81 protein-coding genes and 1 pseudogene are annotated in these 99396 nt (G+C 67.4%); 40 read left to right on the plus strand and 42 right to left on the minus strand.

Features of this window, described 5'->3' with window-relative positions; translation table 11 throughout:
* Positions 1-342: 342 nt before the first annotated feature.
* On the plus strand, positions 343-1224 hold the full coding sequence (locus MIC448_RS07860) for a sugar nucleotide-binding protein (RefSeq protein WP_158497528.1): 882 nt from the start codon (positions 343-345) through the stop codon (positions 1222-1224).
* A gap of 60 nt (positions 1225-1284) precedes the next feature.
* On the opposite strand, the gene MIC448_RS07865 is transcribed toward MIC448_RS07860, so the two are convergent.
* The 4 genes from MIC448_RS07865 to MIC448_RS07880 form a co-directional block, all read right to left on the minus strand.
* Positions 1285-1656 carry a hypothetical protein gene (locus MIC448_RS07865; protein WP_036298078.1) on the minus strand — a complete coding sequence of 124 codons (372 nt, stop codon included), beginning with the start codon at positions 1654-1656 and terminating at the stop codon, positions 1285-1287.
* Positions 1657-1807: 151 nt separating this feature from the next.
* Positions 1808-2197, minus strand: coding sequence for a hypothetical protein (locus MIC448_RS07870; RefSeq protein ID WP_051513363.1), 390 nt, complete (start codon positions 2195-2197; stop codon positions 1808-1810).
* A 2-nt stretch (positions 2198-2199) separates the two neighbouring features.
* Complete coding sequence (locus MIC448_RS07875; protein ID WP_081766258.1) at positions 2200-3390, minus strand: class II glutamine amidotransferase; 1191 nt, start codon at positions 3388-3390, stop codon at positions 2200-2202.
* A 17-nt stretch (positions 3391-3407) separates the two neighbouring features.
* Entirely contained in the window at positions 3408-5132 is a 1725-nt protein-coding gene (locus MIC448_RS07880; protein WP_081766259.1) for an amidohydrolase, read from the minus strand.
* A gap of 408 nt (positions 5133-5540) precedes the next feature.
* Here MIC448_RS07880 and MIC448_RS07885 point away from each other — a divergent pair, with 408 nt between their 5' ends.
* Positions 5541-7094 carry a sugar transferase gene (locus MIC448_RS07885; protein WP_036298079.1) on the plus strand — a complete coding sequence of 518 codons (1554 nt, stop codon included), beginning with the start codon at positions 5541-5543 and terminating at the stop codon, positions 7092-7094.
* Positions 7095-7130: 36 nt separating this feature from the next.
* Here the strand turns inward: MIC448_RS07885 and MIC448_RS07890 are convergent, their stop codons facing one another.
* Positions 7131-8249: a glycosyltransferase gene (locus tag MIC448_RS07890; RefSeq protein ID WP_036298080.1), complete on the minus strand. Its 1119-nt coding sequence runs from the start codon at positions 8247-8249 to the stop codon at positions 7131-7133.
* Positions 8246-9274 (minus strand): glycosyltransferase family 4 protein, encoded by a 1029-nt coding sequence (locus tag MIC448_RS07895; RefSeq protein WP_144238013.1) that lies wholly within the window; start codon positions 9272-9274, stop codon positions 8246-8248. Before MIC448_RS07895 ends, MIC448_RS07890 begins: the two co-directional genes overlap by 4 nt.
* A gap of 70 nt (positions 9275-9344) precedes the next feature.
* Here MIC448_RS07895 and MIC448_RS07900 point away from each other — a divergent pair, with 70 nt between their 5' ends.
* Complete coding sequence (locus MIC448_RS07900; protein ID WP_036298081.1) at positions 9345-10490, plus strand: glycosyltransferase family 4 protein; 1146 nt, start codon at positions 9345-9347, stop codon at positions 10488-10490.
* Here MIC448_RS07900 and MIC448_RS07905 read toward each other — a convergent pair.
* The 3 genes from MIC448_RS07905 to MIC448_RS07915 are packed head-to-tail and all read right to left on the minus strand — an operon-like array spanning position 10483 to position 14560.
* Complete coding sequence (locus MIC448_RS07905) at positions 10483-12435, minus strand: glycosyltransferase (protein WP_036298082.1); 1953 nt, start codon at positions 12433-12435, stop codon at positions 10483-10485. The two genes, MIC448_RS07900 and MIC448_RS07905, sit on opposite strands and share 8 nt — an antisense overlap.
* A gap of 9 nt (positions 12436-12444) precedes the next feature.
* On the minus strand, positions 12445-13665 hold the full coding sequence (gene lhgO / locus MIC448_RS07910; protein WP_036298140.1) for an L-2-hydroxyglutarate oxidase: 1221 nt from the start codon (positions 13663-13665) through the stop codon (positions 12445-12447).
* A complete protein-coding gene (locus tag MIC448_RS07915; RefSeq protein ID WP_051513367.1) occupies positions 13658-14560 on the minus strand; it encodes a glycosyltransferase family 2 protein in 903 nt (300 codons plus the stop codon). The genes lhgO and MIC448_RS07915 overlap by 8 nt, the downstream gene beginning before the upstream one ends.
* Positions 14561-14708: 148 nt before the next feature.
* Here MIC448_RS07915 and MIC448_RS07920 point away from each other — a divergent pair, with 148 nt between their 5' ends.
* Both MIC448_RS07920 and MIC448_RS07925 read left to right on the plus strand, forming a co-directional pair.
* Positions 14709-15665, plus strand: coding sequence for a glycosyltransferase family 2 protein (locus MIC448_RS07920; RefSeq protein WP_051513369.1), 957 nt, complete (start codon positions 14709-14711; stop codon positions 15663-15665).
* Positions 15666-15808: 143 nt separating this feature from the next.
* Complete coding sequence (locus tag MIC448_RS07925) at positions 15809-16804, plus strand: glycosyltransferase family A protein (RefSeq protein WP_158497529.1); 996 nt, start codon at positions 15809-15811, stop codon at positions 16802-16804.
* A gap of 46 nt (positions 16805-16850) precedes the next feature.
* On the opposite strand, the gene MIC448_RS07930 is transcribed toward MIC448_RS07925, so the two are convergent.
* Positions 16851-17675 (minus strand): polysaccharide deacetylase family protein, encoded by an 825-nt coding sequence (locus tag MIC448_RS07930; protein WP_199484421.1) that lies wholly within the window; start codon positions 17673-17675, stop codon positions 16851-16853.
* Between the two features lie 151 nt (positions 17676-17826).
* Here MIC448_RS07930 and MIC448_RS07935 point away from each other — a divergent pair, with 151 nt between their 5' ends.
* Both MIC448_RS07935 and MIC448_RS07940 read left to right on the plus strand, forming a co-directional pair.
* Positions 17827-18903, plus strand: coding sequence for a glycosyltransferase (locus MIC448_RS07935; protein WP_158497530.1), 1077 nt, complete (start codon positions 17827-17829; stop codon positions 18901-18903).
* 121 nt (positions 18904-19024) lie between these two features.
* Positions 19025-20020 carry a GNAT family N-acetyltransferase gene (locus MIC448_RS07940; RefSeq protein ID WP_036298083.1) on the plus strand — a complete coding sequence of 332 codons (996 nt, stop codon included), beginning with the start codon at positions 19025-19027 and terminating at the stop codon, positions 20018-20020.
* 43 nt (positions 20021-20063) lie between these two features.
* On the opposite strand, the gene MIC448_RS07945 is transcribed toward MIC448_RS07940, so the two are convergent.
* A complete protein-coding gene (locus MIC448_RS07945) occupies positions 20064-21170 on the minus strand; it encodes a DegT/DnrJ/EryC1/StrS aminotransferase family protein (protein WP_036298084.1) in 1107 nt (368 codons plus the stop codon).
* Between the two features lie 334 nt (positions 21171-21504).
* Here MIC448_RS07945 and MIC448_RS07950 point away from each other — a divergent pair, with 334 nt between their 5' ends.
* Entirely contained in the window at positions 21505-22407 is a 903-nt protein-coding gene (locus tag MIC448_RS07950; protein ID WP_158497531.1) for a glycoside hydrolase family 16 protein, read from the plus strand.
* Here the strand turns inward: MIC448_RS07950 and MIC448_RS07955 are convergent.
* From MIC448_RS07955 to MIC448_RS07965, 3 genes are read right to left on the minus strand one after another with little or no spacing between them, the layout of a single operon-like run.
* A complete protein-coding gene (locus tag MIC448_RS07955) occupies positions 22404-23534 on the minus strand; it encodes a DegT/DnrJ/EryC1/StrS aminotransferase family protein (RefSeq protein WP_036298152.1) in 1131 nt (376 codons plus the stop codon). The two genes, MIC448_RS07950 and MIC448_RS07955, sit on opposite strands and share 4 nt — an antisense overlap.
* Entirely contained in the window at positions 23531-24532 is a 1002-nt protein-coding gene (locus MIC448_RS07960) for an NAD-dependent epimerase/dehydratase family protein (RefSeq protein WP_036298085.1), read from the minus strand. The genes MIC448_RS07955 and MIC448_RS07960 overlap by 4 nt, the downstream gene beginning before the upstream one ends.
* Positions 24529-25587 carry a Gfo/Idh/MocA family protein gene (locus tag MIC448_RS07965; protein ID WP_051513376.1) on the minus strand — a complete coding sequence of 353 codons (1059 nt, stop codon included), beginning with the start codon at positions 25585-25587 and terminating at the stop codon, positions 24529-24531. Before MIC448_RS07965 ends, MIC448_RS07960 begins: the two co-directional genes overlap by 4 nt.
* Positions 25588-25702: 115 nt before the next feature.
* Between MIC448_RS07965 and MIC448_RS07970 the strand changes: the two genes are divergently transcribed.
* The 6 genes from MIC448_RS07970 to MIC448_RS07995 all read left to right on the plus strand — a co-directional run bounded on the left by MIC448_RS07970 (position 25703) and on the right by MIC448_RS07995 (position 33074).
* Positions 25703-26308, plus strand: a complete 606-nt coding sequence (locus MIC448_RS07970; RefSeq protein ID WP_036298086.1) for an acyltransferase — start codon at positions 25703-25705, stop codon at positions 26306-26308.
* 278 nt (positions 26309-26586) lie between these two features.
* Positions 26587-27819 (plus strand): GNAT family N-acetyltransferase, encoded by a 1233-nt coding sequence (locus MIC448_RS07975; RefSeq protein WP_036298087.1) that lies wholly within the window; start codon positions 26587-26589, stop codon positions 27817-27819.
* A 40-nt stretch (positions 27820-27859) separates the two neighbouring features.
* Positions 27860-29026, plus strand: a complete 1167-nt coding sequence (locus MIC448_RS07980; RefSeq protein WP_144238015.1) for a GNAT family N-acetyltransferase — start codon at positions 27860-27862, stop codon at positions 29024-29026.
* A gap of 91 nt (positions 29027-29117) precedes the next feature.
* A complete protein-coding gene (locus tag MIC448_RS07985) occupies positions 29118-30599 on the plus strand; it encodes a hypothetical protein (RefSeq protein WP_036298089.1) in 1482 nt (493 codons plus the stop codon).
* Between the two features lie 76 nt (positions 30600-30675).
* Positions 30676-32142, plus strand: a complete 1467-nt coding sequence (locus tag MIC448_RS07990) for a hypothetical protein (RefSeq protein ID WP_158497532.1) — start codon at positions 30676-30678, stop codon at positions 32140-32142.
* Positions 32139-33074, plus strand: a complete 936-nt coding sequence (locus tag MIC448_RS07995) for a glycosyltransferase family A protein (RefSeq protein ID WP_158497533.1) — start codon at positions 32139-32141, stop codon at positions 33072-33074. Before MIC448_RS07990 ends, MIC448_RS07995 begins: the two co-directional genes overlap by 4 nt.
* Positions 33075-33124: 50 nt before the next feature.
* Here the strand turns inward: MIC448_RS07995 and MIC448_RS08000 are convergent, their stop codons facing one another.
* The 4 genes from MIC448_RS08000 to MIC448_RS08015 all read right to left on the minus strand — a co-directional run bounded on the left by MIC448_RS08000 (position 33125) and on the right by MIC448_RS08015 (position 37329).
* On the minus strand, positions 33125-34024 hold the full coding sequence (locus MIC448_RS08000) for a GT-D fold domain-containing glycosyltransferase (protein WP_051513380.1): 900 nt from the start codon (positions 34022-34024) through the stop codon (positions 33125-33127).
* Positions 34025-34247: 223 nt separating this feature from the next.
* On the minus strand, positions 34248-35294 hold the full coding sequence (locus MIC448_RS08005) for a glycosyltransferase family 4 protein (protein ID WP_036298091.1): 1047 nt from the start codon (positions 35292-35294) through the stop codon (positions 34248-34250).
* 8 nt (positions 35295-35302) lie between these two features.
* Positions 35303-36121: an ABC transporter permease gene (locus tag MIC448_RS08010; RefSeq protein ID WP_036298092.1), complete on the minus strand. Its 819-nt coding sequence runs from the start codon at positions 36119-36121 to the stop codon at positions 35303-35305.
* Complete coding sequence (locus tag MIC448_RS08015) at positions 36121-37329, minus strand: polysaccharide ABC transporter ATP-binding protein (protein ID WP_051513382.1); 1209 nt, start codon at positions 37327-37329, stop codon at positions 36121-36123. The genes MIC448_RS08010 and MIC448_RS08015 overlap by 1 nt, the downstream gene beginning before the upstream one ends.
* A gap of 192 nt (positions 37330-37521) precedes the next feature.
* On the opposite strand from MIC448_RS08015, the gene MIC448_RS08020 reads away from it, so the two are divergent.
* The 5 genes from MIC448_RS08020 to MIC448_RS08040 are packed head-to-tail and all read left to right on the plus strand — an operon-like array spanning position 37522 to position 42827.
* Positions 37522-38373 (plus strand): hypothetical protein, encoded by an 852-nt coding sequence (locus tag MIC448_RS08020; RefSeq protein WP_051513385.1) that lies wholly within the window; start codon positions 37522-37524, stop codon positions 38371-38373.
* A complete protein-coding gene (locus MIC448_RS08025) occupies positions 38370-39500 on the plus strand; it encodes a glycosyltransferase family 4 protein (protein WP_036298094.1) in 1131 nt (376 codons plus the stop codon). Before MIC448_RS08020 ends, MIC448_RS08025 begins: the two co-directional genes overlap by 4 nt.
* Positions 39497-40669: a glycosyltransferase family 4 protein gene (locus tag MIC448_RS08030; RefSeq protein WP_036298095.1), complete on the plus strand. Its 1173-nt coding sequence runs from the start codon at positions 39497-39499 to the stop codon at positions 40667-40669. The genes MIC448_RS08025 and MIC448_RS08030 overlap by 4 nt, the downstream gene beginning before the upstream one ends.
* A gap of 8 nt (positions 40670-40677) precedes the next feature.
* Positions 40678-41832 (plus strand): glycosyltransferase family 4 protein, encoded by a 1155-nt coding sequence (locus MIC448_RS08035; protein WP_158497534.1) that lies wholly within the window; start codon positions 40678-40680, stop codon positions 41830-41832.
* Positions 41829-42827, plus strand: a complete 999-nt coding sequence (locus tag MIC448_RS08040; protein ID WP_036298097.1) for a glycosyltransferase family 2 protein — start codon at positions 41829-41831, stop codon at positions 42825-42827. The genes MIC448_RS08035 and MIC448_RS08040 overlap by 4 nt, the downstream gene beginning before the upstream one ends.
* Here the strand turns inward: MIC448_RS08040 and MIC448_RS08045 are convergent.
* Positions 42824-44023, minus strand: coding sequence for a glycosyltransferase family 4 protein (locus MIC448_RS08045; protein ID WP_036298098.1), 1200 nt, complete (start codon positions 44021-44023; stop codon positions 42824-42826). The two genes, MIC448_RS08040 and MIC448_RS08045, sit on opposite strands and share 4 nt — an antisense overlap.
* Before the next feature lie 108 nt (positions 44024-44131).
* Between MIC448_RS08045 and MIC448_RS08050 the strand changes: the two genes are divergently transcribed.
* Entirely contained in the window at positions 44132-45442 is a 1311-nt protein-coding gene (locus MIC448_RS08050) for an O-antigen ligase (protein ID WP_036298099.1), read from the plus strand.
* A gap of 68 nt (positions 45443-45510) precedes the next feature.
* Positions 45511-46590 carry a glycosyltransferase family 4 protein gene (locus MIC448_RS08055; protein WP_051513387.1) on the plus strand — a complete coding sequence of 360 codons (1080 nt, stop codon included), beginning with the start codon at positions 45511-45513 and terminating at the stop codon, positions 46588-46590.
* Here the strand turns inward: MIC448_RS08055 and MIC448_RS08060 are convergent.
* The 5 genes from MIC448_RS08060 to MIC448_RS08080 all read right to left on the minus strand — a co-directional run bounded on the left by MIC448_RS08060 (position 46587) and on the right by MIC448_RS08080 (position 52352).
* Complete coding sequence (locus MIC448_RS08060; RefSeq protein WP_306342104.1) at positions 46587-47276, minus strand: hypothetical protein; 690 nt, start codon at positions 47274-47276, stop codon at positions 46587-46589. The genes MIC448_RS08055 and MIC448_RS08060 overlap by 4 nt on opposite strands.
* Positions 47182-49032: a polysaccharide biosynthesis tyrosine autokinase gene (locus MIC448_RS08065; protein WP_081766271.1), complete on the minus strand. Its 1851-nt coding sequence runs from the start codon at positions 49030-49032 to the stop codon at positions 47182-47184. Before MIC448_RS08065 ends, MIC448_RS08060 begins: the two co-directional genes overlap by 95 nt.
* A gap of 82 nt (positions 49033-49114) precedes the next feature.
* Positions 49115-49948 (minus strand): phosphatase PAP2 family protein, encoded by an 834-nt coding sequence (locus MIC448_RS08070; protein WP_036298101.1) that lies wholly within the window; start codon positions 49946-49948, stop codon positions 49115-49117.
* Positions 49941-51095, minus strand: coding sequence for a glycosyltransferase (locus MIC448_RS08075; protein ID WP_051513391.1), 1155 nt, complete (start codon positions 51093-51095; stop codon positions 49941-49943). Before MIC448_RS08075 ends, MIC448_RS08070 begins: the two co-directional genes overlap by 8 nt.
* Positions 51096-51206: 111 nt before the next feature.
* On the minus strand, positions 51207-52352 hold the full coding sequence (locus tag MIC448_RS08080; RefSeq protein WP_036298167.1) for a glycosyltransferase family 2 protein: 1146 nt from the start codon (positions 52350-52352) through the stop codon (positions 51207-51209).
* A gap of 188 nt (positions 52353-52540) precedes the next feature.
* On the opposite strand from MIC448_RS08080, the gene MIC448_RS08085 reads away from it, so the two are divergent.
* The 3 genes from MIC448_RS08085 to MIC448_RS08095 are packed head-to-tail and all read left to right on the plus strand — an operon-like array spanning position 52541 to position 55814.
* Positions 52541-53779: a glycosyltransferase family 87 protein gene (locus MIC448_RS08085; RefSeq protein ID WP_036298102.1), complete on the plus strand. Its 1239-nt coding sequence runs from the start codon at positions 52541-52543 to the stop codon at positions 53777-53779.
* Positions 53780-53836: 57 nt separating this feature from the next.
* Positions 53837-54103, plus strand: a complete 267-nt coding sequence (locus MIC448_RS08090; protein ID WP_036298169.1) for a glutaredoxin domain-containing protein — start codon at positions 53837-53839, stop codon at positions 54101-54103.
* A complete protein-coding gene (locus MIC448_RS08095) occupies positions 54084-55814 on the plus strand; it encodes an aldehyde dehydrogenase family protein (protein ID WP_051513397.1) in 1731 nt (576 codons plus the stop codon). Before MIC448_RS08090 ends, MIC448_RS08095 begins: the two co-directional genes overlap by 20 nt.
* 110 nt (positions 55815-55924) lie before the next feature.
* Here the strand turns inward: MIC448_RS08095 and MIC448_RS08100 are convergent, their stop codons facing one another.
* Together MIC448_RS08100 and pip are read right to left on the minus strand one after the other, a co-directional pair.
* Complete coding sequence (locus MIC448_RS08100) at positions 55925-57295, minus strand: glutamate decarboxylase (protein WP_036298104.1); 1371 nt, start codon at positions 57293-57295, stop codon at positions 55925-55927.
* Positions 57296-57333: 38 nt separating this feature from the next.
* Complete coding sequence (gene pip, locus MIC448_RS08105; RefSeq protein ID WP_081766283.1) at positions 57334-58347, minus strand: prolyl aminopeptidase; 1014 nt, start codon at positions 58345-58347, stop codon at positions 57334-57336.
* A gap of 162 nt (positions 58348-58509) precedes the next feature.
* On the opposite strand from pip, the gene MIC448_RS08110 reads away from it, so the two are divergent.
* Both MIC448_RS08110 and MIC448_RS08115 read left to right on the plus strand, forming a co-directional pair.
* Positions 58510-60255 (plus strand): sodium:proton antiporter, encoded by a 1746-nt coding sequence (locus MIC448_RS08110; RefSeq protein ID WP_036298105.1) that lies wholly within the window; start codon positions 58510-58512, stop codon positions 60253-60255.
* A gap of 67 nt (positions 60256-60322) precedes the next feature.
* Complete coding sequence (locus tag MIC448_RS08115) at positions 60323-60835, plus strand: recombinase family protein (RefSeq protein ID WP_144238017.1); 513 nt, start codon at positions 60323-60325, stop codon at positions 60833-60835.
* A 476-nt stretch (positions 60836-61311) separates the two neighbouring features.
* Here the strand turns inward: MIC448_RS08115 and MIC448_RS08120 are convergent, their stop codons facing one another.
* The 5 genes from MIC448_RS08120 to MIC448_RS08140 form a co-directional block, all read right to left on the minus strand.
* On the minus strand, positions 61312-63657 hold the full coding sequence (locus MIC448_RS08120) for an excinuclease ABC subunit UvrA (protein ID WP_036298106.1): 2346 nt from the start codon (positions 63655-63657) through the stop codon (positions 61312-61314).
* Between the two features lie 143 nt (positions 63658-63800).
* A complete protein-coding gene (locus MIC448_RS08125; protein WP_036298107.1) occupies positions 63801-64061 on the minus strand; it encodes a DUF6458 family protein in 261 nt (86 codons plus the stop codon).
* A 117-nt stretch (positions 64062-64178) separates the two neighbouring features.
* Positions 64179-66293, minus strand: coding sequence for an acyl-CoA dehydrogenase (locus MIC448_RS08130; RefSeq protein ID WP_036298108.1), 2115 nt, complete (start codon positions 66291-66293; stop codon positions 64179-64181).
* Between the two features lie 185 nt (positions 66294-66478).
* Entirely contained in the window at positions 66479-68521 is a 2043-nt protein-coding gene (gene recQ / locus MIC448_RS08135; RefSeq protein WP_051513401.1) for a DNA helicase RecQ, read from the minus strand.
* Positions 68522-68701: 180 nt separating this feature from the next.
* The gene (locus MIC448_RS08140; protein WP_199484422.1) at positions 68702-71248 is read right to left on the minus strand and encodes an RNA helicase; all 2547 of its coding nucleotides are present in this window, start codon (positions 71246-71248) and stop codon (positions 68702-68704) included.
* 121 nt (positions 71249-71369) lie between these two features.
* Here MIC448_RS08140 and MIC448_RS08145 point away from each other — a divergent pair, with 121 nt between their 5' ends.
* The 5 genes from MIC448_RS08145 (at position 71370) to MIC448_RS08165 (ending at position 76186) form a co-directional block, all read left to right on the plus strand.
* Positions 71370-71741 carry a GNAT family N-acetyltransferase gene (locus tag MIC448_RS08145; protein WP_232711519.1) on the plus strand — a complete coding sequence of 124 codons (372 nt, stop codon included), beginning with the start codon at positions 71370-71372 and terminating at the stop codon, positions 71739-71741.
* Positions 71738-72760, plus strand: a complete 1023-nt coding sequence (locus MIC448_RS08150) for a pirin family protein (protein ID WP_036298109.1) — start codon at positions 71738-71740, stop codon at positions 72758-72760. Before MIC448_RS08145 ends, MIC448_RS08150 begins: the two co-directional genes overlap by 4 nt.
* A gap of 68 nt (positions 72761-72828) precedes the next feature.
* Positions 72829-73380 (plus strand): ECF transporter S component, encoded by a 552-nt coding sequence (locus tag MIC448_RS08155; protein ID WP_036298110.1) that lies wholly within the window; start codon positions 72829-72831, stop codon positions 73378-73380.
* Between the two features lie 119 nt (positions 73381-73499).
* Complete coding sequence (locus MIC448_RS08160; RefSeq protein ID WP_081766274.1) at positions 73500-75365, plus strand: ABC transporter ATP-binding protein; 1866 nt, start codon at positions 73500-73502, stop codon at positions 75363-75365.
* 26 nt (positions 75366-75391) lie between these two features.
* On the plus strand, positions 75392-76186 hold the full coding sequence (locus MIC448_RS08165; RefSeq protein WP_036298182.1) for an energy-coupling factor transporter transmembrane protein EcfT: 795 nt from the start codon (positions 75392-75394) through the stop codon (positions 76184-76186).
* Between the two features lie 65 nt (positions 76187-76251).
* On the opposite strand, the gene MIC448_RS08170 is transcribed toward MIC448_RS08165, so the two are convergent.
* The gene (locus tag MIC448_RS08170) at positions 76252-77235 is read right to left on the minus strand and encodes a M15 family metallopeptidase (RefSeq protein WP_051513403.1); all 984 of its coding nucleotides are present in this window, start codon (positions 77233-77235) and stop codon (positions 76252-76254) included.
* Positions 77236-77322: 87 nt separating this feature from the next.
* On the opposite strand from MIC448_RS08170, the gene MIC448_RS08175 reads away from it, so the two are divergent.
* Positions 77323-79473, plus strand: a complete 2151-nt coding sequence (locus MIC448_RS08175; protein WP_199484423.1) for an intein-containing Rv2578c family radical SAM protein — start codon at positions 77323-77325, stop codon at positions 79471-79473.
* 164 nt (positions 79474-79637) lie between these two features.
* Here MIC448_RS08175 and MIC448_RS08180 read toward each other — a convergent pair whose 3' ends face one another.
* Positions 79638-81875 carry a DEAD/DEAH box helicase gene (locus tag MIC448_RS08180; protein ID WP_036298111.1) on the minus strand — a complete coding sequence of 746 codons (2238 nt, stop codon included), beginning with the start codon at positions 81873-81875 and terminating at the stop codon, positions 79638-79640.
* 347 nt (positions 81876-82222) lie between these two features.
* On the opposite strand from MIC448_RS08180, the gene MIC448_RS08185 reads away from it, so the two are divergent.
* Both MIC448_RS08185 and MIC448_RS16390 read left to right on the plus strand, forming a co-directional pair.
* On the plus strand, positions 82223-83164 hold the full coding sequence (locus MIC448_RS08185) for an aldose 1-epimerase family protein (RefSeq protein WP_306342105.1): 942 nt from the start codon (positions 82223-82225) through the stop codon (positions 83162-83164).
* A 618-nt stretch (positions 83165-83782) separates the two neighbouring features.
* Positions 83783-84304 (plus strand): annotated as a pseudogene (locus MIC448_RS16390) (DUF998 domain-containing protein); the annotation flags it as partial.
* Between the two features lie 145 nt (positions 84305-84449).
* Here the strand turns inward: MIC448_RS16390 and MIC448_RS08190 are convergent.
* Positions 84450-87698 (minus strand): efflux RND transporter permease subunit, encoded by a 3249-nt coding sequence (locus MIC448_RS08190; protein WP_081766275.1) that lies wholly within the window; start codon positions 87696-87698, stop codon positions 84450-84452.
* A 95-nt stretch (positions 87699-87793) separates the two neighbouring features.
* On the minus strand, positions 87794-88768 hold the full coding sequence (locus tag MIC448_RS08195; RefSeq protein WP_243419929.1) for a DNA topoisomerase IB: 975 nt from the start codon (positions 88766-88768) through the stop codon (positions 87794-87796).
* Between the two features lie 371 nt (positions 88769-89139).
* On the opposite strand from MIC448_RS08195, the gene MIC448_RS08200 reads away from it, so the two are divergent.
* A complete protein-coding gene (locus tag MIC448_RS08200) occupies positions 89140-89304 on the plus strand; it encodes a hypothetical protein (RefSeq protein ID WP_181003470.1) in 165 nt (54 codons plus the stop codon).
* A 99-nt stretch (positions 89305-89403) separates the two neighbouring features.
* Here the strand turns inward: MIC448_RS08200 and MIC448_RS08205 are convergent, their stop codons facing one another.
* The gene (locus tag MIC448_RS08205) at positions 89404-90171 is read right to left on the minus strand and encodes a MerR family transcriptional regulator (RefSeq protein WP_036298113.1); all 768 of its coding nucleotides are present in this window, start codon (positions 90169-90171) and stop codon (positions 89404-89406) included.
* 170 nt (positions 90172-90341) lie between these two features.
* Between MIC448_RS08205 and MIC448_RS08210 the strand changes: the two genes are divergently transcribed.
* Together MIC448_RS08210 and MIC448_RS08215 are read left to right on the plus strand one after the other, a co-directional pair.
* Positions 90342-91223, plus strand: a complete 882-nt coding sequence (locus MIC448_RS08210) for a DUF4097 family beta strand repeat-containing protein (protein WP_036298192.1) — start codon at positions 90342-90344, stop codon at positions 91221-91223.
* On the plus strand, positions 91220-91828 hold the full coding sequence (locus MIC448_RS08215; protein WP_036298114.1) for a PadR family transcriptional regulator: 609 nt from the start codon (positions 91220-91222) through the stop codon (positions 91826-91828). The genes MIC448_RS08210 and MIC448_RS08215 overlap by 4 nt, the downstream gene beginning before the upstream one ends.
* Before the next feature lie 72 nt (positions 91829-91900).
* On the opposite strand, the gene MIC448_RS08220 is transcribed toward MIC448_RS08215, so the two are convergent.
* The gene (locus MIC448_RS08220) at positions 91901-92452 is read right to left on the minus strand and encodes a universal stress protein (protein WP_036298115.1); all 552 of its coding nucleotides are present in this window, start codon (positions 92450-92452) and stop codon (positions 91901-91903) included.
* 148 nt (positions 92453-92600) lie between these two features.
* Between MIC448_RS08220 and MIC448_RS08225 the strand changes: the two genes are divergently transcribed.
* Positions 92601-92765, plus strand: a complete 165-nt coding sequence (locus tag MIC448_RS08225) for a DUF3073 domain-containing protein (protein ID WP_081766276.1) — start codon at positions 92601-92603, stop codon at positions 92763-92765.
* 152 nt (positions 92766-92917) lie between these two features.
* On the opposite strand, the gene MIC448_RS08230 is transcribed toward MIC448_RS08225, so the two are convergent.
* The 4 genes from MIC448_RS08230 to purM all read right to left on the minus strand — a co-directional run bounded on the left by MIC448_RS08230 (position 92918) and on the right by purM (position 97478).
* On the minus strand, positions 92918-93784 hold the full coding sequence (locus tag MIC448_RS08230; protein ID WP_036298116.1) for an ABC transporter permease: 867 nt from the start codon (positions 93782-93784) through the stop codon (positions 92918-92920).
* Positions 93781-94758 carry a daunorubicin resistance protein DrrA family ABC transporter ATP-binding protein gene (locus MIC448_RS08235; protein ID WP_036298118.1) on the minus strand — a complete coding sequence of 326 codons (978 nt, stop codon included), beginning with the start codon at positions 94756-94758 and terminating at the stop codon, positions 93781-93783. The genes MIC448_RS08230 and MIC448_RS08235 overlap by 4 nt, the downstream gene beginning before the upstream one ends.
* A 111-nt stretch (positions 94759-94869) precedes the next feature.
* Positions 94870-96330, minus strand: a complete 1461-nt coding sequence (gene purF / locus MIC448_RS08240; RefSeq protein ID WP_036298120.1) for an amidophosphoribosyltransferase — start codon at positions 96328-96330, stop codon at positions 94870-94872.
* 5 nt (positions 96331-96335) lie between these two features.
* On the minus strand, positions 96336-97478 hold the full coding sequence (gene purM, locus MIC448_RS08245; protein WP_199484424.1) for a phosphoribosylformylglycinamidine cyclo-ligase: 1143 nt from the start codon (positions 97476-97478) through the stop codon (positions 96336-96338).
* A gap of 97 nt (positions 97479-97575) precedes the next feature.
* Here purM and MIC448_RS08250 point away from each other — a divergent pair, with 97 nt between their 5' ends.
* Positions 97576-98043 carry a zinc-binding alcohol dehydrogenase gene (locus MIC448_RS08250; protein ID WP_243419930.1) on the plus strand — a complete coding sequence of 156 codons (468 nt, stop codon included), beginning with the start codon at positions 97576-97578 and terminating at the stop codon, positions 98041-98043.
* A gap of 6 nt (positions 98044-98049) precedes the next feature.
* Positions 98050-98184 carry a hypothetical protein gene (locus tag MIC448_RS16570; protein WP_279380982.1) on the plus strand — a complete coding sequence of 45 codons (135 nt, stop codon included), beginning with the start codon at positions 98050-98052 and terminating at the stop codon, positions 98182-98184.
* A gap of 8 nt (positions 98185-98192) precedes the next feature.
* On the opposite strand, the gene MIC448_RS08255 is transcribed toward MIC448_RS16570, so the two are convergent.
* On the minus strand, positions 98193-99395 hold the full coding sequence (locus tag MIC448_RS08255) for an HNH endonuclease signature motif containing protein (RefSeq protein WP_081766277.1): 1203 nt from the start codon (positions 99393-99395) through the stop codon (positions 98193-98195).
* Position 99396 lies beyond the last annotated feature (1 nt).

Below are 99396 nucleotides of genomic sequence, written 5' to 3' on the forward strand. Positions count from 1 at the left end.
GGTCACGGGATCGACGCCCGTCGGAGCCACACGGGTGATCATTACGTCACCCCAGAAACCCTCGCGGAGCTTCTATCCGCGGGGGTTTTGCTTTGCCCTGGTGAGAGGCGTTTTCCGCGTCGCCCTGGGCACCGAGCTGGGCCGGCCTGGGGTCGGATATGGGCCCTTTCCAGACCTAGAAGACGACCCACAACGAGGCCACCCACCTGGCCGCCGGGTCTCAGGGCGTGACGCCCACCTCGCGGTCCGGTAGGGACCAAAGTGTCCACGACGGAGCAAAGTTCACCCGTGAGACCATGGGACCCCCGACGGGTAGTCTCGCCTTCGATCAAGGGATGGCCTGTGACCGAGCCGCACCATCCGCAACCTCGACCTGACTCGCTGCCCTCGCACGAGTCCCCTCGCGCCGTCGGCTCGCTTCTGATCGTCGGATGCGGACGGCTCGGCACGGCGCTCGGTCGACTCGTTCTAGCGGACGGTGGGGCCGTGATCGGCATCCGTCGCAATCCCGGCAACCTGCCCGAGGCGTTCACGACGATCGCGGCCGATGTCACGCAACCCCTCGATATCGCGCTGCCACCGATCGATTCGATCGTCTTCACGCTGCCGCCGGGCTCCCGCGCCACCGGCCCCGATGATGACACCTACCAACGCGCTCTCGCCAACGTCGATTCAGCATTGGCGGCCCGCCCTTCTCGAGTCGTCTTCGTCTCGTCCACACGCGTCTTCGAAGGGGCTGCCGCTTCGCAAACGATCGACGAGGGCAGCCAGCCCGCGCCCCGGAGCGAGCGCGCCGAGTCGCTGCTCGCAGGCGAACGACTGGCCGTCGAGCTTTTCGGAGCCCACGTCATCCGTCCTGCCGGGATCTACGGCGACGGACGCAACTCCCTGACCGAGCGGGTACGCGTAGGAGAAGAACTCGACGGGAACAGGCTCACGAACCGGATCCACCAAGACGACCTGGCCCGTGGGATCTACACGGTGCTGCGGTCGCCGAGCCCTCCCCCTCTCCTCCACGCCACCGACGACCACCCGGCGCCCCTGCGCGACGTCGCGACGTTCATCGCCGCCACCCTCGGAGTCGATCCGCCGCCCTTCGCAGACGCGACCGACGTCTCAGGACGACGGATGTCGGGGGCGCTGTTCCGCGCGACCGTCGGCGGGCTGACCTATCCCGATTACCGGGCCGGGTACTCGCACATCCTGGGCGATCTGTCTGCGTGACCCGGCGAATCGATCGCCTCAAGCCGCGATCGCGGACCGCACCGCACCGTCCCGCATCGATCAGCCCAGCGCGATGAGCAACGACAGCGCCGCGAGGACGACAACGACGGGCACCATCGTGTACCGCTCCGGCTTGCTCCGAGAGATCGCGTTCAGGACGATTCCCAGCACGAAGTACCCGAAGATCACCCACATGCCGATGTCGGAGAACAGATCCGGGAAAACGTCGATAGCCCCGACGCGATCCCACGCGACCACCGCGATCAGAGCGTAGATGAGGATCGAAACACCACTTCCGATACGCAAACCCGTGGGTAGAACGCGGTGCTGGCCGCCCCATGCGAAGTGCCCCCACGGCGCGCCCAGAGCGAGCGCCAGCTGGAAGGCGGCAAGGCCGACGAGCACGACGGTGAGGGCGATCGCGTAGGGCACGACTCACCATAGCGGGCGAAGCATCCGGAACATCAGCCTTCGCGCGAGGGGAGCGTGAGAAGAGGGGTGAAGCGCCAGCCATCCTCGCGGGACTCGCCGGACCGAAACCGGGGTTGACCTCACGCGTGGCACATCCGGCGCGACAGTGGGATCACGCCAGCTGTGCAGTCCACGCCTTGATCATCCGCCGCAGCTCGAGTCGATCCTCGTCTGGCAGCGTTACGCCCGTGAACGTCAGGACGAGCCGGTTGCGGTCGGCCCGGCGGGCGAAGGCGGGCAACGGGTCGACGCCGATCTCCGGATGCTTCGGCTTCGGCTTCGCGCCCGTGTGCAGGATCAGCTGCACGGCCTCTGGCTTGCGCAGACTCATCGTCGCGAAGTCATCCGCGAGTGCGTAATTCGGAGCCTTCCATTTGATGCTCTCGGCCACGCCCGGCACGGCGAGCAGCTCCTCCCGGATTGCGTCGATCACCGCGACGTGGCGGTGATCCGTCGCGGCGAGCAGGGCATCGACTTCCGCGGACCGCGTGGGAAGGTCCACAGTCAGGGCGCGGCGACGGGAAAGTCTGGGTAGACGCTCCAGCCCGCTTGGCGCTCCAACGCGGCGGCAAGCCCGAGCGCCGACAACTGCGCGTGGTCGAGCCCGAGGGGCGAACGCACATCGATCGCGAGGGGCGGCGGCTCACCGAACTTCGGGATTTCGACCTCGGCCCACGCACCCCCGTCGAGCTCGATGCGAGGCCGCGCCGAACCCGCGGCGAGCACCGGGCTGTCGACCGCGAGCGAGATCACGGCGAGCGCATCGAGTTTCGTGACGGCGACCTGCACGACGAGCGTCGCCACGGCATCCGGGGATGTCTCGTGAGAATCGGGGGAAGTCATCGAGACCGAGCGTATGCCCGCGCCGGCGGCCGGGGGCTCGATGAGAACGGATCGGATGCCCGCCGCGTCGATGCGCGCGACCGAGTCGATGGGAAGCGCGTCCCAACCGTCCTGATCGACGCCCGTCGTCGCGACGACGAAAGCTCCGGATGCTGCGCGCACGATGCGCAACGTGTTGTAGTCCGGGCCGTGCCCCGGTGGCAGCAGGTCGGGCGTGAACCCGCGCTCCGCGAAAGCGGGCAGCGGGGTCACCGCGCGTCCTGCCGCGTGCACCACGAACAGGCCGGAATCGTCGAGCAGGAACGCGTTCAGACAGGCATCGGGGTAGACCGCCCGCACCTCGTTGACCGCCGCCGCGATCGCCGTGAGCCGAGCGGATTCGTCCGGACCGGCGGCCCGCAGGTGCCGACGAACGATCGCGAAGTACACCTCGCTGTCGGTCGTGCCGACGAGTTGTGCGACATCCGCGGGTTCCAACAGGCCCAGCGCCCGATCACGCGGCGCGAGCAGCCCGTTGTGCTGGAACGCGAGCCCCTCGCGGACGAACGGCTGCGTGTTCTCGGGAAGCGCGGGCGACCCTTTGCTCGCGAAGCGCAGGTACGCGATCCGCGCGACGCTGGCCGCGGCCCCATCGAGGTCGCCCGGCTCGAACGCCTCGACGCCTCCCGTGCTCGCAACCTCGCCATCGGCATCGGCATCGGCATCGGCATCGGCATCGGCATCGATCCATGCGCTTCCCCACCCGTCGGCGTGCAGGCGCGCGAGGCCGGCGAACTCCGCGATCAGGTCCGCACCCCAGGCCTCGCGCGAGGTGAGCGCACGATCGGCGACGAACGCCAGCATCCGAGACATCCGCTTCCTTCCGGCGATCAGCCGTGCGCGGCGTGGTGGCAGCAGGCCGGCGGCCCCATCGCGCGCAGCTTTTCGAACGAGGCGTGATCGACCTGACCGGATGCCTCGACGAACTCCTCCACGTCGATCCGCTGCCCACCGAGCCAAGTGCCGCGCACCCGGATTTCGCCGATCCGCTCCGGCGGCACGGCGTAGGGGTCGGCCGAGAGTTCGACGAAGTCTGCGAGCTTGCCAGGCTCGATCGATCCGACGTCGCCGTCCGTGCCGAGCGCGTACGCGGCGTTGATCGTCTGCGCGCTGAGCGCCTCCCAGAGCGTCGCGGACTGGTCGGGGCCGTGCACGGCGCCCGAACTCGTGCGGCGTGTCACCGCGGTCTGCACGTTCAGCAGCGGGGTCGGCGGCGAAACGCTCCCGTCATTGTGGAACGACGGATGCACCCCCGCGTCGAAGGCATCGCGGAACCGCTGCCATCCCGCGCCCGTCTCGGTCGCGAACAGCTGCCCGTCGAGCAGGTCACCCCAGTAGTAGTACTGGAACGGGCCCATCGAGGCGACCACGCCGAGGCTCGCGGCACGGCGGAACTGCTCGCCGCGGGCTCCCCCGACGTGCTCGACGCGCCACCGGTGGTCCGTGCCGAGCAGGTCGTGCTTCTCGAGGGCGCGACCGAAGGCGTCGAGCACGATGTCGAGCCCGATGTCGCCGTTCACGTGGAAGGCCATCTGCCACCCCTGGGGCGCGTGCTCGTCCAGGAGCGCGTCGAGGCGCTCGCGGGGGTAGTTCATCATCTTCTCGCCCGCGACTCCGGCGGCGATTCCGGCCGCCCGCGTGGCGGGGGTATCGAGGTAGGGCTCGGACATCGCGACGTTGCCGACCCAGGGAGAGCCATCGGCCCACAGCTTGATTCCCCGCTTGTGCAACATGGTCTGAGGCGCGGTCGAGACGAACGGCTCACCGCAGTCGGCCTCGGTGGACATGTGGTAAAGAGCGACCCGCAGCGGTGAGCTGGGCAGGGCAGCGAGGGCCTCGTACGCGGGCTTGAGGCTGGTTTGATACGTGTGCTCGGACGTCGACGTGATGCCCGCCCGCGACATGTAGGCGTAGTACTCGACGGCGCCCTGCAGCGGCTTTCCGGGCAGGGCGGCAAGCACGGGATGCGCCAGGGCGAGACACGCGGGGACCTCGGTGGCCGAGCCATCCAGACTCCCGTCGGGCAGCCGCCCGTAGCTGCCGCCGGGCGGGTCGGCGGGCGGGTTGTCGATCCACCCGAGCGCGCGCAGGACCGCCGACGATACGTACGCCGTGTGTCCCGAGTTGCCGAAGACCAGCACGAGCCGGTCGCCGAAGATCGCGTCGAGGGACACGGCGGTCGGAGCGTCGTGATTCTGCAGAAGCCCGTCGTAGCCGAAGAAGGACAGCGCCGTGCCCGCGGGGGTCTCGTCGATCGCCTTCTGGAAGATCGCGAGCACCGCATCCCAGGTGGGAGCCACCCACGGGGCGATGTAGTAGCCGGGCGGCATCGTCGCCAAGCCGCTCAGGACCGGATGGGAGTGGGAGTCGATGAAGCCCGGCATGAGGACGGCGACGCCCGAATCGCGCATGTCGGCGCCGGGCAGGGCGGTCTGGCAATCCGCGAGCGTCCCGACCGCGACGATCCGCTCCCCCGATACCGCGACGGCTTCGGCTCGAGGATTCTTGGGGTCCATCGTGAGGATCGCACCGGCGGTCAGTATGTAGTCGGTCATTGGGGCCTCCATCTCGGGCCGTCCGCGTGCATGAACCCAATACAAGACGATCGAGTATCGCCACCCCCATGATGGCGCATACCGAACCGTTCCCCCGTTGGTCCACGGTCACGACGGGGTTCGATCCGATGTTGCGCAGAAACTGAGCACAATCTGAGCATTCTTCGCTTCCGGTTCGCCGCAAGACTCCGGTAGCATCGACACTGCATCACCTGGCACCGGCTGTCAGGAAAGACCGAACTTGGGGTTGGGTCTTTCTGGGTGATCGAACGTGGGGTTCGATCCGAGGGGTACCTCTTGGTGATGCATTGGGGAATTTGTCGCGGCTTGGGCGCCGCGATCTGGGGAGCAACTGGGGATATACGTGCAGGCATCTGCAATGACGGCTTCCGTGGGTGACGGAAAGCCATGACTACCGTCGAGAACGCGCGGATCGCCGCGCTGCGCTCATCGTTCGTCGCGACGCCGGTCGCCGCGCCGACCATCGTCGCACCCGCCACGCGGGCGATCGCGTCTCCCGTCACGACCGCCGCGCTCGAGAGGCGGCAGCGCTGGGAGCGCTACTACCGGATGCGGCTCGTCTGGACCGACCTCGTCATCGTCCTGGCGTCCGCCGGACTGGCAGCGTGGATCCAGATCGACACGATCGCGCAGGTCGACCTGACCGATGCACCGTGGCAGTACGGTCGCGTGTTCCTCGTCACTGCCGCCATCTGGCTGCTACTGCTCGCACTGTTCCAGTCGCGGAGTTCGCGCGTCATGGGACAGGGAATGACGGAGTACAAGCGCGTCCTGCACGCGACGGGTCTCGCCTTCGGCATCCTCGCGATCGGCTTCGTGCTGATGCAGTCGCAGGGGATCCGGTCACAGCTCCTCATCGCGATGCCCGTCGGTATCGTCGGCCTCGTGCTCAGCCGCTGGTTGTGGCGACGCTGGCTGCAGCGCCAGCGGGTGGCCGGCCTCTACGTCTCGCGTGCGATGGTCGTCGGCAACCGCCACGATGTCGAGTACGTCCTCTCCTCGCTCCAAGCGGACGGCCGCATGGCTTACCACGTCGTGGGCATCACGCTCGATACCGGCGAGGACAGCGAGATCGTCGTCGGCGGCGAGCACTACCGCGCGTACGGCGACCTCCGGAGCATCGCCTCGCAGGCCACGGCGCTCGGCGCCGATGCGATCATCCTGGCGAGCACCCCGGACGAGGACCGCGGATTCATCAAGCGTCTGTCCTGGCAGCTGGAGGGTACCGCGGCCGAGCTCGTCCTCTCGAGCCCGCTCGTGGACGTCGCCGGACCCCGCATGTCGCTCCGGCCGATGGAGGGCCTGCCTCTCATCCAGGTGGAGATCCCGACCTTCGAGGGTGGGCGTCACCTGACCAAGCGAGCCTTCGATGTCGCGCTCTCCTCCATCGCGCTGCTCTTCATCGGTCTCGCCACTCCTTTCATCGCGCTCGCGATCAAGCTCGACAGCCGCGGACCGGTGTTCTTCCGCCAGCGACGCGTGGGACGCGACGGCGTGGAGTTCTTCATGCTCAAGTTCCGCTCGATGCACGTCGATGCCGAGCAGCAGCTCGAGAAGCTGAAGCAGCAGAACGAGGGGTCCGGTCCGCTCTTCAAGCTGAAGTCCGACCCTCGCGTCACGCGGGTCGGCGCTTTCCTGCGCAAGTACTCGCTCGACGAGCTGCCGCAGTTCTGGAACGTCTTCGCCGGCGACATGAGCATCGTGGGTCCGCGCCCGCCTCTCCTGGCCGAGACCAAGGAATACGGCACCTCGACGTATCGACGTCTCTACATCAAGCCGGGCATCACCGGCCCGTGGCAGGTGAGCGGCCGCAGCCACCTCTCCTGGGAGGAGAGCGTCCGCCTGGACCTGCGCTATGTCGAGAACTGGTCCGTGGTCGGGGACTTCCGGCTCGTCTGGCGTACGGTCGGCTCGGTCCTCAAGGCCGACGGCGCCTACTGAGCCCGCCAGCCGGAGCCGTCCGCCCTGGCAACCGCCTCACTCCGCCCTGAGCGGCGCGAGTACCTCGACGTAGGCCGCGACCCGGTCCTTCCAGTCGGGGACGTCCTCCACGACCACGGACGGTGCGGGATCCGCCAGGAGCGCGGACACCGCATCCGGGAACGCGGCGGCATCGGCGACGGTCAGGGAGTTGCTCGCCAGCGTGCGAAACCCCGCCACGGGGGTGCTGACGACGGGTCGGCCGACCGCGAGGTATTCGTAGAGCTTGATCGGATCGAGGCTGTCCGTGAACGCGTCCACGATGTGCGGCACGATCAGGACCGCGGCGTGCTGGAGATACGCCGGCACATCGGTGAAGGCCTTCGGGCCGAGTAGCGCCACCGCGGGGTGAGCCGCGAGTCGATCGACGTTGGCGGCGGCCAGGGCCGAAGGACCGACGAGCACGACCGATCCCGCAGCGGATGCCGCGGCATCCGCCGTCCGCAGGACGAGATCGACGTCGAGCCGGTCCTCGTGGAGCGTGCCGACATAGAGAGCGGACCGCTCCGGCAGGTCAGCGGGCCGATCATGGGGCACGCGATAGCGCGCGACGTCGACGGCGTTGGGGATGAGGACGACCGAGCGCTCCTCGTTGCGCGTGTCGAACAGCCCGGTGGAGCAGACCACGACGGCGCGGCAACGCTGCATCAACACCGCTTCGTTCGCGGCGATCCGACGGAGCTCACGTTCGCCGCGGTCGGCGGCGAGCCAGTCGTCGGTCATGTCGTACAGACTCGGCCAGCCCGTCCTTGCCACGAGACCGGCCCAGCTGGGGTCGTTGACCCAGAGCACCGGCTCCACGAGTCCCGCTCTCGCGACCGCTCGGCGCACGTCCCGTCGAAGAAGCGCATCGGCAGCGGGCCCCGCGAATCGCGGCAGCACCTTGTCGGGTTGGAACAGGCTCAGGCGACCGGCGTACCCGTCCGCGATCCGAAGGCCTCGGCCGCGATTGATGCCCCGGCCCGCGACGACGGAGTGCAGCAGATCGTTCGAAGGCTCGACGAAGAGCACGCGCAGGGTCGGATCGGCGCGCAGGAGTCCGTCCACCAGGTACTGGTTGCGGCGCCACACGTCATCCCACGGCTCGAGCGAGAGCACGACGAGGTCACGATTCACGCGAGCACCCGCTCATAGACCGCGCGTGTGCCAGCGACCTGGCCGCCGATCGTGAAGCGGTCCCGCTGCAGGCGGCGGAGTGCGCTTCCCGCCTCCGAACGGAGCCCGGGATCGACGAGCAGTCCATCGATCACGCGTGCCGCGTCGGTCGCGTCGCCGGGGGCGAAGAGCAGATCGGGCGTGGCGACGCCGACGGTCTCCAGGTGCCCCCCACCCGCGGATGCGACGACGGGTGTTCCCTGGGCCATCGCTTCCAGCACGAGGATCCCGAGCCCCTCGCGCGGAGTCGGGGCGACGACCAGGCCGGCCCTCGCGAGCAGTTCCGAAACATCGGAGCGATGCCCGAGGAATTCCACGCTTCCCGTGACCCCCCGCGCGCGCGCGAGCTGTTCGAGCTGGCCGCGCTCCGAGCCGTCGCCCGCGATCCGCAGCGTCCATCCCTCGTCGGCACCGCGAGAGCGCGCCCACGCCTCGATCACATCCGCGGTGCACTTCTCGGGCTCGAGGCGCTGAGCCGCGAGCACGAATGGCTCACGGGACATCGCGGCATGCGCGGATTCGACCCCGGAGTAGACGACCTCGGTGGGCGGTTCGACGTTCTCGGCGACGAACTGCGAAATGGCGATCTGGGCAGCGAGTGAGTGGCCGACCGGGCGGAAGGCCGCTCGTGCGAGGCTGCTGGTACCGCGCATACCGGCGAAGTGGCGCGTGCTCACCTGTCGGCTCTTGCGGCCACGCCAGCGGCGGTGCAGCCATCCGACGAGGTCGGCCTGACTCATGTGCGTGTGAAGGATGTCGGGGGCCGCAGTCCTGCGCAGCGATGCCAGCGCGCCACGCATGTCGTCTCCGGGAAGCCAGTCGACATCCGTCGCCGCGAGCGCCCTCTGCATCTGCGCGGACGACCCGCCGATGACGGTGACGTCGACTCCGTCGCGGGCCAGCCCCGAGGCGACGTTGACGATGTAGTTCTCGACGCCGGCGAAGCCCGTCGAGCAGACGAGGTGCACTACTCGCACGTCAGTCACCGCCCCTCGCGTAATCCCGTTGCAGTCTATGAGCAACCGAGGCAGCCTCGTGCCTGGCTAGCATTGCCGTGTGCGTGTAGCGATGTCGTCATTCCGGTTCAACAACGAGGGTGGCATCGAGCGCGCGTCCTACGAACTGGCACTGCGGATTCAGGACCGTATCGATCTGACGCTCGTGGCGACCGACGTCGATCCACTCCCCGAGCCGCCGCTGAAGTGGCTGCGGGTCGAGGCGCGCAGCAAACCGGGCTTCATCGTGCCCGTCACGTACTCGGCCGCGGCTACGCGGGCACTCGACGGCCAAGGCTTCGACATCATCCACAACCAGGGCGGCTGCGCAACGCGCGTGCAGGACGTCATCACCGCGCACAGCTGCCACCGCGCCTGGTGGGAGATGAAGTTCCGCAACGGCGAGGCGCTACGAGCCCTCGCGAATCCCTTCCACCACGCGGTGCTGCGGGTTGAACAGCGCAACTACCGGCCGGGCGGCGTCCGCCGGGCCATCGCCGTCTCCCCGACCGTCGGACGCGAGCTCACGCGGTACTACGGCGTCGACCCCGACCTCATCACCGTGATCCCCAACGCCGTCGACGTGACGCGCTTCCAGCCGACGGATGCCGCAGCCCGCCGCGCCCGCATCCGCACTCAGCACGGCTACATCGACGACGACGTCGTGCTGCTGTTCGTCGGCAAGGAGTTTCGCCGCAAGGGGCTGCGCGCGATCATCGACGCCCTCCCCGCGTTGCCGATCACGGTGAAGCTGCTCGTCGTCGGTGGCGACGACGCCGGGCCCTTCCGGTCGCGCGCCGCCGAACTCGGCGTGGCCGACAGAGTCACGTTCGTGGGCCACTCCCCCGTCGTCGAGGACTACTTCCAGGCATCCGACATCTTCGTCTTCCCGACGATGTACGAGCCGTTCGGGCTCGTCGAACTCGAGGCAGCGGCATCCGGGCTCCCGCTCGTCGCCACCAACCTCGGCGTGGCCGAGGAGTTCATCGTCGAAGGAGAGAACGGTGCGGTCATCGAACGCGACGGCGCCTCCATCGCCCGGGTGCTGCGTCCGCTCGTCGACGACCGCGACCTACGGCGCCGGATGGGCGAGCGGGCACGCAGGGATGCCGCCGGCTACACGTCCTGGGAATCCGTCGCCGAGCAGACGCTCGCCGTCTACGAGCGCGTGCACCAGGAGAAGCTCGCGGGGCACACGCTCAGCTGATGCGGCGAAGATGCGCGATCGGCCCTTCCCGGAAGATCGCCAGGCGCCTGCGGGCATCGGCGCCACGCGCCCCCCGCAGAAGAGCGCCGCGTACCGCCGCGCCGAGCATGACGGCGATGCGGAACGACTGCCACCCCGCTGCGCCGAAGTGCTTGCGCTGGTACTCCTCGTTGCTCGCGAAGAACAGCGCCTCTCGCCGGGTGCCGTCGCCCCCCGTTCCTGCGCCGATGTGCGTGGCATCGACCTGGGCAATGGCGATGCGCCAACCCGCATCCGTCGCACGCTTCTGCCAGTCGACCTCTTCGGCGTAGAGGAAGAACCGCTCGTCGAACAGACCGATCGTCGAGATCGCTTCGGAGCGCAGCAGCAGCACGGATCCGATCGCGAAGTGCTGCGCGCGGTCGAAGCGGCCGAATCCGAGCGCGTCGATCCACGCGCGAGACGGACTCGGGAACGGCCAGGCGGCGCGCACCCGATCCCCGCTCTCGGGCTCGGTCTGTGTCGCCCCGACTGCCGCGATGCGCGCGCCCGAGTGCAGCACGCGGTGCATCTCGGCCACCGCATCGGCGCCGATCCGGGCGTCCGGGTTCAGGAGCAGAACGTCGTCCGCCGCAAGTCCGCGCTCGGCGAGCGATTTCAGGGCCACGTTCACGCCTGCACCGAAGCCGAGATTGCTGCCCGGGTCGATGTAGTGCGCGCCGCGGCGCTCGGCCATCGCGCGCGTCTCGCCCGATGACGAGTTGTCGACGATCGTGAGGCCGAACCCGTCGCCCAGAGTTTCGAGCGCGCCGTCGAGCATATCGGCCTCGCCATAGGCGATCGCGACGACCTGAGGAGGGCGGGCCGCTCCGGAATCGCTGTCGGGAGACACCTCCCGGTAGAGGGCGAGCTGCTGCTCCGCGACGCGCTCCCACGTGAAGTCCGCCGCACGAGCGAGTCCGCGTACTCGGAGGTCTCTCCAACGCGACGGCACGAGCGCCGCATCTATGCCGTCGCGAAGCGCCTCGGGATCCCCGGGCTCGACAAGGATGCCGGATTCGGCGGCGACGTCGGGGATGGCGCCCGAGCGACTCGCGACGACGGGAACGCCCGAGGCCATGGACTCGACGGCCACACGACAGAACTGCTCGAGCCACCCCGGCCACGGCACGGACGGCACCGCCACGACGTCGACCCGCCGATACCGGTCGGCGAGCTCATCGCCCTGCGCGAAGCCGAGGAACGCGACCCGGTCGGCGATGCCGAGTTCCGCGGCGAGCGCGACCAGCTCTTCTCGCTGAGGCCCGTCGCCGGTGATCTCGATGCGCCACCGCGGACGATCAGCGGCGGCGCGCAAGAGCGTCGAGACACCTTTGTACGGCTCCAGACGCCCGAGGTATCCGATGATCGGTGCGTCCCCGGGCTCGTCCCGCTCCGGGACCGAGAATCGTGCCGTATCCACTCCGAGGGGGATGAGCCGCGCGGGTCCGCGCAGACCCTTTCGCACGAGGATCTCCCCAGCCTCCCGGTTGCACACATAGGCGCCCGCGGCGCCCCGGAGCGCAGCACGCTCGAACCAGCGGAACGGGATCGGGTAGCGCTTGTCGATGTTCTGCGCGGAGTAGAGCACGTAGGGCGCCCTGCTGCCCCTCAGCTTGCGCAGCAGCAGAAGTTCGGCCGTCGCGAGGGCCATGGGCTCCTCGTGCAGATCGATGATGTCGGGGCGGGCCTTCAGCGAGCGCCAGAACGGGCGCGGATCGTAGAGGAAGGCGTTCGGGTGTGTGCCGAGCGTCGATGCCGGCGCGACGAACCGGTCACCGTCCGCCTCGAGGTCGATATCGCGGCCGCCTTCGTTCCAGCGCTGGGCCGAGATCAGCTTCAGGTCGACGCCGAGACCGCGCAGCCGTCGTTCGCGCTCGCGCCACGCCGACACGACGGCATGGTGGGCGACCCGCAGCACTCTCATCCGTCGAGCCTAGCGACGGTGCAGTCGCGAGCGCGGCGTCGGGGCAAGGTAGTGCTCCGCGACATATTCCGCGATCGCGATCGAGGAGGTCGCAGCAGGCGAAGGAGCATTACGCAGCAGCGTGACGGCTCCGACCTGGTCGACGGCGAAATCGTCGATGAGTTCCCCCGCGCGTCCCCAAGCTTGAGCCCGGACACCCGCAGCAGCCCTGTGTGACAGATCCGAGATCTTCAACTCCGGCAGGAAGCGGCGCGCTTTTCGGTAGTACAGCGGCTTGATCAGCGAGCCCGAGATCTCGTCGACCCCCATCCGCCAATGCTGCTTCGCGAGCGGCCATGCTCCCGGCCAGGAGAGCGACTCCCACGTGTCCCTCGCCGATATCCGCAGCCAGCGGTAACCCTCGCGTGAGAGAGCGGGCACCGCATTCGGGCCGACATGCACAGCGTCGTAGACCCCGCGCGTGAAATGCACGCCCAGGAAGGGGAACCGCGGGTCGGGAACGGGGTAGATCATGCCGCGCACGAGCGACGCACTCTCGGGCGTCATCTCCCAGTATTCGCCACGGAACGGAAGGATCTTGGGCGCGGGATCCGCACCGACGAATCGTGCGACCGCGTCCGAGTGAAGCCCCGCGCATACGATCACACGGTCGAAGACATCATCGAAGACGGGCGTCGTCACGCGAACTCGACCGTTCTCCTCAGCCATACCCGTCACCTCGTGACTGAGCAGTATGCGCCCGCCCGCCGCGCGCACATCCTGTGCCATGGCCTCGGTAATCGTCGAGTAGTCGACCGCCGCCGTGCGGGGCGAGTGGACCGCCGCGACGCCGGCGGTGTGTGGTTCGATCTCGCGCAGGCGGACGATGTCGTCGATCCGTGCGAGATCGGGGACACGGTTCTCGATAGAGCGACGCTCGATTTCGGCGAGCGCTGCGAGCTCCGACGCATCGACCGCCACGACGAGCTTTCCCACCTCCCGGTACGGGAGACGCTTCTCTTCGCAGAACTCGCGAATCTTGACCCGACCTGACGCGCACAGAGTCGCCTTCAGCGAGCCAGGCTTGTAATACAGTCCCGCGTGCACCACGCCCGAGTTGTGGCCGGTCTGGTGCTGAGCGAGGTGCGACTCCTTCTCGAAGATGGTCACGTCATCGCCCCGACCGGTCAGCAGTCGGGCGAGAGCGATCCCCACAATGCCGCCCCCGACGACGCCTACGCGCTCAGTCATCGACATGCACCCCCGGCCGCTGACGGATCGACGCTTCCACCGCTACGGGTCCCCGCCGGAACAAGTCCATGCGGGCGCGCGCCGCGCGCCCTCGCTGACCGCGAAATACCAGCACCCTCGGGATGCCGCCGACGACGATCGACCATCGGGCGACCTGCCATCCCCACCACCCGTAGTGTTTGCGCAGGAAACGCTCCAGACCGGCGTGCAGGAACACCTCGCGGCGGTCGAGGTCGAGACTTGTGCCGGCACCGACGTGAAGCGCGGTGACATCGTCGACAGCGACGTTGCGCCAACCCGCCTTGTGTGCGCGGTACTCCCAATCGGCTTCTTCGGCGTAGAGGAAGAAGTCCTCGTCGAACCCACCGACCTCCTCAAGCGCCGCGGAATTGACGAGCAGGACCGAGCCGATGACGTAGCGCGGCTCGACGGACACGAGCCCGCCGAGCATCACCGCGCTCGCGAGGTACTGGAGCGGCCGAGGATACGGCCACGTCACCTGCTGATGGCTGCCATCGGCGTACACCTGCGCGGGCCCCACCGCCGCGATCCGCGGCTCGACATGCAACGACTCGCGCAATCTGCCGATGACCTCGGCCGCCACGACCGCGTCGGGGTTGAGCAGGAGCACGTCGGCTCCGGGCAGGCGACGACGCGCGAGCGCGTAGTTCACGCCCGCACCGAATCCGAGGTTCGCGTCGGGGTCCCAATACGCAGCGCCCTCCTCGCGCGCGATCCTCTCGATCTCGGGCATCGAAGAGTTGTCCACGATCGTGACCGCGAAGCCGCGCACCGGCGCGAGGGCGCCGCGCAGTAGTTCGGGTGCGCCGTAGGCGACGACCACGATCTCGACGTCGTCGAACGCCGCGGATGCCGCCCCCTCATCGCCGACCATCGCACCCCCCGCTGCGCTCCGGCACCCCGCCTGCCTATCGGCGCCGCTACGGTCCAGCATATGGGAGCACCGACTACCGCCCTCCGATCCCCCATGATGGAATCAACGGTGCGGCACCGGCGGTCGGCGCGCACGAGAGGAGAGGACGATGTCGTTGCGTGCACGACCCGTCGTGAGCATCGTCATCCCCGCGTACAACGCCGCGGCCTTCCTCGGCGAGCAACTCGAGGCGCTCGCCGACCAGGATGTCGACTTCCCGTTCGAAGTGCTGGTGTGCGACAACGGCTCGAACGACGACACTGCGTCGATCGTCCGCGCCTTCGTGAATCGGATGCCGAACCTGAGGCTCGTCGATGCCTCGTCCCGCCGCGGTGCCTCGGCGGCACGCAACATCGGAGCCGGGGCCGCTACCGCGTCACTGCTCCTGTTCTGCGATGCCGACGACGTCGTGGGGGCGGGCTGGACTCGTGCGCTTCACGACGCGCTCGCGGACGCACCGTTCGTCGCGGGCATAGTCGAACACAAGCTCTTGAATCCCGGACGGGAGTGGGACTACGGGTGGGACCGACCCACCTTCCACGACCCGGCTCTGCCACAGTTGCCCGCGTGCGGGTCCAACAACATGGGGGTGCGCGCCGACGTCTTCGCGGCGGTGGACGGGTTCGATGAGTCACTGTTTGCGGGCGAAGATCTCGACTTCTCCTGGCGAGTGCAGCTCGCCGGGAACCGGCTCGTGGATGCACCGTCAGCTGTCGTGCACTACCGCAAGCGCGCCGGAATACTGGCGGCGATCCGGCAGGCACGCGCCAAAGGGGCGGGGACACGAGTGCTCACGCATCGGTACGCGCTCGTTCGCGCCGCCTACGCACGCCAGGTCGCCCCACAGGTCGCCGCGCCCGTCGCCGTGCCAGCGAAGGGTGCGCACCGGCTCGCAGGAGCCCTGGACAGGCTGGGCCGGCTCCCCCGCAAGGCGCTCGAAGTGCTACGCAACCCGGTCTCGATCACCCCCTACCTCGCCGCCCTCGCATTCCGATGGGGATACCGCAGGGAGAATGTCGACGGCGTTGCGCAGCTGCCCGTCCCCCGTCGTCTCCCGACCGCGTGAGCGCGATCGAAGTCGGGCGACAGGCGTCAGTGCATGCGCGCCCCTGACCGCAGTCCATGATCAGAAGGCGCCCGCGCTCGCGTCCACGCTACGATCGCCGGGTGGCCCCCGACAGCGCTCCAATCGCAGCATCTGCGCCGGTCGTGAGCGTGATCATCCCTGCTTACAATGCGGAGGCGACCCTCGGGCGGCAGTTGGAGGCCCTGTCGCGACAGCGCATGGATGTCGAGTGGGAAGTGATCATCAGCGAGAACGGTTCCACAGACCGCACAGCTGCGGTCGCGCGCGCGTGGATCGGCCGACTGCCCCTCCGAATCATCGATGCTTCTTCCCGCCGCGGACCATCCGCCGCGCGGAACGCGGGAGCGATCGCGGCGCGCGCGCCGCTGCTCGCCTTCTGCGACGCCGACGACGCGGTCACCGACGACTGGCTCGCACATCTCCTGCCGGTGCTCGCAAAGAATCCCTTCGTGGTGACGTGCGCACGCATCGAGTCGACGTATTCCACGACCGAGCGCCCCCTGTTCGACCTGGTCACGACCTTGCGTATGCCGTTTCTGCCCGAATTGCCGTTCGGGAGCAGCGCACATTTCGCCGTCCATGCCGAGGCCTTTCACCACGTCGGTCGATTCGACGAGACACTACGCACCGCAGAAGACGTCGACCTCTCGTGGCGGCTCCAGTTAGGGGGTTACCCCCTAACTGAGTGCCGCAGCGCGATCATCGACCACAGCCGTCGAGCGGGGTTCGCTGCGACGGTGCGCCAGTTCATGGGATACCAGCAGGGGAGGCGCCAACTGCAACACTGCTACGCGCTCGTCATCGGCGAGTTCGATGCAGCGCGCGGAGGACCGCCCACACAGGAGCGCGACGGGGAGGTCGGCGTCGTCGTGAACTCGGTGGATGCCGTCGGGGTGCCAGCGCCCGCCTCACGGCTCGGACGCCTGGCGCATTATCTCCGCGACCCGGACGAGCTACGACACTTCGTGCGTCGTGTGGTGCGATCATCACGCATCCGCGCAGCCAGATCCCTCGGGCTCGCACTGGGACGACATCTCGGCAGGATCGACACGTCCCACCGGCAGGTTCCCGCTTCGCTCGCTCACGAGTATCTCGACACGGAACGCCCGTTCGGATGACGCAGACGCCGCGTCGACGCTGAGACGGAGCGGGATGAGACGTCGCTCAACGCTTACGGGCGGGCCAGATCCACTCCTCCCACCGGTCATATCGGCCACGCAGAAGCGCGTCGAAGACGCGCGGCGAATCGAACTTGGTCACGAAGGTGCGAGCGACCGTACGTGGCGCGCGCGTCTGCTCCGCCTGCGCGTACAGCACGTCGTACCCGAGTTCCCGCGCCGCCTCATCGGCGTGGGCGGGCCAGTTGCCCGACTGCCCCCACGGGATGGCGAACGTGGTCGTCCGAATACCGGTGCGCTTCTCGATCAGCTCCTCCGCGTCGCGGATCTCTTGCAGCGCCTGGTCCTTCGTGACCCGGGAGAAGTCAGGATGGGTGGCAGAGTGATTGCCGATCTCTGCTCCCAGCTCGGCGACGCGGCTGACATCGGACCAACTGAGCGCGTTCCCTCCCAGCCCTTCCTCCGACCACCTCGACACGACGAACACCGAGAAAGGGATGTCATAGGACCCCAGAATGGGCGCTGCCGCCGAAAGAACGCTTCGCGGGCCGTCGTCGAAGGTGATACTCAGGTCCCGCGGCCCGCCACCCGTCCGAGCGAGCTCCGATGCGGGAACGAAACGATAGCCGGCCTCGAGCGCCAGCTCGATCTGCTGACGGAACCGAACCTGACTGACGTCATTGACGCCCCACCGGGGCTGGTCCAGCGAGTGATAGCAGAGGATCCGACCTTCCGAACGTCCTGAGTCTCGGCCGAAGCGAGCCAACGCATGCCGATCGACGTACAGACGCGCAGCGCCTACCGTGTTCTTGACGCCCTCGCCTACCGTCGCGAGCCGTTCGCGAATCCCGAGCCCGAATCGGATGTCCACCGGTCCGACTCTACAGCGCGTCGCGATCATCTCTTCCGACGGATCGCGTCCACCGGTGGACCCCGCCGGGCGGACTCTGACTGTGGGGTACGATCGGCTCGGCGTCGAGGACTTCACCTCTACGCGTCGTCACCGGAGGGAATCCGCACCGATGAGGAAGGCCGAGCCCGTCGCGTTGACGTCGCGGCCCACTGTCAGCGTCGTCATCCCGTGCTACAACTACGGGCACTTCCTCCCGAACGCCGTGGAGAGCGTGGCTACCCAAGAAGGCGTCGACGTCGACGTCCTGATCGTGGACGACGCCTCGACAGACGACAGCTTTCACGTCGCCGAAGAATTGGCGTCGCGGTTTTCTCGCGTGCGGGTCGTCCGCAATGAGGAAAACCTCGGTCTCATCGGCACGGCAAACAAGGGTCTCGCGACGGTCACCGGCACGTACGCGCTGCTGATATCCGCCGACGACGCCCTCGCGCCGGGCGCACTCGCGCGTGCAGCGGCGCTGATGGAAGCGAATCCCGACGTCGGGCTCACCTACGGTCCGGTGAACTACACCACCGAGGCGGAGCTGCCTCAAGAAGTGCCGGACCCCGCAAGCCACTGGGTGATCTGGGACGGCGTCGAATGGGCGAGCCGCCTGTATCGCAACGCCGAAAACCAGATCTACTCACCGGAGGCGGTCGTCAGGACCTCCACGATGCGGGAGGTCGGCGACTACGATCCGGCGCTGCCGTACACATCCGACGTGGAGATGTGGCTCAGATTCGCCGCGCGCGCGAAGGTCGGCTTCATCGCTGGCACCGTGCAGGCGTACTACCGTGTGCACGGTTCGAACATGTCCATGACTCAGGGCGGTATGACCGGCGAGCGACGACAGCTGCGTGAGCTGCGTCACCGGATGGACGCCTTCGAGTCTGCCTCGAAGTGCTTCGCTCACGGCAAACGGTATCTTGCAGTCGCGCGGCGCGGCGCGGCGAAGTACGCGCTTCTTCTCGCGCGGATCGAACGGGACGCGTCCCCGGAATCCGACGAGTACATCGATGAGCTCGTCACATTCGCGGCGACCCTGGATCCGACCGCCAGGCTGCGTGCCGCATGGGCGGCCTCCGGCACTCGCAGACGCCTCGCGCGCATCCTCACCCGCACCGGGGCGCGGAGCCTGGTGGTGTTGCCGCGTGTTCTCGCGACGGGGCGCCGACGCGTCCGCAACGAGGACACCGGCGTCCATTGATGTGTCACGCAGGCAGGCTCCGCGCGAGCGCCTCTCCAGCGACTGCTAGCTTGTAGGGCGAACGGTGATGCTACCAAGTGAAGGCGGGACCACGTTGGGTGCGGTCGAGAGTCTGAGCCTCATGACCGAATCGCTGCGGGCTCGGCTGCGGGGGCTGCGGGTCGTCATCGAGGAGACGCCGAGCGCCGAGTTCCAGGACGCGCTCGAGCATCTCGTACCAGCCGACGATGAGGTCGCGCGCCTCGTGCATCGCACGCTCTCGGAGCCGACGAGCGTGCCCAAGAAGAACGTCATCGTGCTGCAGCGCGGTGAACCGATCCTGGCGACGACGGTCCGGGCACGCCAGGACCGCTGGGAGATCGCGACGACAACCGTCGCCCCGACGCTGCCGATCCCGTGTCGAGAGGGGATGCTCGAGCCCGCCCTATCCTCACTCGGGCTGCGCATTCTCATCGTGGATCACGTCGGTGACGCGCACGCGGACTTCGCGCGTCACCGCCTCGTACCGTTCGACTCCTATGTCGCGACGCTGAACGGGTTCGACTTCGAGGCGTACTGGCGCTCCACCCGGCTGTGGGAAGACCTCCGGCGCGTCGAGCGCAAGACCGCGGAGTGGGACATCGTGCACGACGACCCAGCGACGCTGGACTGGTCTATCGACACGTGGGAGGGCCGCTGGACCGATCATCCGAATGACGAAGCCGGTGCGGCCGACGATCTGCGGGCGCTGTGGCCCGAACTGCTGCGCATGAAGCGGCTCATGTCGACCGCGCTCGTCACGCCCGACGGCAGCGCGGTGGCGTCAACGGTCAATATCATCGACGGCGACACGCTCGTGGGACTGATCACCGCTAGGGATGTGGCGATGCCGACTTCCACCGGATCCGTCGGCACTCGAGTCGCCGTCGAGTGCTTCAATGCGGCTCGGAGCGCCGGACTGGCAAAGGTCGACATCGGCGGCTACCACGACCACTACAAGCGCCGCCTCACCCCAGCGGGAAGAGTCGCGTACGGGGTGGAGATCGAGCCGCGAATCTTCTCCGCGGGTATGGCTGAGCGTGCCGAGCACGTCGCGCGATCCACGAAGCGCGGGCTCCGCAGGCTCGCACGTCGGTGACACGGCGCGCCGTTCGTTAGCATCCGCGCGCGAAGCACGTCGTCTAGAGCAGCGCGAGCACGGTCTCCGCGACGTATTGCTGATCTTCGACCGTGATGCCCGGATACATCGGCAGGCTCACGATCTCGTCGGCGAACGCCTCGGCTCGCAGGAAGCTGCCCGGGCCCTGCGCGAGGAACCCGAAGGCAGGCAGCAGGTGGATGGGCCTGGGGTAGTGGATGCCCGCGCCGATCCCGGCGTCCGAGAGTCCCGCGAGCATGCGATCCCGGTTGGATACCCGGACGACATATAGATGGAAGACGTGCTCGTTGCCATCGGCGACGCCGGGGAGCCGGATGCGCGCGTCGCCACCCAACAACTCGCCGTACACGTTCGCGGCTTCACGCCGCAACTGGTTCCACTCGTCGAGGTGAGCGAGCTTGGCCGTCAGGACAACCGCCTGAATGCTGTCGAGTCGTGAATTGCGTCCCAGCAGACTGTGCTCGTACCTCGCTACGCCCCCGTGATTGCGCAGCTTGCGGACGGTATCGGCGAGCTCTCCGTCGTTCGTCAGGACCGCGCCCGCGTCGCCGAACGCACCCAGATTCTTGCCCGGGTAGAAGCTGGTCCCTGCGACATCGCCGAGGCTCCCGGCCATCTCGCCGTAGCGCCGAGCGCCCTGCGACTGCGCGGCGTCTTCGAGAATGAGGACCCCGTCGCCCACCACCGTGCGCAACGCCTCGACCGGTGCCGCCTGTCCGTAGAGATGGACCGCCGCCACCATTCGCGTGCGGGGCGTCAGCGCGTCGGCGACGGCCTCTACCGAGATCAGGTAGTCGTCGGTGCAGTCGACGAGCACCGGCACGGCGCCGACACGCGCCACGGCCTCCGCGGTCGCGGCGAACGTGTTCGCCGGGAGGATGACTTCATCGCCCTCTCCGATGTGAGCAGCCTCGAGCGCGAGTTCGAGGGCGTCCGTGCCGTTGCCGACGCCGAGGCAGTGCTCGACACCGCTATAACTCGCAAAGGCGCGCTCGAAGGCATCGGCGTCGTCGCCGAGGATGAAGCTGGACCTGTCGATGACGCGCCCGATCGCCGCATCCGCCTCGGCACGGATGCGGGCGGTCTGCCAGCCCAGATCGACCAAGGGGACGGTACGCCGTTCGGTCATGCTGACAACTCCTCGTTTCCAGGACGGTCTGACACCGACACTACCGCCGCTTTCCCGACTGCCTCGCGCTGCGACCGACGTCCACGGCCGCGATGATGCGACTGCGCTCCGGCCTATTCCATCACCTCCGTGCGCGGGCCGGTGAGGTGTTGAACGCTTGTACCATTGCATCCGAGGGGGTACCAGGTGACCAAGAAGCGTGCGGGCGGGTCGGCCGGAATAGAGGACGGGGTGCGATCCGATGGTTCCGGGGGAGACCAGAGGGACGCCCGCTACGCCCTCAGGCCGTATGCGCGAGCGTGACCGTCGTTTGTCGCCCCGCTCCAGATCAGCGGTGAGCGTGATTGCCGCGGCGGCGTTGCTGGTGAGCGGTTGTTCGGCGCACCCCGCGGTCGGCCGACCGTCGCCGGACCCCGGCGCGCCGTCACCGTCTTCGTCGGTGGGCTCGCCGACGAAGCCTGTCGAGGCCGGCGAGGGGCTCGTCTGGTCGGAGGAGTTCGACGCACCGGGGTCGCCGTCGACGCTCTGGAAGCGCATGGAGGGCGCGGGCGGATGGGGCAACGAGGAGTTGCAGAACTACACCGCGTCCGACGAGAACTCCTACGTCGCCGACGGCATCCTGCACATCGTGGCGAGGAAGGCGCCCTCCGTCGATGCATCGGGCACCTCGTCGGACTACACTTCGGCACGGCTGATGACTTACGCCGCGTTCCGCTATGGTCGCATCGAGGCGCGCATTGCGGTGCCGGCTGCCTCCGGCCTGTGGTCGGCGTTCTGGATGCTCGGTACATTCAGCACCCCGGAGGCCAGCTGGCCTGGCGTGGGCGAACTCGACCTCATGGAGTACGTCGATCAGGCCCGTGATCTGAACAACGGGGTCGTCGGTGCGAAGAGGGACGGCTCTGCCTGGAGTCGGGTCGAGTCGCATCCGAACCCCGCGGGCTGGAGCGGAGACTGGCACGTGTACGCCGTCGAATGGACGGCAGATTCGGTGACCTATTCAGTCGACGATCAAACACTCGGCGTGATCCGCAAGGCGGACCTCGAGTCCGACCAGCTCTGGAGCTTCGACAACCCGGCACACATCATCATGAACATCGCCGTCGGAGGGAGATGGCCAGACCCGCGCATCGCCGATGAACTGCTGCCCGCGGACTATCTCGTCGACTATGTCCGCGTGTACGACTCCGAGGTTCACGAGGTGCCCGAGTCGTGGCTACCACCTCCGGCGGACTAGCCCGCTGAGGCTCCGCGAAGAACGTCGATCACGCGATCCTGCTCGACGGCGGTCATCTGATGGAATACGGGCAGGATGAGAGTGTTGTCGGTGAGCCGCTCGGTGACCGGGAGCACGGCGTCGATGTGGTCGTAGGCGGGTTCGCGGTGCGTCGACATGATCCCCCGGCGTGCGGAGACGTCGGCTTCACCGAGTGCGAGGAGCAACTCCTCACGGTTGAGAGGGTATTCCTCGCCGACCTCGACCCAGAACGACTGGAAGTTGGCCGTTCCGTAGTCCGGGTCGGCGACCGCGCGTAGTCCGTCGATCTCTGAGATCGCGCTCGCGTAGGTCGCCGCGATCTCGCGTCGGCGCTGCACGACCTCGTCGAGCCTCCCGAGTTGCACGAGGCCGACCGCCGCCTGCAGATCCGTCATGCGGAAGTTGAAGCCGATCTCCGTGTACTCCTCGGGCGGCGACACCACGCTGGCGTGCCGGGCCGCCGCGGAGGCGCTCATCGCGTGCTCGCGGAGCTTGCGCGCCCGATCCGCCCAATCGGCGCGCGAGGTGGTGATCATCCCGCCTTCGCCGGTCGTCAAGATCTTTCGCGGGTGGAACGACCACGCGGCGATCTCGGCGCCGGCACCGACGGGACGGCCCTTGTATGTCGATCCCGCACCGCAGGCGGCATCCTCGACGACGACGATGCCGAGCGGGTCACACACGGCACGGATCGCGTCGATGTCGACGGGAACGCCGCCCTGATCCACGGCGATGATGGCGCGGGTGCTCGGCGTGAGCGCTTCCCGGACCGTCGCCGCGGTGAGGTTTCCGGTCACGGGGTCGACATCGGCGAATACCGGATTGGCTCCGACGTACGTGGGAGCGTTCGCGGTTGCAATGAACGAGAAGGACGGCACCACCACGTCGTCCCCCGCGACCACACCGGCAACCTTGAGCGCCAGGTGCAGACCGGTGGTGCAGTTCGACACGGCGACCGCGTGCGCCGCCTGCTGCTTCTCGGCGAACGCCGCCTCGAATGCCGCGACCTTCGGGCCCTGAGCGACCCAACCCGACTCGATCACCTCGGTGACCGCCGCGATCTCTTCCGCGCCCAGCCAGGGACGCATGACGTTGATCCGAGTCATGCGCCGGGCTTCACGGTCGTGCGTCCCGCGGAGATCTCGTCCCGCAACGGCCGCCACCACTCGACGAGCTCGCGAAGTCCCTGCTCCAGGTCGGTCGTGGCCCGGAATCCCAGGTCACGTTCCGCCGAGGACGTGTCTGCCAAACGGCGCACGACATCGTTCACCCCGCGAGCGGGCCCGAACTCGACGGACAGGTCGGAGCCCATCACCTTGAGGAGCATTTCGGCGAGCTCGAGAAGACTTGTCTCGGTGCCGCTCGCGATGTTGTAGACGCCCTCATCGACGGCGCTCTGCGCAGCGAGGATGTTGGCGTGGGCAATATCGGTGCTGATGACGAAGTCCATCGTCTGTTTGCCGTCACCGAAGATGATCGGCGGCATACCGTCCGCGATGCGCTCCATCCAGCGCACGAGAACTTCCGTGTAGAACCCGTGCACATCCATCCGTGGTCCGTAGACGTTGAAGTAGCGGAGCAGCACGTAGTTCAGACCGTACATCGCCCGGAAGCTCTTCGTCATACCTTCGTTGAAGGTCTTCGCCGCGCCGTAGAAGGTGTCGTTGTTATAGGGGTGATGACGCTCTGTGGTGGGGAAAGACTCCGCCATCCCGTACACGGACGCCGATGAGGCGGCGATGAGCTTTGCAACCCCATGCTCCGCGGACGCCTCGAGCACGTTGAACGTCGCATCAACCATCGTCTCGAGCGCCAGGCGGGGCTCCTCCGCGCACTGCGTGATGCGGATCGCCGCCTGGTGGAAGACGAGGCCCTTTCCCCGTACCGTGTCGTGCACCGTATCGCGATCGCGAACGTCGCCTTCGATGAGGGTGACCCTGCCGGACGCGAGCGCGTCGTCGAGGTTCGCGACGCGGCCGCGAACGAGGTTGTCCAGGACGTCGACGTGAGCGACCCCCGCATCGAGGAGCTGGTCGACCAGGGTCGATCCGATCGTGCCGGCTCCGCCTGTGACGAGGACGTTGGCGCCTGCGAGTTCGGTCATACGACACTCTCCTTGATATCGCTGTCGACGGTAACCAGCGCGCTGCCTGCGTCCAGGCTCCGCGTGGTCGCATCGAGCACGTTGAGCACACGAAGGGCCGCCAGGCCGTCGGTACGCGGGGGGCGTTCTTCGCGGATCGACGCCGCGAACTCGGCCACCATCAGCGAGAGTGCCTCTTTCTCGGGCAAGGCCGGCACCCACGTGTCTCCGTAGCGGTACGACACCTGAGCCGCAGCTCGCTCGGCGTCACCGGTGGCCGTGATGAAATCGATGCCGCGGTCGTACATGCTCACGCGCTGGGTGGGGTTGAGGTCGTCCCACACCAGGGTCCGACGCGTCCCTCCGACGATGAGTTGACGGATCTTCGTCGGGCTCAGCCAGTTGGCGTGGACGTGGGCGATGACCCCGTTTCCCAGCTGCATCACGAGGTACCCGACGCATGCCTTGCCAAGGCCCAGCGGGTCGCCGCCGTGGGCCGAGACGCCCGAGGGTCGCAGTCCTCCCGGCAGGATGAAGTCGAGAATCGAGAGATCGTGCGGCGCGAGATCCCAGAACACGTCGACGTCCGGCTGGACGAGTCCATGGTTGATGCGCACCGAGTCGACGAACGTGATGTCGCCGAGCTCACCTGCCTGGATGAGTTCGGCGATCTTCAGGACGGCGGGCGTGTAGCAGAACGTGTGATCGGCCATCAGGATCACGCCCGCGGCCGCGGCGGCGGCGACCATCTGCTCACCGCTCTCGACGTTGTCAGCGAGCGGCTTCTCCGTCAGGACATGCTTGCCCGCGGCGATCGCGGCCAAAGCGATCGGCCTGTGCGTCCGAGCCGGCGTGGCGATCGCAACAGCATCAACACCGTCCAGCGCGAGCGCCTCTTCTATCGAGCTGACCGCGACGGCGGTGCGTGTCGTCGATGCGAGCCGCTCGGCGCGTTCGAGATCGAGGTCGCACACCGCAATGACGTGCCAGTCATCGCCGAGATTGAAGTTGCGAACGAGGTTGGGGCCCCAGTATCCGGCACCCACCACCACCACGCCCAGCTGACCGTTGCCCACGAAGCCCCCCGACCGGATCGAATCGACCCTCTCCCGCGCCCATGGTACGGGATGCCGCGTTCCGATAGTGTGCGACCATAGTCGGCCTGCGTTTTGGCCGTGACCTGGAGAAGACTTGACGAACCTACCCGAACCTCGAGTCGCCGCCTCCGCCGACGTCGATGAGCGCGCCGTCGTGGGCGCGGGCAGCGTCATCTGGCACCTGGCTCAGATACGTGAGAACGCGCTCGTCGGCGAAGAGTGCGTCATCGGCCGCGGGGCCTACATCGGCCCGGGCACCCGACTCGGCAGGCGATGCAAGGTTCAGAACTATGCGCTGCTCTACGAACCCGCCGTCCTGGAGGACGGGGTCTTCATCGGACCGGCCGTCGTCTTCACCAATGACTACTATCCGCGAGCCGTCAACCCGGATGGATCTCTCAAGGACGCCAGCGACTGGGAGGCCGTCGGTGTGACCGTACGCGAAGGCGCCTCACTCGGCGCCCGATCCGTCGTCGTCGCGCCCGCCACGATAGGGCGCTGGGCGCTGGTAGCCGCCGGCGCCGTCGTGACGAAAGACGTCCCCGACTTCGCCCTCGTCGCGGGAGTCCCCGCGCGGCGTATCGGCTGGGTCGGTCGTGCGGGCGCGCCGCTGGAGCGCCAGGGGGACGAGTGGGTCTGCCCTCGCTCGGGCGAGCGCTTCCACGAAGTGAGGGGTGCTCTACGGAACGCGGAGGGCTGACCCCCGGCGCAGTGGATGCATCGGTGGGACGACAGCAGGAACCTGCCGAGTCCTGTCTGGGACAGGATCCCTGAGGGCGATTCCGGGAGGCCTGGCTCTCTCATCGCGAGCGAACGCGACGAGCCTAAGCGGCATGTATCGCTTCCACGACCTCTGGAGGGCGCGACGAGACCACGTCCACACCCCGACAACGACCATCCGCTGCGACTCACCCATGCGACCGTGTTCGTGCCGTCATACTAGGCGTGTGCGTGTCGGGAACCGCCCGGGATCGGCACATGGTCCAGGAGGTGGGCGTGCGGGCGATGCTGTTGCGGCTCGCTGAGGTGACGGAAGCGGACTGGGCGTGCTGGCGAGCACTTGCAGAGCGGGCGTCCGAGCCGAACCTCGCGCTTGACCCTCGGTTCCTCACCCCGGAACAGGGTTCCGGCGGTGACGTCGATTACCTGTTCGTCGTCGCGGAGGAGGACGGCGAATGGTTCGGCCTACTGCGCGTCTTCGCGATGGACGTCTCCTCGACGATGAGCATCCCGACATACGGCACATGGGATCCGCCGCTCTTCGGCGCATCTCATCCCCTCCTCGATCACTCGCGCACCGTTGATGCCCTCGCGGCGATTGCGCGTGGCGTCCGCCGACATCTGCGAGGTGGCTTCTTGATCTTGCGTGGCTATCCCGCATCCGGCCCACTCGCAGAGGCGCTCCAGGAGATCCGCCGCAGACCGGTCTTGGACGCGATCATCATCGGGTCGCATGCCGCGGCGTGGGCGGAGGTGACCTCCTACCACGCCGGGTCGGCAACGGATACCAACACCTTCCCCGCCCGAATCGATCCCGATCATCACGGGTCCGACACCCGGAAGAAGCTACGCCGCGCGGCCCGGCGGCTCGCCGAGGCCGGCGGCGGCCCTCTCACCCTGCGCGACGCGAGCGATGACCCTACGGCGATCGACCGCTTCATCGCAATGCAGGCCTCGGGATGGAAGGGTGATCGCGAGCGCGGCGGAACCGCAGTAGCCCTCGAGGCGCCGGTAGAGCTGAAGTTCCGTGAGAAGGTTGCAGCTTTCCGTGCCGACGGCGACCTCATCATCCTGGAGCTATGGGCAGGTGAGCAGTGCGTCTATGCGTCGGTCTACTTGGTCACCGGCGCCATCGCCGAGGGCTTTCTCGACGCCTACCAGCACGAGTTCGGCGACTTCTCCGCGGGCAAGCTGGGCCGAACGGCAGCATACGCTCACCTGGCGGAATCCCATCGAAAGCCGCCGCTGGTCGCCGTGAGCCCGGGGATCTACGACTACTACCCCGATGCTGCGACGATCTATCCCGACCGTCGAGAGTTCCTCGACGTCGTCATCGGTGTCGGCATCGTGCCGTCGCTCATCGTGCGAGTGTTGCCGCGTGCGGAAGCGTCGCCGCCTGCGCGAAAGGTGTTCCTCGCGCTGGCGCGAGCCGACCAGTTCGCGATGCGCGTCGTGGGCGCCGCACGTCGCAGACTGAAACCGAAGACCTGAGGGGGCGGATGTGCGGGCGAGACTGCTGCGGTTGGCGGAGGTGAGCGACGACGAATGGGAGCGCTGGGCGGCGCTGGCGGAGCGCGCCGCCGAACCCAACGCTGCGCTGGATCCCCGATTCCTCCGTCCCGACCGTGAAAGCAGCGGCGGCCAGCTTCTCGTCGTGGCCGAGGAGGACGATGAATGGCTCGGCCTGGTGCGGGTGTTCTCGACCAACGTGTCCGCGACGCTCCCTATCGCGTCGTATGGCACCCTCGAACCCTCCGACCTTGGCCCGCCCTACCCCCTGCTGGATCGAGCTCACGCCGCCGAAGCTCTGACCGTGATCGCGCGCGGGGTCCGTCGACTCCTGCACAGCGGCTATCTCCCTTTGCAGGGTTATCCCGCCTTCGGGCCCTTAGCCGAGGCAATGCAGAGGCTCCAGCGACGACCGGCGCTCGGTGCGATCGTCGTCGCGACGAACAGCGCGCCCTGGGTGGATGTCCACCCAGGGCAATACGCGCCGGATGAACGGGTTTTCGTCGCTCAGACCGATCCCGACCATCGCAGCGTCAACTCCCGCAAGGAACTCCGTCGCTCGGCGCGGCGACTGGCCGAAGCGGGCGGCGGTCCGCTATCGCTGCACGACGCGAGCGACGACCCGGCGGCGATCGACCGCTTCGTCGCGATGCAGGCGTCGGGATGGAAGGGAGATCGCGACAACGGCGGCTACGCCGTCGCGCTGGATCCCGAGCGCGAACGGGCGTTCCGGGGGAAAGCCGACGCGTTCCGCGCTTCCGGCGACCTCATCGTGCTGGAACTGCGAGCTGGGACGCAGCTCATCTACTCGCACGTCTACGTGGTGTCGGGAAATGTCGCGCTGGGTATTCTCGATGCCTATCAGCACGAGTACGGCCGATTCTCTGCGGGTAAGCTCGGACGCACAGCCGCAAGCGCCCATCTGCGGCATCTGCCGCGCCTCGACGCGGTGAACCCCGGCTATTACTACTACACCGACGACGAGGCGATGAAGGTGTTCCCCGATCGTCGGGAGTTCGCCGATATCGTCGTCGGGGTCGGCGTCGTGCCGTCCCTTGCCGTTCGGTTGCTTCCTCGAGCCGAGAAGTCGCCCTTGCTGCGGAAGATGCTCATCGCGATGAGCAGGGCGGACCGATTCGCAATGCGGGCGCTCAACGGTCTGCAGCGGCGTCTGAAGCCGAAGACGTGACGCGATACCGGGCCGCCACGGGTGCCAGAATGTGGCTCTGGGGCTACGCTCGTGAATCCGCACGCGCCGCACCGCCGACGAGGAGGATGAAATGACGACCGATGCGCTCATAACGCTGGTCGCATTGATGGTGGGATTGCTACTGCTCGTCGCGCTCGCGGGCGCGACGATCGCCGGCATCCTGCTGTGGCGACGCTGGCGGCGCGCCCATCCGCGTCCGTTACGCGAATCCAGGAAAACACCGGTGACGGCTTCGACGGCGGCTGAGTCGAATCGGAGCGGCGGCGCGGGGCGCGGCGGCGGACGGCCGGCATCCGAACCGGTGCCGAGGGGCGACTCGCCCGCCGACGACCCGCGAATCGTCGCGCTGGGACTAGAAGCGCCGACCTCGACCGAAGCGGTGTTCCGCAACCTCGAGAAAATCAAGCCGCTGTTGCGCGCCGAGGCTGCCGAGAGCGACCGAATGGCTCGCACCACGCCGCTGGCGGGCCGTGCTCTACGATCGGCGGGTCTCTTCCTGTGGTGCTTTCCCGCCGAGCGCGGCGGTCTCGATGCATCGCATGCCGACAGGCTCGAAGCAGCCTCGCAGGTCGCGCGCATCGACGCCGGGATGGCGTGGACGATGGTCATCCTCAGCAGCCACGGAGATTGCGTCGCATACCTCGACGACGAGGCATGCGCCTACCTGTATCCGACTGCCGACGTGCCGACCGTCTACTCGGCGGTCCCGTTCGCTCGCGCTATCGAGATCGCCGGCGACAAGTACCTCATCGAGCCCGCGCGCTGGCGGCTGGGCAGCGGTGGCTATCACGCGGAACGATGGATCGGCGGGGCCAAAGTGTGGGACGCCGCCGGCAATCCCGTCCTCGACGAAGAGACGGGCTGGCAGAAGGTCATCGGCGCCTGGCTGCCGGAGGACAAGGTGCGCCAGATCGATGACTGGGATCCGCTCGGAGTGCGTTCATCGGGAAGCTCGTCGTATGAACTGATCGAGGCCGTCGAGATCCCGCGGCAACATACCTACAACGACACTCGCGATCTGCGGCCATTCCGTTTCCCCTTCTTCGGTATCGCCATGGGGATAGCTCAACATCTCATCGACCTCACCGTCGAGACCTTGAGCGGTCCGCGCACCGAGCCCGTGGACGCCTACGCCGCGAGCGTGCTCGGAGATGCACTCGCGTCTCTCGACATGCTCGTCCTGGGGCTTCGCGGGTATGCCTCATACATCGACGAAGCACGCGAAGCGCGCACGTCTCGCGCACTGACGGTGGACGAATCGAACTGGGTGCATAGCGCCGGCGTGCCGGTGCGCGACCTACTGCTGAAGATCCGGGGCATCAGCACTGACCTCAGCGGCACGCGCTACGTGCCGGCAGGGTCCGAGTTCGCGCGTGCGCTTCGAGACATCGACGTCATCCTGGCGCACGTGCTCTTCCGTCTCACCATCACCCCCGGCAAGCGAGAGCGGGTTAGCGGCGTGCTCACCGGCTCAACCTCGTCCGGCGTGTGGGACTCCCCGTGGCCGCCGCGTGTCGCTGCCGACGGGCCCGACTCCGCGGAGAACCGTTGATGATCATGCAAGAATACAAAGCGACTGGGGCGCGGGGGCGCGCGCAAGCGCGTCGCCCTGAACGGAGAGGGTGCTCGTGACCACCGACCAACTCCTCGCTCTGCTCGTGACGATGGTTTCGGTGCTGCTCTTCCTCGCGCTCATCGCGGGCGGTGGATTGTCCTATTTCTTGATCCGCCGGCTTCGCGGTCGTCCCCGAGCCCGCCGAACGTCGGCACCGGTCGCAGTGCCGCCCGCTGCACCCGCAACGCCACCACACGCGTCGGCCGGACGGTCGCACACGGCTGACGAGCCCGTTCCGAAGGGTGACGTCGTGCGGGACGATCCGCGCATCATCGCGCTCGGCCTTGAGGCGCCCCTGTCGATCGCCGCGGTCTTCCGCAACCTGGACAAGATCAAGCCCCTCCTCAGGCAGGAGGTTCCCGAAAGCGACCGAATCGGCCGAACCACACCGCTCGCCGGCGGCGCTCTGCGGGCTACCGGCGTCTACCTTTGGACGTTCCCGGCCAATCGAGGGGGACTCGATGCGCCCTACGCCGACCGGCTCGAGGCGGTGTCACAGGTAGCGCGCATCGACGCCGGAATGGCATGGGTGGTGCACTGGTTGAGTTCTCACAGCGAACTCGCCGGTCGTCTCGATGAGGAGTCCTTCACCCAGCTGTATCCGAGCCTGGACCTCCCCACCGTCTTCTCGGCAACTCCGCCCGCGCGCGCCATCGAGACTGGCACCGATACGTACCGGATCGAGCAGGCGCGCTGGCGCCTCGGAAGCGGCGGCTACCATGCCGATCGATGGCTCGCGGGGGCAAACGTCTTCGACGCAGCGGGCGAGCCCGTGATCGACAAAGCGACAGGCGTACACAAGGCAATCGGCGTTTGGGTGCCTTCAGACAAGCTCCGCCAGATCGACGACTGGAATCCGCTCGGCCTGCGGTCATCAGGGAGCGCTTCCTACGAACTCACCGGACCCGTAGAAGTGCCGCGCGGCTGGAGTTTCGAGATCACGGGCGACACGGGTGCACACTTCTTCCCGTTCATGGGAGTGATGGTCGGGGCCGCGCAGCACCTCGTCGACCTGACCCTCCAGCTCGTCCGTTCGAAGCGCCAGGCCGGCGTGAACACCGGCTCACACGATGTCACGGCCTTGGCCGATGCGATGAGTTCCCTCGACATGCTGGCCCTCGGCCTTCGCGGCTACGCCCAATACATAGATCGAGTGCGCACGGAACGCGCGGGGGTGTTCACCAGCGAAGAGGCGGCGTGGATTCACACCGTCGGCATGCCTGTGCGCGAGACTCTCATGAGAGTGCGGGACATCACCTCCGACATCTACGGCACGGGATACGTCCCCGCAGACTCCGAGTTCGGCCGGGTCCTTCGCGACATCCAGGTCGGTCTCGCCCACGCATGGTTCCGCCGGTCCGATGCCCTCGACCTGAGGACTCGGCACATGTCGGTAGTTCTCGACAGCCCCCGCTTCGCCCCGATCTGGGATGCGGGATGGCCCGTGCAGCTTCCCACAGGCGTCCCCTCCCCATCGTGAGCCGGGGACCGGTCGATTCTTCGGCAATTGACGCGCCGCTCGTGAGCGTCGTCGTTGCAACGAATCGCGTGAGCCCCTTCCTGTCCGCGGCCCTCGGCTCGCTGGCCGACCAGACACATCCGCGTGTAGAGACGATCGTCGTCGACGACGGATCTCCAGATCCTTCCGCAATAGACGCGGCCGTCGCGAACGCGCTGCCGTCCGCGCGAATACTACGTCACGCTCCCGCCGGGGTATCGGCGGCGAGGAATGCGGGAGCAGCCGCCGCGAGCGGAGAGCTGCTCGTATTCTTCGACGACGACGACCTGTCCCACCCCGAACGACTCGCACTGCAGGCGGCTCGGCTGACGTCCGCGCCCGATGCCGTCGCGTGCTACTGCGGCATGCGCACCATCGATGCCGACGACAACGTGCTCGTCGAGGCCGATCAGACCGCCGTGCGCGATCGATTCGACGTCGCGCGGCGGCGCACCGGGATCCTGCTGGGCAACCTCATGATCCGTCGCGCCGACTTCGAGGCGGTCGGCGGCTTCGACGTCGAACTGCGCCTCGCTGAAGACCTCGATCTCGTCCTGAGTCTCTCTGAGCGTGGCGATTTCGTGTTTTCGCCCGAGACGCTCTTCGACTATCGCTTGCACGGAGCGAACACGACCTCTCGTCACCGAGAGCTCACCCGCTCGATCGACCGCATCGTGCGCGCCCATCTCAGACGCGCACAAGCCGGCGGCGATGCACCACTCGTCTCTGCGCACCGCGAAAGCCTCCGCGCCAATGGCCGTTATGCATGGTGGGGATCGCTCCGGCACGCACGCGCGGAGGCACGCGCGAGGCGCTGGGGATCAGCAGCCTCCGACGTGCTCTGGGCGCTGCGATTCGCGCCGCTCGCACCGGCCGACGCGGTCATTCAAAGACTGCGCGAGACGCGGGCATAGGTAGACCGGCTGCAGACGGAACGGCCCGCGGATTCAGCGAGTCCGTCTCCTCAGTCCGCGGCGAAGAACTCCTCGGTCGCCGCTGTCCTTTCGTTCCGCCACCATTCGTAGGACTTCGCGATGTGGCCGAGGTCGAGGGCACGGTAACCGGCGCGGTGGAGATCGTAGGCGAGTACGGTCGCGGTGGGGCCCAGTATCGCGATCATGAGGCTATCCTTCGGCGCCAGCGAAGCGCGGCGCAGGATGTCGTCGTACTCGTCGAACGCGTCCTGCCTCGGTGCCAGGATGTGATCCACTGAGGCTGCGTTGTCGAAGATGTCATGCGTGAAGCCGTCGAAGATGCCTTCGCCATGGATGAGGACGACCGGCGCGCCGTCCCAGATCTGCCGACACCTCTCGAAGTAGGCGCGGCGGTCGAACCCCGGTCCAAACGTGCTGTGTCCCAGCGACACCTCCGTGGCCGCGTACCTCTTGCTGGTTCGCAGATATGGATTAAGAATCCGGCGCAGGTGGGGTGCCCAGCGCAGGAAATAGTCCCGCATGCCCTCGGGAAGTTCGGGGCTCAGTTCATAGGCGAAGCTCGGGATCGCGACCAGCAGATCGCTCTCGTCTGACACGAGTACCTCTCGCAGACGTCGGGTCAGCTCGACCCCGGGGGTCTGGAACATCTCGAACCAGCCATCCATCGTCGACAAATCCCCTGCGCCGAAGCGGGCGATCGACTTGCCGTCGATCAGAGCATCCAGGGTCTGGTCTACGGTCATGGTCACAGGAGCCTCGGCCAGCTGGGTGCGGTAGATCAAAGTTTCGAGTGACGCGCGCTGCTCTGCTATGGCCGCGTCGATAATAGCCCTCACGCTGAACCGCTGACGCACCGCGGCAACGAACCGCTGTCGACGAGTGCTACCGGGGATGAGCTTCGCCAGCAGCAGAAGAATGTAGTACGTCACGGGCTTCCCCTCGCGTCTCCAGTAGTCGGCCAACAGAGTACGCACACCCGTCGCCCGCGCGCCATCATCCCATGACAAGGACGGGCGGCCTGCCGCCACGAGCGACGGCCGAGCGCATGCTTCCGGTGACGCACGAACACCGTATCCGCCCGCGCACCACGAATGATTCAGCACCCGATCGACCAACCGAGCGAGACGCGCGGTTCCGACCCAGCCGCCGGGCTCAGCGCTCCCGACGGTAGACCGCCTCATACGCCGCGACAACCGATGAGAGGGCGAATGTCTGCGACCGCTCACGGCTCACCTCCGCGAGTCTCGCGCGCTCGTCGTCCTCCGTCAGCATTCGAAGAAGCGCGCCACCCAGCGAATCGAGGTCACTGAGCACGCCCGCCCGACCCTCATCGGTGACATACCGCGCACCGACGTTGGGTGTCGCGACCACGGGCACGCCGCACGCCATCGCTTCGGCATACGGAATGCCGAACCCCTCGTACTCCGACGGGAGACAGAACACCCATGCCCGCTGATACGCCTCGACGAGCTCAGCATCCGTCAGCTCCCCGAGCACAGTGATGCCCGGCCCGGGGTCGTCCGGTGCGTCACGGCAGACCATCTCGAGCCGGGCGTCGGGGAGCGCGGGAAGGACATCGCGCTGGAACACCTGTGCGAGCGAGCTCCCGCGCTTGCGGTTGCCCCATGTGCCAACGAAGAGGACGGTGGGAGCGCCGGCCCGCCTCGCCGGGTCTGGCCGGAAACGCCCCGTGTCGACACCGTTCGGGATGACCCGCCGCACCCAGGGCATCCATCGTCTCGTCTGCGGCGAAACGGCGACGGTAGCGTCCGCGACGAGCGAAGCGAGCACCTCGGTCAGGCCGAGCAGGAGCATCCGCAGCTTCTCTTTGAACCCCGGGATGCGCAGGGCTTCCTCGAACCCGGTGCCGTGCATGGTGCGCACATGGGTGGGCACGCGGCGGCGCCACAACCAGTAGTCGTCGCCGTGGGCGTGGATCACGTCGTACGAGACGAAATCGACGCGTCGGAGCGCGCGCGCGAATCGAAAGGTCTGGAGACTCCCCGACAGCTTGATCTCACGATGGCCGTACAGCGCCCCATCGACCGGCAGACAAGCCGAGAACATGTCGACATGGTGCCCGTTCGCGACGAGGGCGTTCGCCAACTCGTGGGCTTGATAGCCAACGCCGATCTTGCTGCCGCTGGGCAGGTAATACGAGATCATCGCGATGCGCAAAGGAGCGCCCTCCGCCGCCACCGGCGCGCCTAGATGATGTCCGCGAACGCACGCTCCGCGCGTTGGAAGATGATCAGTCCCACGACGATGCTGACGAGCGCTGCGCCGATGAGACTCAACACCTGCCAGAGTTCCGGGGCGGACTGCCCGAGGAGCGACCAGCGATAGCCCTCCATCAGCCACGTGATCGGGTTGATATTGAAGAGCCAGAGGAGGTCAGGCGGCACGGCTTCGAGCGAATACGCGATGGGCGAGCCATACATGAGCACCTGGAAGACCCAGGGCAGGAAGTATGCGACGTCGCGGTACTTGACCATCCCCGCCGAAGCCGCGAGGCCGATTCCCATGGCGAGAACCGCTGTCAGCAGTACCCACAGCGGAAGCGCGAGGATCGGCCAACCGGGATTGATCTGGAAGGCGAACAGCAGCACGACGAAGAGACCGAAGGCGATGAGGAAGTCGAGCATGATCGAGATCAGCCCGGACAACGGCACGATCAGCCGGGGGAAGAACACCTTGGAAACGAGCGACTGGTTGGCAACGAGAGACGATGCCGCACCGTTTGCGATGTTGCTGAAGAGGTTCCAGCCCAACTGCCCGGCGAAGGCGAAGATGAAGTAGGGCACTCCGCCGCTGGGCAGTTGGGCGATACCGCCGAAGACGATCGTGAAGACGCCGGCCGATACGAGAGGCTGCACGAACACCCAGGCAACGCCCACCGCCGTCTGACGGTAGCGGAGCAGGATGTCCTTCTGGCCGAAGCGAAACGCGATCTCGCGGGCAGCCCAGAGCTCACGCCAGTTCGGCATGTTGAACTTGCCCGGAGGAGTGACGATCGTGCGGTTCATCAACGGGCCTCGAACTCGAAGTCGGCGAGCACCATCCCGTGCGCGAGTGCGTCATCGGTGGTGAGCTCAGGATACGGGCTGTGCTCGATCACCTCGATGACGTCGGCACCTTCCCATGCGTCGAAGACACCCGACTGGCAGACGAACACGTCGACGGTGTACCGACCGGGCTTGAGCCACAGGTTCTTGATCCGGAGCACGCCCGACTGCTCGTCCGACGGGTCGAACCACTGGCCGGTCAGGCGGGAATCGCACTGCACGACGACCGCACCGTTGACGTCGGTGATGTGCGCCGACACGAAGTACTTGCCGACCACATCCACGTTGCGCCCGACCGTGAACTCGATGACCTTGTCGTCGTCAGGCTCTTGCGTCTGCTCGGTCACGGCGACGCGCGAAAGGCGTAGCTGTCCGGAACCTGGACGCTTGTGCGCATCCAACTGCTCGAGCTGGAACTTCTCGAACGTGTCGCGATAGTGCTTGATCGCCCCGTCGACGGTGCCGTAATAGCCGAGCGTGCCCTTGTCGAGGAACATCGCCGAGGTGCAGAGCGCCGTCACAGTGTTCATCTGATGGCTCACGTAGAGCACGGTGCGACCGTCACGCGCGACGTCGCGCATCTTCGCGAGCGACTTGGCTTGGAATTCGGCGTCGCCCACGGCGAGAACCTCGTCGATGGCGAGAATCTCGGTGTCGAGGTGCGCCGCGACCGAGAACGCGAGTCGCACGTACATGCCCGACGAGTAGCGCTTCACCGGTACGTCCAGGAACTTCTCAACCCCCGAGAAGTCGACGATCTCGTCGAACCGACGCTTGATCTCCTTGCGGCCCATGCCCAGCAGAGCGCCGTTCTGATAAATGTTCTCGCGTCCCGTCAGCTCCCCGGAGAAGCCTGTTCCGACCTCGAGCAGCGAGCCGACTCGTCCTCCGAGGTCGATGATGCCGCCGGTCGGCGCGGTGATCCGGGTGAGCAGCTTCAGCAGCGTGCTCTTGCCTGCTCCGTTGCGACCTACGATGCCGACGGCTTCGCCCCACGGGATCTCGAAAGACATGTCCCGCAGCGCCTCGAAGTCCTCGAAGTGCGTCCGAGTCAGCGGATGACGGATGCGGTTGATGACCGCAGTCGTGATGCGGTCGACATGTTCACCCGCCACCTGAATGCGGTACGACTTCGACAGGTCGGACACAGTGATCGCGCTGTCAACCATTCGGCTCTGATCCCCCAATAAGATGCCACCGCGGCCCCGGAGCAACCTGAGCGCACGCCGATCAACGATAGCATCGCACGAGTTGCACTGATTCCTCCGGGATCCGCGACGGGCACGTTTCCACGGCGAGGCATACGATGTGCGTGTGGCCGAGCGCGAGCGCGAGATCACACATCACACCGAGGAGAGTACGTGCGTCTGACGGGATACGTCCTCGCCGCCGACCCCTGGTGGATCGAGGAGAGCGTCCTGTCCTACTACGACGTCGTGGATCGCCTCGTCGTCTCGTACGACGAGAACGCCACATCGTGGTCAGGCGGACCCATCCCCGTCGAGGAGTGCTTGCGACGACTACGCCGTATCGATTCCGCAGGCAAGCTCGACTTCGCACCCGGGTCATTCGCCCGACCCGATATTCACGCGCTCGAGGCCGAGACACTTCAGCGAACCCAGGCGCTCCGACGGGCATCCGTGGACGCCGACTGGGTCATCCAGCTCGACAGCGACGAGGTCGTCGGGAATCTGGAGACCTTCGTCGCCTGCATAGAGGAGGCCGAGAGACATGGTGCCGGCGGCCTCGACTACCCGTCTCGCTACTTCATGGGTCGATCGAGCAGCGGCCGACTCCTCGAGACATCGACGAGGTGGTGGCGTCCCTACGCGCACTACCCAGCGCCGATGGCCGTCCGCGCAGGCAGCCGACTCGTCCACGCACGTCAGGCGGAGGTCGCGCTGTACCGAACGGACTTCCGTCCCGATTCGACAAGCCCCCTCCACGCCCGTGACGCCGTCGTGCATCGCGTGATCCCGGTCGAGGCCGGCATCCGGCACTATTCGCGGGTGCGCAGCCAGGACTACATGGAGCGCAAGTCCGCATGGTCGGCGCACGCCGACTACTACGCGCGCGAGCTGGAGCGATGGCGCACTCGACAGGATCACCCCATCGCCGCCGTCGTCGCGACGCCCTTCGCGAAACCCACCGAACGATACCGATTGACTTCGCTTCCCCCACAGCAGCGCTACTGGCGGGGAGAGTTCGATTGAGCAGCGGCACGGTCATCGTGAACAACAGCCGCGAGACCTACACGACATCGCACAGCGGCGCCATCGCGACCTGCATCCTGGAAGTCGTTCGCGTAGCCGGTGAAGGTGCGCCGACCGTGATCTCGCGCAAAGGGCCCGGATCACCGATCACCGGGTACCCCCTCGTCTACGTGCCCTCGAAGAGCGGCCCGCACGGCCGCATCCGAGAACAGATCCGACGCGCGCGCCGCCGCGTCGACGGTTGGGCCCGCCCGGACCAGCGCGAATACGCCCACGATGTCCGTGCGGCGCTGCGCGCGCTCGACGCCCGGCAGATCATCGTGAACAACGATCCGGAGGTCGCGGTCGCCCTCGCCCACGCGTTTCCCTCCGCACACGTCGTGCACTGGTTCCACAATCTGGAACTCGCAGGAGACCGATTCCGGCGGAGATTCGCCGCGAGCAACATCCGATCGGTGGCGGTCAGCCGGTATCTTGCCCGCGCGGTCGAGGCAGCGTATGGGTTGACGCCGTTGAGCGTCTCACACGTCTTGAACGGCGCTTCGTTCGGCGAAGCCGTTCCCTTGCCGACCGGTGATCTCACGACCATCGGCTTCGTGGGACGAGTGGCGGTCGAGAAGGGCGTCGATGTCCTGCTGGCCGCCTGTCTGGAACTCGCGGAGTCCCGCCGGGACTTCCGAGTCCAGCTTGTCGGGGACACCAACTGGGGTCGGTCGGACGGGGGCCCGTACAGCCGGCTGATCGACGCGCAGACCGAGGAGCTGAAGCACGCGGGAATCGAGGTCGTTCGCCTGGGCCACCTCCCTCGCAAGAGCGTTCCCGGTGCGATCGCGGCGACGGACATCCACGTCGTCCCCTCGCGGTGGGATGAACCGTTCGGTTTGACCACTCTCGAAGGTCTGGCTCTCGGAAGAGCTGTCGTCGTCAGTGCAACCGGCGGCTCGCCGGAGCTCGTCATGGATGCCGGTGTGCTGTTCCCCCGCGAGGACCCGTCCGCGTTGGCGCGCGTGCTGAGTGCACTGCTGGACGACCCCCAGCGACGGGCGGATCTCGCGTCACGCGCGCGCGAGCGTGCGAACGAGCTTTCGTGGCAGCAGACGTGGGAGACACTGAGGGGCGGACCGTGACGCCGATCGACATCACGTTCGTACTTCCGGAGGACGAGCGCTACTCCACGTCGGGCGGTGCGATCGCGACCGTCACCCGAGAACTGGTGATAGCTCTCGATCGACAGCACACATCGACATCGGTGATCAGCCCACGCTCGCAATCACCAACTCCGTATTCGGATGGCCGAGTCGACTGGCTGGCCGGTACCGGCGACCTCCCGATCGCCCGACGGGCGTGGTACGCCGCGTGCGGACGTATCCGGCGAGCACGCGGCGCGTGGCGACCACGGTATCTGCGAGAGGTCGCGCAGGTCCTCACCGACACGAATCCCGACGCGGTCGTCGTAGCCAACGACCCTCAGTTCGCCGGGCTGTTGGCACGGCATCATCCGGGGCGCACCGTTGTGCTCTGGCTGCACAACTATCTCGTGGGTCCCCCGGCGAGGGCCCTGCGCGACCTGCCCGCGACGGTCCGGATCGTCGCGGTGAGCGATGCCGTGCGCCGGTGGACCGCCGAGCAGCAGGAGCTCGATCCCGCTCGCATCTCCGTGATCCACAACGGTGTCGACACCGCCCGTTTCCACCCGGGGCCGTCGGAGCGCGCGCCCGGTCCGATGCGCGTCGTCTGCCATGGGCGGATAGACCCCAATAAGGGCTTTCTGGTGGCGGCTGAGGCCGTGGCCGCGCTTCGCGCCGCCGGGCGCACGGACATCTCGCTGACCATCATCGGTGGTCGGCGCACGTTCGGCTACGACGAGAGCGCAGTGGATGACTACATGCGGGCGCTGGAGGACGCCGTGGGCCGCGCCGGCGGCACGTTCACCGGCTGGATACCCGCACAGGACGTTCCGGAGGCACTGCGCGCGTTCGACGTCGCCTGCGTCCTCCCCCTGGTTCCCGACCCGTTCCTCATGGCAGGGCTCGAGGCGATGGCTTCCGGGTGCGCCGTCGTCGCTGTTCCGCTCGGGGGTGTCGCCGAATGGGTCGGGGACGCGGCGATCATCGTCGAACCGGACGCGACGAGCGTCGCACGCGCGCTCGAGTCGCTGGCGACCGACCAGGACATGCTGGACGCCGCGAAAGAGGCCGCAACGGCGCAGGCCGCTCGTTTCACCTGGGATGTCGCGGCGGGCGCGCTGACGACTCTGCTGCGGCACGACCCGGGAACGATCGTCGAGCCGACATGAGGATCGCGTTGGCGACGAGCTCCTTCCTCCCCCGCGTGGGAGGCGTCGAGGAGCACGTCTCGTTCCTTGCTCACGAACTGAGCTCCAACGGCCACGCGGTCACCATCTGGGCCGTCGATCAAGGCGATGCCACCCCGGCGGACGACGACGGGACGCCGTTGCGCTATCTGCCCACTCCGCTGCCCAACCGTTCGTTGCGCGGGCTTCTGAGTTGGGCCGTGTCTGCTCCGCGGGCCTGGCGCGCCTGGCGAAGGGCTTACCGCCTGGACCGACCCGATGTCATCGTCATCCAGTGCTTCGGGGCGAACGGCCCCTACGCGACGCTTCTCGCGCGCCGCACGAACACGCCGCTGATCTACAGCAATCACGGCGAGACGTTCATGGACGCCCACGGTGCGTTCGACGCGTCGGCGTTGATGCGCCGATCGCTGAGGCGCACCCTCGCGCGCGCGGCGGCCGTCGTATCCTGCTCACGGTTCGCTGCCGCAGACCTCGCTCGTTTCGGCCCATCCGTGCCCCCGACCGTCGTCGGGAACGGCATCGACCTGGACCTGTCGAGCGAACCCGTGGACGCCCAGCTTCCCGCTCGCTACCTGGCGGGCGTGGGACGGCTCGTCGAGAACAAGGGATTCCATCACCTCGTCGGCGCCTATGCGGAGGCCCAGACGGACCCCGCGCTTGCTGGTGTCGATCTCGTCATCGCCGGGGACGGCCCCGAGCGGGGGCCGCTGGAGGAGCTCGCTGCCCGATTGGGGGTGGCGGAACACGTGCACTTCGTCGGATCCCAACGGCGAGCGCAGATCCGGGCTCTCCTGGACGGCGCGGTCGCTCACGTCGTCCCCAGTCGCGTCGAGGCGTTCGGAATCGTCGTGCTCGAAGGCTGGAGGTCCGGCATACCGGTCATCGTGACGAAGCACGGGGGGCCACCGGAGTTCGTGACCGACGATGTGGACGGTCTCCTCTTCGAGCCCCGCGACATTACCGAACTCGCACGCCTGCTGATTCGCGTAGCATCCGAACCGGTCGTACAGCGGCGGCTCGGGAGCGCCGGGCGCGCATCGGCGCAACGATTCTCGTGGCGCGCGGTCTCGAATTCCTATGAGGATGTCCTGCGAGCCGTGACCGCGGACGCCCCCGCAGACCGATGGAGGAGACCCGAATGAATCCCGAGCAGACCACGGTTTCCGTCGTCATCATCACGTACGCCCGCCCGGACTACATCGCGGAGTGCATCCGCCATCTCCGCGATCTCGAAACGGCGCCGCACCAGATCATCGCGGTCGACGGCTCGCCGGACACGCGGACGCGCGACCTGATCGCCTCGGATCACCCCGACGTCCTGTACCTGCGCAACGATCTCGGCAAGGGCACGATGTCGGAGTCCCGTCAGATCGGCCTCGCTGCGGCGACCGGCGACATCATCGCTTTCATCGACGACGACGCCTATGTCGCCGAGGATTGGATCGACCGTCTCGTCGCTGCGTACGCAGACCCTTCGGTCGCCGGCGTCGGGGGGAGGGCCGACAACGGCATCCCGGGTGAAGATGCGGTGGGACTGGCCTCGATCGGGCGGCTTCTGCCGAATGGCGATATCACCGGCTACTTCGCCGCGAACCCCGGGCGACGGATCGACGTCGACCATTTCCTGGGAGCGAATCAGACGTACCGTCGGGCCGTTCTGCTCGAACACGGCGGCATCCGGGGGAACTACCCCGGAACCTGCTTGCGCGAGGAGTCGGACACCTGCCTGCGGCTTCGTGCCGCGGGGCTACGACTCATCTTCGACCCTGCCGTTCTGGTCCGGCATGTCGCGGCTCCGTACCAGATCGGCGGCAAGCGCTTCGACCGCCGCTACCTCTACTATTCGCGTCGCAACCATGTCATGCTCCTGGCCCGTGTCTTCGGATGGCGAAGCGCGTACCTGCCACGGTACGGCCGGACCGCGCTCCGCCAGCAGCGGCACTACTACGCGCAAGTTGCCCGGTTCATGCTGCGCGGCGTCGATGAGGACGGCGCGAGAGTCTCCCTGACGCGGCGGCTGACGGCACCCGTGATCCTCAGTCGCTCCGCAGTCGAACTGGCAGGCCTCGCGGCCGGGGTCTGGGCGGGATGGGACGGGCGTCGCCGCGACCGTCGGGCCGGGGTGGGGACGCCCTAGTCTCCGCGGCCGAGCGCCTCCAGCCACACGCGTGCGACGACCGACCACGTCCGTTCGATCGAGAAGCGATCACGGATATCCCGGTGAGCTCCTCGAACCATGGAGGCAGAGTCACCGGGATGCTCGAGCATCCACGAGATCGCGACAGCGAGTGCTCCTGCGTCTCCGGGGCGCACGAGCAGACCGTATGCGCCCCGGCGGACTCCATCCGCGATGACGGTCGACTCCCGTCGTGGGTCGAGGATCTCGCCTACGCCGCCGCCGTCCGTCGCAACGACCGGGGTCCCCACCGCAAGCGCCTCGACGATCACCTGTCCGAACGGCTCGGGAACGGGCGAAGCATGGACGAGCAGGCCGAGCCGTCGGAACTCCGTCGCGGGTGAATCGGACCAGCCCGCTTGCTCGACGCGGTCGGAGATCTCGGAGTGCGCGATCTGCTGGGTGAGCGCGGACGCGTACGGAGCGTCCTCGAAGAGCGCTGTCCCCACGATGCGGAACCGCAACCTCGGATACACACGTGCAACGCGCTCCGCAGCCTCGACGAACTGCTTCTGGCCCTTCGTCGCTCCGACGCGCCCGACGATCCCGACCGGTCCGCGGCCCGGCGAGCGCTTCGGACGCGCGAATGCGGATTCCTCGAGCCCTGGGTACGCAACGGCGACACGGCCGGCGGGCAGACGCCCCGCCGTGGCGGCCGTCGCGATGGAGTTCGCCACGATGCGACGCGGCCCGATCCGTGCGAGCAGCCGCAGCGCGATGACGATCGGCGCGGCGAGATAGTCGAAGGCCAGGCGATCGTGGAGGTGCCACACCCAGCGTCGCCGACCCGCGACGACTCCCACGAGCACGGCGGCTTTGAGCGAGTTGGCCACGATGAGATCCGGTGCGATCTCTCGAATGGCGCGTCGCAGCCTCCGAGCGAGCGACAGCGTGCCAAAGAAGTTGCCGGCGGCTCCTCCGAGAGATGCGACCTGAGCGCGGGTCACACGAACAGCATCGCCGCCGTCCAGCACGCTGACCGGGAAGCCCGCCGCACGCACTTCGTTCGCGAAACTTCCGTCGGCCATCGTCAGGACCCGGATCTCGAATCGGCCATCGGCTGCCGCGAGCAACCGCAGGAGGGCACGCTCGGCGCCGCCGAGCTCGCCCGTGTGGGACACGACGAGCACCGAGACCGGCTCGGTGTTGTGTTGCACGTCCGCGCCCCTCCCTCTGCCAACCCGTACTCCGACATCGATCACACCACATCCGCACGAGCAGCATGCGGCCAAGCGGAATCCGTCTCCGCTCCGTACCATGGGGACGTGCGCACCCTGCTCCCCTCCGGTACGGTTCCCACCGTCGTGCGGGGAGCGGCGGGCATCGCGGCGATCGCCGCAGCGGGTGTGCTCGCCGGATACCTGAGCGGACGTTACCCCGAGCTTGCGGTCCCTGTCGCGATCGTCCTCTTGCTGCTGGCCATCGCGTTCATCGACCTGACGTATGTTCTGGTCATCGGCTTCCTGGCGAGCGTCCTCGTCTTCGTGCGCGCGGGCCCGATGAGCGTCGCGGATCTCGCCCTCGGGCTGGCGATGATCGTCGCGCTCCTCATGATTCGGGGCCGTGGAGTGAAGACGCTGCAGCCGCTGCTCTGGGCGGGCGCGTTCTACCTGGCGTTGACGCTGCCCCAACTGGTGCTCAACCGCTACACCGAGAACTACGTCGAGTGGGCGCACGAGGTGCTGCTCGTCATCGGCGCCGCCCTCGTCGGCTTCGTGATCGGTCGGGAGGGCAAGGCGAGGCTCGCTCTCTCGTTGTTCGTCATCCTGTGCTCCGTCATGGCGCTCTTCGCCATCGCCTCGAACCTGACAGGTGGCGGCGGTTATGTCGGACCGTGGCACAAGAACGCGATCGGCGCCTTCCTGATGTACGGCGCGATCATCGCGTTCGCCAATCCCCCGTGGATGGGTTGGAGACCGATCTGGGCGTACGCAGCCTTCGGTCTCTGCGGTCTCGGCATGCTGTCCTCTCGCCAGGCCCTCGTCGGGACGCTGATCGGCGTGCTGATCATCGGCACGCGCCCGCGGTTCCACAACGGGAAGCGCTCGCGGTGGATGCCGCTCCTGCTGGTCCCCACCGCGTGGTTCATCTACCTGGCCGTGGTCGAGCAGCTCACCGAGGACAACCCGTTCAACTCCGCCTCACAACGCCTGCTCTGGTATGTCGACTCCGTGGCCGTCTGGCTCATGTCCCCGATCTACGGTGTCGGGCATCGCTGGTGGACGACCGGGCATACGGGATACAGCGGCTTCCAACCCCCGAACGCCGAACTCGAGGTCCTCACGACGACGGGAATCCTCGGACTCGTCGGCTTCCTCGGGATGTTCGGGGCGGCGATCTGGCTGCTGTGGCGCATGGATCCCGTGTACGGAACGATCGGATTGGCAACCGTCGTCGCCCGTCTCGCGCAAGGTCAGCTCGACCTCTATTGGGTCGCGGGTCACGCCTCGCTCCTGTGGATCGTCGCGGGGATCTGCTACGGGGTGAAGGAGCGCGATCGCGCCGAGGGTATTGTCCGCGCCCCTCACCCCGTGCAGACCGTCTGGCGGCGTACACGAGGGGTCCGCACCCGGTGAATCCCGTCGTCCACGCGATTACACCGGGAGATCACTTCTCTCCTCGAACGGGGTCGGCGATCCCGACAGTGGTGCACGGGCTCGCGGGAGCCGCGACGCGGGCGCAGGATGCCGAACACACCGTTCTCCTCGACGCGGCGACCTTCCAGCCACGCTATCCCTCCGCTGCGATCCGAGAGTACGAGGGAGCGCCCTATCCTGGTCGCGCGGCTCGTGCGGTGGACGCCGCCCTGGGAACCTTGGGGCTTCCCCGACCATCCGCCTCGCGTGCGTTCCAGCCGCTCGCCGATGTCATGAAGGGCATCGAGCGGTCGATCGTGCTCGCCCACAACGCACCTGCTCTGCCGCGCTTGCTGAGGGCGCAGGAGCACGACGTCGTGTTGTATGCCCACAACGACATCCTCCGGACGATCGGACACGCGGAGGCCCGGCGTTCCCTCGGGGACGTGCGTGCGATCGTGTGCGTGAGCGAATTCCTTGCCGACCGAACAGTCGCACGCTTGCCTCGTGACCTCGCCGCTCGCGTGCATGTCGTCGCGAATGGCGTCGACATCGATACCTTCCATCCGGCGGCGCAGACCACCTCGGGGACCCGTCTCCGCGTCATGTTCGTCGGCCGAGTAGTACCGGAGAAGGGAGCAGACATCCTTCTGAAGGCTGCCTCCCGGCTGCAGCGCGACGACATCGAAATCGTCATCGTCGGAAGCGCCGGCTTCGACCGGGAGGCCCCCCTGACCGCCTATGAGTCCTCCCTGCGGGAGCACGCGGCGAACGTGCGTGGTCCCGTCGTCTTCGAGAGGTTCGCGGACCGGGCTCGAGTCCCGGAACTGCTCAGGACAGCCGACGTCTTCATCGTGCCCTCCCGGTGGGCGGAGCCGAGCGCGCTCACCGCCGGTGAAGCGCTCGCAACCGGGCTCCCCGTGATCGCGGCTCGGACCGGAGGTATCCCCGATGTCATCGGCGATGCCGGCATCATCGTCCCCCCGGATGATCCCGGATCCCTCGCCGAGGCGCTCGATCATCTCGCTTCCGACTCGGGCGAGCGCGCTCGGCTCGCCGCTTCCGCGCGTGCTCGCGCCGAAGCCCGCACCTGGGGATGGGCGTGGGGGCAACTGCGGTCAACGCTGGACCGCGTCTCACGCCCCTAGCGGACGCTCGAGATTCCGTCGATGATCACCTGGATGTTGGCGGTGACCTCGGCGATCATGCTGTGCCATGCCGCGGCCGGAAGACCGACCGGATCCGCCACGTCATCGGCGTCATCCGATCCGATCAAAGACGTGCGAGGTCGATCTGCGGCCACGGTGTCGAGCCAGGGGCCGAGGTCGACCCCTGGTGGACGAGGGTTCTTCTCGATCCATCGGGCGAACTGCTTCACCGTGAAGATCCGCGGCCAGGCGTCCGGGTCCGCGACCACGAGTTCGCGCGCCTGCTCCCTCGCCATCGCCAACACGAGATCGAATCCGCCGAAGTCATGGAGGTCCACCTCCCGGCTGCGATGCGCCTCGAAGTCCAGCCCGTACTGGGGCGCGACGAGGCGACCGGTTTCCGGCATCGGACGACCACCCCGGATGAGTCCTCCCGATGCGAAACGGGCGGACCCCTCCCCCGCGCGTTGACGCGCGATCGCGGCCGCATAGGGAGAGCGGCACTGGTTTGCGTGGCACACGATCAGAACATGAGCGATGCCCGGTTCGGGGTCCGGTGACCTGACGGGGAACGCGTGACTCTGCATGCCCCTATTCACGGACTCGAGGGTTCCGGGTGTCTCGAGACGGTGCGGCTGAATCGCCCCGATCGTCGGGTTCGGAGAGATCCGATTCGGTATCGACATGCTCCGGAGCGTCGCCCGTCGAGGACTCCTCGGCCGCGAGGTCATCGTCGTCGTCGAATTCATCGAAGTCGTCGAAGCTCTCATCGGGGAAGTCCTCGTCGAACTGCCCGTCGTCCGCCATTACACCCGTCCCGACTCGACCGCGCCTCAACGGCGCCTCATCGTCATCCATCTCGCTCCGGGACACGGCGACGGCCATCGACGGGACCGGGGATAACGACGGAGTGCGCGACACATCCTTCTCGTCCGCGAGGTAGTAACTCGCGTACGACTTCGGCAGCTTGCGGCGACTGCGGTTGACGACGACGCCGATGACCTCCGTGCCCGCGGCACGCAGCGCGTCGATCGTCTCTACCAGGCGCCCGCGGTCCGTGCGGTTCGCGGACGCCAGGACGATCGCGCCATCGGTATGTGCCGCGAGCAGCGCGGCATCTGTGATTCCGATCGCCGGCGGGGAATCGATGATGACGATATCCGCGAGCGTCCGAAGCTGAAGGATCAGGCTTCCCAAGATCGGCGTTGCGAACAGGTCCGCCGGCTCTGCAGGTTCCGCGCCCGAAGGCAGGATCGTGAGCCTTCGGTACCGGGTCGAGTTGAGCCGAGACTCGACCGACCCGACCGCGAGGTCAGCGCCGTCTTCGTGCTCTTCGAGGATATCGCTGAGGCCTTCACCGTCAGCCGCGTCACCGAAGTAACGATCAAGATTCGGTCGCCGCAGGTCTCCACCGACCAGAACGACCTTTTTGCCACCTCTCGCCCATGCGAGGGCGAGATTCGCCGAGACGAAGGACTTGCCGTCGCCCGGCTCCACGCTCGTCACAACGAAAGCCGCCCCTCTTGCCGGCAGAGAAACGGCGAGATTGGAACGCAGCGTCCGCAAACGTTCGCTGAGGTCCGTCCGCTCGTTGTGCGCCACCGGCAATGGCGGGTCCAACCGGCCGAGCTTGCGGTCCCAGCTGAGCTCGCCGATGGATCGCACACCCGTCAGCGCTTCCACTTCGTCCTCGCCTCGGAGCCGGTCATCGAACTGGTCGCGGATGAGCACGATGGCGACCCCGATGACGAGACCCGTCAGCAGCGCGAGCGACAAGATGACGAGAGGGGTGGGTACCGTCAGCTCCCCGGGATAGGGCCCAGCGACCACCGTCGTATTACTCGTTCCGGCGTTTGTGAGCACCTCTATGGCACCGGTCGCAGACGTCATCTTTGACAGCTCGGTAGCCAGGTTGACGTTGGCGATCGGATCGCCGGGGGCCGCCTCCAGTTGGGCTTGGATATTGCGAACCTCGGCGATCGCGTCCTGCTGTCGATCCTGCAGGGAGGTGAGCGCGGATGCCATTTGTGCGTCGACGTAGGCCTGGTAGGAGACCAGGACGGCCTGAACTCGCGACTGGGCCACGTCGGGAGTGGGTCCTTGGGCCGAGACGGTGATTCGGACGAGTCGTTCGTCGCTCGTTGCCTCGACGAGGACCGCCGAAGCAAGCTCGTCCGAGGTATCTCCGAGCGAGGCCGCAGCCGGATCGAGAACAGCGGCCGACGTCACGACGTCCGCATCGAGTTCGACCGATATGCCACCGATCTCGCCCGCGAGAGCCGCCTGCGTCACGGCGGAATTCAGTCGGACGATTCCCGCGCTCTGGTACGAGACGGTCCGCAGCTGCAGGTACGCGACAGCGGTGACAAGTGCGATGGCGATCACCGCGACGATCGTCCACTTGCGCTTCCACAGCACGTCCAAGACCTGTCGAAGTGTCACCTAAGTCCCTAGCCCCCTCCGTTCTCAAGCACACGCGCGAGAACGCCCACTAATACAACCATACGTACCCTGGAGATCCCCGCTACGATGTTGCGGCCGTTCGGATGGGGTGTTGATCGGCCAGCACCACCGCCATGACGCCGCCCACCGTCAGTGTCACTGACGAGGCGATCACGTCGAGGATCGGTATGGTTCCGGCGAGACCTGCCGCCAGCACCGCCAGCGCCAGCGCGTAGAGGGCCGCACCGACGAGAACGCTCCCGCTCCCGAGAAGACAAACCACGGCACGCGCGCTCGGAAACCGGACGCGCTGCGAACCGAGAATCGCCGACGTGGCTCCGGCGAAGGCACCCACCATCAGCGCGCCACCGAGGATGTCACTCGCGCGATGGGCGAAGGACAGCAGCGAAGCCATCGCGATGAACACGGCGACCGATCCCATGACCAGAACTACGATCGGGCGCAACCAGCGCGGTCCGAACCAGATGGTCGCCACGACGGCGGCCAGCGCGACGGCAGCGTGCCCGCTCGGAAAGGTCTGGTAAAGATACGCCTGTTCACCGAGATCAGGGCGGGGCAGGCCCGACTTGAGGAGAATACCGGCCACCGCTGTCGCTCCGATCAGCGCGCAGCCCGCGATCGCTGCAACCCATCGACGACGGATGATGCACTCGACACCCGCGACAGCGGCAGCGCCCAAGAGGGCCAGAAGCAGGAGGTCTCGTGCTCCGTATATGGCAAGCCACCCCTCGCCGCGGAACGCCGGGAAGGTGCCGAGGGACGCGGCGTCCAAGGCTTGCCCCGACGGTGTGAGAATCGCGGTCGCGTAGAGGGCGATGAAACCGACGGCGCACACCGCGGCGAGTAGCGAGGAGCGGACACGAGAGGGTCTGAGCGCGACCGGGCGGTCAGCCACGACCGATCTCCTCGGAGACGATCTGCCTGAGCCGGTTGGAGAACCGCTCTTCGGAGAATGTATCGGCATGGGCGCGGATGCGTTCTGCATCCCAGTCCGCGGAGATGGCCAGTTCGACAGCGGCGCTGACGGCATCCCGATCCACGCGGTCGAAGAACACACCGTTCACCCCCTCCTCGACCGTGTCGAGGTAGCCACCGTCACGGAGGGCGATGGTGGCCTTGCCGAATGAGGCCGCCTCCAGCGGCGATAGACCGAAGTCCTCATAGGAGGCCGCGACCAGGCCCGACGAGTTCTCGTAGAGCCAGCGCAACCGGGCATCGGAGACACGTCCGAGGAGATGCGTCCCCCCGACGGCACGCGCGAGTGTCTCGAGGCGCGCGTGATCGGGACCGGTGCCCACCACGACAAGGTCGATGTCGGGCACCGCGGCAACCGCCTCGATCACGACGTCGACGTTCTTGTACGGCAGAAGACGCGCGACACAGAGCACGAAGGGCCGCTCGATGCCCGGCACCGCTTCGGGCACGGCCGAGCGGTCGAACGGCGCGGGCGGCGGCGGGAGGACCTCGGCGTCGATCCCGTATACATCGCGAACGGCCGCCTGGACGACGCGAGAGTTGACGAGATAGCGGTCGGCCGAAGCCGCAGCGGCCTGGTCCCACCTCCGAAGCCCCGGGCCCAGGATCGACGTCGCAGCGGAGACAGCACGGGACCGTAGTCCTCGAGAGCCGGGGTCACCCGCGTATCGATCGGCCTGGTAGAGCCACCGGGCCGGCGCATGGCAGTAGACGATCTTCCGTCCGCTGGTGGGGATCCCGTGAGCCCAGCCGCTCGACGAAGCCACCAGCACATCGGCGTCCACGTGATGACCCGAAACTGCCCGCGCGAGGAAGGGCAATGCCAGACGATGGTGTCGACGCAGCAACCCCCACCGGTTCACCGGCATCGTGCGCACATCGATCGAGTCGAACTCGGGGAATGTCGCCGACGGATCGTACAGCGATGTGTGCAAGGCAGCCCCGGGGAACGTCCGAGCGATCGCGAGCGCGACTCGCTCGGCCCCGCCACGTTGGGTCAGGTAGTCGTGCGCGACCGCGATGGTCGGTCCGTCGACGGGCTGGATCGTCGTGTCGTCCGAGGTCATGCGCCCTCCGGTTCGCGATCGTCCCCGATCGGATCGCAAGCCCTCACCTTACTCAGACCGCACCCGGCTCGCCCACCACGGTGGTCCTCGAAAGATCCCGCACCATCTGGGCTAGAGTTCGCCCGGCTGCATGACCTGCTCATCGAGCTTGACGACAGCCCGCCGGAAGGCCGTGGCCCGGGCATCAGCCCTCATCGGCGCGTAGACGACGAGGGAGTGGAACACGAAGCGAGCGAAGAAGGCGACGACGAGCGTGATCCCCGTGGCGAGCACGCTCGAGATGTGCAGGTTTTCGACGAGGAGCGCCAGGATCGGAATCCGGATGACGGCCTCGACATTGTTGAAGCCGAACGACTTCGCGAACCGTGACCACACGCTCGACGCCTGATCGCGCATGTCGTGAAACACGAATCGCTCGATGAGGATGAAATTCCCGACGATCGTCAGCTCTGCGGCGATGATCGCGGCGACGATGTAATCGACGTTCATCGCCGTCAGGAGCCAGACGATGAGCACGTTCGCCACCGCGCCGAGTCCGCCCACGATCGCGAACAACGACATCTTGCCGAACCTCAGCGCCGCGAGCTGCGTCAGGAAATGCAGACCCTGACGCAACGACGCCTTCGACTCGCCGGCATGACGGCCCGCGAAGTCGAAGGGCACCTCCGCGATGCGCAGGCTCTGTCGTGCCAGGAGTTCGAGCAGGATCTTGAACCCACGAGGCCTCAGCCCCTCGAGGTCGATCGCGCGCCGGTCGATGAGGTAGAAGCCGGTCATCGGGTCGGTGACGTCGTGCAGACGCACCGGGAACATCGCCCGCGTGACCATGGTCGAAGCCTTCGAGACGAGCACACGGGTCTGGTCGGCGAGCCCACCCGCTGTCCCCCCGCCGACGTAGCGTGATGCGATGACGACGTCCGCGTCTCCCCGCTGGAATCGCTCGTACAGCTCCCGAATCTTCTCCGGTGGGTGCTGCAGGTCGCCATCCATGACGAGACATAGATCGGATGCTGCGGCGGCATACCCGTCGATCACCGCACCACCGAGACCGCCGACAGGACGAGCGCGGTGGATGAGTCGGACGGGTAGCTGCGCCGTGGCTGCGACCGTACGCACGATCTCGGGGGTGTCGTCGGTGCTGTCATCGACGAAGATGACCTCACAGTCGATCCCCCGGACAGCGGCTTCGATGCGACGCACGAGCTCCGCCACGCTGGGCGCCTCATTGAACGTCGGAACGATGATCGAGAGTTCGATGAGCGGCCCCCTACGCCTGCGCGCTCCTCCCCGTGGAGCGACGGATTCCATAGTGGCATGACGACCAACGCCGGCGAAAGCCGCAAACCTGAAGCGAACCGCCCCATGGTGCGACGTGTCGCGGCACCTCGTCGGGCCGATAGCGTAATCGCGGGTGCTCACCCACGCACCGAGAACGGGGATCGCTCATGTCCGACCGCATATCGAACATCGTGCGCGCGGTGCTCTGGTTGGCGGTCCTCGCCGTCGGCGCGCTGCTCACGGAGCAACGGTTTCGCAGCGCGATCGCGGGCGACCCGGGGATCGATCTGGCGGTTTTCGTCGATGCTGCCCGGTACGCCGCGTCGGGACAGAGCGTCTATTCCGCAGAAGGGTACGTGTACCTGCCCCCCTTCGCCTGGCTCATGATTCCCTTCGGGAGCCTCGAGTCGGCGATCGTCCCGTGGACAGTTTTCTCGCTCGCCGCGTGCTGGGCGACGGTCGCCGCGGTCATCGCCACCCTCTGGGCCATGCTCAGTTGGTGGCAGCGTCCCCTCCTGGCGGGCGTCGCCCTCGTCACGCTGCTGTTCAACAGCGTGACGGCCCTCCAGCTGTGGCTCGGTCAGAACGACGTCCTCGTGATGTTTGCAGCGTCTCTGGCGGTCCTCGCGGCGTCTCGGCAGAGGGCGGCCCTGTCTGCTGTCGGGGTGGTCGGTGCGGCCCTCTTCAAGACATGGGCCGCCGGCCTCGGCCTGTGGCTCCTCCGAAGGGGAGCACCGCGCCCCGCTCGCGGCATCCTCGTCGCGGCGATCTCGGCGGCTTCCGTCCTCCTCATCATCACCGTCGTCGGCGGCCCGTCCACCGTTCCCGACTGGATCAGGCGGACGATCGATTTCAGCGATCAGCAGCTGCTCGCGTACTCCGTGTGGGGTGTGGGGCGACATCTCTTCGGGGCGCACCAGCCGGTCGGGGCGATCGTCAGTTGGACCCTCGCAGTCGCCGTCGTGGCGCTACTCGTCCTGATCCTGCGACGGCCCGGGACCGACTCGCTGGCCATGTGGAACGTCGCCGGCGCGGTCATCCTCCTCATCCCCGTTTCGCACCTCGGTTATCGCCTGCTCATGCTTCCGCTCGTCTGGGTCTGGGTCGCCCATCTGCTCTCGCGCCCGCGCATGCCGTGGTACTGGGTCATGACAGCGATCAGCGCGGTGTTCTTCGCGGTGACCTTCCGCTGGACGCCCCTCGACAGCAGCAGCAGCGGCGAGCCACTGCAACTCGCCATCGTGATCCTCGCTGCGTTGGTGCTTCTCGCCGCCTCCGTGTGCACGGCCGCGTTCGTCGTCGAGCAGCGCTACCCGATGCGGTGGCGACGTGTCCCGCGCCGGCGATCGAGCCGCGCCCGCACGGCCCCGCTTCCTGAGCACCCCAGCGTCACCGGCGTCGGCTGACGAGACGTCGGCCGCGAGAATCGCGCCGACGCTCCCACGCGGTTCTAGGCTGGCAGCATGACGACCGAGACTTCCGCCGAAACCATCACGATGTTCGGAGCCGATTGGTGCCGCGACTGCATCCGCACCAAGAAACAGCTCGACGAACTCGGCGTCGCGTACACCTACGTCGACCTCGTCGCCGACCCGTCGGCCGCGGATGTCGCGCGCGACATCTCGGGTCGCACCAACATCCCCGTGGTTCTGTATCCGGATGCTTCGTTCCAGGTCGAGCCGTCGAACGCCGACGTCGAGTCGAAGCTCCGTGAGCTCGACCTCGTCTGACCCGGTCACTGTCGCCCTCGACGACGACATAGCCGCGCTGCGCGCCGGGCTCACATCCTGGTCTCACCTCACTCTCGGGCAACGCGCTCGCCTCCTCGAGCGCGTGCGCGTGAGCGTCGTGGCCTGTGCGCAGGAGTGGGCGGAACAGGCCGCGCTCATGAAAGGGCTGGACGATCGGCATCCGCTCCGGGGCGAGGAGTGGCTGAGCGGCCCGTACGCGGTGATCGTCGCGCTGGACGCGTATGCTCGCACCCTCGCGGAACTGAGCGCTGGGCGGAGCCCGCTCGGCGCGCTCACCCTCGGCACCGCGCCCGGTGGGCGCGTGACGGTGCCCGCGTTCCCAGCGACTCCCGCCGATGCGCTCCTGCTGTCGGGGTTCACCGCAGAGGTCTGGCTGCGACCCGGCGTGACGGCGCAGGATGCGCGAACGACCGCGGGGCTCGGCCAGCGGCATCCGTCCGATAGCGGGGGCGTCGGTCTGGTGCTGGGAGCCGGCAACGTGACCGCGATCCCCGTGCTCGACGTGCTGTACGAACTCGTCGCCGGCAATCGTGTCGCCATCCTCAAGCTCAACCCGACGATGGATACCCTCGCGCCCACCTTTCGGCGAGCGCTGGCTCCCCTGATCGCGGCGGGGTTCGTGCGCGTGGTCACGGGCGACGGCACGGTCGGTGCGGCCCTGACCGGGCACGCGGGCATCGACCACGTGCACATCACGGGGTCCCAGGCGACGTTCGACGCCATCGTCTGGGGCATCGGGGATGAAGCATCACGGCGCCGACGCGACGACGACCCTGCAATGCCCAAGCCGATCACCGCGGAACTCGGCGGGGTCTCTCCCGTCATCGTCGTCCCCGGCGAGTGGACGACGGCCGATCTGCGCTTTCAGGCCGAACACGTCGTGACGATGCGTCTGCAGAACGCCGGACACAACTGCATAGCGGGGCAGGTCGTCGTCATCTCGCGCGACTGGGCCCAGCGCGGGGCGTTCCTTTCCGAGCTCCGCTCTGCCTACCTAGGTGCCCCGCAGCGCCCGACCTGGTACCCGCACGCCCCCGAGCGCGTCGCGCGGGCTGCCGCGGATTCCCCCGTCGCGGAGACGTACGACGGTGGCGGCGAGCGCGTCCTCATGGTGATCGACGCGGAATCGGATGCCTCGGCGCTCGAGACCACGGAGTACTTCGCACCGATTCTCGGCGTGATAAACCTGCCCGGCACAGGGCAGCAGTTCCTCGACAACGCTGTCGCCTACGCGAACGAGCGCCTCACCGGCACCCTCGGGGCGAACCTGCTGATCGACCCGGCGACGCGCACCGGGCTGGGGTCGGGCTTCGACGAGGCGATCGCCGCGCTGCGCTACGGCGCGATCGCTATCAACGCCTGGACGGGGTTCAACTTCCTCCTCGCGAACGGAACGTGGGGCGCGTACCCGGGCGGCACGCTCGAGGACGTCGGCAGCGGGATCGGGATCGTACACAACGCGCTTCTGCTCGACGGCGTCGAACGGACGGTCGTCCAGGGTCCGTTCCGGCCCTTCCCTCGTTCGGTCGGCACGATGACCGACCCCGCGGAACGTACCGTGCTGCCGAAGCCGCCCTGGTTCGTCACCGCACGAACCGGCGCCGAGGTGAGCGAGGGGTTCACGCGGTACCAGATGACGGGCAACGTCGCGGGGCTCGCGCGGACCCTGGCCCTCGCTCTGCGCGCTTAGCCGCCGCCGAAACACCCCTCGTGCGGCGAAACACCTCCTGCCGCGGGGTGTCTGGTGGTGCACGAGGTGTTTCGGCGCGGGAGGAGCCGCTCGCGCGCGGAGGGCGCGGGTCAGTGATGGAAGCCGGCGCGACGCCCCATGTCGGGCATAGGGGACTTCAGTGCCTCGAGGTACGCGACCTCGGTCGCGAGGTCGGCGAGGAACTTGTCGGCGAGGTCCATGCTGAGGTCCTTGCGCACGACGACGCGCTGCACCGTGACGTGCGTCAGGTGTACGGGCATCGGGTAGGCGGGCACGAGCCATCCGTGCATCCGCAGTCGATCGCTGAGGTCGTACAGCGACCAGTTCTGCGTGTGGCCCTCTTTCAGCATCCACGCGAAGACCGGAATGTCGGTGCCGTCGCTCCAGAGCTCGAACGGCCCCATCTCGGCGATCGCGGATGACAGGTGCACGGCGACATCCTGCGACGACTGCTGCATCTCGGTGTAGCCCGCGTAGCCGAGGCGCAGGAAGAGGTAGTACTGCAGCAGCACCTGCGCACCGGGACGCGAGAAGTTGAGCGCGAACGTCGGCATGTGGCCGCCGAGGTACGAGACGTCGAGCACGAGGTCGTCCGGCAGCCACTGCCGCTCGCGCCAGACGATCCACCCGAGGCCCGGGTACACGCCGCCGTACTTGTGTCCCGAGGTGTTGATCGAGTGCACACGTTCGAGCCGGAAGTCCCACTCGAGGTCGGGCTGCAGGAACGGGGCGACCATGGCACCGGATGCTCCGTCCACATGGATCGGGATGTCGAGGCCGGTCTTTTGCTGGATCGCATCAAGCGCGGCCGCGATCTCGCGCACGGGCTCGTACATGCCGGTGTACGTCACGCCCATGATGGCGACGACGCCGATCGTGTTCTCGTCGACGTACTTCTCGAGGTCGTGTCCGTCGAAGATCTTGTGCGCCGCGGTCATCGGCACAAATCGCGGCTCGACCTCGAAGTAGTTGCAGAATTTCTCCCAGCACACCTGCACGGCACTCGACATGACCAGGTTCGGCTTCTCGGTCGACGTGCCCTCGGCACGGCGGCGCTGCTGCCAGCGACGTTTGAAGGCGAGGCCCCCGAGCATGCAGGCTTCGGAGGATCCTGTGGTGGAGGTGCCGATGGCATCCGGCACCGATGGCGCGTGCCACAGGTCGGCGAGAATGCGCCAGCAGTGGTTCTCGACGGCGGCGGTCGAGGGGTACTCGTCCTTGTCGATCATGTTCTTGTCGAACGTCTCGGCATAGAGACGGTCTGCGTGATCGTCCATCCACGTCGTCACGAACGTCGCGAGGTTCAGGCGCGCGTTGCCGTCGAGGAGTGCCTCGTCGTGCACGATCTGGTACGCGGTGTCGGGCAGCAACTCTTCGGCACCGAGGCGATCACGGGCGACCGACGAACTGCGCGTCGTGCGTGAGAAGACAGGGATCAGTTCGGAATCGGACACATGCACTCCTGGTTCGGGACGGAGGATGGTCGGATGCTACCGGGTCAGCGTGACGCGAAGCGGTCTGTCGCCGCGACCAGCGCGGACTGAATGGCCGGCTCGGTGGCCGAATGCCCGGCGTCGGCGACGAGCACGAAGTGAGCCTCGGGCCACGCGCGCCGCAGGTCCCACGCGGTCATGGGCGGGGTGCAGATGTCGTAGCGCCCCTGCACGATGACGGCAGGGATGTCGCGGAGGATTCCGACATCCTCGATCAACTGCCCCTCGCGGAACCAACCGCCGTGCACGAAATAGTGGTTCTCGATGCGCGCGAACGCCGTCGCGGCCGCAGGCTCGGTCATCTGCTCGACGAGCGACGCGTCAGGACGCAGGGTCAGCGTCGAGGCCTCCCAACGGCTCCAGGCGACGGCCGCGGGCACGTGCACGTTCGGGTCGGGGTCGGTCAGGCGCCGATGGTACGCATCGATCATGCGCGAGCGCTCGAGCACCGGGATCGGGGCGATGAAGTCTTCCCAGAGGTCCGGGAAGATCGCCGAGGCGCCACCCTCGTAGAACCATTCCAGCTCGTGACGGCGGAGCGTGAAGACACCGCGCAGGATGATCTCGGTCACGACGGCCGGATGCGTCTGCGCGTACGCCAGCGCGAGGGCACTCCCCCACGAGCCACCGAACACCTGCCACCGCGCGATGCCGAGGTTCTTGCGCAGCAGCTCGATATCGGCGACCAGGTGCCACGTCGTGTTGTAGCGCAGGTCTTCGCCCGGGTCGCTCGCGTGCGGTGTGCTGCGTCCGCACCCGCGCTGATCGAACAGCACGATGCGGTACTTCTCGGGATCGAAGAGCCGCCGGTGCCAGGGGGACGTGCCCGCCCCCGGTCCGCCGTGCAGGAACACGACCGGCTTGCCCTCGGGGTTGCCGCTGCACTCCCAGTAGATCCGGTTGCCATCCCCCACCAGCAGCTCGCCGGACTCGTAGGGTTCGATCGGCGGGTACAGGGGCGACGAGACGGGATGCGGCGAGACGTGCGCCGCGGAGCTCTCGTCGGGGGTGGACACCATCCGGCCACGCTATCGCGTCCCCCACCGATCATCGGGTTGCCCTCCCGAGGTCCGCCGACCCCGCCCCTGAAGAACTCACCCCTAGGCTCTACGCATGGCTCGAGTGACAACCGTCACGCTCACCAGCGCGGGTGGACAGCCTCGAGGTTTGGAAGGGCGGACGTGGACCTGATTCTGCTGGTGGTGCTGGGCGTCGTCGCTATCGCGCTCGTGACCGCCCTGGCGCCCCGTGTCGGCGTTGCGGGTCCGCTCGCGCTGGTCGCGCTCGGCATCGTCGTCAGCTTTCTGCCCTTCGTTCCCGAGTTCGAGGTCGAGCCCGAGTGGATCCTCGCCGGGATCCTGCCTCCGCTGCTCTACTCGGCGGCGGTATCGCTGCCCGCCGTGGAATTCCGTCGCGATTTCGGCCTGATCGGGGCGTTGTCCGTCGGCCTGGTTTTGATCTCGTCGCTCGTGCTCGGTGGCGTGTTCGCCGTGCTGGTGCCCGGTCTCGGCATCGCCCTCGCGATCGGCCTGGGCGCGATCCTGAGTCCGACGGATGCCGTCGCGACATCCATCGTGCGAAAGCTCGGAATCTCGCCCCGCATCGTGACGGTTCTCGAGGGCGAAAGCCTGCTCAACGACGCCACGGCGCTCGTGCTGCTGAGCTCTGCCCTGGCGGCGGTGACCGGTTCCTTCTCGGTGTTGGATACGGTCTGGGACTTCGGCTGGGCTGTGCTGTTGGCGATCGTCGTCGGCGCGGTCGTCGGCTTCGTCAATCTGCGGGTACGGGCCTGGGTTGCGAGTCCGACCGCCAATACTGCGCTCAGCTTCACGATCCCCTTCATCGCCTACGTCCCCACCGAACACTTCGGCGGTTCGGGACTCGTCGCCGCGGTCGTCGCCGGGATCGTCACGGGCCAGGGCTCGGCGCGCTGGTTCACGGCGGAACAGCGGATGTCCGACACCCTCAATTGGCGCACGATCGAACTCGTTCTCGAGGGCGGCGTTTTCCTCATCATGGGCCTCGAGCTATACGGCCTCATCGTCGAGAGCGAAGAGAAGCACCAGGGCGTCTGGCACGCCGCGACCCTCGCCGCCGTGGCGATCCTGATCGTGCTCGCGGTGCGCATCCTGTATGTCGCCCCTCTCGTCTGGGCGCAGAGCCGCCGGGCACGCAGGATCTCGTCGCTGCGCGACCGCTTCGACGACTGGGACAAGAGGGTCACGGATGCCTCGGCCTCCGGAGCCGTGGTGGGCAGACCCCGCCGCGGGCCGGTCCGCGCGCCCGGAGAGGGGCCACAGCATCCGCGCCGCCTGTTCAATTTCCGTCTGCGGATCACTCGAGCACGTGCCGACCTCGACTACTACGAAGCATCGCCCCTGGGTTGGCGCCACGGCTCCCTGATCGTCTGGGCCGGCATGCGCGGGGCGGTGACCGTCGCGGCGGCGCAGACCCTTCCGCGCGACACGGACAGCCGGGCGACGCTGCTGCTCGTCGCGTTCTTCGTGGCCGCGGGAACCCTGCTGATCCAGGGCGGAACGCTCGGCTGGGTCGCGCGTCGTCTGGGGCTGGCGGGATCGGGCGGCGGCGCATCCCCGGAGGAGCGCGACACCCTGCGGGACGAGCTGCAGACCGCGGCCGCAACCGCGCTGGCCTCTCCGGAATTGCGTCGAAGCGACGGAACATCCTTCGATACAGACATCGTGGCGCGAGTACGGGCACGCGTGCTGCAGCCCCCCGAAGACGACTCGAACGCGCGAGCGCTGGAGATGAGCGAGCTGCGCCTGGCGATGATCCACGCCATGCGCGACCGCCTGCTGGAACTGCGGCGCGACGGCACCTACAGCACGGCGGCGCTCCGGCACTCGCTGGACGAACTGGACGCGGACGAGCTCAGCATCCAGATGCGTCTCAGTGAGGGCGAATAAGTCGCGGCGCGCTCGTGCACCGACTCATGCACAATGGATCGTGCGGGTCTGTGAGCAGGGAGCACCCATGAATGAGACGATCGACGCTGTCGCCAACGGTCACACGCATGCGCCCTCCACGGACAGGCAGGATGACGGGCAGGAGGGCTTCGCCACAGACGCGACGGCCCCCCTGCATCTGCCCCACCTGGCCGCGGAATGCCCGAAGTGCTTCACCGAGCTGCAGCACGATCGCGACTGGTGGCTCGCCCGGCCCGCGGGTGCACGGCTCGTCGGCCTCGTCGTCGCGCGCAAGGGGATGCCCTCGGTCACAGAGCAGCGCGACGAACTGACCCGCTTCGGTGTGCCCATCGCGGGATTCCGGCACCCCTCACCCGAGATCCTCGAGGGATGGTCCGACCGACTGGGCCGGTTCTTCGCGACCCTCCAGCACGGCGACGTGCTCGTGGTTGCGAACGTGCACGCCCTGGGGCGGGACATCGACGAAGAAACGCGCGCCGTCGCCGAGCTGCACGCGCGCGGTGTCGTTGTGAAGGTGCTCAGCCACGGTGGGCGGCATCTGTTCGACACCGGGCGCTGACCGGGGCGCATCTCGGATGCGGGGCCGGCTGCCTGGCGCTCGCCGTGACATGTGAAAACTCTCATCTTCTCGGCGCGATCAGCGCGTTATTTCGGGGGTTTTCGGGGTTCCGATGTCGGTGGTCGGCCGTAGAGTTTCGAACATGCATTCGATATGTCATAACGTCGAAACGACGGGCGTGGACGCGATCGCGCGCGAGCTCGCCGGGGAAGGCACCGACGCCTGGCGCGCAAATGCGCGGACCGAAGCCGCGATGGCGCGCGTGTTCGCGAAAGCCGCGCACGTCGGTGCGCGCCGGGCTGCCGAACTCGCTTCCCCCTGTCGACGCGAAGGACGCTCCCCCCGGACCGTTCCCGGCGCCCGCCGGTTGTCGATCTCGACGGACGCATGTTACGCAGAGTCCCCGCGTGGGGACGATGGGGATGTTTACCCATCTCGACCCAGTCATCGTAACCAGACGAAGCGAAGAATGGGTTTCAGGAGCCGACGTAGGCCCGCAGGTGCTGGGCGGTGAGTGTCTCACCCGAGGCCACCAGCTCGGCCGGAGGGCCCTCGAAGACGATCTTCCCGCCGTCGCGCCCGGCACCCGGACCCATGTCGATGATCCAGTCCGCATGGGCCATCACCGCCTGGTGATGCTCGATCACGATGACCGAGTTCCCGGCGTCGACCAAGCGGTCGAGGAGCCCCAGAAGGTTGTCGACGTCGGCCAGGTGCAGTCCGGTGGTGGGTTCGTCGAGCACGTACACCGCGCCCTTCTTGGCCATGCTGATGGCGAGCTTCAGGCGCTGGCGCTCGCCCCCCGAGAGGGTGTTGAGACGCTGACCGAGCGTGATGTACGCGAGCCCCACATCCACCATCCGGGCGAGGGTGGTGTGAGCGGGACCGGTCGTGAAGAATTCGGATGCCTCGAGCGCCGACATCGACATGACCTCGTGAATGTTCGCACCGTTCAGGCGGTACTCGAGCACCTCGTCCGAGAACCCCTTGCCCTCGCACACCTCGCAGACGGTCTCGACCGTCGAGGCGAATCCGAGTTCGGTGATAATGATGCCGAGGCCTTTGCACACGGGGCACGCACCCGCCGAGTTGGCGCTGAAGAGGGCGGGTTTGACGCCGTTGGCCTTCGCGAAGGCCGTCCGGATTCCGTCGAGCACACCCGTGTACGTCGCCGGATTGCTGCGGCGCGAGCCGCGGATCGGGGCCTGGTCGACGATCACCACGTCGTCGAACGAGGGCAAGTGTCCGTGGATCAGCGACGACTTACCCGATCCCGCGACCCCGGTCACAACCGTCAGGATGCCGAGCGGAATGTCGACGTCGACGTTCTGCAAGTTGTGCTGGCTCGCGCCGCGAATCTGCAGGGCGTTCTTCGACGCGCGGACCGACGACTTGAGCTGAGCGCGATGGTCGAGGTGCCGACCCGTCAGGGTGTCCGACGCACGCAGACCCGGGACATCCCCCGTGTAGGTGATCTGGCCGCCGCTACGACCCGCCCCCGGCCCCAGGTCCACCACGTGGTCGGCGATCGCGATCACCTCGGGCTTGTGCTCGACGACGAGCACGGTGTTGCCCTTGTCTCGCAGGCGCCGCAGCAGGTCGTTCATGCGCTCGATGTCGTGCGGATGCAAACCCGCCGTGGGCTCGTCGAAGACGTACGTAATGTCCGTCAGGCTCGATCCGAGGTGGCGGATCATCTTGGTGCGCTGCGCCTCACCGCCCGAAAGCGTCCCGCTCGACCGGTCCAGCGAAAGGTAGCCGAGACCGATCTCGACAAACGAGTCGATCAGGTGCCGCAGCCCGACCAGAAGGGGCGCGACTTCGGGGTCATCGACGGTCCGGAGCCACGCCGCGAGGTCCGTGATCTGCATGGCCGCCGCATCCGCGATGCTGACACCATCGATCTTCGACGACCGCGCCGCCTCGCTCAGACGGGTACCCCCGCAGTCGGGGCAGGCGGTGAACTTGACCGCCCGGTCGACGAAAGCACGGATGTGGGGCTGCAGCGCATCGCGATCTTTCTGCAGGAAGCTCTTCGTGATCTTCGGGATGAGCCCCTCGTACGTCATGTTGAAGTCGCGCATCTTGACCTTGACGGGCTCTTTATAGAGGAAGTCCTGACGCTCCTGCTCGGTGAAGTCGCGGATCTTCTTGTCCGGGTCGAGAAAGCCCGACTCCGTGAAGCCGCGGACCATCCACCCATCGACGGTGTAGCCGGGGATCGTGATGGCGCCCTCGGCGAGCGATTTGCCGCTGTCGAACAGTTCGTCCAGGTCGATGTCACTGGCCTCGCCGAGGCCTTCGCATCGCGGGCACATCCCACCCGTGACAGAGAACGATCGCGCCTCACGCGTGCCGTCATCTTTCTTGATCACGCCCGACCCGCTCACCGACGGGACGTTGAACGAGAAGGCCTGCGGCGATCCGATCTGCGGTGTGCCGAGCCGACTGAACAGCATCCGCAGCATTGCGTGTGCGTCCGTCGCTGTTCCCACCGTTGAGCGTGCGTTCGCGCCCATCCGCTCCTGATCGACGAGGATCGCGGGCGAGAGGTTCTCGAGCGCGTCCACGTCGGGACGGTCGGGGGCCGCCATGAACTGCTGAATGAAGGTCGAGTACGTCTCGTTGATCAGGCGCTGCGATTCGGCGGCGATCGTGCCGAAGACGAGCGACGACTTGCCCGATCCACTCACCCCGGTGAAGACCGTCAGGCGCCGCTTCGGAATCTCGAGCGAAACGTTCTTCAGATTGTTTTCGCGCGCGCCGATGACCCGGATGACTTCGTGCGCGTCGGCGACGTGTCCCGCCTGTCGATCAACCATGAGTGGCCCCCTCTTCGGGGACCAGTGTGCCCCACACCGCGGACGTTGTGTGTCCGCGATGAACGGCGACGGGATGCTCCGCTGTCACAGATCGACGTCGGCGCGGGCGCGGAGGGTCGATCTGTGACAGCGGAGCGGCCGTGTCAGACGCGCGGGTCTTCGGGTGCGCTGGTCTCGCTGCGCGTGACGCGCTCACCCGAGACGGGATCGACGCCACTGCGGGTCGTCGAGGCGACGCTGCGGCGGCGTGCCAGCAGGGCGATTCCGATGATCGTGATGATCGCTCCGGCGCCCATCAGGATGTAGCCGACGGTCTTGATGTCGATCCAGCCCAGGTCGATGTTGAGCGCGAAGGCGCAGATCGCGCCGACCGCGAAAAGAAAAATGCCGAATCCGATGCTCATGAGGATGCCTGCTTCCGGTGTTTATGGCGCTGCCAATCGGCCCGCCGCGCAAGACCCTACGCATGCCGGAGGCCGGGCGCGATGGGTTGCGTCCGGCCTCCGGCATGCGATAAAGACTCAGGCTCGGGTCGGAGCCGTCGCCTTCTTCTCGGGAACGGGAGCGGAACCGGATGCCTCGAGCGCGGCGTAATACGCCCGCGCCTCGTCCTGGCGCGCTTTCTCAGCACCCGTCGCGATGGGCGCGCGCACGTGCTCGGGGGCGAAACCGAAGGCCTCGACGAGGTCGAGCGAATGCGGCCGCAGTCGCACGCACAGGCGGTCGATGTAGCTCGAGACAGCCCCGGCACGCTGAGCGGAGAGACGCCCGTTGATGAGATACCAGGCCAGGTGCTTCTCGATCATACTCAGCCCGAACAGGTCACGCAGCCACGTGAGAACCTGACGGCTGCCCTCGTCCGTGACGCGTGCGAGGGCGTCGGTGAACGCCTCCCACTGCAGCAGCTCACCGTGCGCGCGCGCCGCCTCGATCAGCTCGGACTGGTTGGCGTTGAACAACGCGGCAGCCTCGTCGCGCGGCAGCTTCGCCGCGGGCCGCAAACGCCCGGCGATGTCGGCAACCATCTGCTGCACCCGACCAGCGAGCAGCTCGTGCTGCTGGTCAGCACGCAGACCCCGCTCGACCGAACGCGCGGTTGATCCCAGGTCGCTGACCGCCTGCCCGAGCTGGCGGAGGCCGGCACCGTGGAAGAACTTGCCCGCGGTCTGCCCGACGGCGAACGCCGCGAGAGCCCGAGCATCCTTGTCCTTGAACTGCCGCCCGTAGTCGGTCAGCAGACGCTTGCCGACGAGCTGCAGCAACACGTTGTTGTCGCCCTCGAACGTCGCGAAGATGTCAAGGTCGGCGCGCAGGCCCACGAGGCGGTTCTCGAACAGGAAGCCGTTGCCGCCGCAAGCCTCGCGCGACTCCTGGAGCGTGTCGAGCGCGTGCCAGGTCGAGAGGGGCTTGAGTGCCGCGGCGAGGGTCTCGAGGTCTTCGCGGTCCGCGTCGGTGTCGGACTTGCCGCTGAACACGGCGTCGAACTTCTGCAGGAACTCGTCGTGGGCGAAGAGGCCCGCGTACGTGGTCGCGAGGCGCGGCAGCAGACGACGCTGGTGCCGCCCGTAGTCCATCAAGACGACCTCGTCGGTACCCGCACCGGAGTCGAACTGGCGGCGCTGCGTCGCGTAGGTGATCGCGATGTTCAGGCCCAGTGCGGACGCCCACATGGCAGATCCATCGAGCGAGACGCGTCCCTGCACGAGGGTGCCGAGCATCGTGAAGAAACGGCGGCCGGGGCTCGAGATGTCGCTCGAGTAGGTGCCGTCGGCGGCGACGTCACCGTACTTGTTCAGGAGGTTGGTGCGCGGAATCCGGACGCCGTCGAAGTGCAGGCGGCCGTTGTCGATGCCGTTGAGTCCGCCCTTCAGCCCGTCGTCTTCGCCGCCGATGCCGGGCAGGAAGTCGCCGTTCTCATCGCGGAGCGGCACATAGAAGCAGTGCACGCCGTGGTTGACGCCGTTCGTGATGAGCTGCGCGAACACGGTCGCAGCGATGCCGTGCAGGGCTGCGTTGCCGAGGTAGTCCTTCCACGCACCGCGGAAGGGGGTCTGGATGACGAACTCTTCGGCGTCGACGTCGTAGGTCGCCGTCGTGCCGATCGCCGCGACATCCGATCCGTGTCCGGTCTCGGTCATCGCGAAAGCGCCCGGGATGTCGAGGCTCATGATGCCGGGCAGCCACTTGTCGTGGTGCTCCTTGGTACCGAGTTGCAGCACCGCCGAGCCGAACAGACCCCACTGGACGCCCGCCTTGATCTGCAGGCTCGGGTCGGCCGTGACGAGCTCTTCGAACCCGGCGATGTTGGAGCCGTTGTTCTCTTCGCCGCCGTACGCCTTGGGGAAGGCGCGGTGCACGCCACCCTGCTCGACCAGGAGCCGCAGCTGGCCGAGCACGCGCTCGCGGTGCTCGTCCATCGCGAGCGAATCGTCACGCCAGAGGTCGGGATTCTTCGTCATCTCGCGGGCGACGCGGCGTGTGTCGGCCCACGTGCCGAGCAGGAGGTCGGTGACCTGCTCGATATCGATGCGCGGATCGGATGCCTCGACGGCGCTGGTCGGCGCCGGCTTCGCACCACCCGCGGGGGTGCGCTTGTCACTCGAGGGCTTGCGGGAGCGAACGGCGGTGTCAGCCATGACTGTCCTCTCGACAGCGAAAACTACAGGGGTTGACGTCATCGTAGGACTGCCACAACGATGGGTGAACTCGCCTGTACGTTTACGCCAAAGGCCCCGCACCCCGTTCACCGGGTGGATTGTCGCCTCCCCACACACGGGTATCGGACTGGCCCTGCTCGCGGTCGGGGGCATGACCGGGGCGGCTACGTGCCGGCGATCACCGCCAGGACGGCCTCGCCGTATGCCTCGCGCTTCTTCGCGCCGATGCCCGTGATCCCATCCAGCTCGGCCGCCGACGAGGGCCGGTGCTCGGCCAACGCGCGCAGGGTCGCATCGCCGAACACGATGTACGCCGGCATACCCAGCTCGCGCGCCGTTTCGGCCCGCCAGGCGCGGAGTGCTTCGAACAGCGGCCGGTCGGCCGCATCCACGTCCGCTGATGCGGCCGTTCGCCGCGAACGGGAGCCGCCGCCCCCGCCGGTGCGCCCGAGCACATCACGCCGCAAGGGCACGGGCGCCTCTCCGCGCAGTACGGAGCCGGCCGGTTCGCCGAGCGCCAGGGTGCCGTATTCACCCTGCGCCACAAGGATGCCGCGAGCGAGCAGCTGACGGATGACGCTCCGCCAGTCCTGGTCGCTCAACTCGACGCCCAGGCCATAGGTCGAGAGCTTGTCGTGGCCCTGTTGCCGGATGCGGTCGGTGGACGCCCCGCGCAGGATGTCGACGAGATGGCCCGCACCGAAGGCCTGGCCGCGCTCGCGTTGCAGACGCACGATGGTCGAGAGGAGCTTCTGCGCAGGCACGAGTCCGTCCCAGGTCTCGGGCGGAGTGAGACAGGTATCGCAGTTGCCACACGGACCGGATGCTTCGCCGAAATATCCGAGCAGGTTCTGCCGGCGGCATCCGACCGTCTCGCAGAGCGCCAGCATCGCGTCGAGGTGCTGACCGAGACGCGTCTTGTACGAGCGGTCGCCCGGGCTCTGGTCGATCATGCGGCGCTGCTGCACCACGTCGCCGAGGCCGTAGACCATCCAGGCGACGGATGGCTCACCGTCGCGGCCCGCACGGCCCGTCTCTTGGTAGTAGCCCTCGACCGACTTCGGCAGGTCGACGTGCGCGACAAAACGGACATCCGGCTTGTCGATCCCCATACCGAACGCGATCGTCGCGACCATCACCACACCGTCTTCGCGCAGGAACCGGGACTGGTGCGTCGAGCGCGTCGAGGTGTCAAGACCCGCGTGATACGGCAGCGCGTTGATCCCCTGCGTGCGCAGGTAGGCGGCGGTCTGGTCGACACTCTTGCGGCTGAGCGCGTAGACGATCCCGGCCGATCCCTCGGGCTGGGTTCGGATGAAGGACAGCAGCTGCTTGCGCGGCTCGACCTTCGGCTCGACGCGGTACTGGATGTTCGGGCGATCGAAGCTCGCGACGAAGTGCCGGGCCTCGGGCAGACGCAGCCGCTCACCGATCTCGGCGTGCGTTGCGGGCGTTGCCGTCGCCGTCAGGGCGAGGCGCGGAACGCCCGGGAACCGCTCGGCCAGGTCGCCGAGCCCGAGGTAGTCGGGACGGAAGTCGTGACCCCACTGCGAAACACAGTGAGCCTCGTCGATCGCGATGACGCTGAGCTTGCCGCCGTCGAGCAGACGCGCGGTGGACGAGGTGTTCAACCGCTCAGGGGCGACGTAGAGCAGGTCGAGCTCACCCGCGAGGTAGTCCCGCTCGACCTGGGCCCGCTCATCGGGCGCCTGCGTGGAGTTGAGGTAGGCGGCCCGAACGCCGTTGGCGCGGAGGGCGTCGACCTGGTCGTGCATCAGAGCGATGAGAGGCGAGACGACCAGGCCCGTGCCCTCACGGACGAGCGCCGGGACTTGGTAACAGACACTCTTGCCGGCGCCCGTGGGCATCAGGACGATGGCATCGCCACCCGCGACGACATGCTGGATGACCTCGGCCTGGTCACCGCGGAACGCGTCGTAGCCGTAGACGGTGCGGAGGGCATCGAGCGGAGTCGCATAGCCGGATGCGGCGGCGCGGCGCTCGCGCGGGGGTGCGGTTACCGAGCCCGGGCGGCTGGAGCCTGTCGCGATCGGGGTCGGGGCTGCCCAGTCGGGCGGGGACCCGCCGGTGTCGGGCGGCGGCACCCAGTCGTCGGGTTCGGGGGCCCAGTCATCCGGTGGCGGTTCGTCCCACGCACCGGCCCACTGCTCGCCCGCGGCGGACGGATCGGAAGGGGCTGGGGGCACCTGTCGAGTGTAACGAGCGCCCCCGACGCTCGGCCCGGGCGGGGGCAGCGCGACGAGCAGCGAACATCTCGGAGGTTCGCTGGGGCTGAAGTGAACACGGGGCTAGTTTTGGGCGACACGAAAGCCAACCACACCTCTCGGATGTTCGCGGCGTCCCGCGTCGACCACGGGGCGTGGACGTTACAGCCGCAGGACCTCGTCGACGTGCAGCACCGCGGCACCCTCCTCGTCGGACGCATCGAGATCGACCGACCCGCGGATCCGCCAGTCGTGGTTGCCATCCGGGTCGTCGATCGTCTGCTCGACCCGCCATATGCCGTTCGCGGCATCCGACTCGTCGATCGCGACGAGCGCGGGAGATCGCGCCGGACCGCCCGTCAAGATCTCGTCGTGCTCGTCGAAGTACGCGTCGAGCGCATCCGGCCATCCGGCGTCGGGATCGAGCTCGACAAGCTCGTCGTCCTGCTGAAGAGCCGCCAGACGGATGCGCCGGAACAGCTCGTTGCGCACCAGCACCGTGAATGCCCGACGATTGCGCACGAGCGAGGGCGGGGGCGGCGGTACGACCGGTGCGGAAGGATCAGCCACCGGATTGATCAGGCTCTCCCACTCGTCAACCAGGCTGGAATCGACCTGCCGGACGAGCTCACCGAGCCAAGCGACGACGTCGAGGAGATCTTCGGTCTGAGCCTCGATCGGCACCGTCTGCCGAATCGCCCGGTAGGCGTCGCTGAGGTAGCGCAACACCAAACCCTCACTTCGCCCGAGCTGGTACAGCGACACGAACTCGGCGAACGACAGCGCCCGCTCGTACATGTCGCGGACGACCGACTTGGGCGAGAGCTCGAAGTCGCGGATCCACGGCTGACTCGACGCGAAGACCTCGTACGCCTGGGCCAGGAGCTCCTCGAGCGGCTTCGGATGCGTGACCTCTTCGAGCGCCGCCATCCGCTCGTCGTACTCGATGCCGGCGCTCTTCATCGCCGCGACCGCCTCGCCGCGCGCGCGGAACTGCTGCTGCGAAAGCACGGGCCGCGGGTCGTCGAGCGTGGCCTCGATCACGCTCAGCACGTCGAGTGCGTAATGCCCCGTACCGACGGCGTCGGCCACCTCTGATCCGGCCTGCCCTGAGCCTGTCGAAGGGTCCAGCAACTCGATCGCGGCGAGCGCGAACGGCGAGAGGGGCTGGTTCAGCGCGAAGTTCGGCTGCAGGTCGACGGTCAGACGGATGGTGCCTTCCGCCCCGACCTCGACGATGCCGGCCTGACGAAGAGTGCGGAAGATCGCCAGCGCCCGGCGCGCGAGGGCGTAACGGCGCGCCAGGGGCTCGTGGTTGTCGAACACCAGCGAGCGGACGTTCGCGAACACGTCACCGCCCCGAGCGATGACGTTGATCAGCATCGCCGCCGTGAGTTGCATCTGCGGCAGCAGCGGTTCGGGCTCGGCCACCACGAGCTTGTCGAAGGATGCCTCGCCCCACGACACGAACCCCTGCGGAGCTTTCTTGCGGACGATGTTCTTGACCTTCGACGACGGGTTCTGCGCCTGCTTGGCCGTGGCCTTCCGGAGAGCCGCTTCGTTCTCGATCTCATGCTCGGGTGCCATCACGACGACGGTTCCGGCGGTGTCGTAACCCGCTCGCCCGGCGCGCCCGGCGATCTGGTGGAATTCGCGGGCGCTGAGCTGACGCATCCGCTGTCCGTCGTATTTCGACAGCGCCGTGATGAGCACCGTGCGAATCGGGACATTGATGCCGACGCCGAGGGTGTCGGTGCCGCAGATGACCCGCAGGAGGCCGCGCTGGGCCAGGGTCTCGACGAGGCGGCGGTACCTGGGCAGCATGCCCGCGTGATGCACCCCGATGCCCGCACGTACGAGGCGCGAGAGCGTCTTGCCGAAGCCCGTGGTGAAGCGGAAGCCTCCGATCGCCTCGGCGATCTCGTCGCGCTGCTCGCGTGAAACGATCTTCACGCTCGAGAGGGCCTGCGCCCGCTCCATGGCCGCTGCCTGCGAGAAATGGACGACGTAGATCGGCGCCTGTTTCGTCTCGAGCAGCTCTTCAACAGCCTCGTGGATCTGATCCTTCGAGTACGAGAAGTGCAGAGGCACGGGCCGCTCGACGCCCGTCACGAGGGCGACCGGCCTGCCCGTTCGGCGCTCGAGATCCTCCACGATCGGCGTCACATCGCCGAGCGTGGCCGACATGAGCAGGAACTGCGCGCGCGGGAGCAGCAGCAGCGGTACCTGCCACGCCCAGCCGCGGTCGGGATCGCCGTAGTAGTGGAACTCGTCCATCACGACTTGATCGACGGATGCGTCGGAACCCTGACGCAGAGCCAGGTTCGCGAGGATCTCGGCGGTGCAGCAGATGATCGGAGCATCCGGATTGGCCGACGAATCGCCCGTCACCATACCGACGTTCGACGCCCCGAAGATCTCGGCGAGCGCGAAGAACTTCTCGCTCACGAGCGCCTTGATCGGCGCCGTGTAATAGGTGCGACCGCCGCGAGCGAGGCAGGCGGCATGCGCCGCGACGGCGACGAGAGACTTACCGGTGCCCGTCGGCGTCGACAGGATCACGTGCGCCCCCGAGACGAGCTCGATGACGGCCTCGTCCTGCGCCGGATACAGACTCAGGCCCCGCTCGGAAGCCCAATCGACGAAAGCTTCGTAGATCACGTCCGGGCTCGCGTCGGTGCTCGGGGGCATCCGTGCGAGAAGGTCCATTCCTCGAGTCTTCCCCATGCGGCCGGAGAAGAGGACCGAAGCGTGTTTTCCTGACCTGTCCACCCCGTCGCGGAACACGACCGTGCGCGCCTACGTTGGAACAACCGAGGGAAGGAACCCCATGAGCCACGACGGCAGCGCAATGAATGAGGCCCCGGCCGCCCCGACGGTCATCCGCAACGACGAACGCAACCGCTACGAGCTGAAGGACGGCGACGAACTCGCCGGGTTCGCCGTATTCGAACTCAGCGAGGGTGGACGGATCGCGTTCACCCACACCCAGATCGACAAGGCATTCCGCGGTCGCGGCTTCGGCGACATCATCGCCTCCGAGTCACTCGCGGATGCCGCTCGCCGCGGCGAGACGATCGTGCCGCTCTGCCCGTTCATCGCCAGCTACCTCAAGGATCACGAAGTACCCGGCGGCGTCATCGACTGGCCCGACGAATCCGACGCGCAGGAGTCCGCGACGACGGGCGAGTCGGCGGGATGACCCGGCTGGACGCGGCCGGCGACGAGGATGTGCAGCAGGCATCCGATTGGGATGGCCCGCGTTCGCTGCGTCTCGAGGCGCGCGACGTACCGCTCGGTGGGGTGCGCGCCATGGAGGTGCGCCGCATCCTGCCGCACCGCGAGCTACCCATGGTCGGCGCGTGGTGCTTTCTCGATCGTTTCGGCCCGCAAGAGGCGCTGATGCGGGTGGAACCGCACCCCCATATCGGACTCCAGACGGTGACGTGGCCGTTCGTCGGCGAGGTGCATCACCGCGACAGCGTGGGGAGCGACGTCGTCGTCACGCGGGGCGAGCTGAATCTGATGACGAGCGGCGCGGGCATCTCGCACTCGGAGTATTCGGTCGGCGAGCGTCCGATTCCCCTCGACGCCCTGCAGCTGTGGATCGCGCTGCCCGAGTCCCGTCGCCACGGCGCACCGTTGTTCGAACGCCATACCGCACTGCCGACACTCGATGTGCAGTCGCCGAAGGGCACACCCGCCGGCACCGCGACGGTCGTGATGGGTGAACTCGCCGGCACGACATCGCCCGCGAGCGCGTTCACTCCCCTGGTCGGTGCCGAGATTGTCGTGACGGCCGGATCGACCGCGCGTATCCCCCTGCGGCGCGAGTGGGAGTACGCGCTGGTCGGCGCGTTCGGTGCGGCCGATGTCGCGGCGGGAATAGGGACGGATGCCTCAGGTCCGGGCGATGGCGGTCCCGCGGCCGCGCCGCTCGGACCCCACGAGCTGCTGTACCTCGGTGTCGGTCGCGACCACATCGACGTGACCGCTGCCGGGCCCGCGACGCTCTTCCTCATCGGCGGTGAACCGTTCGAGTCCGACCTGGTGATGTGGTGGAACTTCGTCGGGCGCACCCACGACGAGATCGTCGAGGCGAGGGATGCGTGGGAGGCGGGCTCGACACGCTTCGGCCACGTCGTGGCTCACGGCGACGAGCGCGTTCCCGCACCTCCCCTGCCGGGCGTCCGCCTCACCCCGCGGCGCCGTCGCCCCTGAGCGCGACCGCGGGTTTTGTCCGGCGCACGGGTCGCCGCCGGACCCCGGTGGAGCGATAACCTGACGGGATGCGCACCCGGAGCCCCCTGACGACGCGCGTGCTGCTCACGTGCGCGGCGATCGGCGTTGCAACGGGACTCGTCGGCGCGGTGGCCGGATGGCTCACGCCCGTTGTGATCATCGGCACCGCTGGCGTGGCCTACGGCCTGGTGCTCGGCTCGCATGTCTTGCCCGGAATCATCGCGCAGGAACTCCTGCGCATGCCCTTCGTAGCGCTGCTCGCCCACCTGATCGCGGCGCTTGTTGCGAGTGCTTTCAACCCGGCGTGGGCTCTGCGTTTTCTCGGCACGGCCCTCCTCTTCGGACTGATTCAGGAGGGTGTCGCGGCCCTGACTCGCTATCGAGCGTGGGGGGCGTGGCGCTTCTTCGTCTCGGCGGCGATCATCGGCATCCTCATCGCCGTGGTCGTCGGCTTTGTGGTCGACCTCGCGCGCTTGCCCCTCTGGGCCCAGGCAATCTATATCGCGCTCTCGATCCTCGGCCCCATCGCCTGGACGGCCGTCGGTCTGGCTATCGGCGCCGCGCTGCGTCGCGCCGGCGTCTCGCGCGTTCCCCGCTGACGCCGGCCCGGCCCGCGGCCCACGCACCCGACCCCTTCATTGCCGAGGAAGGTAAGGCTCAGCTAAATTGGGATGAGAACCAGGGTGCCTGGTTCTCTGGGTTTCCACCCGAGGCTTCTGTGACCGCTTCCCCCGACTTCTCGTCCGCACCTCGCCGCGCGGGCGTTTCGGCGACCGTGACGCACCTTGCCGTGCGGTATCCCGACGCGGCGAGCGCGGCACCGGACGGTGTCTCGTTCTCGGTCGGACCAGGCGAGGTGGTGCTGATCCTCGGGCCGAGCGGCTCGGGCAAGTCGACCCTCGCGCTCAGCTTGAACGGCCTCATCCCCCACGCGATCCCCGCCGACATCAGCGGCAGCGTGCTGATCGACGGCCGTGACACCACCCAAGCGACGGTCGCCGAGCTGAGCCCGAGCGTGGCGATGGTGTTCCAGGACCCGGACGCTCAGATCGTCACGTCCACCGTCTTCGACGAGGTGGCGTTCGGCCCCGAGAATCTCGCGCTCCCCGTGCCCGAGGTCCTGTCCCGGGCCGAGGCATCCCTCCGTCGCGTCGGCCTCTGGGAGCGACGCGACGACAACCCTGACCGACTGTCGGGCGGTGGTCGTCAGCGCCTCGCGATCGCGACCGCCCTCGCGATGGGATCGGGCCTGCTGGTGCTGGATGAGCCCACGGCCAACCTCGACCCACAGGGCATCGACGACGTCGCGGCTGCGCTGACCGATGTCGTGGCGGCGGGTGAACGCTCGGTCGTGTTGGTCGAGCACAACCTCGACGTGATGGTCGAGCTCGTCACGCGCGTGCTCGTGCTCGACGCGAACGGGCGCCTCGTGGCCGATGGAACCACGGATGCCGTGCTCCGCGGGCGCGCCGCCGAGCTGAGTGCGCTCGGGGTGTGGCTGCCGGTGTCGGCGCTCGCCGCGCTGCGGCTCCGCGCTGCGGGGTATGCGCTCGATCCGCTCCCCCTCACCGCCGCCGAACTGCGTGCCGCGCTCGAGACAGCGGCTCAACCGGCAGCGGGCGGTGCGGACACGGTGAGGACGGATGCTTCGACCGCTGTGCCACGCACGTCCAGCCCTACACCCGCTCCCGTGACGGCACCCGCACCCGCCGAGCCGATCATTCGCGTCCGCGATCTGACCGTCCGTCGCGGCCGCACCCCGGTGCTGCACGGCATCGACCTCGACGTCCGCGCGGGCGAGTTCCTCGCCGTCGTGGGCCCGAACGGAGCGGGCAAGACGACACTCGTTCAAGCGATCGCGGGTGTCGTGCCGCCGCCGCGTGGCCGGGTGGTCGTCGACGGGATCGACCCGGGCCGCGCGGATGTTGCGGCGCTGACGGCGCGGATCGGCTTCGTCTTCCAGAATCCCGAGCACCAGTTCGTCACGAACAGCGTCTTCGACGAGTTGGCGCAGGGTCTCCGCCTGCGCGGCGCAAACGAGGCAGAGATTCAGACGCGGGTCGCGGACATGCTCGAGCGCTTCGGGCTGACCGGGCGCGAAGCATCCCATCCCTTCCTGCTGTCCGGTGGACAGAAGCGGCGCCTGTCTGTGGGCACGGCGTTGATCGCCGGCGCACCGGTGCTGGCGCTCGACGAACCGACGTTCGGCCAGGATCGCGCGCGCGCCGACGAGCTGCTCGGGATTCTCGCCGAGCTCAACGCGCAGGGCACGACCGTCATCGTGGTGACGCACGACATGCAGCTGGTGACCGAGTACGCCACACACACCGCGGTGATCGTCGAGGGGCGCCTGCTTGCGCACGCTCCGACCGCGGACATCTTCGCGGACGACCAGCTGCTCCGCGCAGCGGGGCTCCGTCGACCGCCGTTGGCATCCGCGCTGGCGGAGCTGTCGATGCATCCCGAGATCTCGGGAATCGTCCGACTGGCGGATCTTCCGGGGACTCCCTCGGCGGATTCGGGCCGGCTCGGTGGAACAGAGGCGCAGAGAGCGCCCGAATCGACCGAGGGGGCTGCGCGGTGATCGATGCGACGCCGGGGCCGACCCTTGTGCGCCCCGAGAGCCACGAAGCCGAACCGCGCTGGCGCTTGCTGTACGCCCTGAATCCGCTCGCCAAGATCGCCGCTCCCGTGCCGGCGATGCTCGCGCTGCTCGCCGTGCGGGACCTGCCGACCCCGGCCGCTTTCCTCGTGCTTGCATACGCCGTCATCCTCCTGGGCGCCCGCCTCTCGGCCAGGACGCTCGTGATACTGCTGCTCGCCGTGCCCGCTTTCCTGCTGCTGATCGGTATCGGATTTTCTCTGTGGACGGATGCCTCGCGCATCTCGCACGACGTCGTGATCCTGCAGCTCGGCTCCTGGACCCTCTACGGCGAGGCGCTCGAGATCGGTTTCGCGACCGCACTGAGGCTTGGAGCGATTCTGGTGCTCGCGCTGATCGGGGGGCTGACCACGACGGGGCCCGACCTGACCCGCTCGATGATCCAGCAACTGCGAGTTCCGTATCGCGTCGGATACACGGCGCTCGCGGCGTTCCGTTTCGTGCCGCGCTTCGGGCACGAGCTCGAGGTGATCCGTGCCGCACATCGGGTCCGCGGCGCCACGTACGGCCGCGGGCCCATCGCCGCGGTGAGGCGACGGATCGGGTACGTCGTGCCGCTGCTCGCCGGCGCCATTCGGCACGCCGAGCGCGTCGCCCTCTCGATGGACGCGCGCGCGTTCGGCGCCTACCCGCATCGAACCGAGCGGTACCGGATCCCGTTCCGGGCGCGGGACTTCGTGTTCATCGCGCTGTTCTGGATCGTCAGCGCCGCGATCTTCCTCGCCTTCCGCCCGTGGGCCTGACACCGGGCACGGGTGACGCTCGGCGGCGGGATATCTGCGGATCTCCGATGACGATCGACGTCGACTCAGTCGAGATAGCCGGGCGCCGCGGACAGGCCGAAGAACTCCTCGAGCGTGCGGAATCCGCCTGCGTGGTACTCGGCGGCCAGCTCGGGGCCGATGTAGCGCAGGTGCCAGGCTTCGGGGTCGTACCCGGTGATGGGGGTTTGGCCGTCTTCGTAGCGGATGATCCAGCCGAACTCCCAGCTGTGCTCCACAACCCACTGGTAGGTCGTTGTCGTTCCGAACTGCTCCGACGACGAGCATCCGGGCGTGCATCCGAAAACGTCCATCGCGATACCCGACTGGTGCTCGCTGTAGCCCGGGCGCGCAGCGAGTCGCTCACCGGCCTCCTTGCCGAGTGATGCCACGCGATCGTTGTGGATGCGCTGCTGCACGGAGTAGCCCCGATATCCGTTCTGCATGCCGATCTGCCCCGTGCCGGCTGCGATGGATGCCTCGGACATCGCGGTGACCGTCGGCGCGATGTCCGTCCGCACGGCGGCGAGGTTGCCCAGCGGCACACCCCCGGGCGCAACCCAATCGGACGGCGCGAAATCGATCGGTTCCATCGGCATCGTCTTGTTCACGACGAACCACACATGCGAGGGGTCACGCAGGTCGATGCACGGTGCAATGCCGCGGATGACGGCCTGTCGAAGCCCTTCGCCCCCACCAGCCGCGGCGATCACGGCCGGATCGTCCCCGGCCGCGATCCCCGCCTGAACTTCGGGCCGATCACAGAACGCTCCCTCGGCAACGGGAGCCTCGGAGAGGGTGGGCGCGGGGATGGCAGTCGCGCTCGGCGGGGGTGGCGCGGGTGAGGTCGTCGCCGCTGCGGGGCTCAGATCGGCGCGAGGCGCGGCGAGCGCTCCGCCGATGCCTGCGACTGCCGCGACTGCGAGAGCGACGCCGATCGACGCCGCGGCAAGCCTGCGTACGCCGCGGTGCGGCGGTGCCGCATTCCGTGCCGCACGCCGGGATTCGGGTGACCCGGTCGCGGAGGTCATCCATTCATTCTGTCCGATGACTCTGGGCGCTCGCCTTCCCGCGCCGCGCGGGTTGACGGATACTTCGGTTTTATGTTCGAATATAGGATGCGCTGGCGAGGACAACAACTCGGAGTTGCGGACGAATCCGCGCTACCGGGGCTGGAACGAATGGACGGACTCGTCCGTTCCGTGACGACGCCCGAATTCGCCGGCATCACCTTTCACGAGGTGCTCGCGAAATCCGCGCTCAATCACGTGCCCGGGGCGTCGTCGATGCCGTTCGACTGGACGATCAATCCGTACCGAGGATGCAGTCATGCCTGCTCCTACTGCCTCGACCCGGACACCCTGATCTTGCTGGCGGATGGGCGTCAGCGACGCCTCGGTGATCTTCGTGTCGGCGATCGCATTGTGGGAACCGAGCGCTCGGGAAACTACCGGCGCTACGTTGAGACAACTGTCCGCGCAAAGTGGTCAACGCACAAGCGCGCGTACCGCGTCACCCTTGCGGACGGTACCCAGATCATCGCCAGCGGCGACCATCGGTTCCTCAGCGACCGGGGCTGGAAGCACGTCACAGGGACGATGTCGGGATCCGAACAGCGACCCTTTCTGACGACGAACAACCGGCTCCAAGGGTTCGGGCTCGGCGGAGCGGCGAACCCTGACCTCCTCCTGGACACAGATTTTCGCCGGGGCTACCTCGCCGGAATGATCCGTGGAGACGGAATGATCTTCCGCGGAACCTACGTCGACGCGAAACGTACGCGCGAAGTCAACCGTTTTCGTCTCGCTCTCGCAGATACGGAAGCGCTCGAGCGGACTCGCGCGTTCCTTCTCGCAGAGGGCATCGAGACCCTGCTACGCCCATTCACACCCGCCACAACCACCCGCCGACAGATGACCGCGATTCACACGGCGCGACGGGAAGCGGTTGCGCACATCGAGGAACTCATCCTCGACCCCGCCGATCCGAGTAGCGGCTGGCGGGCGGGATTCCTGTCCGGCGTTTTCGATGCGGAGGGATCCTGTTCGCGCGGGGTCTTCCGTATCAGCAACAGCGATCCGCGCATCATCCGGACGATCATGGAGTCTCTGGCGCATTATGCATTCAGTGCGGTTGTCGAGCCGGAACACGCGAACGGTGTCCGGAACGTCCGTCTTCTGGGAGGCCTGCCCGCGCGGCAACGATTCTTCCAACTGGCGCGTCCCGCTATAACCCGCAAACTGGCAATGCTCGGCACCGCGGTGAAGACCGCGTCCGATCTGCGCGTGGTCGGTGTTGAGAACCTCGGCTACGACATCGACATGGTGGACATCACAACGGGGACGGGTGACTTCATCGCCAACGGTGTGGTCAGCCACAACTGCTTTGCTCGCGGCACGCACGAGTACCTCGATCTCGACGCGGGCGCTGATTTCGATTCGCAGATCGTCGTGAAGACCAACGTCGCCGAGGTGCTGCGCCGCGAGCTGCGTGCGGGGTCCTGGCAGCACGAACACGTCGCCCTGGGCACCAACACCGACCCGTACCAGCGCGCCGAGGGACGGTATGCGCTCATGCCCTCGATCATCGAGGCTCTCGCCGAATCGGGCACCCCCCTGTCGATCCTGACGAAGGGCACGCTGATCCGACGCGATCTCGGCGTACTCGCAGCAGCCCGCGAGCACGTGCCCATCGATCTCGCGTTCTCGATCGCGGTGTTCGACGATGCCCTGCAGCACTCGATCGAGCCCGGAACACCCACGGCAACCGCTCGGCTCGAGGCCGTGCGCGCCGCCACAGTCGCGGGGTTCGGGGTGACGGTGTTCATGATGCCCGTCATGCCGCACTTGACCGACTCCATTCCCGCGCTCGACGACGCACTCGCGCGCATCAAGGAGGCCGGCGCGGTGCGCGTCGTCTACGGCGCGCTGCACCTGCGCCCGGGCGTGAAGCCCTGGTTCATGCAGTGGCTCGAGCGGGAGCATCCGGAACTCGTTTCGTCGTACCGCGGGCTGTATCCGGGCGCGACGGCCAACGCACCGAAGGGCTATCGGCAGTGGCTGTGGAAACGTGTGCGACCCCTGATCCAGGCGCACCGACTCGACGGGCGCGCCGAAGAGGAGCAGACGATGCGGGCGCGCGGTCCTGGTCCGGTGATCACCACGCGCTCCGCCGGCGCACGCCTCACGGGCGGCCCGGCATGGGCACCCCGTCGCGACTCCAAGCCCTCGGGCCCGCGCTTCGACGTGTCCCCACCGACCCTGTTCTGACTCCGAACGTCTGCGAAACACCCCATGTGCGACGAAACACCCCCGGGCACCGGGTGTTTCGTCGCAGAACAGGTGTTTCGAGTGAACACGTAGCTGAGCGCGGCGGGCGGGCACGCGAAAGGGCGCCCCGGATGTCCCGGGGCGCCCTTCCGGCGATGTGCTGGTTACGCGGTCAGCTCGGCGGCGGTCGTGCCGCCCGCGAGCTCATCGATCACGTCGTCGCCGGGAGCTGCATCCTGGAACGGTGCGACGATCTCGGCGCGCTCGAGCATCTCGGTCATCTTGCGACGACGCTGGCGCGTGATCAGCGTGACGACGCGACCCTGCTTGCCGGCGCGGCCGGTACGGCCCGAACGGTGCAGGTACGTCTTGTACTCGTCGGGAGCGTCGGCCTGGATGATCAGGTCGATGTCGTCAACGTGGATGCCGCGGGCCGCGACATCCGTCGCCACGAGCACGTTCACCCGACCGGACGTCAGGCGCTCGAGGTTGCGTGTGCGCTTCTGCTGGTTGAGGTCGCCGTGCAGGGCGACGGCGGGGATGCCCTCGTCGGCGAACTGCTCGGCGAGCATCTCGGCGAACGCACGGGTGCGGGCGAAGACGAGAGTCTTGCCGTCACGGTCGACCAGGCGGCTGAGGATCTCGGCCTTGTTGCGGTGGTCGATCACGAGCACACGGTGCTCGATCGTGCTGGAGGCCTGGTCTTCACCGGCAACCTCGTGCACGGCCGGCTCGACGAGGAACTCGTCGACGAGCGCCGAGACCTCGCGGTCGAGCGTCGCCGAGAACAGCAGCTTCTGCGAGCCGTCCGCGGTCTCGCGGAGGATCCGCTGCACGGGCTCGAGGAATCCGAGCTCGCACATGTGGTCGGCCTCGTCGATGATCGCGACCTGAACCTCGCTGAGGTCGAGACGACCTTGGTTGATGAGGTCTTCGATGCGACCGGGGGTGCCGATGATGATGTCGACGCCCTTCTTGAGCGCACCGACCTGCCGCGCCTGGGGCACGCCACCGTAGATCTGGGTCGTGAACAGGCCGACGCTGCGAGCGATCGGCTGGATCGTCCGGTCGATCTGCAGCGCGAGCTCGCGCGTCGGGGCGAGGATGAGCGCCTTCGGCTTGCGGCCGAACTCGCGTCGCTGACCAGCCTGGCCGCGCAGCACGTTCTCGACCATCGGAGCGCCGAAGGCGATCGTCTTGCCGGAACCGGTGCGGCCACGTGCGAGCATGTCGCGTCCCGCGATGATCTCGGGGATCGTCGCGGCCTGGATCGCGAACGGAGCCGCGGCACCCAGGTCGGCGAGCGCGCGAACGATGTTGTCGCCGAGGCCCAGGTCACCGAAGCTCACGCCGTCGACGTCCGTCGCCTGGATCGCTTCGGCCTGCAGACGCTCGTGCACGACATCGACGTGCTGCTCGTGCGACGCGGTGCGCTCGGGCTTCTTCGACCAGTCGGAGCGGCCGGCGGATGCGCCGCTACGGTCATCGCGACGGGGACGGTCGCTGTTGTACTCGCGCTTCGGGCGGTCGTCGAACGAACGGGCCGGTCGCACGTCGAACGAACGCTTGGGACGGTCGTCGAACGAACGCGCAGGTCGCTCGCTATAGGTGCGCGCGGGGCGGTCGTTGTTGTACTCACGACGGGCGGGACGCTCCGCACCGTCACGCGACGGGCGGTTGTCGAACGAACGAGCGGGACGCTCAGCGAACGAACGCGCAGGACGCTCGTCGCGGCCGCGAGCGGGACGGTCGTCGAACGAACGCTTGGGACGGTCGTCGAACGAACGCGCAGGGCGCTCGTCGAAGGACCTCTTCGGGCGGTCGTCGAACGAACGCGCCGGACGCTCACCATTGGTGCGAGCCGGACGGTCGTTGTTGTACTCACGACGCACAGGGCGCTCCGCACCCTCACGGGACGGGCGGTTGTCGAACGAACGAGCGGGACGCTCACCGTACGTGCGGGCCGGACGGTCGTTGTTGTACTCGCGCCGGGCGGGACGCTCCGCGCCATCGCGCGAGGGACGATTGTCGAAGGAGCGAGCGGGACGCTCGTCGAACGAACGCGCGGGGCGCTCGTCGCGGCGCTCGTCGCGACCGCGCACCGGACGGTCGTCGAACGACCGTGCGGGACGATCGCCGTGGGCATGAGTGCGGATACCGCGGGCTTCTTCGCGGCCGGCGCGCTGTGCCGAGGTCCAGCGGGCCTTGGGAGCGCCCGACTCTTCGGACGAGGCCCCGGCGCGGAACCCGCGGTGACCGGCGCTGCGGCTACCCGGCTTCTGTGAACGAGCCTCGGTCGCCGTACCCTGACGCTTGCGGTCCTGATAGGGGGTCTTCTCGCCGCGGCGCGGTTCGAAGTTCTTCGCGGGTCGGCCGCCGGCCGGCTTCTTGTTCTTGGGCATGGTGATGTCCTTCTGGGTTGTCTCATGTGAGAACAGCACTCCACTGAACGCACCGAAGTACGCCGCACAGATCTGCGTCTGATCGCGGTAGGAGTTACCCGGACTCTCGTCGGCCGGGGGCCATTCAACGTGATGGTCGCCGGGGCGGATTCGCCCCCACCATCGGCCCCTTGGACTCACAAACCCATCCACGCAAACGCGCAGTGTCCAGAGCCGACCGGCCAACACTACCGCACCGCGGTTCCACAGTCTGGGAGAACGCCGGAGTCTACGCGAGAAAGCATGCGGCCGCCGTTCAATAACATGAGCACGTTCGGCCTGGCGGCCGGTCGAAGGGGGACGCATCCGTGACATTCGCTTCACAGGGACACGATGTGCGGCGCGGACCGACGGGTGAGCAGTTCGTCCTGCGCAACGATGACGGCGGAGTCGGCGCGCAGATCACCCAGGTCGGCGCTGCGCTCCGTGCCCTGACCGTCGGGGGCGTCGAACTCGTTCCGCCCTACCCGGCAGATGCGCCCTCGCCCGCAGCATCCGGAGTCGTCCTCGTACCGTGGCCGAACCGGGTTCGCGACGGCGCATGGACGCAGGATGGCAAGACCCGTCGACTCGCGATAACCGAACCCGCCCTCAATAACGCGTCGCACGGCCTGCTGCGCTTCACCGCCTACACCGCGACCGACGTCGCGTCGGATCGGGTGACCCTGGCAGCCGACGTTTATCCGCAGACGGGCTACCCCTTTCATCTGGCCACCCGTGTGACCTATGCCCTGACGGACACGGGTGTGGCCATCACGCACGAGGTCGAGAACGTGGGGGCGGATGTGGCGCCCGTCGCCGTCGGAACGCACCCCTACCTGATGATCGGTGGCGTACCCACCCGCGATCTGGTTCTGCGCTCGTCCGGCACGCACCGCTTCGTTGTGGATCAGCAGCTCATCCCGACCGACGAGGTGCCGGTCAGTCCCGGAAACGATCTGCGCGAGGGACGGCGTCTGGGCGACATCACTCTCGACACGGCGTATTCGGGGCTCCGACGTGACGCGGACGGGCTCATCCGTCATTCGCTCACGGCCCCCGACGGGCGTTCGCTCGTCCTCTGGCAGGGTGCTGGCTTCGAATTCGCGCAGATCTTCACGACCGACCGATACCCGGGCCAGTCGCTCGCGGTCGCGATCGAGCCGATGACCGCACCGGCGGACGCCCTCAACTCGGGTCGTGGCCTGCGCCGGCTCGCGCCGAACGAGAAGTGGACACTCGAATGGGGCGTTGAACTGACAAGTTCATGAGATGTCTCTCATATTGGGATGCTCGGGGCAGAATATGGCCCATAACGACCTGAGTCGGAAACTATAGCGGGCTATAATCCTCGCAATAGCCACGCTTCCCGACACCCCCCGAAAGGTCTGGACGTGACACCCCCCGGTCTCGTCACACCCTCCGTCAACTTCGCCCCGTCCAATTTGCGCCCCTGGCGCGCCCTCCGCGCATCGATACTCGCGGTCGGCGCCACGGTGCTTGCTCTCGGTGCGACCCCTGGCGACCCCACCGTACCCCTCTGGGGCCACTGGTCGGTGGGCATGTTGGCCGCGTTCGCGGCGGCGACCACGAGTGGAATCCTTGCATATCGGGCATACACGCGGCGCACCGAGCTGTCGGTGGCGAACGGCCACGACGATCGACACTGGAGCCACCGGATCGATGCGGTCTCGACCGGTTTTGCGCAGGCCCTCATCTCGGGTCTTCTCGTCGCCCTGACGTTCATCATCCTGAACGGTCTGACCGGGGGCGCCCACGTCACCGCGTTGCAGGCGACGGTTGCGGCGGGCATCAGCATCGCCATCGTGTCGCTCATCGCCACGCTGGCGGCATCACGCAATGAGACCATCCACGCGGTCGGAATGCTGATGTCGCTCACGGTCCTCGGATCGCTGACGTCGATCCTCACCACTCCCGACCCGAACTGGTGGCAGCTGCACTTCAGCCAGCTGGGGACGTTCCACGTGTTCTCGGGATACATGTTCAACGGCACGCTGATCGCAACGGGAACGCTGATCGTCGCGTTCTCGTTCCGGGTCCGCCGTGTGCTGATCAACGCCCGGCGGCAGGGACGCCTGCGAAGCGTCCGCGCACCTCGCATCTTCGCGATCCTCGTGGCCTGCGTCGGCGCGAATATGGCGATGGTCGGATTCATCCCGGTGAATCAGCAGCAGTTCCTGCACGATCGTGCCGCCACGGGCATGACGCTGTCGTTCGCTGCGCTCCTGATCCTCACTCCGTGGCTGCTCCGGGGGCTCCCCCCGCGCATTGCACGGGCAACCGGCGCGATCGCCGTCGTGCTCGTGATCGGCGCCACCGTTTTCATCTTCGGTATCATCAACCTCGCCGCCTTCGAGATCGTGGCATTCGGCCTGATGTTCAGCTGGATCGGTGTCTTCGCGACCTGCGTCGAGACGCGCCATGCGCCGCGGGCAGCGGCTACCCAGGCGGAATCGGCTCCCGAGTCCGCGCGTACTTCAGCACCGGCGCCGCGCCGCGACGTGGCCTCGGGTCGCCCGCGCCGCCCGGTCGTCGTCAGCCGTCGTGCTCGCCGCGGCGCACCCGACGGGTCTGCTGCACGGGCGCTGCCGCCGGATACCCGCCGAGCAACGATGAGCTCGCTTCGGCCGTCTCGAGTGTCGAGCGTCCGTCGTCCGGCTCGCGGGGGTCCGTCCCGCGGGGGCCCGACCCCGACGATGCGGGTCCGCCCCGTCGCGCGACGCGCCGTTCTTTAGCCCCCTCGACCAGGTTGTAGAGGGTCGGCAGGACGAGCAGCGTCAGCACGGTCGACGAGACGAGTCCGCCGATCACCACGATGGCGAGCGGCTGCGAGATGAATCCGCCGTGTCCCGTGATGCCCAGGGCCAGGGGCAGAAGCGCGAAGATCGTCGCGAGCGCGGTCATCAGGATGGGACGGAGGCGACGCGCGGAACCCGCGATGGTCGCCTCGTAGGCGCTCAGCCCCTTCTCGCGATACTGGTTGACCAGGTCGACGAGCACGATGGCGTTGGTCACCACGATCCCGATCAGCATGAGCACACCGATAAGGGACGCTACCCCGAGCGGTACGCCGGTCAGGATCTGCAGCAGGATCGCTCCCGTCGCCGCAAACGGCACGGACACCAGCAGGAGCAGCGGCTGGCGGAGGGACTTGAACGTCGCGACCATGATGATGTAGACGATCAAGATCGCGGCGAGCAGAGCAAGACCCAGCTGCGAGAACGAGTCCTGCTGCTGCGAAATCACCCCGCCCACCTCGGCGTCGGCGCCCACGGGCAGTTCGATGTCGGCCAGGGCTTCGTTGACCGACGCCGACGCGGCGTTCAGGTCATCGGTCGAGGGAGTGACGGTGACCGTCGCGGTGCGCTGCCCGCGCTGCGTCGTGATCGACGTGGGTCCATCCGTCTCGTCGACCGTGGCGATTTCGTCGAGACGCACCGGTCCGGCCGCGGTCGGCACCTCGAGCGCACGCAGCTCATCGAGCGTGGCGGGCGAAGCGGATGCCGCAAGGTACACGGTCAACGCGGTGTCGTTGATCTCGATCGACCCGATCGACTGGGGCTGCATGGCGCCGGAAACGAGCGCTCCCACGGCCACTTCAGACAGTCCGCGGGCCGCAGCGGCGTCACGGTCGACCACGACGGCGATGTACGGCAGTGATGCCGACAGGTTGCTCGTCACCTGACCGATACCATCGCGGCCGTCGAGGGCGGTGACGACGTCGGCCGTCGCCTCTTCGAGCGTCGCCCGGTCGGGGGCGCTGACGTCGATCTCGACGTCGCTCGACCCGAAGCCTCCGCCTGACCCGGCGACCGCGATGTCTCCCGCACCCTCGAGGTCCGACAGCGTCGACTGGACGCGCTCACGCAGCTCGACCTGATCGACATCCGAATCCGTGGTGATCGAGTACGTGATCCCGGCGCTGCCACCCGAAAAAGCGTCACGGAGCGCCGATCCGCTCGATCCGATCGACACCTGGACGGTCTCGATGCCGTCGATCGCCAGAAGCGCCTCTTCGACCTGCACGGCCGCGGCATCCTCACTGTCGAGGCTCGCTGCGGGGCCCAGGTTCTGCGTGACAGTGAAGGTGTTCTGTCCGGAGTCGCCGAGGAAGTTGGTCTTCATGAACGGAGCTGCCGCGGCGGTGCCGCCGAGGACCACCAGCGCCAGCAGCAGCGTGACCCACGAGTGCTTCAGCGTCCACGAAAGGATCGGCAGGTACGACTTCTGCAGGCGCGTGTGCGGTGCGGTCGGAGACTCGGGATCGACCGCGACCCCGTCGGCATCGAGCAGCGCTTTACCCGGGCGCAGGAACCAGTACGCCAGGACGGGCACGATCGTCAGGGCGACGAACAGCGAAGCGAGCATCGCGATCGTGACTGTGAGGGCGAACGGGCGGAAGAGCTCGCCCGTGACATCGCCGACGAACACGATCGGCAGGAACACCGCGACGCTCGTCAGGGTCGAGGCCGTGATGGCCGCCGCGACCTCGCGGACCGCCAGCAGGATCGATGCGGTCTTGTCCGCGTCGCCCACATAATGCCGCTTGATGTTCTCGATGACGACGATCGAGTCGTCGACCACACGCCCGATCGCGATCGTCAAAGCACCCAGGGTGAGGATATTCAGCGAATAGCCGAAGGCCTGGATGCCGATGAACGTGATGAGCACGCTCGTCGGAATCGAGATCGCGGTCACGAGCGTCGAGCGCACCGACAGCAGGAACACCAGGATCACCAGGACGGCGAACACCAGCCCCAGCAGGCCCTCCTGCGCGAGAGATTCGATGGATTGCTGAATGTACGGTGCCTGGTCGAACACGACCGTGAAGATGGGTCCACCCAGGCTCTGCTCGATCTCCGGCAGCAGCGCGAGCACGCCACGCGAGACGTCGACCGTGTTCGCCGCGGGCAGCTTCGTGATCGCGATAGTCAGCGCCGGCTCACCATCGACGCGTGAGATCGAGGTCACCGGATCGGTGTCTTCCGCCACGGTGGCGACATCGCCGATCGTCAGCGTCTCGGAACCGAACTGGTCGGCACTCGTGGGCACTAATGGCAGCGCGGCGAGCTCGTCGACCGTGGTGATCTTGACGCCGGTTTGAACCGTGAGCGTTTGATCCGCCTCCGTGATCTCACCGCCGGGAAACAGCACGCCGTTCTGATCGAGGGCGTCCCGGATGGCCTGCTGTGTGAACCCGGCGGCAGCGAGCGACGCCATGTCCGGCGTGATGGTGATCCTCTGACCGATTCCCCCGACGATCTGCGCGGCGTTCACGCCGTCGACATCCTCGAGGTCGGGGATCACACTCTGTTCGAGCTGAGCCTGAACCGACAGCGAGTCATCGAAGCCGGTGACCGCCAGTTGGATGACGGGGAAGTCGTCGAAGCTGGCGGCGATGACGTTCGGTTCGATCGATTCCGGAAGTTGCGCATCGATGCGGTTGATCGCCTGGGTGATCTTCTGCTCGGCCGTGGCCAGGTTCGTGCCGTAGGTGAACGATACCGAGATGATCGAGGCATTGGTGGTGCTCGTTGCGACCGTCGACTCGAGCCCCTCGATGCCCTGAATGGCTGTTTCGATCGGCGTCGAGACATCCGTGTTCACGACCTCGGGCGAGGCGCCGGGGTATGCGGTGACGATGGCGAGTTGGGGGAACTCGATCGACGGGATGAGCTCTTGTTTGAGGCTGGTCAACGCCAGGCCGCCGAACACCGCGGCCACGATCGTGATGAGGGCGATGAGCGCGCGGTTCTTCAGGCTCAGGATGGCGAGATTCGACACGGTCGGCCTTCGGGGAGAAGTGGCGGACACCGAGCGGGAGTCCGGAGATCGATACGCGAACGTATCGAGATCAGTATCTCATCCGCCGCGGGCACCTAGCCGGTGAGCAGCTCCCGAATGGCCGTCTCTGGTGCCACCTGCAGATCCAGCAGACGGCCCTTCTCATACGCGCGGAAAACACGCGGATCGATATAGCTTCCGCGTGCGACCGCGGGGGTGTTGCCCAGCGCCTCCGCCGTCGCCCGAACCGCGAGCTGCTCGGCACGTTTCCGGTCGGTTTTCGTGTCGACCGGACCGATCCGCGCAAGTGCTTCGGCGGCCAGGATCGTTCCGCGGAGCGTGCGGAAATCCTTGGCTGTGAACGATCCCCCGGTCAGGGCACGCACGTGGGCGTTGACGTCGCGCGGGGTGAGTGCGATTCGCCGTCTTCCCTGCGCGTACGCCAGCAATGGGGACCGCGGCCGTCCGACGTTGAGCTCGCTGATGACCGCCGCGAGATCGGCGTCGTCCACGTCGATGAGGGCCTGCTTGCCGCTCTTCGCGGGAAACGACAGCGTGACGACAGTGCCCTCGACCGTCGCATCCTTTCGGATCAGTGTGGTGAGCCCCCTGCTGCCGTTCGCCTTCATGTAGCGGGCGGAACCCACCCGGGGAGCCGCCTGGTCGAGCAGCCGGAAGGCCGCACCGAGCACGCGCTCACGATCGAGCGCATCGCGTCGCAGGGCCGTCGTCACGCGAGCCCTCGCGCGCGGAATGACCTCTGCCAGTTGCAGAGCCCGCGCGAACTTCCCGCGATCACGTGTCGAGCTCCAGGCCGAGTGGTAGAGGTACTGGCGCCGACCAGCATCGTCCGTGCCGACGGCTTGGATGTGTCCGCGCGCATCACGGGCAATCCACACATCTCGCCATGCGGGGGGGATGACCAGCGCGTCGATGCGCGCGATGTCGCGCGCGTCGGCGGGCCTGCCCCGATGATCGGCGTAGCGGAATCCGGAACCGGAGCGGATGCGTCGCAGTCCCGGATCATGAAGCGGTTGCACGCGCACGAGCCGACGCGCATTGGCGCTCACTACTCGTCCGTTCGCCACCGACCGCACTCCCCACCCCGCCGATCGCACACCGCGACCCAGACCCTGATCGAGACAGCCGAAACCGCTCCAACGGAAACATAGCCCCTACGCGAGTGCGGAAACGGGGACTTGACACGGAGGTCTCGTCACCGCGCAGGTGCCGAGACCTGGCACCTGCGCCCCGCGCTTCCCCGCTCATCCGACACTCCGCCTCGCGGCTACCACCGTTCGCGAGGGCTCGTCAAGCCCCTCGCACGCCACCCGACTTGCCCCTAGCGTCTTCACAGTGCCACCCGCACCTCGTCCGCATGTGTCCGCCGTTCAGAAGCCCGGCGCACGTCCGATCGGACAAAACACAAAGGAGTATCACCATGAACCTCGCAGCCCTCATCATCATCATCATCGCGGTCGTCCTCGCCATCACCGGCGGCATCTGGTCTGCAGCCAACTGGCTGATCTGGGTCGCCATCGTCCTGGCCGTCATCGCACTGATCATGTTCCTGCTCCGACTCATCACGGGTCGCAGCAAGGTCTAGCCTGTCCGGCCGCGCGCGTTTCGGGTGCGTGCGTCGGCCTTCCCCCGCGGATGCCGCGGTCCAGCTTTCGCGCTGGACCGCGGCATTCGTTCTTTTCGGCTACAGCTCGCGCTCCGCATAGGCGTGCAACGCAGCGCGGACGAACTCCGCCCCCGCGCTGCCACCGGCCGCGGTGGCGTAGTTCGCCCCGAACCGCGGGTCGGCAACGTACATGTCGCCGAGGCCCGTGACGTATGCCCGCATGTTGGCACCGGACGGGGTGCCGGGAACGCTGGCCAGCCACCGGACGTGTCGTTCGGCGAGCGCCAGTGCGGAGGGCGAGTCGGACTCAACACCGCTCTCGGCGGCGGCGATCCAGGCGCGCGCCAATTCCGCGGCGCGCTGTTGCCACCCGATCTTCTCGTCGGCGGACATCCCGCGCCACCACGCATCACTGCGCGCGTACGCGTTGGCGCCCCAGCGGGTCTCGACCTCGTCGCGATACGCCGTGTGGTCGAATCCATCGAACATCGTGTTCATCATCATCTCCTCACCTCCTCTCAATGCGGTGATCGTGTTCTCGACGGCGGCGATCTGCCGCGTCAGTCTGTCGCGCTCCGCCTGAAGCGCCGCCACGTGCTCCTCCAGCGCGTCTGCAGGGGCTGTGCCCTCCGTGTGGTCGAGGATCCGGGCGACACCAGGCAAACCGACTCCGAGGCGGCGCAGCACCAGAATTCGCTGCAGCCGGAGCAGACCGGCGCTGTCGTAGATCCGCTGTCCGCCCGAGGCGACACGGACCGGATGCAGCAGCCCTACAGCCTCGTAGTGTCGCAGCGCACGGCTGGTCGTTCCGGCGCTTCTGGCCACCTCTTGAATGGACCATTCCATCTGTCTGCCCCCTTCGCCGACTCACGCTAGGGGTTGACGCCGCGTCAATGTCAACCTGAACGCTCGCCACACGCACCATTACATGTGGCGGACAACTCTGGGCAGACACGATATATCGTGTTATTCTCGAACTCACGATATATCGCGTGTTCGAACGCAAGGAGCGTGCCATGACATTGGAAAAGTGGATCATCCACCCCGGCGAATCGCGCGTGATCGACATCGAGTCCGTCAGCAAACTCAAGGTCGGTCTCGTCGGCGGTCAGATCGACGTGATCGCCCACGACGAACCCGGCATTCGCATCGAGGTCCACGCGGTCACCATCAAGGACCTGCGCATCGAGGCGACCGGCGACACGATCGAGATCGATCACCCGCAGCTGCGATGGGACAACTTCCTCGAGGTCTTCCGCAACTTCGGTGCCGGAGGGCCCAAGGCCGAGATCAGCGTCGCCGTACCGCGCAAGATCGCGCTCAACCTGGGTGTCGTCTCGGCGAGCGCTCTCGTCGCCGGCCTCGAGAGCGACGTGCGACTGAACACGGTTTCAGGCGACATCATCGTCGACGGGCTCACGGGCGACCTGCAGGTGAACGCCGTCTCGGGTGACGTGCAGGCGCACGAGCTCGTGGGTGCACTGAGCGCCAACAGCGTCTCGGGCGATGTGGCCGTGACGGGCACAATCCGGAAAGCCACCGTCGACACCGTCTCGGGCAGCGTCATGCTGGACACCGCTGGGCCCATCCATCAGATCGGTGTCAACACCGTCAACGGCAACGCCACGGTGCGCCTCGATCAGTCTTTGGCGGCCAACTACGTCGCGCGGAGCGTCAGCGGTCGCGCGCAGGTCGACGGCGTTGTGCGCTCCGGCTCCGGTCCGACGAACTTCACCGGCTCGACGGGAGAACTGAGCGGGTCGTTCGCAGACATCCGCACCAACACGGTGTCGGGTGACGTGACCGTGCTTCGCCGGTCGGTCAGCGAATCTGCTCCGGCCGTCGATGAGGCCGCTGCGGACCACGACCACGATGTCGATGTCGAGGACGCACGATGAGTCCCGTCTTCTCGCACGGCGATCTCCGCCTGTACCTGCTCAACCTGCTCGACGAGGCACCGCGCCACGGTTACGACATCATCCAGGCGCTCTCCGATCGTACCGGCGGCACGTACACGCCGAGCGCCGGAACGGTCTATCCGCGCCTCGCTAAGCTCGAAGAGGAAGGCCTCGTCACCAAGAGCGTCGATGGCCGCAAGACCGTCTACGAGATCACGGCGGCTGGACGCGCCGAGGTGGCATCGCGTGCGGGCGATCTCGAGGGCATCGAGGCGGGGCTGACCGATTCGGTCCGCCTGATCGCCGACGAGGTGCGCGGAAGCGTGCGTGAGGCGATGAAGAGCCTGCGCGCCGACCTAGCCGCATCGGCCCGCGAAGAGCGCGATTCGGACGCACCGTCCTCCCCCTCGGATGACCCGCGCGGGCGCAGCCGCGAACAACTCCACCGAGCCGACGCGATCGTGAACGACTTCCGCGGGCGCCTCCGCGCAGAGCTGCGGACGCACGTGGCGCGTGGTCGGGTCCTCGAGTCGGGTGTGATCGACGACCTCGCGGCGTCGGTCGAGGGCGCTCTCAGGGACTTGCGATCGGCGCTCGGCCGCTGATCCGATCGGGAACTGACTGGGCGCTCGACCAACCCGGCGAGCAAGTGGGGCGGCCTCAGCGCCGCCCCACTCTCACTCCTGGGGCCAGAGGTCCTCGTCGTCCGCCGCTGCCGTGCCGAGCGGCACGACCAGGACCGGGCGATGCTGACGATGAGCCAAGCGCGCGGCTACCGACCCGGTGAAGAACTCGCGGATCGATTCGCCGATACCGCGGTCGCGTGTGCCCACGACGAGAAGTTTGGCGTCGAGACGCTCGGCGAAGTTCTTCAGGGCGATAGCGGGATCACCGACGAGCTGACGCAACTCCCACGCGACACCCTTCGCGTCGAGCGCGTCGTGCGCGGCCTGCCTCACGGCATCGAGCTCGGCCGTTCCCGGCGTGATGTCGATATCGATCGGGGCGGAGTGCACGTAGCCATCCGGGTCTTCGTACGTCACGAAGCGCGTCATGTCGACGTGCACGATCACCAGCGGAGCGTGCATGAGACGGGCAAAGTGCGCACCCTCGCGCAGCACCCGAGCGGATTGGCCGGGCACCGCGGCGACAATGACCGCGCCGTGAAGCGGAGCGTCGCGCTCCCCGTCGCTGTCACCGTTCGAGGAATTCGGGTTGATGGCGGTCATCGCTGCTCCCTCACGGTGGCGGCGCCCCCGGCTTGCCCGTGTGCGCCCGTGCTATTCTGAATGCTACTCTTACCGGCCTCGAGCCGGTCTCGTGAATGCATCGGGCACCTCAGACATGCCCGCAGCTCTAGTCGTGAGGGGGTCTCGCATGGGTCGTGGCCGTCAGAAGGCGAAACACACCAAGATCGCTCGCGAGCTCAAGTCTTACAGCCCGTCGGTCAACTACACCGCGCTCGAACGCGAGCTCGGGCACACGAACGACGACCTGTACGTCGACAAGTGGGCGGACGAGTACGAGGACGAGAAGGCCTAGCCCTTCGTTCTCATCCTGCGTGCGTGCACAACGTCGCAGATTCCAGCGGACGACCACTGGCGGACCGCGAAAACCAGAGCAATCCGGCCTGACCGAAGCCGGGTCGGCGACGGTGTGCCCGGCGCCCCGGATCGGCGGGACGTCGCGCGCGGTCAGCGATTGAGCGACGCGAACTTTCGGACCGACAGCGGCACGAAGACGATGAGCATGACCGCTGCGAATGCGACCACGTAGAGCACCGGGTGCTGCAACGGCCACGCATCCGCTGTCTCCGATCCCTCCGGCACGTTGCCGAACAGCACGCGTGCCGCCTGTACGAGCGCGGATACGGGGTTCCATTCCGCAAAGACGCGGAGCGGGCCCGGCAGGTTCTCGCTCGGGACGAACGCGTTCGAGATGAACGTGAGCGGAAAGAGAATGAGGAAAGACGCGTTGTTGATGATCTCGGGGCTGCGGACCGAGAGCCCGAGGAAGCTCATCACCCACGAGAACGCGTACGAGAACAGGATGAGCAGGCCGACCCCTGCGAGGAAGCTGACGACCGACGACTCGACACGCCAGCCGACCAGCAGACCGGTCAGCATCATCACGATCAGCGACAGCACGTTGATCACGAGGTCGCCGACCGTGCGTCCGATGAGCACCGCCGCTCCGTTCATCGGGAGCGTCCGGAATCGGTCGATGATGCCGTCCTTCAGGTCCTGCGCCATCGCTGATCCGGAGTAGGTCGAGCCGAAAACGATCGTCTGCGCGAAGATGCCCGCCATCAGGAACGACGTGTAGCTCTCGCCAGGGATGTCGATCGACGACCCGAAGACGAACGTGAACAGCAGCACGAACATGATCGGCTGGATGAGGGTGAACACCAGGATGTCGGGAACGCGCACGATCTTCTTGATGTTGCGCCACGTCGCGACGTAGCCGTCGGAGAAGAAGCGGCTGAGCGCCGTGCCGGGGATGGGCTGAAGCGAGCCGCCCGAGACCGGCGTGGTGCCGCGTGCCGTTTCGGAGGTCGTCATGCTGCCGTCTCCTCGGTTTTGGTGCCTTCGGCGGCGTGTCCGGTGAGCTGGAGGAACACGTCGTCGAGGGTCGGGCGTCGCATTCCCGCGTCGTGGAGTTCGATGCCGGCCGAGGCGACATCGGCCATGATCCTGCCGAGGGCATCCGCCCCGTCCGCAACGGGAACGACGAGGGTGCGCCCACCATCGGACACCACCGAGCCGGTCCCGTAGCGCTGCAGGACCTGCTCGACCGCGGGCGCATCCGCTTCCTGCACGAAACTGATCGCCACCCGCTGTCCCCCGACCGACGACTTGAGCTGGTCGGCCGTGCCTTCGGCGATGACCCGACCGGTGTCGATGATCGAGATGGAATCGGCGAGCCGGTCCGCCTCTTCCAGGTACTGGGTCGTCAGCAACACCGTCGTTCCGCCGGCGACGAGCGACTCGATCACGTCCCACAGCGCGAGCCTGCTCCGCGGGTCGAGTCCGGTCGTCGGTTCATCCAGAAACAACACGGGCGGATTGATCACGAGCGCGCCGGCCAGGTCGATCCGCCGCCTCATGCCGCCCGAGAATCCTTTGACGGGACGATTCTGGGCATCGACCAGGTCGAACAGTTCGATGAGTTCGCGCGCCCGCTGTGACGCTCGCTTGCGACCGAGGTGATAGAGCAGCCCGACCATCAGCAGGTTCTCGAAGCCGGTGAGATTCTCGTCGACCGCCGCGTACTGTCCGCTGGCCCCGCTCATTCGGCGGACGCCCTGCGGGTCGGCGAGGACGTCGATGCCGTTGATGCGCGCGGCACCCGAGTCCGGTCGGATCAGGGTTGTCAGGACCTTGACGGTGGTCGTCTTGCCCGCTCCGTTGGGTCCGAGCAGCGCAGTGACCGTGCCCTCGGGCACTGTGAGGTTCAAGCCGTCGAGTGCCCGTACCTCGGGGGCACCCTTCGGCTGGTACGTCTTGACGAGATCACTCGCCTCGATGAACGCCATGCGCGCGAGCGTACTCCGGGACGCCGACATCGAGGTAGCCGCGGTGTTTCGACTTCGCGAAGACCGGCACTGAGCAGGGAAACGAGTCGAAGTGTCGCGGGCGACCGGCGGTCAGGAGGTCTGTGAACCCTCGACCCACGCCAGGTACTCGTCCGACACCGTGCCCGTGACGTAGCGGCCATCGAAGCAGCTCATGTCGAGGTCGGTGACATCGGACCCCTCGAGGATCGCCGCCTTCAGGTCGTCGACCTCCTGGTACACGAGGTAATCGCAACCGAGTTCTTCGGCGATCTCGGGAATCGTCCGTCCGTGCGCGACGAGTTCCTGACGCGACGGCATGTTGATGCCATAGACGTGCGGGTACCGGACGGGCGGGGCGGCGGAGGCGAACGTGACCGTTTTGGCCCCGGCATCCCGTGCCATCTGGATGATCTGCTGGCTTGTCGTACCGCGCACGATCGAGTCGTCGATCAGCAGCACGTTCTTGCCCTTGAATTCGCTCGACATGGCGTTGAGCTTCTGCCGCACGCTCTTCCGGCGCACAGCCTGTCCCGGCATGATGAACGTCCGCCCGACGTAGCGGTTCTTGTAGAAGCCCTCGCGGTACTCGATGCCGAGTTTGCGGGCGACCTGCATGGCGGCGGGGCGCGACGAATCGGGGATCGGCATGACGACGTCGATCGTCCCGGTCGGGGTGTACTTGGCGATCGTGTCGGCGAGGCGATCGCCCATGCGCAACCGCGCCTCGTACACGGAGATGCCATTCATGATCGAGTCGGGACGAGCGAGGTAGACGTACTCGAACGAGCACGGAGCCAGCTGTGTGTCCGCCGCGCACTGACGCGTGTGCAGATGCCCCTCGAGGTCGATGAAGACGGCCTCGCCCGGCATGACGTCGCGGACGACGTCGTAGTCGCCGTTCTCGAGGACGAGGGACTCGGAGGCGACCATCCATTCGTAGCCGCCGGCCTCCGTCTTGCGCGTGCCGAGAATCAGGGGACGGATGCCGAAGGGATCACGGAACGCGAGCAGCCCGTGACCCGCGATCAGCGCGATCGTGGCGTACGACCCCTCGACGCGTTCGTGCACGCGAGAGACGGCCTGGAAGATCTGGTCGGGGTCGAGGTCGAGCCCCGAGATCGACGCCTGCAGCTCGTTCGCCAGAACGTTGACCAGCAGCTCGGTGTCGGAGCTGGTGTTGAGGTGGCGACGATCCTTCGAGAACAGCTCTTCCGTAAGCTCGCGCGTGTTCGTCAGGTTGCCGTTGTGCACCAGGACGATGCCATATGGGGCGTTGACATAGAAGGGCTGTGCCTCTTCTTCGTTGCCCGCAGTGCCCTTCGTCGCGTAGCGCACGTGACCGAGCCCGATCGTGCCGAGCAGGGCACGCATATCGCGAGTACGAAAGGCCTCTCGCACCTGTCCGCGCGCCTTCGCAATGTGGAAGATGCCGTTCGGCTCTGCGGTGGCGATGCCCGTCGAGTCCTGGCCGCGGTGCTGAAGAAGCAGCAGGGAGTCATAGATGTCCTGGTTGACCGACCCCTGGCCGACCATTCCGACGATGCCGCACATGGGGTTTAGTTCGCTCCATCCGCGTAGGAACCGACGAGCCGAACGGCGCCGCCGTCGACCCCCTTCGCTCCCTGTTCGAAATCTCCCTCGGGCAGCGCGTCGTCGCGCACAACACCCACGGGCCAGGCCGCGATACCGTCGCGACCGAGAGCCGCGATCGCGGCGTCGGCCTGATCGGCGGCGACGACCGCGAGGAATCCGATGCCCAGGTTCCAGGTGCCCTCGGTCTGCTCGAGCGAGATGCGACCCGCGTCGGCGAGCACGCGGAAGACGGGCGGCGGCGACCAGGTGGCACGGTCGACATCAACCCAGGTTCCCTGCGGAAGCACCCGCGCGAGGTTGGCCGCGATGCCACCGCCCGTGACGTGACTGAGGGCGTGGACCCCCGCGCCGGGGCGCAGCTCGTCGACGAGTCGGAGGAGCGGGGTCGTGTAGAGGCGGGTCGGCTCGAGGAGCGCTTCGCCCCAGGATGTCGCGGATCCGGATGTCCCGACCGTGAGTTCGTCGGCACGGTCGGTGTAGGCGATCCCCCGATCCGTGATGATGCGGCGGACGAGCGAGAAACCATTCGAGTGCAGTCCACTCGACGCCAGGGCCAGCACGACGTCGCCCGCGACGATGCGCTCGTGCCCGAGGACGTCCGCCGCCTCGACGACGCCCGTCGCCGCGCCCGCGATGTCGTAGTCGTCGTCGGCCAGCAGACCCGGGTGCTCGGCGGTCTCGCCACCCACGAGCGCCGTGCCCGTTTCGGCGCAACCGCGAGCGATGCCCGCGACGATATCGGCGATGCGGGTCGGCACCACCTTGCCGCACGCGATGTAGTCGGTCATGAACAGCGGGCGAGCCCCCACCACCACGATGTCGTCGACGACCATACCCACGAGGTCGATGCCGACGGTGTCGTGCTTGTCGATGGCCCGGGCGATCGCGATCTTGGTGCCCACACCATCCGTGCTCGTCGCGAGAAGCGGGTGATCGAAGTCGCGAAGAGCCCGCGCGTCGAACAGACCCGCGAAGCCGCCGACGCCCCCGAGGACTTCGGGACCGTGCGTTGCGCGCACCGCTGACTTCATAAGTTCTACGGCGAGATCGCCTGCCGCGGTGTCTACTCCGGCGGCGGCGTATGGATTGAGCGAGGCTGAGGCCACCCGCACAGCCTACCGGCCCGTCCGGGGCGTCGGATTCGGTCGCCCGGACCTGCAGCAGCGGTCGATGGGCGGAGGGGCTGCGACCTACAATGACGGCATGCCCAGCGCCGCAGGTCCGGAGTGGGTGATCCGCGAGGATGCGAACGTCGCGGTCATCCTGGCACTTGCGCTGCGCCAGCTCGTAGGAGTTCGCTGGCCGGACGAGCTGCCGCCCCTGCGCGGACTGCCCTCGAACGACATCGAACGCGACGAGGAGGAGCAGTCTCGACTCGAGCGACAGTGGCGCGAATACTGGGCGATGACCGTCGAGCCGCAGGCTCACCCCGCTTCGGGCCCCCTCGACCTGGTCGACGGGTTTGAAACCTACGTTGCACTCCCCGTCGACGGGTTCGACGACCTGCGGGCGGCGATCGCGCCCCACACGAGTGCCGTCGACTTCGCTCGCGCGGCACACGAGCGTCATGCCGGCGACGCGCTCGGACGGTCGGGCGTTTCGTACCGCGCCTACGCGGGCGCCATCGCCCAGCACGAACGCGAGGTCGGGCGGCGCGCACATGCTTTCTAGCTCAACGTGCAGGTTCTTCCGCTCACCCAACGCGGGGTCTGGTGGATCGGGTCGCTCACGATCGCCGTGACAGACGGACTGCGCAGCGACGTCGTCGCTTTCGACGCCGCGATCCACCCGATCATCGCCGAACTCGCGTAAACGCTGCCTCAGAACGGCGGCGGATCCGTGGTCGGGACGAAGTGGATGGCCGAGGGTGGTTTGTCGATATAGACGTGCCCGCCGGGTGAGGTCCATTCGAGGATTCCGCCGCCGAGTTGGCGGACGGTCCAGGCGGTTTCGCCTTTCAGCGTGTGGTGTCGTTTGCAGAGGCAGGCGAGGTTGCAGACGGAGGTTTCACCGCCGAGGGCGTAGTCGAGGGTGTGGTCACGGTCGCAACGATGCGCGGGTTGCCGGCATCCGGGGAATCGGCAGTGTTGATCCCGGGCACGCAGGAACCGTTTCATGTCCGCCGACGGGGTGTACCGGTCGACGGCGAGCACGCACCCGGTGATCGGGTCGGCGAGCACCCGGTCCCAGCCGGTCGCGTGCCCCGCAAGCTGCCGGGCGGTGGCGGGATCGATCGGACAGCGGCCGACCAGTTCGGCGGGCTCGTCCGTCACCCCCGCCAACGCGAGAGCAGGAACCGTGACATTCACGATCCCGCGAATCGCCCCGAGACCCCCGAACCCGTCCGAGAACCCGGCACCCGTTTCCACGGTCGGGGTTGTCGTAAGCAGCATGTCCGCCACCAGGTCTGCGCGGATCTGATCCAACGTTCGCGAGTCGGTCGGGTCGGCGTTCTTCAACGCCTGAGCTTGTCGGGTGATCCGGTCGTGCATCGCGTGCGCCAACACGGCGGGTTGGGTGGAGATGAATTCCGCCATGCCGTCGCCGATGTCCCGCACGCACGCGCCCCGTGACGCCCGAGCCTCCTTGTGACGCTCCGCAAGCGGACGCGGCTGCAACGACTCCGCGAGACGCGCCAACGATGCCCCGAGCCGCCCCGGCGTGGTCTCCTCAGCCCGGAGCAGCGCTTCGGCCTCGAACACCGCCCGCGCCTCAGGATCGGTGAGGGGCGTGCCGTGTTCCATGATCACCGCAACATGGCCGCCCGCGATCCGTCCCTCATCCCACGCCTCGAACGTGGCCGGGAACGACTCCGCCAACACCGCGGCGTCGTTCATCCGGCGCTGCACCGTGCGGTCGGACATGTTCGCCGCAGTAGCCATTTCCGCGGCCAAAGAACGGAACGGCAGTTCCGCTTCACGCGAGGAGGGGGAGGCCAGTTCCGCGACCCGCTGCATTCCCTCCGCAGCTGCCTCCGCGAACACGCGAGCCAAGGCGGCCTGCCCCTGCTCGGCTACACGCACC

Origin of the sequence: Microbacterium sp. C448, assembly GCF_000582705.2 — a bacterium.
GTDB lineage: Bacteria > Actinomycetota > Actinomycetes > Actinomycetales > Microbacteriaceae > Microbacterium > Microbacterium lacus_A.

What these genes read in the sequence shown, in the direction of transcription:
- MIC448_RS08085 (WP_036298102.1), top strand. Translation starts at nt 52,541, where the DNA reads ATGTCCGACCGCATATCGAACATCGTGCGCGCGGTGCTCTGGTTGGCG.
- MIC448_RS08130 (WP_036298108.1), bottom strand. Translation starts at nt 66,293, where the DNA reads ATGGCTGACACCGCCGTTCGCTCCCGCAAGCCCTCGAGTGACAAGCGC.
- MIC448_RS08040 (WP_036298097.1), top strand. Translation starts at nt 41,829, where the DNA reads ATGAATCCCGAGCAGACCACGGTTTCCGTCGTCATCATCACGTACGCC.
- MIC448_RS08115 (WP_144238017.1), top strand. Translation starts at nt 60,323, where the DNA reads ATGAATGAGACGATCGACGCTGTCGCCAACGGTCACACGCATGCGCCC.
- MIC448_RS08150 (WP_036298109.1), top strand. Translation starts at nt 71,738, where the DNA reads ATGACCCGGCTGGACGCGGCCGGCGACGAGGATGTGCAGCAGGCATCC.
- MIC448_RS08235 (WP_036298118.1), bottom strand. Translation starts at nt 94,758, where the DNA reads ATGGCGTTCATCGAGGCGAGTGATCTCGTCAAGACGTACCAGCCGAAG.
- MIC448_RS07905 (WP_036298082.1), bottom strand. Translation starts at nt 12,435, where the DNA reads ATGAGAGTGCTGCGGGTCGCCCACCATGCCGTCGTGTCGGCGTGGCGC.
- MIC448_RS08140 (WP_199484422.1), bottom strand. Translation starts at nt 71,248, where the DNA reads ATGGACCTTCTCGCACGGATGCCCCCGAGCACCGACGCGAGCCCGGAC.
- MIC448_RS07935 (WP_158497530.1), top strand. Translation starts at nt 17,827, where the DNA reads ATGAGGAAGGCCGAGCCCGTCGCGTTGACGTCGCGGCCCACTGTCAGC.
- MIC448_RS08015 (WP_051513382.1), bottom strand. Translation starts at nt 37,329, where the DNA reads ATGGTTGACAGCGCGATCACTGTGTCCGACCTGTCGAAGTCGTACCGC.
- MIC448_RS08220 (WP_036298115.1), bottom strand. Translation starts at nt 92,452, where the DNA reads ATGACCGCCATCAACCCGAATTCCTCGAACGGTGACAGCGACGGGGAG.
- MIC448_RS08075 (WP_051513391.1), bottom strand. Translation starts at nt 51,095, where the DNA reads ATGACCTCGGACGACACGACGATCCAGCCCGTCGACGGACCGACCATC.
- purF (WP_036298120.1), bottom strand. Translation starts at nt 96,330, where the DNA reads ATGTGCGGCATCGTCGGAATGGTCGGCCAGGGGTCGGTCAACCAGGAC.
- MIC448_RS07880 (WP_081766259.1), bottom strand. Translation starts at nt 5,132, where the DNA reads ATGACCGACTACATACTGACCGCCGGTGCGATCCTCACGATGGACCCC.
- MIC448_RS07915 (WP_051513367.1), bottom strand. Translation starts at nt 14,560, where the DNA reads ATGGTCGGCGATGAGGGGGCGGCATCCGCGGCGTTCGACGACGTCGAG.
- MIC448_RS08215 (WP_036298114.1), top strand. Translation starts at nt 91,220, where the DNA reads ATGAGTCCCGTCTTCTCGCACGGCGATCTCCGCCTGTACCTGCTCAAC.
- MIC448_RS07875 (WP_081766258.1), bottom strand. Translation starts at nt 3,390, where the DNA reads ATGTCTCGGATGCTGGCGTTCGTCGCCGATCGTGCGCTCACCTCGCGC.
- MIC448_RS08155 (WP_036298110.1), top strand. Translation starts at nt 72,829, where the DNA reads ATGCGCACCCGGAGCCCCCTGACGACGCGCGTGCTGCTCACGTGCGCG.
- MIC448_RS07975 (WP_036298087.1), top strand. Translation starts at nt 26,587, where the DNA reads ATGGTCCAGGAGGTGGGCGTGCGGGCGATGCTGTTGCGGCTCGCTGAG.
- MIC448_RS08120 (WP_036298106.1), bottom strand. Translation starts at nt 63,657, where the DNA reads ATGGTTGATCGACAGGCGGGACACGTCGCCGACGCGCACGAAGTCATC.
- MIC448_RS07945 (WP_036298084.1), bottom strand. Translation starts at nt 21,170, where the DNA reads ATGACCGAACGGCGTACCGTCCCCTTGGTCGATCTGGGCTGGCAGACC.
- MIC448_RS08250 (WP_243419930.1), top strand. Translation starts at nt 97,576, where the DNA reads ATGCCCAGCGCCGCAGGTCCGGAGTGGGTGATCCGCGAGGATGCGAAC.
- MIC448_RS08060 (WP_306342104.1), bottom strand. Translation starts at nt 47,276, where the DNA reads ATGTCGATACCGAATCGGATCTCTCCGAACCCGACGATCGGGGCGATT.
- MIC448_RS08230 (WP_036298116.1), bottom strand. Translation starts at nt 93,784, where the DNA reads ATGACGACCTCCGAAACGGCACGCGGCACCACGCCGGTCTCGGGCGGC.
- MIC448_RS07940 (WP_036298083.1), top strand. Translation starts at nt 19,025, where the DNA reads ATGACCGAATCGCTGCGGGCTCGGCTGCGGGGGCTGCGGGTCGTCATC.
- MIC448_RS08175 (WP_199484423.1), top strand. Translation starts at nt 77,323, where the DNA reads ATGCGCTGGCGAGGACAACAACTCGGAGTTGCGGACGAATCCGCGCTA.
- MIC448_RS08225 (WP_081766276.1), top strand. Translation starts at nt 92,601, where the DNA reads ATGGGTCGTGGCCGTCAGAAGGCGAAACACACCAAGATCGCTCGCGAG.
- MIC448_RS08125 (WP_036298107.1), bottom strand. Translation starts at nt 64,061, where the DNA reads ATGAGCATCGGATTCGGCATTTTTCTTTTCGCGGTCGGCGCGATCTGC.
- MIC448_RS08180 (WP_036298111.1), bottom strand. Translation starts at nt 81,875, where the DNA reads ATGCCCAAGAACAAGAAGCCGGCCGGCGGCCGACCCGCGAAGAACTTC.
- MIC448_RS08145 (WP_232711519.1), top strand. Translation starts at nt 71,370, where the DNA reads ATGAGCCACGACGGCAGCGCAATGAATGAGGCCCCGGCCGCCCCGACG.
- MIC448_RS07885 (WP_036298079.1), top strand. Translation starts at nt 5,541, where the DNA reads ATGACTACCGTCGAGAACGCGCGGATCGCCGCGCTGCGCTCATCGTTC.
- MIC448_RS08010 (WP_036298092.1), bottom strand. Translation starts at nt 36,121, where the DNA reads ATGAACCGCACGATCGTCACTCCTCCGGGCAAGTTCAACATGCCGAAC.
- MIC448_RS08200 (WP_181003470.1), top strand. Translation starts at nt 89,140, where the DNA reads ATGAACCTCGCAGCCCTCATCATCATCATCATCGCGGTCGTCCTCGCC.
- MIC448_RS08170 (WP_051513403.1), bottom strand. Translation starts at nt 77,235, where the DNA reads ATGACCTCCGCGACCGGGTCACCCGAATCCCGGCGTGCGGCACGGAAT.
- MIC448_RS08210 (WP_036298192.1), top strand. Translation starts at nt 90,342, where the DNA reads ATGACATTGGAAAAGTGGATCATCCACCCCGGCGAATCGCGCGTGATC.
- lhgO (WP_036298140.1), bottom strand. Translation starts at nt 13,665, where the DNA reads ATGACTGAGCGCGTAGGCGTCGTCGGGGGCGGCATTGTGGGGATCGCT.
- MIC448_RS07955 (WP_036298152.1), bottom strand. Translation starts at nt 23,534, where the DNA reads ATGACTCGGATCAACGTCATGCGTCCCTGGCTGGGCGCGGAAGAGATC.
- MIC448_RS07960 (WP_036298085.1), bottom strand. Translation starts at nt 24,532, where the DNA reads ATGACCGAACTCGCAGGCGCCAACGTCCTCGTCACAGGCGGAGCCGGC.
- pip (WP_081766283.1), bottom strand. Translation starts at nt 58,347, where the DNA reads ATGGTGTCCACCCCCGACGAGAGCTCCGCGGCGCACGTCTCGCCGCAT.
- MIC448_RS08205 (WP_036298113.1), bottom strand. Translation starts at nt 90,171, where the DNA reads ATGGAATGGTCCATTCAAGAGGTGGCCAGAAGCGCCGGAACGACCAGC.
- MIC448_RS07920 (WP_051513369.1), top strand. Translation starts at nt 14,709, where the DNA reads ATGTCGTTGCGTGCACGACCCGTCGTGAGCATCGTCATCCCCGCGTAC.
- MIC448_RS07985 (WP_036298089.1), top strand. Translation starts at nt 29,118, where the DNA reads ATGACGACCGATGCGCTCATAACGCTGGTCGCATTGATGGTGGGATTG.
- MIC448_RS08090 (WP_036298169.1), top strand. Translation starts at nt 53,837, where the DNA reads ATGACGACCGAGACTTCCGCCGAAACCATCACGATGTTCGGAGCCGAT.